The following is a 106,271-nucleotide window of genomic DNA, read 5'->3' as shown; positions in this document are numbered from 1 at the left end:
TGACATGTTCGAGGAAACCCTGCAGGTTCTCGAAGCTCTCCAGCGCCTTGACCAGTTCCTTGAGGTTTTCCAGCCGGCCCGGCGCCTCGGGCGTCTTGTCGTTCTGCCAGTGGGCGGTGTAGCCGGATTCGTCCAGCACGATCTGCGCCAGTTCGACATGCGACACCTCGGGCGGACCATAACGGACGGGTGCGGTGCCGTCGTCGATCACCGAGTCGTCGTCGATCTCGATCCGCGGGCCGCGGGTCATCGCGTTCCAGCGTGCCAGCCCGTCGACCAGTTCGCGCAGCGCCGCGGCGCCCTTGCCTTTGATCAGCCCCTGATCGACCGCGATCCGGGCGCCTTCGACCAGCGACACGCCGTTTTGCCGCGCGGTCATCTGGATGGTCTGCTGCGCCTTGTCGCCCAGGCCGCGCTTGGGGGTGTTCACGATCCGCTCGAAGGCCAGATCGTCCTCGGGGGACACCACCAGCCGGAAATAGGCCATGGCATCGCGGATCTCCATCCGCTCGTAGAATCGCGGGCCGCCGATCACGCGGTAGGGCAGGCCGATGGTCAGGAACCGGTCCTCGAAGGCGCGCATCTGGTGGCTGGCGCGCACGAGGATGGCGATTTCGTCGAGGTTCATCGGCCGCACGCCACGGGTGCCGCCCTGCATGGCGTCGATCTCCTCACCGATCCAGCGGGCCTCTTCCTCGCCATCCCAATGGCCGATCAGGCGGACCTTTTCTCCGTCTTGCGCGGCGGTCCAGAGTTCCTTGCCCAGACGGCTTTCATTGCCGCGGATGACGTTGGAGGCGGCAGCGAGAATGTGCGGGGTCGAGCGGTAGTTCTGCTCCAGCCGCACCACGTGGGCGCCAGGAAAGTCCTTCTCGAACCGCAGGATGTTGCCCACCTCGGCCCCACGCCAGCCATAGATAGACTGGTCGTCGTCGCCCACGCAGCAGATGTTCTTGTGCCCGCCCGCCAACAGGCGCAGCCACATGTACTGGGCGATGTTGGTGTCCTGGTACTCGTCCACAAGGATGTAGCGGAACCAGCGCTGGTATTGCTCCAGCACGTCCGGGTGGGTCTGGAAGATGGTGAGCATGTGCAAGAGCAGGTCGCCGAAATCCACCGCGTTCAACTCGCGCAGGCGGGTTTGATATTGAGCGTAGAGGTCAACGCCCTTGTGGTTGTAGGCCCCGGCATCGGCGGCGGGCACCTTGTCGGGGGTAAGCGCCCGGTTCTTCCAGCCGTCGATGATGTTCAGCAGCAGCCGCGCCGGCCAGCGCTTGTCGTCGATATTGGCGGCCTGCACCAGTTGCTTGAGCAGGCGCAGCTGGTCGTCGGTGTCGAGAATGGTGAAGTTCGACTTCAGGTCCACCAGTTCGGCGTGCCGCCGCAGCAGCTTGACGCAGATCGCATGGAAGGTGCCCAGCCACGGCATCCCCTCGGCGGGCTGGCCCAGCAGGCGGCCGACCCTGTCCTTCATCTCGCGCGCGGCCTTGTTGGTAAAGGTCACGGCGAGAATCTCGTTCGGCCGCGCGTGGCCGGTGTTCAGCAGATGCGCGATGCGGGTGGTCAGCGCCTTGGTCTTGCCGGTGCCTGCGCCCGCCAGCATCAGCACCGGGCCGTCGAGCTGTTCGACCGCCTCGCGCTGCGCCGGGTTGAGATCGTCGAGATAGCCGAGCCGTGTCGCCGGGTTCGCCCGCGCCGACAGCGATGCGCCTTCGAAGGCGTCCATTTCGTCATGACTGCTCATGGCAGGCAAACTACGCACTATTGCGGGCAAGGGAAAGGGTTTGTTCCCGCCTTGTTCCCGTTTGCAGGACGGAAATTCCGCACCGTCGGTGCCGTTCGGAGGGAGCGGACGCCGACCCAAAAGCAACAGACACGGCCCGAGGCGGCGGCAGACCGGGCGCAGGGGCCTGAAACCCTTGCCGAATCGTGTTTCAGGTTGGATCAAACCGCATGGATCTGCACAGCGCCTATCCCGGTATCGACGATCTGAAATGGCGCGCCAAGCGCCGGGTGCCGCATTTCGTCTGGGAGTATCTGGACAGCGGAACGGGAGTCGAGGCCACCCGGGACCGCAATCGCGCGGCGCTGGACCGGATCGGGTTCTGGCCGTCGATCCTGCACGGGCCGCTGGAGTTCGATCCGGGGAAGCGGTTTCTGGGGCGGGACCATCCCCTGCCCTTCGGCGTCGCCCCGATCGGCATGTGCGGCCTGATCTGGCCGGAGGCCGAATTTCTGCTGGCGCAGGCGGCGGCCGGGGCCGGGATTCCCTATGCGCTGTCCACGGTGGCCAGCCAGAGCCCGGAAGACGTGGCGCCGCATCTGGGCGAGCACGCCTGGTTTCAGCTTTACCCGCCCAAAGACCCCGGGATTCGCAAGGACATCCTGGCGCGCGCCCGCACGGCGGGGTTTTCGACTCTGGTCCTGACCGCGGACGTGCCGGTGGCCTCGCGGCGCGAACGCCAGACCCGGTCGGGCCTGACCCAGCCACCCAGGCTCACGCCGCGGCTGCTGGCGCAGGTGGCGCGGCGACCGGCCTGGGCGATGGGCATGGCGCGGAGCGGGATGCCCCGGATGCGGACGCTGGACAGATACGTGACCGGGGCGCAGAGGAACCTGCCGCCGACGGCGCATGTCGGATACCTGCTGCGCACCTCGCCCGACATGGACTATGTGCGGTGGCTGCGCGACAACTGGGACGGGCCGCTGATCGTCAAGGGGGTGATGCGCGAACGGGACGCAGTGCCGCTAGCCGGGGTGGGCGTCGATGCGCTGTGGGTCTCGAACCACGGCGGGCGGCAGTTCGACGGCGCGCCCGCCAGCATCGAGGCGCTTTCCGCGATCCGACGGGCCACGGACCTGCCGCTGATCTTCGACAGCGGCATCGGCGGCGGTCTGGACATCCTGCGCGCATTGGCGACGGGCGCGGATTTCGTGATGGTGGGTCGCGCGTTTCTCTATGGCCTCGCGGCCCTTGGCGCGGCCGGTCCGGCGCATGTCATCGACATTCTGCGCAAGGACTTGGAGGCGAATATGGGCCAGATCGGCGCCGCCCGTCTGGACGCCCTGCCCGAACCCATCAGCCTGTCTTGATGCCGCATCGCAGCATCCGCGGCCGGAAAAATCCGCCTGCGCGGCGCTTGCGAGCGATAACATGCCGGTTCTACCCAGAAATACAGATATACCTGCGCGTAATGTCCGCCTAAAACCACGGCCACACTGCCAACAAGCTGGACCTGCCAATGACCGACTTCAAGAAGATCCTGATCGCCAACCGCGGTGAGATTGCCATTCGCGTGATGCGCGCGGCAAACGAGATGGGCAAGCGCACCGTCGCCGTCTTTGCCGAAGAGGACAAGCTTGGCCTGCATCGTTTCAAGGCGGACGAAGCCTATCGCATCGGCGAGGGTCTGGGACCGGTGGCGGCCTATCTGTCCATCGACGAGATCATTCGGGTGGCCAAGGAAAGCGGCGCCGACGCGATCCATCCGGGCTATGGCCTGCTGTCGGAGAATCCCGATTTCGTGGATGCCTGCGTGCAGAACGGCATCACCTTCATCGGACCCAAGGCCGAGACCATGCGTGCGCTCGGCGACAAGGCGAGCGCCCGGCGGGTGGCGGTCGCGGCGGGCGTGCCGGTGATCCCGGCCACCGAGGTTCTGGGCGACGACATGGACGCGATCCGCGCCGAGGCGGCCGAGATCGGCTATCCGCTGATGCTCAAGGCGTCCTGGGGGGGCGGCGGACGCGGGATGCGCCCGATCAACGGCCCCGAGGAACTGGAAGAGAAGGTTCTGGAAGGCCGCCGCGAGGCCGAGGCCGCGTTCGGCAATGGCGAAGGGTATCTGGAAAAGATGATCACCCGCGCCCGCCATGTCGAGGTGCAGATCCTGGGCGACAAGCACGGGCAGATCTATCACCTGTACGAGCGCGACTGCTCGGTCCAGCGCCGCAACCAGAAGGTCGTGGAGCGCGCCCCGGCCCCCTATCTGAGCGAGGACCAGCGGGCCGAGCTGTGCGAGCTGGGCCGCCGCATCTGCGCCCATGTGAACTATGAATGCGCCGGTACCGTCGAATTCCTGATGGATATGGACACCGGCAAGTTCTACTTCATCGAGGTGAACCCGCGCGTGCAAGTCGAACACACCGTCACCGAGGAAGTGACCGGCATCGACATCGTGCAGGCGCAGATCCTGATCGCCGAGGGCAAGACGCTGGCCGAGGCGACCGGCATGGCCAGCCAGGAGGACATCACGCTCAACGGCCACGCGCTGCAGACCCGGATCACCACCGAGGATCCGCAGAACAACTTCATCCCCGACTATGGCCGGATCACCGCCTATCGCTCGGCCACCGGCATGGGCATCCGTCTGGACGGCGGCACGGCCTATGCGGGGGGCGTGATCACGCGGTACTACGACTCGCTGCTGACCAAGGTCACGGCCTGGGCGCCGACGCCGGAAAAGGCGATCGCCCGGATGGACCGCGCCCTGCGCGAATTCCGCATCCGCGGCGTTTCGACGAATATCGACTTCGTCATCAACCTGCTGAAGCACCCGACCTTCCTGTCGAACGAATACACCACCAAGTTCATCGACACGACGCCCGAGCTGTTCACCTTCAAGAAGCGGCGCGACCGCGGCACCAAGGTGCTGACCTATATCGCGGACATCACGGTGAACGGGCATCCCGAAACCAAGGACCGCCCGCGACCGCGCGCCGATCTGAAGGAACCGAAGCCGCCCGCGCTGAAGGCCGAGCCGCAGATGGGCACCCGCAACCTGCTCGAACAGAAAGGCCCGCAGGCGGTGGCGGACTGGATGAAGGCGCAGCGGCAACTCTTGATCACCGACACCACGATGCGCGACGGGCATCAGTCGCTGCTGGCCACCCGGATGCGGTCGATCGACATGATCCGCGTGGCGCCGGCCTATGCCGCCAACCTGCCGCAGCTGTTCTCGGTCGAGTGCTGGGGCGGCGCGACCTTCGACGTGGCCTATCGGTTCCTGCAGGAATGTCCGTGGCAACGCCTGCGCGACCTGCGCGAGGCGATGCCCAACCTGATGACCCAGATGCTGCTGCGCGGCGCCAACGGTGTGGGCTATACCAACTATCCCGACAACGTGGTGCAGGAATTCGTGCGCCAGGCGTCCAGGAACATCGACGTGTTCCGCGTGTTCGATTCGCTCAACTGGGTCGAGAACATGCGCGTGGCGATGGATGCGGTGATCGAGAACGGCAAGATCTGCGAAGGCACCGTCTGTTACACCGGCGACATCCTCGATCCCGACAGGGCCAAGTACGACCTGAAATACTATGTCGGCATGGCCAAGGAGCTGCGCGACGCGGGCGCACATGTGCTGGGCCTCAAGGACATGGCCGGCCTGCTGAAACCCGCCGCGGCGCGGGTGCTGATCAAGGCGCTGAGGGAAGAGGTCGGGTTGCCGATCCATTTCCACACCCACGACACCGCCGGCGTGGCCTGCGCCACCATCCTCGCCGCTTCCGAGGCGGGCGTGGACGCGGTGGATTGCGCGATGGACGCATTCTCGGGCAACACCAGCCAGGCGACGCTGGGCACCGTGGTCGAAGCGCTGCGCCACACCGACCGCGACACCGGGCTGGACATCAAGGCGATCCGCGAGATCAGCGACTACTTCGAAGCGGTGCGCGCGCAGTACGCGGCCTTTGAATCCGGGCTGCAGGCGCCGGCCTCCGAGGTCTATCTGCACGAGATGCCGGGCGGCCAGTTCACCAACCTCAAGGCGCAGGCGCGCAGCCTCGGGCTGGAGGAACGCTGGCACGAGGTGGCGCAGATGTATGCCGACGTGAACCGGATGTTCGGCGATATCGTCAAGGTGACGCCGTCCTCGAAGGTGGTTGGTGACATGGCGCTGATGATGGTCAGCCAGGGCCTGACCCGCGCGCAGGTCGAAGATCCGGATACCGACGTGGCCTTCCCCGATTCGGTCATCGACATGATGCGCGGCAATCTGGGCCAGCCGCCGGGCGGTTTTCCGGCGACCATCATGAAGAAGGTGCTCAAAAGCGAAAAGCCGAACACCGAGCGGCCCGGCAAGCACCTGCCGCCGGTGGATCTGGAGGCCGCCCGCGCCGAGTTGTCCAGGCAGCTCGACGGCAAGGCGGTCGATGACGAGGATCTGAACGGGTATCTGATGTATCCCAAGGTCTTCCTCGACTACATGGGCCGCCACCGCATCTACGGCCCGGTTCGGACCCTGCCGACCAAGACCTTCTTCTACGGCATGGAACCGGGTGAGGAGATCACCGCCGAGATCGATCCCGGCAAGACGCTGGAGATCCGGTGCCAGGCCATCGGCGAGACGGACGAAAAGGGCGAGGTCAAGGTGTTCTTCGAGCTCAACGGCCAGCCCCGCGTCATCCGGGTGCCGAACCGGCTGGTGAAATCGGCGACCCAGGACCGGCCCAAGGCCGAGGCCGGCAACCCGGGCCATGTCGGCGCGCCGATGCCGGGTGTCGTGGCCACCGTCGCGGTCTCGGCGGGGCAGCAGGTCAAGGAAGGCGACATGTTGCTGACCATCGAGGCGATGAAGATGGAAACCGGCATCCATGCCGAGCGCGACGCCACCGTCAAGGCGGTGCATGTCCAGCCCGGCGGCCAGATCGACGCCAAGGATCTGCTGGTCGAACTGGAGTGACCCCCTGCGAAACGGATGCTCGCCGCCGCGGCCTTCGCGGCGGCAGGTCGTCGTTCAGTCCAGAAGCAGGCTGTTGAGCTCGCGCGTGGCCGCCTTGGACAGATCGTCACCACCGGGCAGTTCGGCCAATGTTTCCTGCGAGATGTCGCGTGCGTCCCTGACGCCCTCTCTGGCCTCGACGACATCCACCTTGGCGTCGCGGACGTCGTCCCTGGCGGCTGCGACCTCCGCCTCGGCCCGTTCGACGGAGTCGCGCGCCTCGGCGACGGCCGCCTCATAGGCGTCCTCGGAGTCAAACATCTCGTCGATCTCGTCCGGGGACAAGGCTTCGAGCGCGTTCAGATCGTCCTCGGCGCTGGTCAGGTCGTCGCGTGCCGTTCCCAGGTCGCCAAGCGCATCGCGGAACGCCTCTTTCTTGTCGGCGAAAGTCTCCTTCGCGTCCTGTAGATCGAACAGCGTTTCCCGATAGGTCGCCAACTGGCCGACCATGCTGTTCGGAGCGGCGTTCTGAAACGCGCGGGCGCTGGCATGCGCCGCATTCAGGCCCTTGAGTTCGGACGCGATCTTGCCGTGCCGGTTCGGGTGGTCGTATTTGTCCTCGCGGTCATATCTGCCGTATCTGTCGCGGTCGTGGTGCCGGCTCAGATAGTCGAACTTGTCGGAATAATCACGCTTGTTCGAGTAGTCGTACTTGTCCAGATGGTCGTAGCTTGCCGGATGACCGTATTTACCGTGACGGTGGACCGTGTTCGGATAGTCGTACTTGTCCAGGTGATCATATCTTTCGTACCGGGCCTGGTAGTCCGGCACGACGGCCGTCGTCCGGGTTGTATTGCGCGACACGGTCGTGTTGCGCGATGCGTGGGTGGCGGAACGGTTTCGCGACTTGGTGCCGGACCGGTCGCGCGCCTGCTTTCCGCCGAACAGGTTGGCCACCGCTTTCTCGAACCCGCTTTTGCCGCTGTTGCCACGGCTCTTTCCGTTGCCCTTGCCTTTGGTTCCGCCAAAGCCCGCAAAGACGCCCTTGGCGCCCTTGGATCCGCCCTTGCCGGCGCCGTGTCCGCCCCGTGAGGCCGATTTGTGACCGCCCTTGCCGTTTCCGCCTTTGGCCTCTGCGCCCTTGCCACCGCCAAAGTCGGCGCCTTTGCCACCGCCGTTCCCGTTGCCGTTGCCGCCGCCATTCCCGTTGCCGTTGCCGCCGCCGTTTCCATTGCCGTTGCCGCCGCCGTTTCCGTTCTTTGCGAACACGGGTTCCGGGAGGGCAAACCCCAAAGCAAAGCCGAACGCCCCGGCCAACATCAGAGACGTTGCGGTGACACGCAGTACCGAGCGAAATTTCATGACCTGTCCCTTTCTTGCGGCGCACCGGCTTGAGTCATTCGATTTGCCGGCCGATCGGGCATCGGCATGGCCGGTGAACCCGAAGAAATATCGTTGAAAACGAATATACGCCAAACCGGGCAGGCCAGCAAATCGGCCTGCAACCGTCTGTTTTTTCTGAAGGGAATCGCTGAAGTCCCGGAGCCAACCGCCGCAGTCAGCGGGCCGGAGGGGACCGGACCCGGCAAATCCCGAGCCAGCTGCGGCTTGGGCAGCGGGGCCGTGCGGAGAGGGGCCGGTTCCGAGCCGAAGACCGGCGCGACCGGATCGCGCCGCAGCCAAAATTTTCGGCGCCGATGCGATTTTCCACTTGCAGCTTTCGGCCAGAGTTTATACTTCACGCCTCACTCGACGGTGCGGGCGTAGCTCAGGGGTAGAGCATTACCTTGCCAAGGTAAGGGTCGTGAGTTCGAATCTCATCGCCCGCTCCAGTTGAGACCCCAGGCCCAAGGGCCACACGGATGCGGGCGTAGCTCAGGGGTAGAGCATTACCTTGCCAAGGTAAGGGTCGTGAGTTCGAATCTCATCGCCCGCTCCAGACACCAGCCTTTCTGAACAAACATTCACTGGTGGCGCGCGGCCGCTTGCGCCTATGCTGGCCCCGATCTGACCGCAACGAAAGGGCTGCCCCCGTGTCCGATTATGTCATCCGTTCGCTTACCGCCGAAGAAGTCCAGCAAGCCGTGGACTGGGCCGGGCGCGAGGGCTGGAATCCCGGCCTGCACGATGCCGAGTGCTTTCGCTCGTCCGATCCCGACGGGTTCATGGGCGGGTTCGTCGGCGACCGGATGATCGCCTCGGTCTCGGCCGTGAACTACGACGACCGCTTTTCCTTTCTCGGGTTCTACATCGTGCACCCGGACTTTCGCGGCTCGGGCCACGGGCTCGAACTCGCGCACCGTGCCTTTGCCCATTGCGGTGGTCGGAACATGGGTCTGGACGGTGTGGTCGAACAGCAGGACAACTACCGCAGGACCGGCTTTTCCTTCGCCTACAACAACTACCGGTTCGGCGGCACGGTGGGCGGGGTTCTGTCGGCGCTGGGGCAGGTCGAGACCGAAGGCGTTCAGCCGCTGACCGGCGTTTCCGACCCGCTCAAGACCTATGACCGGGAGATGTTCCCGGCCCCGCGCGACACCTTCCTGAAAAGCTGGCTGAGCGCGCCGAGCCATGTTTCGCGGGTCCGGATGAAAGACGGCGCCATCGCGGGCTACGCGGTGTTGCGGCCCTGCCTGTCGGGCTACAAGGTCGGTCCGCTCTTTGCCGACGATCCGGGCACGGCGCGGGCGCTGCTGGCCTCGGTCCTGGCGGGCGTGCCCGCGGATCAGAGGCATCAGGACGTCTTCATCGACATGCCGCAACCCAATGCCGAGGCGTTCGGCCTGGCCGATCAGCTTGGGCTGGACAAGGTGTTCGAGACCGCCCGCATGTATTCCGACCACGCGCCCGAGATCGACCTGGGCCGCGTCTATGGGGTGACGACCTTCGAACTGGGCTGAGCCTCAGAACGCCTTGAACGTCATCGTGGTCAGCGACCGTTCGATGTTGGGGATGACCAGCAGGTGCTCGTTGATGTAATGGCCCACATCCTCGCCTTCGGGGATGTAGAGCTTCATCAGCAGGTCGTATTCGCCGCTGGTCGAGTAGAGCTCGGAATGGATCTCGCGCAGCGCGATGTCTTCGGCCACCTTGTAGGTGGTGCCGGGTTTGCAGCGGATCTGGATGTAGACGCAGGTGGTCATGCCGGGGTGGTCCGATAGCCTTGGGCGGTTTGAACTGGGCTCAGGCTGGCACGGGCCGGAAGCGGGCGCAATCCCCTGATTTTCGCGCAACAGATCGTCGCGCGCGCTGCGAACGGGCTGGAAATGCTCACAGCCCCCGGCGTATAAGCGCGCGGCAGTAAAAGGAAATCGCCCATGCGCCGCGCCACGATCCGCCGCAAGACCGCCGAGACGGATATCTCGGTCGAGATCAACCTCGACGGGACCGGAACCTATGATGTCCGCACCGGTGTCGGGTTCTTCGATCACATGCTGGACCAGCTGGCGCGCCATTCGCTGATCGACATGACGATCCGGGCCGAGGGCGACCATCACATCGACGATCACCACACGGTCGAGGATACTGGCATCGCGTTGGGTCAGGCTCTGACCGCGGCCTTGGGCGACAAGACGGGCATCCGGCGGTACGGTGAATGCCATCTGCCGATGGATGACGCGCAGGTGCGCTGCGCGCTGGACCTGTCGGGCCGGCCCTTCCTGGTTTGGAACGTCGATCTGCCCACGCCCAAGATCGGCGCGTTCGACACCGAACTGGTACGCGAGTTCTTCCAGGCGTTCAGCACCCATGGCGGCATCACCCTGCATGTGGACAGGTTGCACGGGTTCAACAGCCACCACATCGCCGAGGCCGCATTCAAGGCAGTCGCCCGCGCCTTGCGCGCGGCGGTCGAGACCGATCCGCGCAAGGCGGACGCGATCCCTTCGACCAAGGGTGCGCTCTGAATGCTGACCGCCATCATCGACTATGAGTCGGGCAACCTGCATTCCGCCGAAAAGGCGTTCCAGCGCATGGCGCGCGAGGTGGATGCGGGCGAGGTCGTCGTGACCTCGGAGGCCGAGGTGGTGGCGCGCGCCGACCGTCTGGTACTGCCCGGCGATGGCGCCTTTCCCGCCTGCGCGGCGGAACTGCGGGGGCACAAGGGCATCTACGACGCGATGGTCGAGGCGGTCGAAACCCGCGGCCGCCCTTTTCTGGGCATCTGCGTCGGCATGCAGCTCATGGCGACGACCGGGCACGAATATGCGGACACGCCGGGGCTGGACTGGATCGCCGGCGACGTGGTCAGGATCCGGCCGGACGACAGGGCGCTGAAGGTGCCGCACATGGGCTGGAACGATCTGGTAATCGAGAACGACCATCCGGTGTTTGCCGGTATCCGGACCGGCGATCACGCCTATTTCGTGCATTCCTATCAGTTCCGCGTGGACAACCCGGCCGAGCGGCTGGCCCGCGTCGACTATGGCGGCCCGGTCACCGCGGTGATCGGGCGCGACACCATGCTGGGGATGCAGTTCCACCCCGAGAAAAGCCAAGACGTGGGCCTGCGCCTGATCGGCAATTTCCTGACCTGGACGCCGTGACGCGCGCAGGTCAGGCGCGGTGCGTCACTGGAGCCGCGTCCAGTCCTGCCCACGGCAGATCAACCCGCCCGCGATGCAGCCCTTGACCGACAGGGTGTTGCCCTTGAGGGTCATTTTGGAAACATAGGTCTTGTCGGATTCCGGATCCCAGATCTTGCCGCCGCTATAGGCGCCGTCGCCATCGGCCACCATGTCCCAAATCATCCTCTTGCCCAGATGCTCGTAGGTCAGGTTCTGGTCGCCCTGCGCGTTGAAGGCGCTGTCGATCGTACCGCAGACGGCGCTGCCGCAGGGTTGGATGGACACGTGCAGATATCCGCCCTCTTCGCCCGGAGCGGTCTTCCAGATGCCGTCCACCGGATCTTCGGCCTGCGCGACCGTAGCGGCGCCGATCAGGGCGGCGGCTGCCAGACAGGTTCTGAATGTCATGATTGTACCTCCTTGTTGGAATGAAATGTGGCGCGGGTCGGGTGTCAGGGCAACCCTGACTTTGGGTCGCGTTGCATCCCCCGCCCTTCCCATGCCATATCCCGCGCGGAAATCAGCGAAAGGCCGCCGCACATGATCCTCTACCCCGCCATCGACCTCAAGGACGGCCAGGCCGTGCGCCTGCTGCGCGGCGACATGGACAAGGCGACCGTGTTCAACGACGATCCCGCCGCCCAGGCCCGCGCCTTTGTCGAGGCGGGCTGCGAATGGCTGCATCTGGTGGACCTGAACGGTGCCTTTGCCGGCGCGCCGGTCAACGCAGCCCCGGTCGAGGCGATTCTGCGGGCCTGCGACGTGCCTGCGCAACTGGGCGGCGGCATCCGCGACATGGCCACCATCGAGATGTGGCTCGACAAGGGGCTGGCGCGGGTCATTCTGGGCACCGTCGCGGTCGAAAACCCCGATCTGGTGCGGGAAGCGGCTGGGGCGTTTCCCGGCCAGGTCGCCGTCGGCATCGATGCGCGCGGCGGCAGGGTCGCCACCAAGGGCTGGGCCGAGGAAACCGACGTGCTGGCCACCGATCTGGCAAAAAGCTTCGAGGATGCGGGCGTCGCCGCCATCATCTATACCGACATCAACCGCGACGGGGCGATGCAGGGCCCGAATGTCGAGGCCACCGCCGCGCTGGCCCGCGCGGTGTCGATCCCGGTGATCGCCAGCGGCGGCGTCAGCTCGCTGGCCGATCTGATCGCGCTCAGGGATTGCGGCGTGGCGCTGGACGGCGCGATCTCGGGGCGGGCGCTGTATGATGGCGCGCTCGATCTGGCCGAGGCGATTCGCGTCCTCGGATGACCTATTGTGCCGCGGCGGCGGTCAGGTTCTGCAAGGCCCCCTGCATCTTGCCGATGACCGGCGATGTCTCGACCGCGTCGAGATCGTCCATGGTTTCCTTGGGGTCTTCATAGGCCAGCCAGACCTGCCCGTCGGCATCCTCGTAGGCCAGCACCTTGAGCGGCAGGAACAGCCCGGCGAGCGGGTCGAGTTCCATCGCGGGTGTGCCGAGTTTCGGGTTGCCGAAGACCAGCAACTGGCTGGCGGGGATGCTCATGCCCACGCTCTCGGCCCCGGCGGCGTGATCGACGCGGGCAAAGACGGTTGCCCCGGCCTTGCCGACCGCGGCTTCCAGCGCATCCATCGCCTCGGGCACCGACTTGGCGGTCTTGACCTTGATGATGTCGTCCGCCATCGCTGTAGACGCGCCTGAAACGGCAAGAATTGCGGCCCAAAACAAGTTCTTCATAATCCATTTCCTTCTATCGTTTCCGGTCCAGTTTTCACGGCTTTGGCCGTTGCCGCAATCACAACTCTGGCATCGGCAGGGCTTTGCCGTTAGGAGTGCCGCAGCAAAGGACGGTACATGCTGAAAACCCGCATCATTCCCTGTCTGGATGTCGCCGATGGCCGCGTGGTCAAGGGCGTGAATTTCGTGGACCTGCGCGACGCGGGCGATCCGGTGGAATCGGCCAAGGCCTATGACGCGGCCGGTGCCGACGAGATCTGTTTTCTGGACATCCACGCCACCCACGAAAACCGCGGCACCATGTTCGACGTGGTGCAGCGCACCGCCGAGCAGTGTTTCGTGCCACTGACCGTGGGCGGCGGCGTGCGCAGCAAGGAAGACGTGCGCAACCTGCTGCTGGCGGGGGCGGACAAGGTCAGCTTCAACTCGGCCGCCGTGGCCAATCCGGACGTGGTGGCCGAGGCCGCCGACCAGTTCGGCAGCCAGTGCATCGTGGTCGCCATAGACGCCAAGACGGTCAGCCCCGGCAAGTGGGAGATCTTTACCCATGGCGGGCGCAAGCCCACCGGCATCGACGCGGTGGAATTCGCCAGGACCGTGGTCGCCAAGGGTGCCGGGGAAATCCTGCTGACCTCGATGGACCGGGACGGCACCAAGGCCGGGTTCAACCTGCCGCTGACCCGTGCGATTTCGGACGCGGTGGACGTTCCGGTGATCGCCTCGGGCGGGGTGGGCAATCTGGATCACCTGGTGGAAGGCGTGACCGAGGGCGGCGCCAGCGCGGTGCTGGCGGCGTCGATCTTTCATTTCGGCGAATACACGATCCGCGAGGCCAAGGAACACATGGCCGCCGCAGGCATCCCCGTGAGGCTGACATGAGCATTCTGCAAGATCTGGCCGCCACCATCGACGCGCGCAAGGGCGCCGATCCCGAGTCCAGCTGGACCGCAAGGTTGCTGGCTGCAGGCCCCGAGAAATGCGCCGAGAAATTCGGCGAGGAGGCCGTCGAGGCGATCATCGAAACGGTCCGGGGGGATCGCGAAAAATTGACCGCCGAGGCGGCCGATGTGCTGTATCACCTTTTGGTCATGCTGGCGTCGCGCGACGTGTCCCTAGAGGAGGTGCTGGGGGAACTGGCGCGCCGGCAGGGCATCAGCGGGCTCGAGGAAAAGGCGGGCCGGTCCCGAGATTGAAACAGGCGGGGTACAGCACTACCATTCCCCATCAACGAACACGGCAATACGAGCGGACGGATTTCAATGCAAATGACGATGGTGAAACGCCTGGTCCCGGTTCTGGCCGTTCTGGGACTTGTGATCGTCGCGGGCTGCGCCAAGGCCCCCAGCGTGGACAAGCGCGACATTGAGGGGCTGGCGCTCGAGATCCGCGGTCTCGGACCCGACGTGGACCCGGCCGAGGCGGAGCGGGCCGCGCGCATCGCCTATGACTATTCCAGCCAGCTCAAGCAGGAATACCGGGTGACGGATCCGCCGCTGGTGCACAACGCCAAGGTCAACAACGGCTTTCGCGAGCGCGGCTTGTGCTGGCATTGGGCGGAGGACATGGAAAAACGCCTGAATCAGGAGAATTTCCGCACCCTGACCATGCACCGGGCGATCTCGGACCCGGAAAACCCGTTCCGCATCGACCACAGCACCGCCATCATCAGCGCGCGCGGCGACAACCTGTATGACGGCGTGGTGCTGGACCCGTGGCGCTGGGGCGGCGCGCTGTTCTGGGCGCCGACGCGCGAGGACACCCGGTACAACTGGCGGCCCCGGATCGAAGTTCTGAAAGACAAGGAACGGAAGCTGCTGAAGCAGCGCGGCACGAGCCTGACCACCGGCTGAGGCCGGCGGGGCGGATCACAGCTTGGACGAGATGATGCCGGTGGCGAAACCGCCCATGCGCAGCTCGCCGAACAGGCGCTGATATTCGATCTTCGGGCAGCGGTTCATGATCACGTCGATCCCGCGGGCTTGCGCCATTTCGGCGGCCGCGTGGTTTTCGACGCCGATCTGCATCCAGACGGTCTTGAGGCCGGGGAATGCCGCAAGCGCTTCTTCGACGATGGGCGGCACTGCCTCGGAGCGCCGGAAGATGTCGACCATGTCGACCGGCGCGTCGATGTCGGTCAGCGATGCCCGGACCTGCTCGCCAAAGAGCATCTTGCCGGCATGGCCCGGATTGACCGGAATCACCCGAAAACCCTTGAGTCCCAGATACCGCGCCACGTAGTAGCTCGGCCGCACCGGGTTCATCGAGACGCCGACCAAGGCAATGACCTTGGTGCGCTGCAGGATGGCCTTGAGGTGATCGTCCGAATAGTCTGGCATGACGCCAATCTATCCGCCCGGCAGCAAAGAAAAAAGCGCCCAAGTGAGCCTTGGGCGCCAGTTATGGAACGAGGGACAGTGAAATGACCCGCGGCAGTTCCAATCCGCGGTCACTGTGTCATTTAGGTCTACATTTTCGGAAAAAAAGAGGTTGCGCCGAAAAATGTGATGACAGCGCGCACAGAGCAGGGAATCGCGGCTCAGTCGCGCAGGATCCGCGGCCAGTTTCCCTCGGCCAGGGCGATGTTGCCCGCCACGTCGCGTTCCCAGACCTGTTCGATCTGATGCGAGTGAACCAGATAGAGCTTTCCGCCGACGATCCGCCACGCGTCCGGGTCGGTGCTGGCGAGCTTTCCGCGCGAAACGGCATAGGCGCAGTAGCCGCCGAATTGCGGCGCGTAGGCGCGTGGATTGGATTCGAATGCTTCGCGGTGCGCCTCGGAGGCAAAGCGCCAGACCGCGCCTTTCCACATCACCGCGATGTCCGACCGGCCCTGCACCGGCGTGCCCATCTCGAAATAGGACACGGTGTCATATCCGCCGATCGCCGCGCCGCCGCGTTCGTAGATATAAGGGGACTCCGCCCAGGCCATGGGCGCGGCGAGGGTTGCCGCCATGCCGAAGGTGAAAGCGCGTCGAGAAACCATGAGACTCCAACCGATAATCAAGGCCCTAAGATGCCTTCAATGGCGCCGTTTCGAAACCCCGGTTGACGCTGTTGTGATCGCATCGTGTCCCGTTGAAACGTCAGTCTATGATGTCCTCGATCACGTCCCAGATTTCATCGAAAATCCTCGCGACCTTGCGCCGGCGCGACTTGGGCTTCTTGAGCTTCTTCCGATGGTCCGCTGTCCGGTGGACAAGCTCCTTGCGGCGCGCCGGTGCAGGGTCGCGCGCCTTGCGCAGCATCTTCAGCTCGTGCAACGGCGCGCCGCAACTGGCGCAGCTCAGCTCATGGCGTTCGCGCCCCTTCAGCACCAGGGCCGCGCGGGTACCGCAGTAGCAGCAGGTCGCTATCTTTGCCGGACCGGGAATCTGAACCTCCTGTCACCTGTGTCGCGATGCATATAAGGCGATTGCGGCGGCGTTCGAGACATTGAGCGATCCAAATCCTCCGCCCGCGTCGATCCGGACCAGCCGATCGACGGTTTCCTTGGTCTTTTGGCGCAACCCCGGCCCCTCGGCGCCCAGAACCAGCGCAACCGGGCGATCCCGCCGCCCGTCCAGAGCCGATTCGATGGTCTGATCGGCCTCGCCGTCCAGGCCCAGCACCAGGAACCCCATGTCCTGCAGGTCGGTGATCGCTTCGGCCAGGTTGCGCACCCGCAGATAGGGCTGGCGTTCCAGCGCGCCGCTGGCCGTCTTGGCCAGCGCGCCGGTTTCGGGTGCGGAATGGTGGCGGGTGCCGATGACGGCGCTGGCCCCCAGCACCTCGGCCGACCGCAGGATGGCGCCGACATTGTGCGGATCAGTCACCCGGTCCAGCAGAATCACCCGCGGATGTTCCGCGCCGACGCAGTTTTCCGCGAGACCGCCCCAGTCCAGCGGCCTGACCTCGAGCGCGGCACCCTGATGGACCGAGCCGGGATCGAGCGGCGCGGTGAACCTGCGCGGATCCGCCAGCTCCGGTTCGATCCCCGCTGCGGCGATGGCCTCGGCCAGCTTGTCCTGCGCGTTTCGCGTCACGATCAGGCGCAATTTCTGCCGCTTGGGGTTCAGCAGGGCATCCCGCACCGCGTGCAGTCCGAACAGCCAGACCGTCTCGGCCGCGGCCGCCTTGCGTGCCTGTTCCTTTTCGATCACCCATTTGGGTTTCTTCATTCTGGCAGCCTCCGGATCGGGCTTCGGGTTTCCCGCGACAGGGCGGAATTTTCCTGTTGACGCTCCCCTGACGCGCTAGTAATCACGCCTCCACGTCGGGCGCAACGCCTGACCGTGGGCGACAGGCCGCAAGGTGTGGCAGGGGACTGTAACTCCCTCGCGGAGACGCACGCCTGGTTCGATTCCAGGGTCGCCCACCATTTTTAAGAAAATCAGAAGATTAGGCTGAGAATCTCTCCTGCTTCAGTGGCGGGCAAAGCCAGCAATGGCCACCCTGTCGGAATGGCCGGTTCTCCATGCGATGCCCGAGCACTTCGAAAGCGTTTTCGGGCGACGGCTCAGGCTGAATGCACGTCGCGACCGCAAAAAACGCGACCGTTTTCTTGACCTTTCGGCGGACGCGACCAGCTTTTCGCGGGCAGGAGTGAGAGGGTGATCATGTTCGACGAGAAGAGATTCAGGCTGGATGGGCAGGTGGCGCTTGTCACTGGGGCCGGCGCAGGCATCGGCCGCGGTGTGGCGAAGCTTTTCGCCGAGGCGGGTGCATCGGTGGTTGTGAGCGACCTGAAGGAAGAAACCGCCAAGACCGTGGCGGACGAAATCGCGAAGGCCGGCGGCAAGGCTGTCGGCCTGGGGTGCAATGTTACCCAGGAAACCGACTTGAATGCTGCAGTCCGGCTTGCCGTGGATGAGTTCGGGGGACTGTCCGTTCTCGTCAACAACGCGGGCGGTGGCGGACCCAAGCCCTTTGACATGCCGATGGATGACTTCCGCTGGGCCTACGAACTCAACGTCTTTTCGCTGTTTCGCCTGACGCAGCTTGCCGCGCCGCACATGAAGGAAGCGGGCGGCGGCGCGGTGCTGAACATTTCGTCGATGGCAGGTGAAAACAAGAACAAGCGCATGGCCTCCTACGGGTCGTCCAAGGCGGCGGTGAACCATCTGACACGAAACGTAGCATTCGACCTCGGCGCGATGGGCGTGCGGGTCAATGCCATCGCCCCCGGAGCGATCAAGACCGATGCGCTGGCCACGGTGCTCAACGAGGATATCGAGAAGGCGATGCTGAAGCACACGCCGCTTGGCCGGCTGGGCGAACCCGAAGATATCGCCTATGCCGCATTGTTTCTGTGTGCGCCCGCGTCGGCGTGGATCAGTGGCCAGGTGCTCACCGTGTCGGGCGGTGGCGTGCAGGAACTCGACTAGGAAACTTTTTTGCACAAAAGCAGATAGGACAGCAGCATGAGCTTCGACGCTTTCGCAGAATTTCGCATGGATGGACATTCCGTTCTCATCACGGGCGGTGCCCAGAATATCGGGGCCGGGATCGCCAGGACGCTGGCAGGCGCGGGTGCCAGCGTGATGATTGCCGATCTCAATGGAGACAAGGCCGCCGAGACCGCCGCGGAGATCGCCGAGGAAACCGGCAACGACTGCAAGGGCATGGCCTGCGATGTGACGGACAAATCGCAGATTGACGCCGTTGTTGCCGCCACGGCGCAGGCGTTCGGCGGGATTTCGACACTGGTAAACAACGTCGGCTGGGGCGGGCGCCAGCCCGATCCGTCAGCAATCCCCGAAGAAGAATTCGTAAACTCGTACAAGCTCAACACGATCAGCGCCTATCAGATGAGCATGGCGTGTCTGCCCTATCTGGAAAAGGCCGAAAACGCGTCGATCACGAACTCCGGTTCGTTTTCCTCGGCCGTGCCGGCCTATGACATCCTGCCCTATGGCACCGCGAAGGCGGCGCTCAATCAGATGATGGTGTCGCTCGCCCACATGCTGAACAAGCGCGTGCGTGTGAACTCGGTCCTGATTGGAACGGTGATGACCGCAGGTTACGGCGATGCGGGAATATCGCCCGAAATGCAGGAGAAGCTGGCCCATCCGGACAATCTGACCGGTCGCCCGGGCCGACCTCAGGATATCGCCAATGCGATGCTGTATCTCTGCTCGCCCGCAGCGGGCTGGGTCAGCGGGCAAACGATCAACGTCCACGGCGGCGGGGGCGTGGTCAGGCTTTTTGGAGCATGATCGTGAGGGGAACGGTGGTGCCGACCATGGGAGCGGTCCGCGCGGCTTACATGGCCCTGGCCGTGTTCTTCGGTTCTTCCGCTTGCGCTCAGGACGGGCCATCGGACACGAACGGCACAGCCGTGACGACCGATCAGATCTTCATGCTGATGTTTGCGGATCAAGGCAGGTCGGTCGGGTATCAAAGCATGCTTTCGAGCATCCATCTTGAGGCCGTTAAGGCTCAGTTGGAACGCGACCGTGCCATACTGGAGCGCAATCTCGAACTGTTCGAACGCAACGCCATTTCCGAACTGGAGCTTGAAATCTCGCAACTCAAGCACGCCTGGAACAAGCTGCAGCTTGTCGTGGCCGAGAAGAACCTTGCTACGGTTGCAGCGCAGGTATCCGCCATTTCGCTGATCGGAGAGCATTTTGAAGGCGAAAGGATCGACCTTGAAGAGCTATATGCCGTCTTTCGGCGCGGCTGGGACGCGGGATGCGACAAGGGGCCTGTCGAGGCCAGAGCGAACCAGGCGTGGATGGCCTATGCCGAGAAGGCGCTGGAACGCGCACGAGAATTGAACGCCCGCGGCAGCGCGCCGCTCAGTTCAGTGCTGGAACGCGAAGCCGAACTGCGCATCGCGCGGACCAACTACGAAAGCCGCGCAGAACGTCTGGACCGGTGTCGCACCGTGTTCTTTCCGAGTTTGGAGGATGTCGCCGCGGTCGGACAGTGAACGCCTGCCGGTCTCGACAGCGCCACGGTTCCGATGGCCGGGACCGAAGGGGGCGACGAGATGGCGTGCACCGCGGAGGCGTTGGGCATCATTCTTGGCTTGTCCGATTGGCAGACGCTTCCGGGTCGTACGCAGGATCTGCGAAAGCCGGACAGAGGCTACCGGTTTCTTGGTTGCGACGCGCCCGATACGTCCTGTGGCGCGCCGTGCTCATTCGGTCAAGTTGCGTGATTTGGCGCGCATCCAGTTGACCGCTCAGGCCGCGCTGCGGGTCGCGATGACTGCGGCCAGCCACGCCTCGATCGCATCCAGATCAGCGGTCAGTTTTTGGGCCGCGTCCCCGGTGAATTCAAGGAAGGCGTCTTCGTTCAGCCCGTTGACTCCGACCAGCACCGGAACGTCCCGCGCCAGCGCCTCGGCGATCACGGGGCGGAATCCGCGCCCGTCGCCTTCGTGCTTGCCGAACTTGTTGACGATGAGCAGTTGCGGGGCGGCGTCCAGAGAGGCCGTCACATCGACGACCGCCTGTTCCAGGGCGGCCGGATCCAGCCTGCACCCGCGCGCCATCGTTCCCAGCGATTGCGAGATGCGGATGGTTGCGCCATCGGGCAGCACCCGCAGGTCCATGTCGCATTTGCTGCTGTCGGCGCATTCGGTATTGGTCTGCACGACGCCCGCGAGGTCGTAGCCCTTGGCTTGCAGGCGATCCGCGGCGGCGCTCAGCAGGCGGTCGGTGGCGCCGCGTTCGGTGGTGGTGACATAGGCCAGGTTCATGTCGTGGCTCCTGAAGTCCTCTTGTTTCATTTGCAAATAGCATGCCGGTCGATCCCGGGCCACTCCCTTGGGTCAGGGGATCGGAGACAACCCTATGACCGGGGCATGAAGATGGAATAGCCCGACATAGATCAACGCCGCGGCGAGCCAGACCCATACTCCGGGCCAGGGACGCGGCGCGCGCAGCGACAGGCGCGCGGTGTTGCGGGCGAGACCGTCCCAATCGGGCATCTCGCGCGCCTTGCGCCGGTCGATCAGCGCCATGCCGATCCATGCGAACCCGGCAAACAGCCCGAACAGGATCACATGGGCCAGGCTGCCATTGGCGATCAGATGCGCCAGCGCCCACAACAGCAGCGCCAGCAGGATCGGGTGGCGCGTTGTGCGCAGGATGCCGGGGCGCTCGGGGTCGAAGGGCGCGCGGCCCAGCCCGCCGAACGAGAACGGGTTCTGGATCGTCACGCCCGCAATGGCCAGCCAGCAGACCAACGGCATCACCAGCAGCGGCACCCAGCGCAGCGCCGGCAGCGGCGGGATCACCTCGACATACGGCGCACGCCCGGCGGCGACGATCAGCCAGACCAGAACCGCCAGCGAGACCAGAGAATAGGCGGTGAAATACCCCGCCTGCCCCAGCCGGGCGATCAGCCAGGGACGCACGGGCGGACGCACCGGCACGACGTGGCTTGCCAGAAATACTCCCAATGCCAGCAGAAATTCGCCCCAGCCGCTCATGCCCTGCCTCCGGTTTCTTGGCCCCGGATTACGGGCACCGGGCGCCCCGTTCCTTGCCCGAAGTCAAGCGCGGGGCGGCTGGCGCCGCCCCGGCCGTCACAGGCCCAGCGCCTTGCGTTTCTCCTCGGCAAAGCCCTGCACCATCCGGTCGGCGATCAACGCCAGAATGGCCATCGCCGCACCGGCCGAGATGCCCAGCCCCACATCCGCCTGCCCCAGCGCCAGATAGATCGACTGGCCCAGGCCGGTGGTGCCGATCAGCGCCGCGATCACCAACATGGCAAAGGCATAGAGGATGGTCTGGTTCAGCCCCAGCAGGATCGTGGGCGCCGCATAGGGCGCGCGCACGTCGCGCAGGATCTGCCATTCGGTCGCGCCGCTGGAAATGGCGGCCTCCATCATCTCGTCCGGGGTGTTGACCAGCCCGTGGCGCGTGTAGCGGATCATAGGCACCACGGCATAGGCGCAGATCGCCAGAAAGGCCGAGAACTCGCCGATCTGGAACACCATCAGGACCGGGATGAGGAACACGAACAGCGGGATGGTCTGCAGCATGTCGCAGATCGGGCGCACGATTTTCCACACCGGCTCCCACACCGCGCTGGCAAGGCCGATGGCGCCGCCGACCACGGCGCAGGCAAAGACCGCCGCGCCGCTGAGATAGAGCGACAGCAAGGCGCGTTCCCACAGGCCCGAAACGAGGATCGTGCAGAGCAGGCCAACCGACAGAGCCGCCAGCCGCCAGCCACCCGCGACCCAGCCCAGCGCCGCCGCCCCGGTCAGCACGAAGGGCCAGGGCAGATTGGCGATCCCGGTCTCCAGCATGCCGATGCCGATCAAAAGGGTCAGGCCGCCGGTCACATGCCCGCGCCACGCCATCAACAGCGCGAGGACCGCACCGGCGGCAAAGAGGCCATAGCTCATCGCCGGGGTCCAAGCGAATCCCCAGGTGAACGGCAGCACCGCCTGATCCAGACCGATCCGCAGCGGCAGCAGAACGTAGAACATCGAGTTGTTCTTGAGCGCATCCAGCCACGCGCCATTGGCCTGGGTGAACGCGGTAAGCCCGCTGTCCACCGCCTGGGCCACCGGGTCCAGCAGGGTCAGTTCGGACGGGTTCGGCAGCCGCGCCCAGAAGGCCAGCGTGAAGACCACGGCAAAGGCGAGCATCGCCCAGACGACGCGGGTGTCGTAGCGCCTGCGCTCGGTCGCCAGCACCCCGCTCATCCGGTCGATCACGACGGCGAAGACCACGATCACCAGACCGGCCAGCAGCGACTCGCCGAACTGAGCCTTGCGCATGGTCAGCAGCACTTCCCAGCCGATATCGTTGAACCCGCCGATGACCGCGGCGATGATCACCATCGACAGCGCCGCCATCAGGCACTGGTTCACGCCCACCATGATCTGGGTGGTGGCCGAGGGGATCTCGACCTGAAACAGCTGCTGGAACCGGGTGCCGCCGGACATGATGGCGGCCTCCTTCACCTCGGGTTCGACCCGTTCGAGCCCCAGCATCACGTTGCGCGCCATCGGCGGCGCGGCATAGATGGCCGAGGCGATCAGCCCCACGACCGGGCCGAAGCCGAACAGCAGCAGCAGAGGCGTCAGATAGGCGAAGGTCGGCACCGTCTGCATGATGTCGAGCACCGCCTGCACGAACGCCTTCACCCGTGGCACTTCGTTGGCAAGGATGCCGATTGCCGCCCCGACCACCAGCGCCAGCGGCACCGAGACAGCGACCAGCGCCAGCGTGTTCATGCTCTCGGCCCAATAGCCCGAGGCCAGAACGAAACTGAGACCGAGAAATCCGAGCGCCGCCATCGACAGCCCGCCCAGATACCATCCCAGGGCGGTGACGATCCCGATCACGATGGGCCAGGGCGTATGGCCCAGAACGAAGTTGGCCCAGTTCATCGGATGGGCCATCACGTCGGAAAACAGCCGCGCCGCCGGTTTGATCCCGTTCAGGAACCAGGCCAGGAACGACCCGACCCATTCGGTTGCCGGCAGCTCCCACGCGGCCGGCCATTTCACCAGCCAGGGCGCCACCGGTTCCAGCGCCAGACAGACCGCGCCGACCAGCAGCGTGATCAGCGCCGCCTGCGCCCCTGCGGTCAGCCGCACCTGGCGCATCGGGGTCACGTCAGCGATCGCGCTCATGCCTCATCCACCTGCAGGGCGGCGGCCAGGTCCGAGGGATGCACCGTCCCGACAACCGCGCCCGCGGCGTCGCGCACCGGAACCGGCTGATACAGCTGCATGCAGCGCGCCAGCGCGGTGTCCAGGGTCATTGCGGTGGTCAAACCGGGATCGTCGGGGCCATAGTCGCTCTCGCCGTGATGCAGGACCGAGGCGACTTTGGCGTGCTGGCCCTTGGCCACGTCCTTGGAGAACTCGCGCACATAGTCATCGACCGGGCGCAGCACGATATCCGAGGGCGTGCCGATCTGCACGATCTTGCCGTCGCGCATGATCGCGATCCGGTCGGCCAGCTTCAGCGCCTCGGCGATGTCGTGGGTGATGAACACGATGGATTTCTTCAGCGTCGCCTGAATGCGCAGGAATTCATCCTGCAACTGCCGCCGGATCAGCGGGTCGAGCGCCGAGAACGGTTCGTCCAGGAACCAGATGTCGGGGTTCACCGCCAGCGACCGGGCGATGCCGACGCGCTGCCGCTGCCCGCCGGAAAGCTGCCGCGGGAAACTGTCTTCGCGGCCTTCGAGGCCCACCAGCGAGATCACCTCCTGCGCGCGCGCGTTCCGTTCCTTGCGGCCGACGCCCTGCACCCGCAGCGGATAGGCCACGTTCTCGGCCACGGTCATGTGCGGGAACAGTCCGAAATGCTGGAATACCATGCCCAGCTTCTTCCGCCGCAGTTCGGTCAGCTTCTTCTTGGATGCGCCGATGACATTTTCGCCATCGATCCGAATCTCGCCGCCGGTGCCGGGCAGGAGTTGCGAGATGCAGCGGACCAGCGTGGACTTGCCCGATCCGGACAGCCCCATGATGACGAACAGCTCGCCCTCGTGAACGTCGAAACTGGCGTCCTGGACCGCGGGGATGTACCCCTTGTCGCGCAGTTCGGCCGCGGCGGCGTCGGGATCTCCCCCTGACCGAGACAGCGCGTCGGTCAGGGCTTTTTCTGCACCGGGGCCAAAGACCTGCCAGAGGTTCCGGCAGGCAATGGCTGGCGTCTTTGCGTCAGTCACGTATGGGACTCACTTGGTTGCCGCGTCCACGACCGGACGCCATTTGTCCTCGTTCTCGGCCATCCATGCGGCCACGACATCCTCGACCGCGCCGCCGTCAACGTCGATCGCGCCCATCATCGGCTGCTGATCCTCGACGGCCAGTTGATAGTTTTCGAGGATCTCGTAGGCGGCGGGCCACTTCTCTTCCAGGCCGCTCCAGCCTGCCTTGAAGATGCGCGACGGCGAGAAGTCGCAATCGTTGACCGCGTTCGGGTTCGGACCCCAGGCCGGGTCGCTGAAGCACGCCTCTTCTCCCGGCGGCAGATCGACGAACTGCACGTCATAGGCCGACATCGCCCAATGCGGCTGCCAGAAGGTGATCAGCAACGGCGACTTGCGCTCGGTCGAGGCGCGCAGTTCCGCGATCAAGGCCCCTTCGGACCCTGCCGGAACCGCCTTGAACGGCAGTTCGAGCCCGGTCATCCGGTCTGCGCCCGGCGTGCCCCAATCGGCCGGATAGTCCACCAGACGGCCCGAGGGCAGCGTTTCGGCGGTTGCGAAGATCTGGGCGCACTCCTTGAGGGCTTCCCAGGCGGGCAGGCCCGGGCACAGGTCGGCGACATGCGCCGGATAGGCGATGCCCTCCTTGGCGTCCAGGCCCAGATCGCCGATTTCGACCACGGTGCCTTCGTCGATCTTCTTGGCGTATTCGTCCGACACGTTCGACGACCAGATTTCCAGCGTCGCGTGAATGTCGCCATCCGCCAGCGCCTGGAACTGGTTCATCATGCCCGCGGTCACGTATTCCACGTTGTACCCGGCCGCCTTGAGCATTTCGCCGGCCACATGCGTGGTGACATGCTGCCCGGTCCATTCGTTGATGGCCAGTTTGATCGGCTCGTCCACGGCGCCCATATCGGCGGCATAGGCCGACCCGGCAACCGTTGCGGCCACAAGGCCGAGGCTGAATTTTTTCATGATTTCACTCCCTGTTTTGTCATCCGCCACGCGACGGGCGGACCTTTTGCTACCAGAACATTTGCCGACAAGTTGCGTCGCGCCGCAATACGCATTTCCGAGAAATCCGCGGATTTCCACGATGCACTGGCCGACCCTCCTCCCCAAGCGGTCTTGTTTCCTCCCGGTCCTGGCCCTCGCCGTTCGGACCTTGCCGACCCGGCCGGACCGCGCCCTGACCGCTGTCATGCCGGTTATTGATTGATCAGTCAATTACAAACCAATTCGCGCCGTTTGTCGAGACCCAATTCGCGTCCGGCATGTCGCCGGGACAGGTTCCGCTTGGCAGGCCCGAATCGCGCCACTAGGCTCGGCCCAACGACGGAGGACCCATGACACCGCAACAGGCGCAGGAACTGCTGGACGAAAACTTCGCCGCGTGGGTTCGGGCGCTCGACATGAGCTTTGTCGAAACCGGGCGCGACAGGGTCGTGGTGCGGATGCCCCTGTCGGATCATCTGGCGCGCGTCGGGGGAATCGTCTCGGGTCAGGCACTGGCGGCGCTGGCGGACACGTCGATGGTGATCGCCGCCATCGCGCATACCGGTGAATTCAAACCCTATGCCACCACCGATCTGCACACGCAATTCCTGCGCCCCGGTGTCGGCTCGGCCATTCTCTGCCGGGCCGAGGTCGTCCGCGCCGGGCGCGCCCTGGTCTTCGCCCGCGCGGAAATGACCGAAGAGGACAGCGCCAAGACGGTCGCCACGGCCAGTGCAACCTTCTTTGCGCCCTGAGGCTGCAGACGGGGAGAGACGGCAAGGACGGCTCGACGGGAAAGGACGGAACCATGCGCCATTTCGACGAGATCTTTGAACTGGCGGCGGACAGGCACGGCGGCGCCGACGCGCTGGAAGCCAGGCTGAGCAAACCGAAACCGCCCGGCGAGCTTGCGGCCATGCCGGAGGACCGTTGGCTGTCGGTCATCACCAGATGCGTGTTTCAGGCCGGCTTCAACTGGAAGGTCATCGAGAACAAGTGGGACGGATTCGAAGACGCCTTCGACGGCTTCGACGTGGGCCGTTGCGCCTTCATGGATGACGACAAATTCGACGCGCTGCTGCAGGACACCCGAATCGTGCGCAACGGCACCAAGATCGCCGCGGTTCGCGACAACGCCGCCTTTCTGCTGGAACTGCGCGACGAAGGCGGCGCGGGCAAGGTTCTGGGCGGCTGGCCGTCCACGGATTATGTCGGGCTGCTGGAGATGCTGGGCAAGCGCGGGTCGCGCCTGGGCGGCACCACCGCGCAATATGCCATGCGCTTTGCCGGGCGTGACAGTTTCATCCTGTCCCGCGATGTCACCGCGCGCCTGATCGCCGAAGGGGTCGTGGACAAACCGCCCACCTCCAAAAAGGCCCTGGCCGCGGTGCAGACCGCCTTCAACAGCTGGATGGACCAATCCGGCCGATCGCTGACGGAAATCAGCCGCGTTCTGGCGATGAGCCTGTGAAAACGGCTTGCAGCACGCGCCGTGCGGACTAGGCTCCGAACCATGATCCGATGCGTCCTGGTTCTGATCCTGCTGCTCGCCGCCTGCGGTCGTCCGCTGACCGAGACCGAGCGCGCCTTCGCCGCGCAAGTCCACGGCGAGGCCCTGAACCTCGACCGCGTGCGGCTGGTCGAGGGGGCGCCGGTTTCGGCCGTCACCTTCCGGCGCAACAAACGCCCGCGCGTGACCTGCCGCGAACGCATCCTGCCGCCCGTGAAGGAAGAGATCGTGACCAGCAAACCGGCGGCGGTGGCGCTGTTCAACCGGGTCTATTTCACCCGCGACTGGTATCTCGAAGATTACATGGCCGAGTATCCGGACACCCTCAACCTCGTCGCCGCGATGCTTCTGGCGCATGAACTGACCCATGTCTGGCAATGGCAGAACCGCGACCGGACGGGTTATCACCCCTTGCGCGCCGCGGCCGAGCATGGCGGGGCCGACGATCCCTACCTGTTCGATCTCGACGGGCCGGCCGATTTCCTGAGCTATGGTTTCGAGCAGCAGGGCGCCATCGTCGAGGAATATGTCTGCTGCCGCGCCCTGGCGCCCGACGCCAGCCGCACCAAGCGCCTGCATGCGATGCTGGGCGAGGTCATGCAGGTCGCGGACCTTCCCGGCGCGCGGCGCGAAAGCGACGTCATCATTCCGTGGAGCGGCGCAAAAATCCAGGGCATCTGCGACTGACCGTTCAGCCGGAAACCTGAATGCTCTCCAGATAGGCCAGCAGGGCCGCCAGCGGGCGCGGCGTGGGCGTCAGCACGCCGTCCACCTCGACCGGCACGAGGTCGCCTTCCAGCAGACCGCCGAACTCCGGCATGATGTCGGTCGAGACCTTGCCGCGCCCGTACCCGTCGATCTGCGACAGCACCTCGGCGCGCGGAAAGGTGCCGCCGTTGCGCGCGGCGATCCGGGTCAGATCGGGGGCGACCTGGCCGCCGATCAGTTCCCCGCCGGTGCCGCCGAAATCGTGGCAGGCCGCGCAATTGGCCGCGAACAATGCCTCTCCCTCCGACGGCGTCGGCATTTTCGGCTCCATGGTGCAGGCCGCCAAGGCGAGGGCGGTGAATGGAATCGCACGAGCGATCGCGCTGAGCCCGGCCATGTCAGTTGCCCTGCAGCGTCTGGAGATAGGCCACCAGATCGGCAATCGGCTGGCTGGTCAGGATGGGCTGGCCCGCCGGGGTCTTGATCGCGGTGTCATTGCCTTCGAAATAGGGGCCGTAGACCGGCATCGGGCTGCCATGGCTGACCAGCGGATCGCGCCCGTCGATTCGGCGCACGACCCGTTCGGTCGGAAACCGCTCGCCCGCGCCCTGCAACGCGGTCAGATCGACCGGCTTGACCAACAGGACGCCAGCCATCGGCCCCTGCCCCGTCGCATCCAGCCCGTGGCAGGTGGCGCAATGATCCAGATAGATCTCGGCGCCCCGATCGGCATCCTGCGCCAGGCCCGGCGACATGCCTGACACCGCCAGAGCCAATGCCGCAATCGGCAGTATTCTCAGATCCATACCCATGTTCGCGCCTCCCGTTCTTCTGCTCTGCGTTTGCGCAGGCTTGCCGACAGCCTATCCACCCGCAATGATCCAGATCAACCGCATTGAGGCAGGAGATGGCCCGACCATGGCACAATACGCAGCAATCATGCTTGCGGCGGGAATCGGCATCCCGGTTCTCGCCGCCCTGAACGCCGCCCTGGGCAAGCTGATCGGTTCTCCGACCGCCGCGGCCGTGGTGCTGTTCGCGGTGGCGCTGGCCTCGACCGTCCTGGTCATGCTGGTCTTTCCCGGCCCGCAGGCGCTTGGCAAAGTGGCCTCCAGCCCCAAACATCTGCTTTTGGGCGGCATACTGGTGGCGTTCTACGTGCTTTCGATCACGCATGTCGCCCCGCATTTCGGCGTCGGCAACGCAGTGTTTTTCGTCCTGCTCGGCCAGCTTCTCAGCACCGCGGTCATCGACCATTTCGGATTGTTCGGGGCGCAGGTGACACCGCTGACCCTGATGCGCGCGGGCGGCATCGCCGTGATGGCGCTCGGCGTGGCGATCACCCAGCTGGCCTGAGCACTCCGCCGTCCAGCCGCACCACCCGGTCCATGCGCGCTGCCAGATCCGGATTGTGGGTGGCGATCAGGGCCGAAAGCCCCGCGCCCCGGACCAGAGCCATGAGAGCGTCGAACACCTGTTCCGAGGTGTCGGGGTCCAGATTGCCGGTCGGCTCGTCCGCCAGCAGGACGCGGGGGTTGTTCGCCAGCGCCCGGCAGAAGGCGACACGCTGTTGCTCGCCGCCCGACAGAGCCGCCGGGCGGTGCGCTGCACGCGCGGCGACTCCGACGCGGTCCAGCAGATCCATCGCCCGTTGCTGCGCCTCGCGTTCGGGCACGCCATTGGCCAGTTGCGGCAGGGTGACGTTTTCCACCGCCGAGAATTCGGGCAGCAGGTGGTGGAACTGATAGACGAAACCCACGTCGCGCCGCCGGATCGCCGTGCGCGTCCGGTCGCCCTTGCCGGTGGCGTCCTGCCCGGCGATCTCGACGGTGCCCGCATCCGGCGTGTCGAGCAGGCCGGCGATATGCAGCAGCGTCGATTTGCCGGCGCCCGAGGGCGCGACCAGCGCCACCGCCTCGCCCGCGCGCAGCTCCAGGTCGGCGCCGCGCAGCACCTGCACCTCGCCAGGAGTGCCCTGCAGATAGGTCTTGGTCAGGCCGGTCAGCCGCAGCGTCACGTCATTCATAGCGCAGCGCCTCGACCGGGTTCAGCCGCGCCGCACGGCGGGCCGGGAAGTAGGTGACGAAGAAGGACAGGCCCAGCGACAACCCCACCGCCTTGAGCACATCCGACAGGTGCAGTTCGGCCGGCAGCGCATAGATCCCCCGGATCGCCGGATCCCAGACGCCGCCGCCCATCGCGAAGTTCACGAAGGAAAAGATCGGGTCGATGTAGATCGCGAACAGGCAGCCCAGGATCACGCCCATCGCCGTGCCGATCATCCCGGTGAAGGCGCCGCAGATGAAGAACACCCGCAGCACCGACCCCTCGCTCAGCCCGATGGTGCGCAGGATGCCGATGTCGCGGCCCTTGTTCTTGACCAGCATGATCAGGCCCGAGACGATGTTCATCGCCGCGATCAGAACGAGGATGGACAGGATGATGAACATCACGTTGTCCTCGACCTCCAGCGCCCGCAGGAAGCCGCCCGAGGCATCCTGCCAGGTCCAGACCTGAACCGGCTCGCCAGCCGCTTCGAGGATCGGGTAGATCACGTATTCGAGCTGTTCCGGGTCTTCGACCATGATCTCGATATCGTCCGCCAACCCCTCGCGATTGAAGAATTTCTGCGCCTCTTCGAACGGCAGGTAGGCACGTGTCCGGTCGATGTCGTACCGCCCCGCCGAAAACACGTAGACGACCTCGTAGGCATTGACGCGCGGCGACACGCCAAAGGCCGTCTTGACCCCGTTGGGCGAGGTCAGCTTGACCCGGTCGCCCACCGTCGCGCCGATGGCGCGGGCCACGCCGGAACCGATCGCGATGCCGTCCTCGAACCGTGACAGGTCGCCCAGGGCCTTGTCGCTTTCCGCGATGCCCGGCACCTTCATCAGATCGTCCGGGCGGATGCCGAAGATCTGCACGCCGGAACTGTGATCGCGGTTGGTGATCAGCACCTCGCCCTTGACCAGCGGCGCCGCGCTGACGACCCCCGGCACCTGCGCGACCCGCGTGGCCATGGCGTCGAAATCCTTGATGGTGCGGTCCACCCGCCCCTGCTCGTCCACCTGCCCGACATTGTAGAGCGTCACATGCGCGTTCGCGCCCAGGATGGTGCCGACGAATTCCGACCGGAATCCCGACCGCACGGCCAGTGTCGCGATCAGCGCGAATACCGCCAGGGTGATGCCGATCAGCGAGATCCAGGTCATTACGCTGACCCCGCCCTCGGCCCGGCGGGCGCGCAGGTATCGCCATGCGATTTTCCACTCGAACGGCGCGAAGGGCGGCGGGGTCTTCGACATGCAAGCTCCGGATTTCTGCTGCGCGGACCCTCGTTTGATCGACACCGATGGTCAAGGGCAGAGTTTGTCCGGTCCGGCGAATCGTCAGCCGGAGACCGCCGACACCCGGTCCAGAACCGCCTCGGCCGTTGCGCGGCCGCAGATTCCCCGCGCCTCGAGTGCGGCGAACACCCGGTCCCGCTGCGCCGCCGGCAAGGACGCCACCGACCGGTTGTGCAGGCCGAAGCAGAGGGTCTCGGGCCGCTCCAGCAGCGCGAGTTCCGCCGCGACCTGCTCGGCCGTATAGGTCGGCCACAGCCCGGCATGCCGCTGCGGCACCTCCGCAAAGCAGGCCGCTATGTCGCCGTGAGCCTTGAGGCAGAAGGCGTTCAGCAACATGAACTCCGACGGCCGCCGGCGCGACGCAAAAAGCGCCTGGACCGAGTGGTACCGCGCCGCGATTTCGGCGCACAGCCCCTGCGCCAGCGCCCGGTTGACCGGAAAGGGCGTGGAGAACGTGGTCGTGCGCACCGCGTCGGGATCTGGAATGTGCATCCCAAGCGCATCCAGACTCTGATGCCACCACGCGCGGTGAAATTCGACCTGGGGCGCCATGAAGGCCAGCTTGCCGCGCACGTCATCGGTGAAGAAATCCTCCGGCCCCACGGGGCGCAGGAACAGGTTCTTGGTGTCGAGGATCACCACCTGCGGGCTTGGCGCGCCTGCCGCCGCGGCCAGTTTCAGCGCCTGCTGCATCCGGTAGCCGTTGTTGCCGCGCCAGCCGTTGCGCCGCACCAGCGGGACGCGGAACCGATGATCCACATAGACCCGCTCCGTCAGCCGCGGCGACGACGCCCGCCCGTCCGGGCGCAGGAGCGCATCGCCCCGAAGCACCTGCACCTTGTCCGCCAAGGGGCCGTAGGACGGCAATATCGGCCGCAGGGCCTGCGCAAGCCGGTCTTCGTCAACGTCATTCATCACGATCAGAATCGCCGCCACCTTGCCGGGATCGGCGAAGCGGGCCATCGACCGGGCCTGAAGCTCCAGCAAGGGATAGTCCCGTGCATAGACGACGGTTGCAAAACTCAGCATCACGCACCCCGGCCCTTCGGTTCGATCAGCCGCACAGGTTCCGGCCAGCCCTGCCCCAGTCCCTTCCCTTTCGACGTGCGTCGGTCAAGGCAAAAACCCGCTTTTTTCGAAGACAATTCAATACCAGCCGTTTCCGTTTCCAAAACAGTTCGTTGCCGCGAGCGCTAACTGACTTACAAATGCAACGCTCCTGCGGTAATATTGTTGCGTGGTTTGACCGTTCGGGGGAATTTTGCCACCCTGTACGGGGGATTAATGAGTACTAAAGAGCGGGGGTCGCTCATGAATTTTTATCAAGGTTTTCGTGACACCGGCTTTGCCGGTTCAGACAATATCGCGACAGAACTCGACTGTGAATCCGCCGCCCTTCTCAGGGCGACGATCCGGCCGGTCTTCGAAACCGCCGCCAGCTGGTCGATGCTGCGGGACGCGCTGCGGGACAAGGGCTATCGCCTGGCCTTCCGTCAGGGGCGGCTCTGCATCACCGACAGCCTGACCGGCAAGAAGATCTGCGGCCTTCGTTTTCTGGGCATCGAACTGCGCGATCTCGTACTGCGCCTCGGCCGCCCGATGGTCGTCGCCCGGCCGGGCCGCAATGCCGACGGTGATCTGCTGTTCGCGCGCCCGGCAAACCGGCCGGCGTGACCTGAATTCGCAGCGGGGCTGGTGGTGCCCCCACACGGACTCGAACCGCGGACCTACTGATTACAAATCAGTTGCTCTACCAGCTGAGCTATAGGGGCGCAGGGCTGCATTACTGAGTCAGGCAGGTGACTGCAAGACTCAAAATGGCCCGCGCCGTCGATGACCGGTCGCCTCGGCGCGACGGCGGGTGGCGATTTGACTGACCGGGAAAAACATGCAACGCGAGGCAGAGAGAATGGCAGCAACCGGACATCGCGATGCAGTTGGTATTCCATGCGGGCGCCCACGCGACGGACGAAGGTCGTCTGTTGAAGTGCCTGCTTGAGAACAAGGAAGGGTTCAGCCAGCGCGGCATCGCGGTTCCAGGGCCGGGCAAGTATCGCAAGCTGCTCAAGGAGACCTTCCAGGCACTGAAGGAAGCGGCCCCGACGGAAGATGCCGGGGATGTTCTGATCGATGCGATTCTGGAAAGCGAAAAGGCCGACCGCGTGGTCTTTTCCGATCCCAACCTGTTCGGCACCCATTGGTCGGCGATCCGGGACGGCCAGTTCTATCCGCTGGCCGGGCCAAGGCTGTTCGAGCTGTGCAATCTGTTTCCCAACGATCGGATCGAATTCTTCTTCGCGCTGCGAAACCCGGCAAGCTTCATTCCCAAGACCCTGTCATCCCTGCCGGAACGGCGGCAGACGGAACTGCGCGAGACCCTGGACTTCAGCCGGCTGCGCTGGGCCGAGGTCATCGAACAGGTGCGCATCCAGGCACCGGAGGTGGCGGTGACCGTGTGGTGCAACGAGGATTCGCCCCTGATCTGGGGGCGTCTGTTGCGTCTCATGGCCGGGCTTGCCGAAGGCGACACGGTCAGGGGCGAATTCGCGCTCTTGCCCGAGATTCTGTCCACCGACGGATTGGCGCGGTTTCATGTGCAGCGGTCCCTGAACCCCGAGATGAGCCGGGAACAGACCGACGCGCTGATCCTGAGACATCTTGAGACCTATGCGCTCGACGAGCAGATCGAAGAGGTTCTGGACCTTCCCGGCTGGACCGAGGAGGTCGTCGACGCCTTCACGGACCTGTATGATGCGGATGTGCGCAGAATACAGGACATGCCCGGAGTGCGCTTCGTCGCGCCCTGAGCCGGAGCCCGCGCGCGGTTCGGGTCACATGCCCAGGGCTTCCTTGTACATCTCCAGAACGGCCTCTTCCTCGGCGATGTCGTCCTTGTCGCGCTTGCGCAGCGCGATCACCTTGCGCATGACCTTGGTGTCATAGCCCCGGGCCTTGGCTTCGGCCATGACTTCCTTCTGCTGATCCGCAATGTCCTTTTTTTCCGCTTCCAACCGCTCGAAACGTTCGATGAACTGGCGCAGCTCGGCGGCGGTCACGCGATAGTTGGCTGCCGCCTGCGGTTCGGTCACTTCGTCCATGCGCGTCACTCTCCTGGGCTGAATATCGGGCAAAATGCGGGATACATCGGCACCGCAGCGACCGCAAGCGGCCAATCGGCAGGGCGGCCTGCGCTTGCGTCACCGGCGTCGATCCGGTAACGGCGGGACGGTCCGACATGCAGCGCGGAGAGCAGGATGTTCGATATCATCATCTGGGCGGGGGCCGCCCTGTCACTGGTCGGCCTTGCCGGTCTGGTCTGGTGCATTCTTCGGGTGATGAAGGCGCGCCGGGCGGGGTTGCCGGATGAAGAGTTGCGCGCCGCGGTTCAGGACGTGCTGCCCTGGAACCTGGCCTCGATGTTCGTGTCCGTGCTGGGACTGATGATGGTGATCCTCGGAATATCCCTCGGGTAGAGCCGCACTCAGACCGGCATGTTGTCGAAGCGCGCCTCGATGGCGTCTTCGCACAGTGCCGCATCCAGTCGGCGCAGGCGCGAGGGAACCCGGATACCTTGAACGCGCATCTGATGAACCATGCGGCTGACGGTCGGTTGCATCTCCAGACGCTTGTCGATGCAGGCGCCTTGCAGGCTCCGCTCCAGCCGTTCGACTTCCTGATAGAGTTCTTGTGCAGTCATCTGGCTCCTCCCCTATGTATCGAGCCTGACAGAGATAGGTAACAACCTTAAGAAATTCGTGAGGCGATTGTGTGGATTCGCGAATTTCCGCTGGCGCCTGCCTGTATTTTGGGCAGGTCTACGCTACTCTGAGGCGGTATTACACTGAGACCGGATGCCTGTCCTTGACCAACATCAACTGGTTTGCCGACCGATGGGCGATTCAAGGCGGTTGCATCACATTCAAAAATACCTATATGATGACCGGGAAGATCATGGAGAAACCGATGACGCCATTTGTGAAAGCCTTCTTCGACGAAGCCACCTTTACGGTGTCCTATCTCGTGCGCGAGCCCGAGGGCAGCGCCTGTGCCATCATAGACAGCGTGCTGGATTTCGATCATGCCTCGGGCCGGACCGACACGACTTCGGCCGACGCGATCATCGACTACGTGAAGGCACAAGACCTCAAGGTGGAATGGATCCTCGAAAGCCACGTTCATGCCGATCACCTGTCTGCGGCCCCCTATCTGCAGGAACAGCTGGGCGGCAAGATCGGGATCGGGTCGAACATCACGATCGTGCAGGACACCTTCGGCAAGGTCTTCAACGAAGGCACCGAGTTCCAGCGGGACGGCAGCCAGTTCGACGCGCTGTTCAAGGAAGGCGACAGTTTTCACATCGGCCAGATGCGCGGCGACGTGCTGCACACGCCGGGCCATACGCCGGCCTGCCTGACCTATGTCATCGGCGATGCCGCCTTTGTCGGCGATACGCTGTTCATGCCCGATTTCGGCACCGCGCGCTGCGATTTTCCGGGCGGGTCGTCCGCGACGCTCTACGACTCGATCCAGAAGATCCTGTCGCTGCCGGATGAAACCCGGATCTTCGTCGGCCACGACTACAAGGCGCCGGGCCGCGATGAATATGCCTGGGAAACGACGGTGGGCGAGCAAAAGGCGCTCAACGTGCATATCGGTCAGGGCAAGAGCATCGAGGAATTCGTCAAGATGCGCGACGCCCGCGACGCCACCCTGCCGATGCCGCGCCTGATCCTGCCATCGTTGCAGGTGAACATGCGCGCCGGCCAGATGCCGCCGCCGGACGAACAGGGCGACGTCTTTCTGAAACTGCCGGTCAACAAGCTCTGACGCGGCCTCTTCACGCACAAGGGAAGGAACACGGAAACATGGAAACGGACTGGATCTGGGGCCTTGTCGGCGGGGGCCTGATCGGCCTGGGCGGCGCGGTCTATCTGCTGGGCAACGGGCGCATCATGGGCGCCAGCGGAATCCTGGGCGGACTGGTCGACGGCAGCGGGCGGGACACCACGGCCGAGCGGCTGGTCTTCATCCTCGGCGTGGTTCTGGCCCCGCTGGCTCTCTGGCCGCTCTACAACGTGGACATCAGCACGCATCTGACCACGGATATGGGCGTCGTCATCGCGGCGGGACTGCTGGTCGGGATCGGCAGCCGGATCGCCAACGGATGCACCTCGGGGCACGGCGTCTGCGGCATCTCGCGGTTTTCGCTGCGCGGGATCGTCGCCACCGTGTTCTATATCCTCGCCGGCGGGCTGACGATCGCCATCTTCCGCCATGTTCTGGGAGTGATCTGATGCGGCTTGTCATCTCTCTGATTGCGGGCGCCCTGTTCGGGGCCGGTCTTTTCGTATCGGGAATGACCGACACGACAAAGGTTCAGGGCTGGCTCGACGTGTTCGGCAACTGGGATCCCACGCTCGCTTTCGTGATGGCGGGAGCGATCCTGCCCATGTTCTTCGCGTGGCGCCTGACCGCCCATCGCAGTCCGTTGGCCGGCGGTTCCTTTCCGACCCTGCCCCGGCCCGAACTCGATCACCGGCTGATCACCGGTTCGGTTCTGTTCGGCATCGGCTGGGGGCTGGCGGGGCTTTGCCCGGGTCCGGCGCTGGCGTCGATCACCTATGGCGGTCTTGGAGGCATCGTCTTTCTGGTGTCGATGATCGTCGGAATGTTGCTGGCCCCGAAAGTCGGCGCACAACTGGACAGGCTTGCAGCCGCAGCTTAAGGAAACCCCATGCAGATTCGCCAGATCACGCCGAACTACGCCGTTTCGCCCCAAATTTCGGTCGAGGACGTGCCTGAAATCGCGGCCGCGGGATTCACCAAGGTCATCTGCAACCGGCCGGATTCCGAGGTTCCGCCCGCGCTCCGGTCCGACGCGATCGGGGAAGCGGTCCGCAATGCCGGGCTGGACTTCGAAGTGCTCGAACTGACTCACCAGACCATGACGCCGGAAAACGTGGCGCGGCAGATGGCGCTTGCAGAAAACAGCACGGGGCCGGTCCTGGCCTATTGCGCATCGGGCACGCGGTGCTCGGTGGTCTGGGCGCTGGGCCAGTGCGGCACGCTGAGTCCCGACGAAATTCTGGGCAAGACCGGTCAGGCCGGCTATCAGCTCGATGGGCTGCGCCCGACGCTCGAGCAGCTTTGCGCCGCGTCGCGGCACGGCACCTGATCGGGTGTTTCCTCAGTCTTCCGCCGTGGACAGCCCCGCCAGTTGCGTGATTGCCGCGGTGTCAAGCTCGGCCGGTTCCAGCTTTGCCGGTTCATGCGTTTCCGCGGCATCGGCCCGGGGCGGCCTTGCGCCCGGCTCGTCGTTGCCGAGGTGCGCAGCCGACGAATCCCCCCCGACTTCCTCGCCTCGTTGTTCGGCCGGGATGGCGGGCGGCGCACCTGGGGACTTGCCGACGGAATTGCCGGTCTCGAAATGCCCGCCGGCGACCAGAGCCTTCGCGGTGTCCGCCGCGGTCTCGTTCAGGCGCACTGCCCGCATCCCGCGGCACTGGCCGAGCCGGCAGATGGCGACCCTTTCGCCGTCGGTCGTTCGAAGCTCGGTTCGGTCCAGACGCAAGGCGCCCAGCGGAAGAACGTCACCGGCGTTGAGCGCGGACACGACCGACAGGGGCAGTTGAATCTGACGGACAACGGCGTCCAGTTCGGCGCAGATGACTTCGGACAGTTGCGCAAGACCCGAAGCGGCCGCGCCGGTTTCGGCGTCGTCAACCGCATCGTCCCCGACCGGAACCGGCAGGATCAGGACGATCCTGCCTTGCCGCCGACCGCCGGCGATGTCCACGGTTAGATCGACGACGCGGTATTCCTCTTGTTCGAAGCCCAAGAGAAAGCTGCGCCGGTCGGCGATGTAGGTGGCGAAGGCGTGGCCGGTCAGGCAGTCGCGATCGCCCGGGTCACTTACCAGAGCGGCGGCACGCTTGAGCATGTCTTCGATCAGCGGCGCCATCATTGCGGCATCGGTGGCGGTGAAGGACCGCGCGGCCACATCGCCGCGCGACAGCTGCCCCAGAGTCTGCTGCTGGATGACCGAGCCTACGCATTGCAGATCGACGCAGGCCCCTGCGACCCGCCCGTCCTCTGCCGAAAAGACAAGGTTCAAACGCCCCTCCTCCACGTGCTCCGCCAGGGCATCGGCCGCGCAGGTGGCCTGGGTCGCGCCGATCACCGAAAGCGCGAGCTTCAGCGTATCGTCCGCACTACGCGCGAGGCCCAGCCGCAGCGCGCGCAACAGGGAACGCGGCCTTGCGTCGGCCGCGGCCAGGCCGGTGCCCAGCTTGCGCTTCAGAACTGATCCGTTTTCCGTATCTGCCGCCATGTTTCAGGTACCGACGCTTTCCCCTCACACATCTCAGGGGTAGCAGGCAGACCGTTACGATTGTCTTTAACGCGGCGCTATTGGGCGGCTTGTTCGTAGGTCAGCGGCAGGCTGACCCGGAATGCGCCGCCACCCTGGCCGGTGAGATAAGTGACCTCGCCGTTGAGCCGCTGCATGATCTCGCGGCAGATGGCCAGACCCAGCCCCGCACCACCGGCCTTGTCGGACCCCACGCGGGCGAACTTTTCGAATATCATGGCCTGCGCCTTGGATGGGATGCCGCTGCCGTTGTCGACAAAGTCCACGACGACCTGACCGCCGACATCGTGGACCGAGATGGTCAACTCGGGATCGGCGGCGTCGCAGTATTTCTGGGCATTGGCGATGAGGTTGATGAACACCTGACCCAGGCGATCCAGATCGGTGTGAAGCGGAATCCGTTCGGACGCGCGGTTCCGGCGTATCCGGAGCTTGCGCTCCGATCCGGTCAACACGGTCGCGACCGCGCGGTCCAAAACGTCCTGAAGGCGGCCATCCCCCATGTTCAGATTGACTTGCCCGTTTTCGAGCACGCTGAGATCCAGCAGATCATCGAGCAACCGCGTCAGCCGCAGCGCCTCGTCATGGATGATCGTCGCATAGCGCGCGCGCTCTTCGGCCGTTAGACCCTCGGTGTCGCGCATGATCTCGGAAAACGCGCGAATCGAAGTCATGGGCGTGCGCAGCTCGTGGCTGACCTGTCCGAGAAACGCGTCCTTCTGCAGCGAGATCTGCGTCAGTTTCTCGTTGGCCTCGCGCAATTGCCGTGCGGTGCGGCTGAGTTCGGCCGATTTCGCTTCGAGCTGCCCGGAATATTCCAGCAGCTGGGCGGATTCGTCCGCAACCGCCAGCAGGTCTTCGACGGACACCGACGAGCCGCCGACGATCTGACCGATCATCGCATGTGCCGTGGCCGCGCCGACCGAACCGCTGAGTTCCCGTTCCAGCCGCTCCAGAAACGAAGGCGTCGGTTCGGGCAGATGCCCGCGGCTGCCCTGCCGCTGCGCCTCGGCCTGGAAGAACTCCTGCGCTTCGCGCGCGCCGAGAATACGCTGGGACATGATCATCAGGTCTTCGCTCTGCGCGACCGAGCCGGTCCAGCCGCGCGGTCCGCTGGAATGGTCGAAGACATTGACGAATTGCGCGCCCTGGAGGCGTTCCAGCGGGCTTGGGAAACTGGCCAGGGACGCGATGCAGAACGCGACCGCGTTCAGGGACAGAGACCAGAGCACCGAATGCACCATCGGGTCGATGCCTTCGATCCCGAACAGCGCCTGCGGTCGCAGCCACCCGAGGCCGAACGGCCCTTGGGCCAAGACCTGCTCGGACATCAGCGCACCGCCCATGCCGGGCAGCAGCAGCGTGTAGATCCACAGAACGAACCCGACCGTCAGCCCGACCAAGGCGCCGGTTCGGGTCGCGCCCCGCCAGAACAGACCGCCGACGAGCGCCGGAAGGATCTGGGCGATCCCGGCAAATGCGATCAGTCCGATCGCCGCCAGGGCGGACCCGCCCCCCGACAGCCGATAGTAGAAAAAGCCGAGCGCCATGATCACCGCGATGGACACACGGCGCGAGAACAGCACGATGTCGCGGACATCGCCCGATACCGACGCCCGCCGCCCCTGTACGCTGAGCCAGATCGGCATGACGATGTGGTTCGAGACCATGGTTGAAAGCGCCATGGCGGCGACGATCACCATCGAGGTTGCCGACGAGAAGCCTCCGATGAAGGACAACATCGCCAGCCCGTCCTTGCCCTGTGCCAGCGGAATGGTCAAAACGAACAGGTCCGGATTGGACCCCTCGGGCATCAGGTTCAGCCCGACCACCGCAATGGGCACGACGAACAGACTCATCAGCAGCAGATACAGCGGAAAGGCCCAGGCGGCCGCGCGCAGGTGGCGTTCGTCGTCGTTTTCCACCACCATCACCTGGAACATGCGCGGCAGGCAGACAAAGGCCGCCGCCGCCAGAAAGGTGATCGCCGCCCACCGTCCGTGATTCACCTGCCACTGGCCGATCTCCGAGGCGTCGATCTGCTCCATCATCGGTCCGATGCCGCCGGCGATGCCCCAGACGACGAAGACGCCGACCGCCAGCAGCGCGATCAGCTTGACCACGGCTTCGATGGCGATGGCAGTCACCACCCCGTGGTGGCGCTCGTTCGCATCCAGGTTGCGCGTGCCGAAGAGAATGGCGAACACGGCCAGACCGGCGGCCACCCAAAAGGCGCTGGACCCGTCGCGATAGATGCTGTCGGGTTCGATATCGGCGAAGATGTTGAAAGACAGGGTGATCGACTGAAGCTGCAGCGCGATGTAGGGCGTGACCCCGAGAACCGCGAGGATGGTGACGCAGATCGCCAGCACGTTCGATTTGCCGTAGCGCGAGGAGATCAGGTCGGCGATGGAGGTGACGCGCTGGCTGCGTCCGATCCGGACCAGTTTCCGCAGCCCCCACCACCAACTGACCATCACCAGAGTCGGCCCCAGATAGATGGTCACGAATTCCAGGCCCGAGCGGGCGGCATAGCCGACCGCGCCGTAGAAGGTCCAGGCGGTGCAATAGATCGACAGCGAGAGCGTGTAGACGAGCGGCGACCGCAGCCAGGTGCTGCGCCCGGTGGCCGCCAGCCTGTCCGCGGCGAAAGCCACGCCGAAGAGCAGAACGACATAGCCCAGGCAAACGAGGATGAGCTGGTTCAGCGTGGCCATCAATCCGCGTCCGTGTCCTGAGTGTCGCGCGTCGACAGACGTTTGGCCGCGATGCCGAAACCGGCGCTGACGACGATCAGCCCGGCCCAGCACAGGAAGATGTAGGAAATCGCCGAAGACATCGGCACGGTGGAGGGCCAAAGCAGCGGAACCGCGAACAGACAGGCGCCGAAGATGGGAAGCAATCGGGCCGCATCGGCAAGGCGGCGGCGGCGGTAGCTGTGCCGTTCCAGAAACACCGGCGGCGGCGAGACCGCCTTGCCGGTGTCGGGATCCGGCCGGGAGGTCATGACCGCGTCGCCTGGGCGTGCAGGTCACGTACCGCGGTCACCACTTCGGAGTTGGAAAACGGCTTGGTCATGAACCGGCTGACGCCGGCCTTTTCGGCCATTTCCCGGTCCCGCACCTGCCCGCGCGCCGTCAGCATCAGAACCGGCAAGTCCTGCATGTCCGCGCGTTCGCGCAGATCGCGCAGAATGTCCATGCCGCTTTTCCCGGGCAGCATCACGTCCAGAATGACCAGGTCCGGATTTGCATTCCTGATGACTTCGACCGCGTCCGACCCTTCGGCGTGGGTTTCGACCAACCACCCTTCGCGGGTCAGCAGAAACCGGATCGCCTCGGTTATGTTGGGCTCATCCTCGATGAGCAGAACCTTGCGGCTCATCCTCGCCCTTCCCTCCCCCGTCTTGCCAGCCGGTGGCACCGCCACCTGTCGCGCAAACCCAGATTATCCCTCCGGTCACGGAACTGTCAAAAACCTTCGCTCAAAATCGACGGTTCGCGCCGCGCCGTGCAATCCTGCCGCGGGCAGATCCTGCAACTGGTACCGACCGGCTGGGCATCGCCCCGGCCTTGCTCGGCGCTGTCCACCGGAAGAATGAGCATTGCCGAACGATAGGCCGGATCCTGGTCGAACGCCGAAACGTCATGCGGCCAGGCCACCGCGAAGCACTCGAATTCCGCCGCCGTCCGACCCTGTTGCGCGACCTTGCGGCGGATCGGAACAAGCGGGCGGTTCAGCGCGGTGAAAAGCGGCCAGAGCGGACACGACTCTCCGTGGCGGGGCAAGGCAAAGCCCGGCACCGGCTTGCGGAACAGGATGCTGCCCGAAGCGTCGCAGATGACCAGCCCGGCCGCCCGCGGCAGCAGCCCGTCCGGCAGGCAGGCGAGGCGCCGCAAAACGGTGGGCAGATCGGTTCCGAAGCTGCTTGCCAGTTCCAGCGGGTTCACCCGATTCCCGCCCAGCGCGCGTTTGAGATCCTGCAGCGGCATGGCGCGCGCGTCCGCCGCATAGACCGCGAGTATTTCGCGCGCGACGGAGCGTGCCGCCGCCGAACCGAGCGCGCCGAGATCGACCTCATCGACAGCTTTTCCGGCCTCGATTTCCGGAAAGTGGTGCCCCCGTTCGCCAAAATGCGCCTCGACCTCTTCCAATGGCACGCCCCGGTGGTCCTCGGCGGCTTCGCTTTCGTCCAGATAGCGGACCAACGCCTTGGAGCTTTCGGCAAGGCGCTCGGCGTCCTGGTGGATATTCTTGTGAAACCTGTCGCGCCAGGCCGGCTCGATCTCTCCGGGCTCGGCCAGGATCGCGGCGGTCGAGCGGATCGCCGCGGCGGTTGACAGCACCTCGTGCAGCGATGCCGCCAGATGCGGGTCGTGAGTCAGGCGGTCCGACAGGGTTTCGACGGTGCGTTCCAGCGACTTGATGCGCCGGTGCATCTGGGCCAGCACACCGGCCCAGCCAGGGAACCGGCCGGCGAACTCGTCGGCTCGGTCGGTTTCGGCCTTGTGGTTCCGGGCATCCGCCGCCGCCTCGCGCAGCGCCGCGATCAGGGCGGCCTCGGCGCCTTCGCTCAGCATCGAAGGCTCGACCCCCAGAACCGTGGCGATGTCCACCAGAAGCTTGCCGCCGATTCTGCGCCGGTTGTGTTCGATCAGGTTGAGATACGAGGCCGAAACTCCCACTTCACGGGCAAGTTCCGCCTGACGCAGCCCCGAGATGAGCCGCCTCTCGCGGATTCGGCTGCCTGTCAGAGTGTCCCTGGCCATCTTTTTTCAGATTCCTTTTCCCCGCATTTTCAACGGCTTTCTGCGTCGCGACATAAGGGAATTTACACGTTTCGCACAAGCGTTGTTGATATATTTTCAGAATAATCATGCGTTTCAAAGGGTTTATTGCGCAATTTTCTGAAACCCCCTCATACTGGCTTTGCACATATTGTGCCCGCGCCCGGCGGAAGAGGAGCCAATGGGCGTATCCAGGGAAATGGGAGGAATGAATGTCCAATAGAATCTTTACGCGTCGTGGCGTGCTCAAGTCGGGTGCCGTGGCCGGCGCCGGTGTGGCCCTGCCGACGATCTTCACCGCCCAGTCGGCGCATGCTTTCACCAACGAGCCGACCGGCGGCACCGTGACGCTGGGCTTCAACGTGCCGCAGACCGGCCCCTATGCCGACGAGGGCGCCGACGAGCTGCGCGCCTACGAACTCGCGGTCGAACACCTCAACGGCGGTGGCGACGGCGGCATGTTGAACACTTTTTCTTCAAAGGCGCTGCAGGGCAACGGCATCCTGGGCAAGAAGGTGGAATACGTCACCGGCGACACCCAGACCAAGTCTGACGCCGCACGTGCATCGGCCAAGTCGATGATCGAAAAGGACGGCGCCATCATGATCACCGGCGGCTCGTCCTCGGGCGTGGCCGTGGCTGTTCAGGCGCTCTGCCAGGAGGCGGGCGTGATCTTCATGGCGGGCCTCACCCACTCCAACGACACCACCGGCAAGGACCGCAAGAAGAACGGCTTCCGCCACTTCTTCAACTCGTACATGTCGGGCGCGGCGCTCGCGCCGGTGCTGGCCAACGCGTATGGGACCGACCGCAAGGCCTATCACCTGACCGCCGACTACAACTGGGGCTACACCACCGAGGAAGCGATCCGCGCCTCGACCGAAGCGATGGGCTGGGAAACCGTCGCGGCCGTGAAAACGCCGCTGACGCAGACCGACTTCAGCTCGTACATCGCGCCGGTGCTTCAATCGGGCGCCGACACGCTGGTGCTGAACCATTACGGCGGCAACATGGTCAACTCGCTGACCAACGCCGTGCAGTTCGGCCTGCGGGACAAGCAGGTGAACGGCAAGGACTTCCAGATCATCGTTCCGCTCTACAGCCGCCTGATGGCCAAGGGTGCGGGCGCCAACGTGAAGGGCATCTTCGGCTCCACGAACTGGCACTGGTCGCTGCAGGATGAAGGCTCCAAGGCGTTCGTGAAGTCCTTCGGCACCAAGTACGGCTTCCCGCCGAGCCAGGCGGCGCATACCTGCTACGTACAGGCGCTGCTCTACGCGGATGCCGTGGAACGTGCCGGATCCTTCGCCCCCTGCGCCGTGGTCGAGGCGCTCGAAGGCTTCGAGTTCGACGGCATGGGCAACGGCCCGACGCTCTACCGCGCCGAGGACCACCAGTGCTTCAAGGACGTGCTCGTGGTGAAGGGGAAAGAGAACCCGACCTCGGAGTTCGACCTTCTCGAGATCGTCGAAGTGACGCCGGTGGATCAGGTCACCTATGCACCGGATCACCCGCAGTTCGGCGGCGCAGAGGCCACGCTGGGCAGCTGCAACGAAGGCGCCTGATCGCGCGACACGGTACGCGGGTGGGTAGGTTGCTGCCCACCCCACCGCGCACCGCTCCGGCTGCGCGTGAAACCAGAGGGGCAGACCGATGGAAGCAATCATCCTGCAAGTTCTCAACGGCCTGGACAAGGGCTCGGCCTATGCGCTGATCGCGCTGGGCCTGACGCTGATCTTCGGCACGCTCGGCGTCGTCAACTTCGCCCATGGCGCGCTGTTCATGATCGGCGCCTTCTGCGCCGTCACGCTCAACCGCATCCTGACGCTGTCGCACACGGTGATCGACGAAAACCAGACCGACTTCCTGGGCAACCCGCTCAAGGTCGAGGTGCCCTATGTGTACGACTGGTTCGGCGAGGCGACGGGCAATGCGATCATCGACTGGTCGGTTCCGCTCGCCATCCTGTTCGCGATCCCGGTGATGATGCTGATCGGCGTGGCAATGGAACGCGGCCTGATCAAGCATTTCTACAAGCGTCCCCATGCCGACCAGATCCTCGTGACCTTCGGCCTGGCCATCGTGCTGCAGGAAATCATCAAGTATTTCTACGGCGCCAACCCGATCCCGACCCCTGCCCCCGCGGCATTCACGGGATCGTTCGATTTTGGCGCCATGCTGGGCTTCGATCCCAACCTGATCATCTATCCCTACTGGCGCATCATCTACTTCGTCTTCGCCACCGTGATCATCGGCGGGGTCTTCGCCTTCCTGCAATTCACCACCTTCGGCATGGTCGTGCGGGCCGGCATGGCCGACAGCGAGACCGTGGGCCTGCTGGGCATCAACATCAACCGGCGCTTCACCATCATGTTCGGGCTGGCGGCAGCGGTCGCCGGGCTGGCGGGGGTGATGTACACGCCGATCAACTCTCCGAACTACCACATGGGCATGGATTTCCTCGTGCTCAGCTTCGTCGTGGTCGTCGTCGGCGGCATGGGCAGCCTGCCCGGCGCGGTGCTGGCCGGGTTCCTGCTGGGGATCCTGGAAAGCTTCGCGTCGATGGGCGCGGTGCTCGAGGTGCTGCCGGGTCTGAACCAGATCATCATCTATCTGGTGGCCATCATCATTCTGCTGACCCGTCCGCGGGGCCTCATGGGCCGCAAGGGCGTGATGGAGGACTAAACCATGCTCGGTCTCGACAAGAAAGACTTCCGGCTTCTTCTGATCGTTGCGGCGCTGACGCTCCTGGCGCCCTTCATCCTCAACCCGTTTCCCGAAGGCTCGAGCATGGCGCAGTTCAACGCGGGCTATCCCGACCTGATGCAGCGCTTCGTGATCTTCGGCATCTTCGCCATCGGCTTCAACATCCTGTTCGGGCTGACCGGCTACCTGTCGTTCGGACACGCGGCGTTCCTAGGCGTGGGCTCCTACGGCGCCATTTGGATGATGAAGCTGGTCTCGCTGAATGTGATACCCGCGATCATCATGGCGGTGGCCGTCGCGGGCCTGTTCGCGATCGCGGTGGGCTACATCTCGCTGCGCCGCTCGGGCATCTACTTCTCGATCCTGACGCTCGCCTTCGCGCAGATGTCCTACGCGCTGGCCTATTCGGTGCTCACCCCGATCACCGGCGGCGAAACCGGGCTTCAGATCAAGCCGACCGACCGTCCGATCCTGTCGAACCTCCAGGAGGGCGAGATCGGTCGCGCCAACCTGTTCGGACTCGACATGCGCGACAGTTTCGAGCTGTCGCTGGGCAACTGGCTCTTTACCTTCAACGTCGGCTACTACATCGCCGGGGTGGTTATGCTGATCAGCTTCTACGTGGCGATCCGCATCTTCCGCTCGCCCTTCGGCACCATGCTGCGCGCGGTGAAGTCCAACCAGACGCGGATGTACTACACGGGTCTGAACGCCCGTCCCTACACGCTGGCGGCCTTCGTCATCTCGGGCATGTATGCCGGTCTGGCCGGCGGCCTGCTGGTGGCGATGGACACGCAGGTGGGCCCCGAACGCATGTTCTGGACGGCCTCGGGCGAGGTCGTACTGATGACCATCCTGGGCGGTGTGGGCACGTTGATCGGCCCGGTTCTGGGTGCCGGCGTGATCAAGTACATGGAAAACATCCTGTCGAAGATCAACAAGGACATCCTGCACCAGTGGTTCGCGTTTCTGCCGGACGGGATGGAGGACTTCGTGATCGCCATCGTCTACCCGTTCATCGGCAAGGGCTGGCACCTGACGCTCGGCATCATCTTCATGGCCGTGGTGATCTTCCTGCCCGGCGGTCTCGTCGAGGGCGGCCAGCGCATCGCCCGCATGTTCCGTGGCAAGAAGTCGAAGGACGATACCGACAAAGCCACCCAGTCCAACCCGGCTGAATGAGGAGACGGACAGATGGGAATCCTAGAAGTCAAGGACGTGGGCAAGCGGTTCGGTGGCCTGCAGGCGCTGAGCGACGTGAACCTCAGCGTCAAGGAAAACTCGGTCCATGCGATCATCGGCCCGAACGGCGCGGGAAAGTCCACCCTGCTCAACTGTCTGATCGGCAAGCTGATCCCCGACACCGGCTCGGTCATGTTCGACGGTCAGTCGGTGCTGGGGCGCAAGCCTTACGAGATCAACCAGATGGGCATCAGCCGGGTGTTCCAGACGCCTGAAATCTTTGGCGAACTCACGGTCATGGAAAACATGCTGATCCCGATCTTCGCCAAGCGCGACGGTGCGTTCCGGATGCATGCCTATGAAACCGTTGCCAATGAGCGCGAAGTGGTCGCTCAGGCCGAGCAGATGCTGGAAGAGATGAACATGGCCGACAAGCGGCACATGCATGCCGCGGCCCTGTCGCGCGGGGACAAGCGGCGGCTTGAAATCGGCATGTGCCTGAGCCAGGAACCGCGCCTGCTGCTGCTGGACGAGCCGACCGCCGGCATGGCCCGCGCGGACACCAACAACACGATCGACCTGCTGAAACAGATCTCGGAAGAGCGCGACATCACGATCGCGATCATCGAGCACGACATGCACGTGGTGTTCAGCCTGGCCAACCGGATCACGGTACTGGCGCAGGGCACGCCGCTGGTCGAGGACGATCCGCAGAACATCCGAGGCAACCCCAAGGTGCGCGAAGCCTATCTGGGCGAGTCGGCGTAAGGAGGATCAAGAGATGAACGTCAAACCCGATTTCTCCAGGAACGCCAATGTGGCGCAGACCGCTCCGGCCTTTCTGTCGGTCTGGGACATGCACTCGTACTACGGCGAGAGCTACATCGTGCAGGGCATCAGCTTCAACGTGCACGAGGGCGAAATCCTTGCCCTTCTGGGGCGGAACGGCGCCGGCAAGACCTCGACGCTGCGTTCGATCGCACGGGTGGACGAACCCGAGGTGCGCCACGGCGAAATCTGGCTGGATCACCAGCCCCTGCACAGGATGACCAGCCACGAGGCCGCGGCGGTCGGCCTTGGCCTGGTGCCCGAGGATCGCCGCATCATTCCCGGCCTGACGGTCGAGGAAAACCTGCAACTGGCCCAGATCGCTCCGCCGATCGGTTGGTCGCTGGATCGGATCTACGAGCTGTTTCCGCGCCTGGGCGAGCGGCGCAAGCAGGAAGGCGTGACACTGTCGGGCGGCGAACAGCAGATGCTGGCGATCGCGCGCGCGCTGGCGCGCGACATCAAGGTTCTGCTGCTCGACGAGCCTTACGAAGGGCTTGCTCCGGTGATCGTGGACGAAATCGAAAAGACCCTCATCCACATCAAGGAGCAGGGCATGACGACCATAATTGTCGAGCAGAATGCGGTGCGCGCGCTGGAACTGGCAGACCGCGCCGTGATCCTGGATACCGGCGGCATCGTATTCGATGGAACCGCCGCGGAAGTCCTCGAGAACGAGGAACTGCGGGCCGAGTATCTGGCGATCTGACGAAACACTCCCCGTCGCACGGCCGTCTTGCCGTGTTGACAACTGAAGGGCCGGCTCTCATCGCCGGCCCTATTTTTTTGGCCCGAAAGCCTCCGCTCGGTGCCCGACGGCTATTGTGCCGTCCAGCCCCCGTCGACAGGGATCGCGGCGCCGGTCAGGTTGTGCGCCGCGGGCGAGCACAGCCAGAGCGCCAGCGCACCGATCTCGGACGGGTCCGAACCACGCAGAGAGGGTTGCTTTTCCTTCAGAAGGTCGGCCATCGCGGCTTCCCGATCACCGTCGAAAGCCGCCACGCGGGCCTGGATCTGGGGTTCGATGATCGCGGTGTTGGTCCAGCCGGGGCAGATGCAATTGACCGTGACGCCGCCAAGCGCCGGTTTGCCTTGCGGCGCAAATTCCAGCGCGGCCACCTTGCTGAGACCGATCAGCCCGTGTTTCGCGGCCACGTAAGGCGCCTTTTGCTTCGACGCGACCAACCCATGCACCGACGCGATGTTGATCACCCGGCCATAGCCGCGCTCGGCCATGACCGGCAGCGCCGCGCGCATCGTATGGAACGCGGCGCTGAGATTGACCGCGAGGATGGCGTCCCAGGTTTCCGCCGGCATATCCGAAAGCCAGGCCGTGTGCTGGATGCCGGCGTTGTTGACGAGAATATCCGCGCCACCCCAGTCGGACACCGCCTGCATGAGCGCGTCGATCTCATCCGGCTGGCGCAGATCGCCGGCAAAATACTCGGCATCCGCCGCGCCCCTGTCCTGGAGCCTTCGGCACACCTCTTCGATCTGTGTCACATCCGCAAGCCCATGCACGGCGATCCGCGCGCCGGCCGCGGCCATGGCCTCGGCGATGGCCAGCCCGATGCCCTGAACCGAACCGGTGATCAGGGCGGTCTTTCCCGACAGGTCTGTCATTGCATCTCCTCCAGTTTGGCCCGCAACGCGGTCTTCAGGATCTTGCCATAGTTGTTCTTGGGCAGTTCCGCGATCGGGAAATACGCTTTCGGGCGCTTGAACCGGGCAATGTTCTCGCGGCACAGCCGGTCCAGTTCGGCGGGATCGGCCTGCCCCACGATGAAGGCCACGACCTCTTCGCCCCATTCCGGGTGGGGCCGGCCCACCACCGACGCTTCCGACACGTTGGGATGGGTCAGAAGAACCTCTTCGACCTCGCGCGGGTAGACATTCGATCCGCCGGAAATGATCAGATCCTTGGAACGGTCCTGCAGCGTGACGTACCCGTCCTCGTCCATGAAGCCCATGTCGCCGGTCAGCAACCAGCCATCCACGATCGTCCTGGCGGTGGCGTCGGGGTTCTTCCAATAGCCCGGCATGACCACGTCGCCGCGCACCATGATCTCGCCGTGGCTTCCCGGCGGCAGTTCTTTGCCGTCGGGACCGCCGATCCGAACCTCGACCGTCGATTGCGCCCGGCCGACACTGGCCAGGCGTTCCCTCCACCGTGGGTGGCGGCGATCCGTCACGTCGTGGCGCGACAAGGCGGTAATGCCCATCGGGCATTCGCCCTGACCATAGATCTGAACGAAGATCGGGCCGAAGTGATCCACCGCGTCCACGATATCGGCCAGATACATGGGCCCTCCGGCATAGACCACCGTGCGCAACCCCTCGCCGGTTTCGCCGGTTTCCCGGGCGACATCGGTCATGCGTTTGACCATCGTCGGGGCGGCGAACATCTGCACCCGCTGAAAATGCCGCCCAAGATCAAAGATTTCCGCCTCGTCGAAACCGCCCGACTCGGGACAGACGTGGCGCGCGCCCTTCAGCACGTGCAGCATGTTGTAAAGACCCGCGCCATGGCTCATCGGCGCGGCATAGAGGATCGCGTCTTCGGGCGACACCTCGTCCACATCGGCGCAATAGGCGAGCGAAACTCCGATCAGCATCCGGTGCGTGATCATGACGCCCTTGGGTTTTCCGGTGGTCCCCGAGGTATAGAAAAGCCAGGCCAGATCGCCCGGATCGCGCGGGACGGGGCGCCCTACAGGCGCGTGATCGAGCGCCTGCGCATAGTCCGCATCGGTGATGTCGATCACCCGGCCCGACGCGCCGGCCTCGACAAGGGCCTTGCTGAGACCGGGCGAGGAAAAGGTGATCCCGGCTCCGGAATCGCCGAGGATATAGGCGGCCTCACGCCCATGAAGCTTGGCGTTGAAGGGCACCGCACCGGCCCCCGCATACCAGATCGCGTATTGCGCAATCAGATAGTCGGGGCAGTTCTTCATGAAGATCGCCACCCTGTCGCCTGGCCGGACACCTTCATCCACCAACCATCCGGCCAGACGCGCGGCGCGGTCGTGAAAGTTCTGATAGTCGGCCACCATGGTCCGGCCCAGGAACAGGGCCGGCCGCGACCCGTTGACCTGCGCCTGACGCGCCAGCCACAGCCCGATATTCATTCCGTTCCTCCCTTTCGGCTTGCCGCGAAAACGATCCACGGCAGGCAAGGCGAATGCTCCGTCAGCCGCGCCGGCAAGACAAGCCGCTTGCCTGATCTTCGCGCGAAATCCTAGGCTTCGGCACCTTGCCTCTTCAATTCCGTAGAAATACCCGTCACGATACCTGCATGAGCGACCCGGCATTCGAATATGCGCCAATCGGCCTGGTGGAGCTGGAAAACCGTGTGATCCGGCGCTGCAATCTTCAGTTCGCGCGGATGTTCGGGGGCGATGAAGAAGACTATCGCAACATGCCGTTGCTCCACCTCTACCCCTCGGTCGCGGATTGGGAGCGGATCGGGGCCCGGGGCCTCGAAATCATGCGCGAGACGGGGTACTACACCGACGAACGGGTCATGCGGCGGCGCAACGGAGATCTGTTCTGGTGCCGCGCGCGCGGGCGGTCCCTGACCCCGGACGATCCGTTCCGCCATGGAATCTGGAGCTTTTCCGACATCTCCGAGGAACGCCCCATCGTCGAACTCACCCCGCGCGAACGCGATGTGGCGATCCTGTCGTGCCGCGGGCTGTCGGCCAAGGAAATCGGTGCCGAGCTGGGGCTCAGCTATCGCACCATCGAAGCGCACCGGGCGCGGCTGCTGGAAAAGTTCGGGGCGCGCAAGCTGCCGGAACTGGTGGCAAAACTGTCGGGTATGCCGCTCTGACCCGCCAGACCCTTTCACGCTTTGTGGCCTGATCCCCTGCATTCGCCCGACAGGGCGCTTTTCATGGCCGATTGCATGGCCTATAACGCCGGGTAATTTTTCAGAGCCCGCAGGCAGAGACGGGCCATAGGGGAACCTTCGAGGACACTCATGACAGATAGCAAACACGAAGCGGATGTGGCATTCATCAAGGCGCTGGCCGAGTTGCTGCGGGAAAACGACCTGACCGAACTGCAGGTCAAGCGGGAGTACGGCGAAGAGGACAGCCTGAATGTCCGTGTCAGCCGCATGTCCCAGACCGCTGTCGCCCCGGCCCAGGTCGCGGTCCCCGCTCCGGCTGCCGCCGCTGCGCCGGCCCCGGTTGCCGAACCGGCCCCCGCTCCGGCCGCGGCCCCTGCGCCTTCGGACGATCCCGCAAGCCATCCCGGCGCCGTGACCTCGCCCATGGTCGGCACCGTCTATCTGCAACCGGAACCGGGTGCCGCGCCGTTCGTCTCGGTCGGCGCCAACGTGTCCGAAGGCGACACGCTGCTGATCGTCGAAGCGATGAAGACCATGAACCACATCCACGCCCCCAGATCCGGCTCGGTCAAGCGCATCCTGGTCGGTGACGGCGACGCCGTGGAATTCGGCACCCCTCTGGTCATCATCGAGTAAGGGTGCGGGATGTTTGACAAGATCCTGATTGCCAACCGCGGCGAGATCGCCCTGCGCGTGGTCCGTGCCGCGCGCGAGATGGGGATTGCGACGGTCGCCGTGCACTCCACCGCCGACAGCGACGCGATGCACGTGCGGATGGCCGACGAATCCGTCTGCATCGGCCCGGCACCCAGCCCGAAAAGCTACCTCTCGATGCCCGCCATCATTTCCGCCTGCGAGATCACCGGCGCGCAGGCCATTCATCCCGGATACGGGTTCTTGTCCGAAAACGCGGATTTCGTTCAGATCGTCGAGGATCACGGGATCACGTTCATCGGCCCCACCGCCGAGCACATCCGCGTCATGGGCGACAAGATCACCGCCAAGGACACGATGAAGGCCCTGGGCGTGCCCTGCGTACCTGGCTCGGACGGCGGCGTTCCCGATCTGGCAACGGCCAGAACACTCGGCAAGGAGATCGGTTATCCCGTCATCATCAAGGCCACGGCCGGCGGCGGTGGCCGCGGCATGAAAGTGGCGCAGAACGAAAAGGAAATCGAAAGCGCCTTCATGACCGCGCGGGCCGAGGCCAAGGCGGCCTTCGGCAATGACGAGGTCTATATCGAGAAATACCTGACCACGCCGCGCCACATCGAGATTCAGGTGTTCGGCGACGGCAAGGGAAATGCGGTGCATCTGGGCGAGCGGGATTGTTCGCTGCAGCGCCGCCACCAGAAGGTGTTCGAAGAGGCCCCCGGCCCGTGCATCAGCCCCGAGGAACGTGCGAGGATCGGCAAGATCTGCGCCGATGCGGTGGCCGAGATCAACTATATCGGCGCCGGCACGATCGAGTTCCTGTATGAGAACGGAGAGTTCTACTTCATCGAAATGAACACCCGCCTCCAGGTGGAGCACCCCGTCACCGAGGGCATTTTCGGGGTCGATCTGGTGCGCGAGCAGATTCTGGTGGCGGCCGGAGAACCGATGTCGTTTTCCCAGGACGATCTTGCGATCAACGGGCATGCCATCGAAGTGCGCATCAACGCGGAACGTCTGCCGAATTTCTCTCCCTGCCCGGGCAAGATCACGGCCTATCACGCGCCGGGCGGTCTGGGCGTTCGGATGGATTCGGCGCTCTACAACGGCTATTCGATCCCGCCTTATTACGACTCGCTGATCGGCAAACTGATCGTGCATGGCCGCGACCGGAATGAGGCGCTGGCGCGCCTGCAGCGCGCCCTGGGCGAGTTGATCGTGGATGGCGTGGACACGACGGTTCCGCTGTTTCACGCGCTGCTGCAAGAGCCCGACATCCACAGCGGGGCGTACAACATCCACTGGCTGGAGCGCTGGCTTGCGGAGAACATGTCTCAGTAGGGCGACGGGCCGGACCAGGAGACCGGCGCGCCGACGGGCGGGATGAGCCTGTCACCGGACCTTTTGCTGCACGGCTATTCCATCGGGATCTTCCCGATGGCCGAACATCGCGACGACCCGGACCTGTTCTGGGTCGATCCCAAGCTGCGGGGCGTCATCCCGCTGGACGGGTTTCACATCTCGCGGACGCTGGCGCGGCGCATTCGCAAGGGCGACTACCAAATCACCATCGACCGCGATTTCATGGGGGTGGTGGACGGCTGCGCGGACCGGGCCGAGACATGGATCAATGCCGAACTGCGCCATCTGTACGAGGCGCTGTTTCATCGCGGACATGCGCATTCGCTGGAAGTCTGGGACGGCGATACGCTGATCGGCGGTGTCTACGGCGTGGTTCTGGGCGGTGCGTTCTTTGGCGAAAGCATGTTCTCGCGGCGCAAGGATGCGTCGAAGATCGCGCTCGCCTATCTGGTGGATCGGCTGCGGCAGACCGGTTTCAGCCTGTTCGACACGCAGTTTCTGACGGCGCACCTGGCCTCTCTGGGCGCCATCGAGATCCCGCGGGCGCAATATCGCGGCGAACTTGCGCAGGCGATCGAGCAAAGCGCGGATTTCACCGCACCGGTCGAGCAGACCCCTCAGGGGGTCATACAGCGGATCACCCAAACGTCGTAGCGCGCATGATCCAGCGCGTTGAGCGCCGGCGAGGTCGCAATCATCCAACCGTCGAACAGCTCGTCGGTCTTTCCCCGTTCCCAGATGGTGAGAAAGGCGAAGGCATCGCCGGTCGGGTTGTCCGCCGGGTAGCGGCAATCGCCCAGCGCCACGTCCAGGCCGAATACCTCGGCGGTGTCGCCCGTGGCGATCCTCACATCCACGGTCTGACCGTTGACCTTGTCCAGCCCGCGCAAAATGGCACCCGTTCCGGATTGCGCCCTGTCCTGCGCCAGCGCGGCGCTGCCGGCGACGGTCAGAGCAATAAGCGTTGCGCGGATCACTCTGTTCCGCTCCCGTCGCCCGCCACGAACTTGACCAGAAGCGAGATCAGGCTGACCGCGCCCTGGGTATCCTCGATCTCGTCGCCCGGTTCGAAATAGAACGGCGACCCGCCCGGCATCACCTCGACGAAATTGCCGCCCAGCAAGCCTTCGGACGAGATCACCACCGCGCTGTCATCCGGTATCAGAATGCCGTCCGCCACCGAGAACCGGGTATCGGCGCGGTAGCTTTCCGGGTTCAGCGTTACATCCGTGACGGTGCCGATCTTGACCCCGGCCAGGCGCACATCGGTACCGACGCTCACCCCTTCCAGGGATCGGAACGACGCGGCGAGTTCATATCCCGAACGGCTCTGCGACAATCCCGTCGATTGGCTGGCATAGACGCCGAACGCCACCGCAAAGGCGAGCACGGCACCGCCGACCACGACTTCGGTCATGTTATGGCTGCTGGACATCGATCGGCCTCGTCACTCGGGGCTCCACGCCTCGTAATCCTTGCGCTCGACCGGATCCGGCCGGCGGATGGACCCGGCGGGGACATAGGCCAGGGCGGTGCCGGTCAGATTTTCCTGATGCGGTTTTTCCCACGCCTTGTGCGGAAGCGGTTTGTCGGTCGGCGGCTCGTCCCAGGTGCGGTGCAGCCAGCCATGCCAGTCCGGATCGATGCGGCTCGCTTCGGCTTCTCCGTTGAAGATCACCCAGCGTTTGCTGTCGTCGGCCGTGCGGTAGAACACGTTGCCCTGATCGTCCTCACCCACCTTGATGCCCTTGCGCGCGGTATAGATCTGCGTATTCAGGGTCGCGCCGTTCCACCAGGTCACGGCCCGCAAAAGAGTGTTCAGGATTCCCATCGGCTGCCTCCGGCATTTCGTCCTTCGCAGGTATGACCCAAAGGCGCGCCAAGGTCCAGAGCCGCTATAGGCGCAGGGTCAATCGGGCAAGACCGCGGTGACTTCGATCTCGATGCGGTATTTCGGGTCGATCAGGCCGCATTCGATCATGGTGGCGGCCGGCGGGTTGGCGCCGAACGTGTCCGCCAGGATCGGCCAACAGGGCTCGAATTCTCTGCGGTCCGGCAGCATGTAGGTGACGCGGACCACATCCGCAAAGGACGCCCCGGCCTCGGCCAATGCCTTTTCGATGATCGACAGCGCAGAGCGGCACTGTTCGACGGCGCCCTCGCCCTGCCCGACGGTTCCGGCCACATGGACAAAGCCACCGGCCACGACCGCGCGGCAATAGCCGACCTTGGCCTCGAACTCGCCCTTGGAGGATATGCGGCGGATACCCATGGTGCCTCTCACGAAAACGGCGCGGATCCGACCGCGCCGCGCCATCCGGATCAGGTCGGCCTCAGCCTGCCGATGCCGATTCCTTTGCCGCGTCGGCATAGATGATCAACGGCTGCGCGTCCGAGGTCACCGCCTCTTCGTTCACCACCACCTTGGTCACGTTCTTCATGCCGGGAAGCTCGAACATGGTGTCCAACAGGATGTCTTCGAGGATCGAACGCAGCCCGCGCGCGCCTGTCTTTCGGTCGATCGCTCGTTTTGCGATGGCCTTGAGCGCGTCTTCGGTAAAGTCCAGTTCGACGTTTTCCAGTTCGAACAGCCGCTGGTACTGCTTGACCAGCGCGTTCTTCGGCTGCGTCAGGATGGTGACAAGCGCATCTTCGTCCAGGTCTTCCAGCGTCGCCAGAACCGGCAGACGCCCGACGAATTCCGGGATCAGCCCGAATTTCAGCAAATCCTCTGGCTCCAGATCCTGAAAGATCTCGCCCACGCCGCGCTCGTCGTTGTCCCGCACATCGGCGCCGAAGCCCATGGCCGAGCCCTTGCCGCGCTGCGCGATGATCTTGTCGAGCCCCGCAAAGGCACCGCCGCAGATGAACAGGATGTTGGTGGTGTCCACCTGCAGGAACTCCTGCTGCGGGTGCTTGCGACCGCCCTGCGGCGGAACGCTGGCCACGGTGCCTTCCATCAGCTTCAGCAGCGCCTGCTGCACCCCCTCGCCCGACACGTCGCGGGTGATCGAGGGGTTTTCGGACTTGCGGGTGATCTTGTCGACCTCGTCGATATAGACGATGCCGCGCTGCGCGCGTTCGACATTGTACTCGCTGGCCTGAAGCAGCTTGAGGATGATGTTTTCCACGTCCTCGCCCACGTAACCGGCTTCGGTCAGGGTGGTCGCGTCGGCCATGGTGAACGGCACGTCCAGAATCCGCGCCAACGTCTGCGCCAGCAGGGTCTTGCCGCAGCCGGTCGGACCGATCAGCAGGATGTTGGACTTGGCCAGTTCGATATCGCCGCCGGCTTTCTGGGCATGGTTGAGGCGCTTGTAGTGGTTGTGCACCGCCACCGAAAGAACCCGCTTGGCGGTGGCCTGTCCGATCACGTAGTCGTCCAGCACCTCGCAGATGTCCTTGGGCGTCGGCACGCCGTCCGAGGATTTCAGGCCGCTGGCCTTTGTCTCTTCCCGGATGATGTCCATGCACAGTTCGACGCATTCATCGCAGATGAACACCGTCGGGCCGGCAATCAGCTTGCGCACCTCATGCTGGCTCTTGCCGCAGAAGCTGCAGTACAGCGTGTTCTTGCCATCACCGCCTGAATTCGTCGCCATGATCTACCTTTCGGGCTCCGTCTGAGCGGCCCCTCGCCGGGGCCGCGCTCTGCCGCTTGTTCGAACAGCTTAGGCCAGCGTATCGGCAGCTACAATCGCAAATTGCCACTCACCACTCATGTTCACGGGAACTTGGCACGTCGCCGCCTCAGGTCTCGTCATCGCCCGTCTTGGCGCGGCTTTCCACGATTTCGTCGATATGGCCCCATTCCCTGGCCTCTTCCGGGCTCATGAAGTTGTCCCGGTCCAGAGCCTTTTCGATCGCTTTTTTCGTTTGCCCCGTGTGTTTTGCATAGATGTCGTACAGCCGGTCCTTGAGTTTCTGGGTCTCGGCCGCGTGGATCATGATGTCGCTGGCCTGGCCCTGATAACCGCCGGAGGGCTGGTGCACCATGATGCGGCTGTTGGGCAGGGCAAACCGCATCCCCTTTTCGCCCCCGGCCAGCAGGACCGACCCCATCGAGGCCGCCTGACCGATCACCAATGTCGAACATTTCGGCTTGATGTACTGCATTGTGTCGTAGATCGACAAACCGCTCGTCACCACGCCGCCGGGGGAGTTGATGTAGATCGAGATCTCTTTCTTGGGATTTTCCGCTTCCAGATGAAGCAGTTGAGCGACGACAAGATGGCTCATCCCGTCATGGATCGGGCCGTTGACGAATATGATACGTTCCTTCAGCAGACGCGAGAAGATGTCATAGGCGCGCTCGCCCCGGCTGGTCTGCTCGACGACCATGGGAACGAGGGTATTCATGTAAGTGTCAACTGGATCGAACATTGTGACCTGCCTGCTCATTGCGATGGATCGGGACCGTACCCGACAAGGTGTTACACGAGTCTTAGTGTCGCCTCTGAGGGGCTGCAAGGGCCGCCATGCGAATTCCTGGCTCCGGGGTTTGTCGCAATCCTGTCATGCGGTGCCGCAGATTTGACCGGGCTGCGCGATCAAGGCACACTATAGAACGCGCAAAGCGCGCCACGACCGACTGCAATCGGCTGGAACCGACCCTGTTGGAAACCGACCCGGTGACACCTGCCATGCCCCGAGACCCCTTCATTCCGAAAGGTGCGTCTGCCAACCTCAACCTGGCCTTTGACGGCCCGCCGCAGAAATTCTGCTTTCTGCTGCTGCCCAAGGCGACGATGCTGGCCCTCGCCGCCGCCATCGAACCGCTGCGCATCGCCAATCAACTCACCAAAAAGCAGCTCTACACCTGGCACACGATGACCGAAACGGGAGACGCCGTGACCTGCTCCAACGGCCTGCGGATCACCCCGGACCGGGCGCTGGAACCGCTGCCTTCGGAAGCGGTGGGATTTGTCTGTGCGGGGGTGGAGCCGGAGCGCAGCTATTCCCCGGCGGTGCTCAACTGGCTGCGCAAGGAATACCGTTTCGGGCGATCGCTGGGCGGCATCTGCACCGGCGCCTTCGCCCTTGCCAAATCGGGGCTGCTGGACGGACGGCGGTTCACCTTGCACTGGGAAAACCAGCCCGGATTCGCCGAAGCGTTTCCGGATCTGACGCCCAGCCCGAACATCTTCGAGATCGATGGACGCATCACCACCTGCGGCGGCGGCAATTCGGCCATCGACATGATGCTGGCGCTGATCGAGCAGCGGCACGGGCCGGAGCTTGCCATCATGGTGGCCGACATGTGCATCCACATGCGCTCGGGCAACCGGTCGCCTCAACGCTCCGCGCAGTCGGTGGTGATCGGGAGCCGCAATCCGGCCCTGCTCAAGGCGATCCAGTTGATGGAACAGGAACTGGAAGAGCCGCTGTCGAGCACCGAGCTGAGCGATCAGCTGGGGATTTCACGCCGGCAGCTCGAACGGCTGTTCAAACGCTATCTGCGTCAGGGTCCGATGGCCTATTACCTGGATCTGCGCCTGTCGCGCGCGTTCACCTATCTGAACGAAACCAACATGACGGTGGCCGAGATCGCCGCGGCCACCGGGTTTGCGAACACGAGCCACCTGTCCCGCCAGTTCCGGGCCAGATACGGCGCGCCGCCGCATTCCTTCCGAAAGGCATGGACCTGAGCGCCTCCGCTCTCAGCCGAACATGTCCGAGGTGATGCCGGCATACCAGCCGATGCTTTCCTCATAGGTGGCCGCGCGCAGTTCGGCATCTTCGCCGGTCTGACTGATGAAACCGTCCACCTTGGCGATCTTTTCCTCGGTCGCTTCATAGGTGGCCCCGACCTTGACACCGTCCTCGGTGCCGATCAGCGACCAGCAGGTATTCGAGAACTTGGCCGGGAACATCTTGGAGTCGGTCAGCGCCGCACGTATGGCCATGGCCGCGACCTTGGCCTGGGAATTGGCCGAGAATCCGGATTTGGGCATGTCACCCTGCGCGCAGGCATCGCCCAGCACATGGATGTTCTCGTCCATGCGGCTTTGCATGGTGCGCCCGTCCACCGGCGCCCAATTGCCGTCGTTGAGTCCGGCGAGTTCGCAGATGCGGCCGGCCTTCATCGCCGGAATGACGTTGCACACATCCACCTTGGTTTCCTCGCCGTCGATCGTGACGGTCATCGCATCCGGATCGACCGCGACGTTCCCGCCGCCGAACTCCTCGCCGATCCAGTCGATCATCCCGTCATAGTGCTTTGCCCATCCCTCCTGAAACAGCGCCATCTTCGAGAATTTCGGCTTGGGATCGGCCACGATGATCTTGGCCGTCGGATTGCGCTCCTTCAACACATGGGCGACCATCGAGATCCGTTCATATGGCCCGGGCGGGCAGCGGAACGGGTTCGGCGGCGCGACCATGGCGAACACGCCGCCTTCGGGCATGGCTTCGATCTGCGCCTTCAAAAGTTCGGATTGAGAGCCCGCCTTGTAGGCATGCGGCATCCTGTTCTGGGCCGTCAGATCCCAGCCTTCGACCGCACCATCGACAAAGTCGATGCCCGGCGACAGAACCAGCCGGTCATAGCCCAACACGTCACCACCGGCCAGCGTGACCGTCCTGGCATCGCGGTCGATCCCCACCGCCCAATCATGCACGACGTTGATCCCATGGTCGCTGGCCAGCTTGCCATAGCTGTGCGCGATCGAGGACAGTTCACGGAATCCGCCCAGATACAGGTTCGAGAAGAAGCAGGTGTAATAGGCGCGCGTGGGTTCGATCAGCGTGACATCGATCGCCCCTTGCGAATCCTTGGCGATGTAGCGTGCAACGGTCGCGCCGCCCGCCCCTCCGCCAATCACCACGACGTGCGGTTTGCCCTGCGCCAGCAATGCGGGCGCGTTCAAGGCCGCCGCGGCAGCGACGCCGGTGCCCAGGAATCTGCGTCTGTTGAGTGTCATGTGTTCCTCCTCCCAGAACTGGCGCGATGCCGGATCACTCCAGCGCGCCGAAATATGCGGCCAGCGCCGCGATCTCTTCGTCGGACAAGCGGCTGGCCATCATCTGCATGACCGGGTGCGGTCGCAGCTTGCGTTTGTAGGCATGCATGGCCAGCACGAAATCCTCCTCGTACCAGCCGACGATTGCCGGGATGCCGTCATATTCGCCGTCGACCTGATGACATGTGGTGCATTCGGCCGAGAGGTACTCGCCATAGGCCGGGTCGCCCACGATCGCCAGCACCTCGGGGCTCAGCTCCACATCCTGCGGCAGCGCCGTCGGTGCGGCTTCGGGGATGTTCTGCGGGCTGGACGAGAACTGCCGCAGATAGGCCAGAACGTCGCCGCGTTCCCCGGCTTCGGTCATGCCCCGGAAATCCATGTTGGTACCGGAAACCAACAGCTTGGGGTTGGTCAGATAGGCGTCGAGATGTTCCAGATCCCAGACCATGCCGTCGCGGCGCGCGCGGTAAATGCCCTCGGAATAGGTGAAGTCCTCGAACTGCGCCACGGTGCGGTCGAAGATGTTGTTCAGATGCGGCCCCGTGCCGGGATCGGTGCCGTGCCGCGCGCCCTCGCCGACCTGATGGCAATTGCCGCATTTCTGCTGGAACAGGCGCTCCCCACGCTCGACATCGCCGATCGCGGTGGCCGATTGTTCGGCCTGGGCGGACACGCTCAGCGCCGCCCAGACGATCAGTGTCGCGAAGCCGCGCCGCACCGGTCAGTCCCCGAAGCTCTGCAGATAGGCGATCACCGCGGCGATCTCCTCGTCCTTCTTGAGACCCGCAAAGGACATCTTGGTGCCCTTCATGTAGGCCTTGGGCCTGGCGAGAAAGGCCGCGAGTTCGGCCTCGGACCAGACCAGCCCCTCGGCCCCGGCCGCCGCCATCACCTTGGAGTATCGGAACCCGTCCACGTGCCCGGCGGGTGCGCCCACGATGCCGTTGAGCACCGGGCCCGTCTTGTTCTTGGCGCCGTCGCCCACCTGGTGGCACGCCTTGCATTTCTTGAAAGCCTTTTCGCCCTGTTCGACCAGCTCGGGGTCGAGCGCCGCCTGCCGTACCGGTTCCGGTGCGGTTTCCTCGGCCTTGGCATCCTGCACGGCGGCCGCTTCGGCGGCGCCGCTTTCGTCCTCGGGGGTCACGTCCAGAACCATGGCGCGCATGGTGATTTCGACACTCTCCTTGCATTTCTCCATGCAAGGTTCGGGGTTCCAGAAATGCGCCTCGGTTTCTTCCCGGTCATCGACGATGAACCCGTCCGCATTGGGCATTTCCACGTCGAGGAAATTCTCGTTGGACAGAACGAAGTCGTCTTCGACCAGATCGTTGGAATAAAGGATATAGGCGACGATCGCATAGGTGTCGTCGACGCTGAGCGTCTGCGCGCTGCCGAAGGGCATCGATCGATGCACATAATCCCAAGCGGTCGAAAGATAGGGCCAGTAGGAGCCGACCGTCTTGAGCGGATCCTTGTCGGCCAGCGTCCCCTCGCCCCCGGCCAGCTTGGGCCAGTTGTCCACGCCTTCTGCAAAGTCGCCGTGGCAGCTGGCGCAAGCATCGGCAAACAGCATTTCTCCATCTTCGACAGAGCCCGAGCCGGCCGGCAGACCGGTGCCGTCGGGTGAAACATCCAGATCCCAGGCGGCAATTTCCTCGGGCAGCGCCGGGCGGCCCAGGCCGAATTTCTCGGCCATGGCCGGCGCGGCGGCGCAGGTGGCGGCAACAGCGGTTCCGGTCAGAAGGTTACGAAACTTCGACATTCTCGGCCTCTCCGTTCGGCTTGACCCACCAGGTCTGGATGCAGTTGTTGTGATAAATCGAGTTCTCGCCCCGCACCTCGCGCAACTGCGCCTTGGTGGGTTGGACATATCCGGTGGAATCCTTGGCGCGGCTCTGCAGCAGCATCTCGGACCCGTCCCAGTCGTAGTCGAGGTAGAAACGGGTCAGCGCCTTGTCGGTGCCGGGCGCGGCCAGCCGCGCCGGCATCCAGGTTCTGCCGCCATCGACCGAGACATCGACGCCGGTGATCGCCCCCCGGCCCGACCAGGCCAGTCCGGTGATGACCAGCGGGCCGGGGCCGTGCGCGATCCGCGCCTGCGGGCTGGGCGATGTGACCACCGATTTGGCGTCCATCACCCAGGTCCATTTCCGGCTGACGCCATCCGCCAGCGTGTCGGTGTATTTCGAGGTTTCCTCGCGGCTTTCGACGGGGCCTTCCATCACCTCGACCCGGCGCAGCCACTTGACCCACATGTTGCCTTCCCAGCCGGGCACGACCAGGCGGACCGGATAGCCATGTTCCTTGCGCAGCGCCTCGCCATTGGCCTTGAACGCCACCAGCACGTCATCCATGGCCTTTTCGAGCGGGATCGACCGGCCGTTCGAACTTGCATCGGCACCTTCGACATAGACCCACTTGCCTTCGGGCTTGACGCCGGCTTCTTCCAGCAGCGTGCGCAGGGGAACGCCGGAATACTCCATGTTGTGGATCATGCCATGGGTGAACTGCGCACCGTTGAGCTGCGCCCCGGCCCATTCCATGCCGGTATTGGCGGCGCATTCGCAGAAATAGACGCGGTTTTCGCGCGGGAACCGTTCCAGATCGGCGTAGGTGAAGATCAGCGGCGTATCGACCAGCCCGTTGATCATCAGACGGTAGTCTTCCTTGCTCAGCTCGATCGCGCCGGAATGGTGGCGCTCAAAGGCGCAGCCCTGCGGCGTGATCGTGCCGTCCAGCGCGTGGATCGGCGTGAAGTTGATCGAACTGATCGTGTCGGCGGTCAGCCATTCCACGTTGCGGCGCACCACATCCGATTCGAACCGGATCGGCAGGCCGTAGGGCGTGGCGTCCACACCGTCGCCCAGGCCACTGGCCCAGTCCTGCACTTCGGTGATCAGCGGATCGGGGCCGGCCGCCCGCGCCGCGCCGGCGGCGACCGCGCCCGCTCCGGCCGCAGCGGCGCCGGTCAGGAACTGGCGGCGGGACGGAGTGTTTTTCGGTGCGTTCTCACTCATCTGAACTTGCCTCCTGATGCGTCTCGGCACCCGCCGTCGCGGATGCCTTCGAATCTGCGCGGGCGATCAGGCGCCCACGACATTGACCGAGTTGTTCGGGTCCACTGTGACGGTCCCCAGCTTGCGGATGTGGTTTTCGACCACGTCCCAGATCATCGGGCCTTCGGTGCCCTCGTTGACGCTGGCCCAGCCAGCAACGACATAGGACTTGGCCGGGTCGATGGCCTCACCGGTCCTGAGCAGGGTCATGTCGCTGATCCGCTCTCCCTGCGGCTTGTTGATGTCGATGCGGTAGCCCATGCCGCCGATGCGGACCATGTCGCCGCCCTGCTGGTAATAGGGATCGGGGTTGAAGATGTTGTCGGCCACGTCCTCGAGGATCACCTTGATGAACTCGCCGGTCATTTCGGACCGGTAAGCCTGTCCGTAGGTCATCGAGGTCACGTTCCAGATATCCTCGCGGGTGATGTCGTCACCGGGCACCAGGCTCGGACCCCAGCGCACGCCCGGCGACATGGCGATATCCGCCTCGCGTTCCGCAATCAGCGCGTCGCAGATCAGGTCGTCCCAGGTGCCGTTGAAATTGCCCCGCCGATACAGCAGCGAATCGGTCTGACCGATCACCTCGGCCAGATCGGCGGCATAGGGCGCGCGCTGCGCTTCGATCAACGCAGTCATGGCCGGATCCGGTGCGATCACGTCCGAGAAGACCGGGATCAGCTTGTGGCGCAGGCCCATCATCTGACCGTCGCGCACATCCAGATCGACGCGGCTGACGAACTTGCCGTTGCTGCCGCTGGCGATGAGGTGGGTCTTGCCGATCAGGACAGGCTCGGGCAGCGCGTCGTGGGTATGGCCCGACAGGATCACGTCGATGCCCTGCACCCTGCCCGCCATCTTCTTGTCCACGTCGAACCCGTTGTGGGACAGCACGACGACCACATCGGCGCCGTCCGCCCGCACCTCGTCCACCATGGCCTGCATGTTCTCGTCCCGGATGCCGAAGGAGTATTCCGGGAACATCCATGACGGGTTGGCGATGGGCATGTAGGGGAACGCCTGCCCGATCACCGCGATCTTCGCACCGCCACGCTCGAAGAACTTGTAGGGCTTGAACAGTTCCGCCGGTTCGTCCCATTCGGCGTCGAAAATGTTCTGGCCCAGAGCGGCAAAAGGCAGCCCTTCGACGATCTCGCTCACCCGGTCGCTGCCCAGCGTGAATTCCCAGTGGAAGGTCATCGCGTCGGGTTTCAACGCATTCATCACGTCGACCATGTCCTGACCCGCGCTGTGATAGCAGGTGTAGGAGCCGTGCCAGGTATCGCCTCCATCCAGCAGGAGCGCGTCCGGACGGTCCGCGCGGATCGCATTGATCACGGTGGCGACCCGGTCCATTCCGCCAACGCGCCCATACATCTTGGCCAAAGCGGAAAAGTCGTCATAGGTCAGCGCATAGGCCGTGGCGCTGCCATCGGCGATGCCATATGCCCTGCGGAAGTCGGCGCCGGTGATGTGCGGCACCTGCCCCTTGTTCTCGCCGACGCCGAGATTGATCTCGGGCTCGCGGAAGTAGATGGGCTTCAGTTGCGCGTGAATGTCGGTGACATGGATCAGGCTGATGTTTCCGAAGGTATCGAACTCCAGCAACTGGTCCTGAGTCAGCGCCTGCTGCGCGGCCAGCCGCGCCCAGTTGCCAAAGCCCGACGCACCGACAAGCGCCGACGCCGCCATGGAGACCTGAAGAAAATCACGACGCGAGATCATCTGGATCAGCTTTCCCGTTTAAACATGCTTAACATTCGCATGTTTGAATTTATTGGATGACACAAACCCCGCGCCGGTCGGCACGGGGTCTGCAGGGTTCAGTTGCGGACGGACGGAGCTTCGACCGACAATCCGTTGCCGCGGGATGCGACATAGAGTTCAAGCGCGACAAACTCGTCGCTTCCGGGGCTGAATGTCTCGGCGCGGGTGTCGCGCACGCAACCCTTGAAGCGGGCATGCGAGGTATTCAGCTTGGCGTTCTTGAGGCGGTAGGTCGGAAACCCGTTGATGTGACCCTGGCTCAGGTGGTCGGCCCGGATCATGTTGCCGTAGTTCTGTTCATGGCAGTTGGCGCAGCTCAGTTCCAGCTGGCCGTAGCGGGTATAATAGATCTCCTTGCCTTTCTCCCAGGTCTCTTTCGCGGGGCCGTCGATGGCCACGTTCACCGGCAGGCCTCGCGACTGCACCGAAATCAGTGCTTCCATCGAAGCCATGTCGCCGCCGTCATACTTCCACTTCTCTGCGCCCATCCGGTTTTCGCGGCAATCGTTGATCTGCATGGCCAGGGTGCGCACTTCGCCCGCGGCTTCGTTCCACTTTGGATAGACCGCGCGAATGCCGGCCATGCTGTCCTCCACCGCACCGTGGCAGGATGCGCAGGACTTGCCCTCGCTGCCGTCGGCCGCGTCCCAGACCTCTTGCGCCTGATCCACGAAAACCATCGCCGGATTGTCGAAATCGTCCATCTGCAGCTCCTGCGTCTCGTCCGAGCGGAACCGCCAACCTGAATAGATCTCGTCCATCACGTCCGACAGATGCGCCGGGGCCGCGGTCTTGGTGACCATTTCGATTTCGCCGTTCACGACGAGCTCATCCTCGTCGGGGCCGGCCAGCGCGGCAAAGGGCGTGGCCACCAGAGCGGCAATCGCAGTCATTGCCTTGAAATCCATCCATAATCCTCCCTTGGGTGATCGGCCCGCCGGTTTGCAAGGCGGGGCCGTCAAGTCTCGTGCCGCGTGTCAGGCAATGGCGATCGACTTCTTCTCGTCATAGACCGAACCGTCGTCGTCGTACCAGGTGAAGACGAATTCCCCAGCTTCCGGCACGGTGGCGTCGAACTGGAAATACGGGTTGGTCGAGATCGCCGGCTCCATCGTGACGTCGATCACCAGCTCGCCGTTGAACGCGCAAGTGAAGCGGTTGATGATCGAACGCGGAATGACGTTGCCTTCCTTGTCCTTGCGCTGACCGCTTTCCATCTTGTGGCTGATCAGGGTCTTGATGGTGACCGCCTCGCCGGCGGCCGCGCTTTTGGGAACCTTGACGCGGGGTTTCACACCAGATGCCATTTCGAAATCTCCTGTCTGTGCGATTGGGCGGCGATCAGCCGCCGCAGCCTCCAATGGTCACTTTCACGGTCGCGCTGGCCTTGGCGAAGGAACCGTCGGCCATCTTGGCGATGGCGATGACGTCCTGCGTTTCGGCCAGACGGATGCGCGTCGATGCGGCCTGCGCCGCCGCCAGCGGGCCAAAGTTGAACGTGGCCACGCCCGGAACCGGGTTGCCCGCGGCAAGCACCAGGATCGCAGTCGCGCCCGGCGCGGCGACCTCGATCGGCACGGTGTTGCCGTTTTCCGCGATCTCGGGAGCGGTCAGGGTGATGCCGCCGTCGGCCAGGTCCGCGCCGCCGGTGAATTCCGCAATGGCATCCTCGACCGCCGCATGCGCGCGGAACGGCAGAACCGAAAGGGCCGCTGCGCCCAGGGCCAACCCCAGGGTGTCACGACGTGTGAAGTCCATCGTCTTTCTCCTCTGCAAACTGCAGGACACGCTGGGCGCCCTACTCTTCCTTCAGGGTCGCGAGAAACGCGACCACATCCTCGATTTCCTGCGCCGCCAGGATCGGCGGCAGCGGCCCGCTCGGGGCCTTGCCGGTATAGGCGTCGCCCGGGCGGACGAAGCCTTCGACCTTGTAGAAGGCCGGCATCACGGTGCCGTCGAACGTCAGCTTGGCGTTGGCCACAAGGCCGCGCAGTTCGGCCTCGGTCCAGCGGTCGCCGGCGCCGTCAAGCGGCGGGCCGACCTCGCCGTGGAACGGAACCTCCGCCAGGGCCGAGACCTGATGGCAGGCCACGCAATTGCCTATTGATTTGTCGCCCACGATCATCGCGCCGTTGGCCGCATCGCCGGGCTTGCCGGTCAACGACGCCTCGATCGCGCCGTCCTCGTTGAAAACAACCTCCTTCGGGCCAACCTCGGCGGCCGTCGCGGCGCTGCCGATCAGGACCGAGGCCGCAATCAGTGATGTCGGTTTCATGTCTCCTCCCTTGGCTGCCACGCGAAACGTGGCGAAACTGGCTTGGTATACCGTAGGCCACCGCGCCACCAGAACGCAACATCAAATTCATCATTGTGAATTTTTTGTTTTATTTCGCGGCGCAGCCCGTAGTTTTTCCGATTGTGTCGCCGGCGGCCACCCTGCCCGTGGGCCGCTCACCGCGTGTCGCCGTCGTTCCGTTCGCGAATCATCCGGGCGTGGTACCGCTGGAAATCCTCCTCGGACTGGTCCAGGTACCGCTCTTCGGCAACCCAGGTCAGCAGGTCCAGCGTGGTCCCGGGCGCGAAGGCGCCCGGCATGATCGCCACTGCCTGCTCGGCCGCCGTCCGATCCGGGTCCAGTTCGACCGGCAGAAAGATCATCGTCGGCGTGAACAGAACGCCCCAGCGGCGGGCGGCGTGTTTCTCGGACAGGGCTTCGCCGTCGGTATCGGTGATTTCCGTGTCCCCGTGCAGGTTGATCTGCACCGGGAAATAGGTCTCTTCCAGCAACGTCCTGACCCGCGGGTCGGTGAAGGTGTTTTCGTGCATGTCCTGGCAGTACAGACAGCCGCGCTGCTCGACCAGCAGCATCAGGCGCTTGCCCTCGGATTGCGCTTCGGCGAAATCCTCGGCCAGATCCTTGAAGGTTTCGCGCATCCAGTCCGCCTTGTGCAGACCGTCGTCGCCCAGTTCCGCCGCAAGGACCGGCGCCGCCAGCAGTGCCGCGACCAGCCCGGCAAGAAATCGTTTCATCATGTTTCTCCTCCCTTCTCAGCCGAGATTGGCGAATCCCGGCACCCAACGGATCATGGCATCCGCAATCAGGTTGACCCCGCCGGTGGCGATCAGAACGGCAAAGGCGATCAGCATCGCACCCATGGCCTTTTCCACCCAGGCAAAGGCGGCCCGGTGCCGCTGCACCCAGGCCAGAAACGGTTTCGCGAACAAGGCCGCGACGACGAAAGGGGCCGTCATGCCCAGCCCGTAAACGAACAGCAGAAGCGCACCGCGCCAGATGTCGCCCATGCCCGAGGCGATCATGAGAATCGACGCCAGGGCCGGACCCACGCAGGGCGTCCAACCAAAGCCGAAGGCCAGACCCATCAGATAGGCTCCGATGACGGTCGATGCCTCGGCGGAGCTTTCCAGCCGCGCCTCGCGGTACAGCAGCGGAACCCGGATGACGCCCAGAAAATGCAGGCCGAACACGACAAGGATCGCCGCCGCCACATAGGACAGGGCATCGAGATACCGGCCGAAAAGCTGGCCCAGGGCCGTCGCCCCCATGCCCAGCAGCATGAAGATGGTCGTGACGCCCAGGGCGAACATGACGGCCGAAATCACCAACCGCTTCTGCGCACCGGTCGCGATCCGACCGTCGCCGCGCAATTCCGCCATGCTCAATCCGCCGAGATAGGACAGATAGAATGGAACCATGGGCAGGATGCAGGGTGTGAAAAAGCTCAACAATCCGGCGGTCAGGGATCCGATCAATGAAATTTCCAGCATCCGGCCACCTATGTCGACGCCCTGCCCGATGCAGGTTGCAAAATTCACACATTCAAATTACATTATGAAACAAACGGAGGTCAATCATTGCGTTTGCCTGTTCCGATCCGGCGTTTCGTGATCCTTGCCGTCGTGGCCTGGGCCTCGGCGGCGCCCGCGCTTGCCGCCGAACTGATCATGGTCGAACAACGCGGCTGCGCCTGGTGCGCGCGCTGGGATGCCGAGATCGCGCCGATCTATCCCAAGACCACCGAAGGAAAATTCGCGCCCTTGCGACGGGTCGATCTGCGGGATTTGCCGGGCGATCTGATCGTGCAGCGCCCGGTCCGGTTCACACCGACCTTTCTGGTCGTGGTGGACGGGCGCGAACTGGGGCGGCTCGAAGGCTATCCGGGCGAGGACTTCTTCTGGCCGCTGTTGGAACGGCTGCTGGACACGCATACGCAGTTCACGACCATTGCGCTGCAGGATGGCTGAGGTTTTGCGGTCGCGGATGGCAAAATTCGCGCCGTGATGCTGGAATTACCGATACAAGCGGTGTATCGGAACGGATCACGCCGCATGAGGGTGCTTATGGCGCTTAGCGACGCCGCGTGGAGAGATCAGGGAACGGAAAGATGGCTCTGCCGAAATTTTCGAATGACATGGCCGAAGAAGAACTCGACAAGATGGTCGAAAATGCGACGCGCGCGTCGAACTTCCTCAAGGCGATCAGTCACGAAGGCCGCCTGATGATCCTGTGCCACCTGGTCTCGGGCGAGAAATCGGTGACGGAACTGGAAGAACTGCTGTCGGCCCGCCAGGCGGCGGTGTCGCAGCAACTGTCGCGCCTGCGTCTCGAAGGGCTGGTCGTTCCGCGCCGGGACGGCAAGGCGATCTATTACCGGCTGGCCGACGACCGGCCGCGCCGGATGCTCGAACTCGTCTACGATCTGTTCTGCAACACCGACGATTGACCGTTGCCCGGACCGGCCCTGGTAGCCGCCTGACGAACATCGCCCGCGCCTCCGACTTGCTTACGCATCGCGTTTTCTGCATCCTTTGTCGCAGGAAAGCTGAACTCATTGGGGAGGCGGCTCGATGTTCGAGATGCTGACGGACCACCAGATCGTCGCGGCAATGGGGTTTGGCGGCGGCATCCTGCTGGGTTTGGCTGCGCGGCTGGGGCGCTTTTGCACGCTGGGCGCCATCGAGGATCTGCTTTACGGAGGCTCCGATCTGCGGCTGCGGATGTGGGCGCTGGCAATCGGCAGCGCGGTGATCGGCAGTTTTGCCCTGATGTCGCTGGGTCTGCTGGATCCGGGTGACAGTTTCTACCTGTCGATCCGCTGGGCGCCGCTGGCCTCCGTCATCGGCGGTCTGATGTTCGGATATGGCATGGCCCTGTCCGGCAATTGCGGCTATGGCGCCATCGCGCGGCTGGGCGGCGGCGATCTGCGCGCCTTCGTGATCGTGCTCGTCATGGGGGTCTTTACCTATGTCACCCTCAGCGGCCCCCTCGCCCCGATCCGCAACTTTCTGTTCCCGCAGGTTCCGGTGACGAGCGACACGCCGCCGGGGCTGGCGCATCACGCGGCCGCCCTGACCGGATTGCCCCTCGGCGCCATCGGGTTGTCCGTCGGTGCGCTGATCTGCATTGCGGCCCTGTGGGGATCGTCGCTCAGGTCCGAGCCGAAGTCCATCCTGTGGTCGTTGGTCGTGGGCCTTGCGATCGTTTCCGGCTGGGCCGGAACCGCCTGGGTGGCCGAACACGGGTTCGAAGCGTTGCCCGTCGTCTCCCACAGCTTTTCCGCACCCGTCGGCGAAACCATCCTTTTCGCCATGACCGGCAGCCTGCGGCCGCTGTCCTTCGCGGTGGGATCGGTCGCCGGCGTCTGGACCGGCGCCTTCGTCGGCTCGATGATCCGCGGCCATTTCCGCTGGGAAGCCTGCGAAGACCCGCGCGAGCTGCGCCGGCAGATCCTCGGCGCGGCCATCATGGGCATCGGCGCGGTGCTGGCAATCGGCTGCACGGTGGGCCAGGGCCTGACCGCCTTCAGCCTGCTGTCGCTCAGCGCCCCTGTCACGTTCCTGGCGATATTCGCCGGAGCCGCGCTTGGCCTGCGCCAGTTGATCGAAGGATTCCGGTCGGTCTGACCGTCCCGGTCGTGATTTTCCGGCAGGGCGTGCGTCCGCTGCGGAACCGGGCGGTCGCTGGCGAACTCCGAGCCGAAGAAACAGCACGCATCTTGCCGTTCACGGCTGAGAATGGGGTGTGCCGCCCTGCGGCAGCACTGCCATGGCTCGGGGCCGCGCCGGCGGGCAACGGCGGCGGTGTTGTCTGTCGGCACGGCGGATGATCCTCGAAGAGCCACATCTTGCGGCCGTGTTGCTTACGAACCTCAGTTTGCGGTGAATTCCCCTAAATATGCGAGGTTTTCTTCTAGATGCCCAACATTTGGTTGAATTCCGCAGAAATGGGCAGTAGCAACCGACATACAGGTGCATGGACGCGGTAATGCATCAGCAGACGCTGACGACGGGGATCGACTGCCTGGCAGTTGATCCCCGTTTTCCTCCCGTGCTTTCGAGTGGTGGCCTGTATGCCCCTGTCCGGAATAGGAAAAGGCGCCAGGTGCTCAGACGCGGTCTTCGCATGCATCCAGACGGACACTCCTGACGCCTTAGCTGACCGGCTCTCCCAAGGGGGTGTGCCGGGCCAGTTGCCCCGGCTCCGAAGAACCGGCGCTGCCGATTGCCACCCGAGGGTGTCGCTCGACCCGCCCAAGCCTTCTGCAAAACCGACCTTTCGCCACGGGTCCGGAGACCCCTCGCGACCGGCCTGTTCCCGGTAAGCCCTTGCAGATCAACGCAAATCCTGCGGACTTGCCCTCCTCTGCGCCGGCCCCCTGGCCTGTGCGTCCCGCTCCGCTTCCTAAGAAGCCTTGCGATAGTCAGACTGTTGCATCGGCCCCGGTTTCTGACAAGAAAATAGCACCGCAGCATGAAAATTAGACGGGGATAACATGTTGATATCCCGCAGGAAACCGCTGTGGATAAGTCGAGAAACCGCGATCTTGCGCGCGCTTGGGGGTGGAAAAATCCGCAGGCCGTCCGGAGGCCGGAAAACCGCGGATTGCTGCAGGTGCAAAAGCCGCGTACGCCCGAATCCGGCCGGATTAACCGTTTTGTACCACGCTCGGACCCCGGTTCTTCCGAATCGTACAAAGGAGAGTCGCCGATGCGCTACACGATTTCCGAGGCCCGCGCGCAGCTGGGCCGGCTTGTCACCCGCGCCCAGGATCCGCGCGAGGTGATCGTGCTGACCCGCCACGGGCGGGCGCTGGCGGCGCTGGTCTCGATCCCCGAGGCGGAGCGGATCTGGGATCTGGCGGACACCGCCGAGATGGGCTGGCGCCACCCGCTGAGCGGGATCCGCGGCTGGTGGTCGCGGGGCAAGGGCATACCGGGGATGGAGCCGGGGCCGGACGGCACCTATGTCACCGCGCGCGAGGCGGCGCTGCGGGTGCGCGAGGTGCAGATGGCGCGGGCCGAGGAACGCCGCATCCTGACCCGCGCCGGGATGGAGCCGGTGGAGGGCGGCGAGGTGATGCGGCGCGAGGAGATCGCGTGGTGGCGGAAGTTCTTTCCGGCCCGCGAAAAGAAATGAGCGGTGCGCCGGGGCACACCGCTCGCCGATCGGTCCGGGCACCGGGGCGTCAGTTGACCTGACGCTCCAGAACCGTGCTGTAGGTGGTGCCGTTGCGCAGGCTGCGGAAGTCGGCATAGATCTTGCCGTTTTCATAGCGGGCGTCGATCAGGGCGTTGGCGCCGATGAGCGTGGGCGCGGTTTCGACGATGCCGATGCTGTTCGAGCCGTCGAGGCTGATGGTGCCGGTGGCCTCGTACTCGGTCCAGTCCTCATGGCCGTCGCGGCGCCACTTGCTGGGGCCCCAGAACACGTTGTCCTGCTGTTTCTGGATGTCGAGCATCCATTCGGCCTGGTTGAAGCGCGGCGTGTCGCCCTTGTAGAAATGGCTGGGCTGGACGGTGGTGTAGCTGCCGGTCCAGACCCCGCGCAGGTCGGGCGTGGTGTCGGCGATGGCGGCGGTTCCAAGGGCCAGGCTGGCGGCCAGGGCGGCGGCGCCGGTTTTCATGAACTTGGTCATGGGGTTTCCTCCGTTTTCGGGACCGTTGCGGTCTGTTCAACAGATCGTGAGCGGCAGGCGGGATTGCAATTGACCTAAGGGAAACTTCATGTGGCGTTCAGGGAAACGTCAGGGTTGGGGCGCGAACGGGCGGTGCAACGGTTGTGCCGTGGAGATGAGGGCAGCGCCGGCCCGAGGGGGTGAGCGGCGTCTTGGAATTCGTCCAGTGGACGAATTCAGCCGCGAACGGGCGGAGCCCCGGGGCGCAAACGCGCCGCCCGTTTTGCCAGAGGCAAACCTTCGGTTTGACGGGGGCGGGTCGGCGCGGCCCGGCGGTGCCGCCGGGCGGGTGGGGTGAGTTGGGTGATGGGTGTGAACACCCATCCTAAGCTTGCTGCCATCTAATTTTGTGCCAATTTCGACGCGCCATGTAGATGTGGTCTTGTGTCATTTCTTGACTACGTTTGCATAGAACTCATGAAACGTGAATGGCTTCACTTTTCCTGCGGCGACCAATTCAGAGTACTCCTCAGTGCAGTCCAAAAGTCTTCTATTCCTCAGGAATCCAGCAGAAGTCCCTGAATCCTCATACCTTAGTTTTGATCGGTATGACAAAAATGACGTGGATAGTTTTGCCTCGATCGGCTTTTGGTGAAGCCCAATTACCGCTTCTTTTCCGTGCCCTTCATCCACGCCATCGCGGAAACGTCTATACCGCGACCGAGCCTCGTTTTCATTTTCTCGAACAAACTCTGTCAACTCAACCCTTTGGCCTGGCGCTTCAAAAAAGTACTTCATAGAAGAATCAATGAGGGCTTCGGTTTGGTTTCTGAAATAGACCGCACTTATGCAGTTTATGTATTGCAATCTATTTATCTTTCGAACGTCACTTTGATTTGCAAACACAGTCAAATCTTTGTCGTGTTTTGTTTTGTAGACACCGCCGTCAAAAAACAGCAGGCAATACTCCGGGCTTATCGGGTAGATTACGAGCAATCCCGAGTTTCCCAAACCGACAGCATGCGGGACTCGCTTTTGTTCGCCAGCCTTGTTGGCTAAAATCACTGGGTTGTCCGACGTTACGAATTCCGATCCCTTCGGCGCGCGAATCCGAACCAACTTCATGTCAACCAAAGCCGGATAAATCTTGACGGCAATGCGGCACATACTTACATGGTCCAGAGGCTTCGTCCGCAGATGATCGGGAATACCACTACCAGTAGGTGACCCTCGCCTCAAAATTCTGTCGAATTCGTGATAAATCGCTTCTCCGACTTCGCCAGCGCGCGGCGTGCGAAATAGCTGAGTCGTCATAAAGCACAAAAGATGTTCAATATCTTCTCGGTCGGGAAGACGTTTCGGTATTTCTCCAGCAAATAACCCCAGAAAATTAGATACGCTGCCCTCCAAAAACCTCAAAAAATCATCTAAATGAGGCTCCTTTCCATAAAATTTTCGCTTGGAACACTGTCCGCGTATGGGTGCCTTGGACTGCTTCCTTCCACTGCTCTTTAGCGCAAGGTTCAGAGACGACCCGTCCTCCGAAAACCTTCTAAGGTAAAATTGAGGGACAAAATGCTGATTGCTATTTGCACTCATTCTATTGTTGCTAATTATCCATCTTCAACGCTGAAATAAACGCCTCCTGCGGGATATCGACCTTCCCGAACTGGCGCATCTTCTTTTTCCCCGCCTTCTGCTTCTCCAGCAGCTTGCGTTTCCGCGTGGCGTCGCCGCCGTAACATTTCGCGGTCACGTCCTTGCGCAGGGCGCTCAGGGTCTCGCGCGCGATGACCTTGCCGCCGATGGCCGCCTGGATCGGGATCTTGAACATGTGGCGGGGGATCAGTTCCTTGAGCTTTTCGCACATGGCGCGGCCGCGCATCTCGGCCCGGTCGCGGTGGACCATGACCGACAGCGCGTCGACCGGCTCGTCATTCACCAGGATCGACATCTTGACCAGGTGATCCTCGCGATAGCCGGTGAGCTGGTAGTCGAAGCTGGCATAGCCCTTGGTCACGGATTTCAGCCGGTCGTAGAAGTCGAACACCACCTCGTTCAGCGGCAAGTCATAGACCACCATGGCGCGGGAGCCGGCATAGGTGAGGTCGAGCTGGATGCCGCGGCGGTCCTGGCAGAGTTTCAGCACGTCGCCCAGATAGTCGTCGGGCACCAGGATGGTGGCCTTGATCCGCGGCTCCTCCAGGTGGTCCACTTTGGACAGGTCGGGCATGTCGGCGGGGTTGTGCAGCTCGTGCATCGTCCCGTCCTTCATGTAGACGTGGTAGATGACCGAAGGGGCGGTGGTGATCAGCTCGATATCGTATTCGCGTTCGATGCGGTCGCGGATGACTTCGAGGTGGAGAAGGCCCAGGAAGCCGCAGCGGAAGCCGAAGCCGAGGGCGGCCGAGGTCTCCATCTCGTAGGAGAAGGAGGCGTCGTTCAGGGCCAGCTTGTCGATGGCGTCGCGCAGGTCTTCGAATTCGGCGGAATCGACGGGGAAGAGGCCGCAGAACACCACCGGCTGGGCGGGCTTGAAGCCCGGCAGCGGGGTTTCGCAGCCGCCCCGGTCATTCGTGATGGTGTCGCCGACGCGGGTGTCGCGGACCTGCTTGATCGAGGCGGTGAGAAAGCCGATCTCGCCCGGGCCGAGCTGGTCGATCATCTGCATCTGCGGGCGGAACACGCCGACGCGATCGACATGGTGCAGGGTGCCGTTCGACATGAACTTGACCCGCATCCCCTTTTTCAGCACCCCGTCCATGATGCGGACCAGGACGATGACGCCGAGATAGGAGTCGTACCAGCTGTCCACCAGCATGGCCTTGAGGGGCGCGTCGGGGTTGCCCTTGGGGGCGGGGAGATGGTGGACGATGGCTTCGAGCGTGTCGTGGATCCCCTGCCCGGTCTTGGCGCTGACCCGGATGGCGCCCGAGGCGTCGATGCCGATCACGTCCTCGATCTGTTCGGCCACCCGGTCGCAGTCGCTGGCCGGCAGGTCGATCTTGTTCAGCACCGGCACGATCTCGTGATCGGCGTCGATGGCCTGGTAGACGTTGGCGAGCGTCTGCGCCTCGACCCCCTGCGTCGAGTCGACCACCAGCAGCGAGCCTTCGACCGCGCGCATGGAGCGGGAGACCTCATAGGCGAAATCCACGTGGCCCGGCGTGTCGATCAGGTTCAGCACGTAAGTCTCGCCATTGTCGGCGGTATAGTCGATGCGGACGGTGTTGGCCTTGATGGTGATGCCGCGTTCGCGCTCGATGTCCATGGCGTCGAGCAGCTGTTCCTTCATGTCGCGATCCTGCACCGTCCCGGTTTCCTGAATCAGCCGGTCGGCAAGGGTGGATTTGCCATGGTCGATATGGGCGACGATGGAGAAATTGCGGATATGGGCGAGGTCTGTCATGGTTCGCGTATTAGCGGGTTTCTTAAGGCGGTCAAGGTGGAGAACGACGGCACCCTGGACCTGGGCGATGAAACGATTGGGACTTGGCTGCGCAACGCCGACGAAACCAGGGTGCGCGATGTCCTGCGGCGCAACGGCCTGAGATCCGTGCCCGCAGCCGCTGCGGTCGCGTCCAGCCTGGCGGACGACAACACGGTGCAACGCCTGCACGACTTTCTTTGCCGCTACCTGTGCCTGGTCGTCGGCGTGGCCGGGTGCGCGCGCGCCGGGTCCGCCGGGATGCTGGTGCGCCGTCTGGCCGCGTTCGAGCATGTCGGCAGGCAAGAGGTCGGCGCGTTCGACTTTCGGTTCGGCGCCCTTGGCGAAGCCGTTTCGGGACTGGCCGGAGAAGCGGCGCCGGAGCTTTGCTGCCGTGCCTCCATCAGCAGATTGAACAACTACTTTCGCGGTGCGGCCAATGCCGATGGCGCGGCGCGCCCGGTCGCGACGGAGCATCTGCGTCAGTCCCTTGACGCCGATTTCGACGCGAACGATCCGTTCCTCCTGACCCTGTGGCGCGAGGAAAACCCGCACGCATCCGGACGCGCGGCGCGGTTCTTTGAGATCGTCACCGGTGAATTCGGCACGGATTGGTTCCAGACCTGGTATCAGGGTTTTCTGGACGGAACCCCGCTGGATGCGGACCATCAGCGCCGGGTGGCGTCGATCGACGATGCCATCTGGCACGCCGGGCCGCACTCGGTCGCCGCCGCAATCGAGCGCCTGCGGGTGGAAGAGGCCCTGGGCGGCATCACCATGCGAATCCGGGGCGAGATTGCGGACCGGCACGGCATTGGCGGGAACGACCCGCCGGAAAGCCTCGGCCGGGAACAGCTTGTGCATTCCGTCACGCTGATCTGGAGTGCCGTAGAGGAACTTGAGGTCGAAGTTGCCAGGGAGAGTCCCGGCAGGGATCGGGTGGCCGCGATCCTGCAGGCCCTGAAATCCGGCCTGGCGGAGTTGCTGAAATGGTGCGCGTCCAAGGGGGATCTGGCCGTCGATACGGTCATCAAATGGGGCATTCCTGCCGGAGGCACCGCCTATCTGGTCAGCCACCCCGAGAAAGTCCAGGCCCTGATCGACGCCGTGGAGCGGTGGCTGCCCTTCCTGTCCTGATGTCGCGGACCGATCCGGATGCGACTGTGCGCCCTTTGCACCGGTCCCGGGCGGGCCGCATTCGAGAATTGATTGCACGCCTGAGTTGCGCCATAGTGCGCGCGGAGCCGAGAGGGGCGCAGACCCCTCCGGGCAGGCAAAACAAGGCAGACCGATGAAACAGTATCTGATCCCCGCACTGACCGCCGCGCTTGTCGCCGCGTCCGTGCCCACGACCGCGATCGCCGCCAGCGGCGACATCAAGCGCGCCTGCATGGCGACCGGGAACGCGGCGGCGACCCGCCAGCGGTGCAGCTGCATCCAGAGCGTCGCCAATGACGTTCTGTCGCGCAAGGAACAGCGCACCGTGGCGAAGTGGTTCCACGACCCGCATCAGGCGCAGGTGGTCAAGATGTCGAGAACGGCCCGCGACGATGCGCTGTGGGACCGGTATCAGGCGTTTGGCCAGTTGGCGCAGGCCGCCTGCCGCTGACCGTTCTTCCCGTGCAGGTTTCCGCCGCCCGGTGATCCAGACGGAGACACCGGCCCGGAACGCTTGACCTGAGGTGCCCCGGCTTTCAGAAAGGGCGCAAGGGAAAGGGGCGGCGCGATGGCAATCAAAGGGGTGACGCTGCGCGGGCTGGAAGTGTTCGCGGCGCTGGCGCGCACCGGTTCGGTGGCGCAGGCGGCCGAGGTCACGGGGCTCAGCCAGCCTTCGGTCAGCCAGCAGTTGCGCAATCTCGAGACCGCGCTGGGCGCCGAGCTGGTGGATCACGGGCGGCGGCCGATGCGGCTGACGCAGGCGGGACGCAGCTTTCAGGCGCGCGCCGAGTCGATCCTGGCGGAGCTGCAGCTGGCGCAGAGCGAGCTGACGGTGATGGATCTGGGCCACCTCAGCACGCTGTCCATCGGATTGATCGACGATTTCGACAACGATCTGACGCCGCGGCTGGCGACGTTGCTGGCCGACAGCCTGACCCGGTCCCGGTTCAAGCTGATCACCCTGCCGAGTTTCGAAATCTTCGAGGCGCTGGATTCGCAGCGGCTGCATCTGGCGGTGTCGGCCAATACCGGCGAGGTGCTGGACGGGGTGATCGAGTACCCGCTGGTCAACGATCCCTTCATCCTTGTGGCGCCCAGGGGCGCGGTGTCCGACGGGGCCGACATCATGGAGGCGCTGCGCGACCTGCCGTTTCTGCGCTATGCCCGCGAGCAGCTGATCAGCCGCCAGATCGAGGCGCATCTGGCGCGGCAGAACCTGGAGTTCGAGGAACGGTTCGAGATCGGCTCGCACCTGGCGCTGATGGCGATGGTGGCGCGGCGGCTGGGCTGGGCGCTGACCACGCCGCTGGGATACATGCGGGCGGTGCGGTTCCACGACGAGATCGACGCCTATCCGGTGCCGTTCGGGGATTTCTCGCGCACGATCTCGCTGTTCACCCGGTCGGACTGGTCGGACAAGGTTCCGCGCGACGTGGCCGAGATGATGCGGCGGCTGATGCGCAGCCAGATCATCGACCCGGCGGTGGCGCAACTGCCCTGGCTGACCGGGCGACTGACGGTGATCGCCGCCTGAGAGCGGTCAGGCGAGGTGGTGCCGCAACCCGGCGATGGCGGTTTCGATCAGGTCGAGCGCGCCGTCGAAATCGCGGGTGTAGTAGGGATCGGGCACGTGATCGGCGCCGGTCTGCGGGGCGAAATCGGTCAGCAGGCGCACCGGGGTGGCGTTGCCGGCGGGGCGCAGCGCCTCGATGGCGTCGATGTTGCGGGCATCCATGCCGAGGATCAGGTCGAAGCCGGTGAAATCGGCGGCGGTGAACTGCCGCGCGCGCAGATCGCTCAGGTCGTAGCCGCGGGCGCGGGCCGCCCGCTGCATCGGCCCGTAGGGCGGCGCGCCGACATGCCAATCGCTGGTGCCGGCGCTGTCGGCGTGCAGATGCGGGACATGGGTGCGGAACACGCCCTCGGCGGCGGGCGAGCGGCAGATGTTGCCGAGGCAGACAAAGAGGATACGCTGGGTCATGATGGGGCGGTTCTACAGGGCGGAGGGACCATGGAAAAGATCGTCATTCTGACCGGGGCCGGGATTTCGGCGGAAAGCGGGCTGGGCACGTTCCGCGACGAGGGCGGGCTGTGGGCGCGGCACCGGATCGAGGACGTGGCGACGCCCGAGGGATTCGCCCGCGATCCGGCGCTGGTGCACGGGTTCTACAACGCGCGCCGGGTGCAGGCGGCGCAAGCCCGGCCCAACGCGGCGCATCTCGCGCTGGCGCGGCTGCAGCGCGAGTGGCCGGGCGAGGTGGTGATCGTGACCCAGAATGTCGATGCGCTGCACGAGGCGGGCGGCGCCGAGGACGTGATCCACATGCACGGCACCCTGGCCGGGGCGCTGTGCGGTGCCTGCGGGCATCGCTGGCCGGCGCCGGACGAGATGGCGGTGGGCGAAACCTGCCCGGCCTGCGACAGCCCGGCGGCGCGGCCGGATGTCGTGTGGTTCGGCGAGATGCCGTATCACATGGACGCGATCTATGACCATCTGGCCGGGGCGTCGGTTTTTGCGGCCATCGGCACCTCGGGGCAGGTCTATCCGGCGGCGGCCTTCGTGCACGAGGCGATCTCGGCGGGGGCGCGGACGGTGGAGCTGAACCTGGAGCCCTCGGCCTCGGTCTCGAGCTTCGACGAGGCGCGGTTCGGTCCCGCCACCCGGACCGTGCCCGAATGGGTCGCCGCGCTGCTGGGCCGGAGGTGACTCGGGGCCGCCGCGCGGGCTATGCTGGAGCCGAACCGGACAGGGAGTGACCGATGACCGAACCAGACAGGCCGCAAGGCGAAATCGTGGATGACGACGCTCTCGACGAGCGCGCGGCGCTGGGCGACACCTTGGCCGATCTGTGGTGGACTTTTCTGCTGCGGGGGTTGCTGGCGGGGGCCGTGGGCATCGCGGCGCTGTTCTGGCCCACCGGCAGCATCGCGCTGCTGCTGCGGCTGGTGGGGGTTCTGCTGATCCTGGATGGCGTGCTGACCCTGCTGGGCTTCGGGCGGCGCGGGCTGATCGGGGGCGCCGGCATCGGGGCGGTGCTGATCGGGCTGGTCCTGCTGATCTGGCCCGAGGGCACGGCGCGGCTGGCGTTCTTCCTGCTGGGGGCCTGGGCGCTGATCATCGGGATCGGATCGCTGATGTCGCTGGGGCGGATGCACCCGCGCGACCCCGAGCGGACGACCGTGCGCAATTCGGGGCTGGTGGCGCTGGTCATCGGGCTGGGGCTGATCTTCTGGCCCGGCAGCGGCGTGGTCGCCCTGGGCTGGGCCATCGCCTTTTCCGCGCTGGCCTTCGCGGCGGTCATGCTGTTCATGGCGGCCCGGTTCAAGCGCGCGGGCGACCGGGTGTCGATGCGCGTGGTCAACAAGTAGTCGCCGCGCGACGCGCACAGGCCGGGCAACGCCCGGCCTGACGCCTGGATGACGGCCGCAGCGCGGCCCGAAGACGGGCGTTGCGGCCTGACCGGCCTCAGCGGTTCAGATCGACGGGGATCTCGAGCGCGATTTCGCCGGCCTTTTCAAACACCAGCGTCACCGGAACCGTCGCGCCCTGTTCGAAAGGCTGCGCCAGCCCCATGAACATCACGTGGTCGCCGCCGCGTTCGAGCCTGTGGCTCTGGCCCGCGGGCAGGGCAAAGCCCTCTTCGACATGCACCATCTGGGCCACGCCCTGTTCGTTGATCTCATGGGTGTGCAGTTCGACCCGCGCGGCCGCGTCGGATTTGGCGGAGATCAGGCGGTCGTCGGTCTCGCCTTCGTTGACGATCACCATGAAGGCGGCGCCGGCCTTGGCGTTCTTGCCGGACGACCGGGCATAGGCGTCCTGGATGGCGATTGCGCCTTCGGCCAGAGCGGTGCCGGCGAGGCAGAGGGTTGCGGCGGCGGCGAGCAGGGTGGATTTGAGCGGCATCGTGCCTCTCCTTTTCGAGTAACTGTCTGTTTTGGTTTGGGTTTCGGAGTCAGACAGTCGCAGGAGGAGCGCGGGCGGGATGTTGCGGGCGCGGCGGCGCGATCAGGCTGTCGGCGTTGCGCAGCGGTGCGGGCAAGGCGGCCAGCGGCGCGGCGGGCACGGGTGCGGCCACCGGCAGCACCGCGCCCAGCAGGGTCAGGGCATGGTCGGGGCAGTAATGCGGCGGCTGCGCGGGCTGGCCGTTTTCGTCCATGTAGAGGACGACCGGGCCGGTGCCGGTGCAGATCTCCATCTGGCCGACGGCGGCGTTCATTCCGCGCGACTGGGCGAACCCCTGCCCGGTCAGCGCCAGGACGGCCACCAGCGCAAGCGCCAGATATCTGCGGAAGATCTCGGTCATGCTGTGCCTTGCATAGCCCCGGCCCGGCCTGCGCTTCAAGCGCAAAGACGGGCCTGCGACAGCAAGGCCGCAGCGCCGGCGAAGATCGTCGCCGGGTCAGCGATCCGACTTGAAGCGCGGGTCCGGTTCGGCGGTGAAATTGGTGTGCAGGCGGTTGACCCGCCGTTGGATCCGGGCGCATCTGCGGAACATGTCGTAGACGGCAGCGAGGAATATGTTGCCACGGTAACGGCGTCTGTAGGGCATGGGAAAACTCACGAACTCAATAAACTCGCCTGCACCCTAGGCCAGGGGCGTGATCCCGTATGTGACCCGTTTCACGCCCGCCGCGAGGCGACCCGCCCATCGGCGGAAATCCGCCATGGCGCGCAACGCCGGGTCACGCGGCGTCCCATGCCACCGGCATGGCCAGCGGGCCGCGAAAAGCCCAGCCGCCGAATTCCACCTCTTGCGTCAGGCGCAGCCCCGGCAGGCGGTCGAAGATCATCGGCAGCGCCACGTCGGCGATCAGGCAGCGCGCGGCCCAGGCCCCGGCGCAGAAATGCGGACCGGCGCCGAAGGCGATCGAGGCGGCGGTGTCCTGGGTGATGTCGAACTCGTCGGGCCGGGCGAACACGCTCTCGTCCCGGTTGCCGGAGCCGAACATGAAGAACACGCGATCCTCGGGTTCGAGCGTGACCCCATGCAGGTCGTAGCGCCGCGCCACCCTGCGCGGCGACATGCCGATGGGCGAGATCCAGCGGGCGTATTCGTCGAAGGCGTCGAGCCAGGTCGCCGTGCCGCCGGTGATCAGCCGCAACTGTTCGGGATGGGTCAGCAGCGCCCAGACCAGGCCCGCGATCACGTCGCGCGGTTCGTTCTGGCCGCCTGAGATCGCCAGTTTGACATTGGCCCGGTACTGCGCCGGGCTGAGGCCTGCCTGCAGCTGGACCGAGAGCATGGAATGGTCCGGATCGGCGGTGAGCACCGGCACCATGTCGTCGATGTAGCGGTCGATGGCGGCGGTGCAGTCGTGGCAGCGGGCCTCGACCTCGGGATCGCCCGCGTAGTTGGCGCAGCCGTCGATCATGCCCTGGCTGACGCGATCCATCTCCTGCCAGGTGATGTTGGTCAGCCCGGTGATGATCTTGAGCGCCTCGCCCGAGATCCGCATGGCGATGTCGCGCACCATGTCGGCCCTGCCCTGCGGGCGCAGCTCGTCGAGAATCCCGGTGGTGAACGCCTCGAACGCGGCCTTCCATACGGTCTTGACGGTGCGCGGGGACAGCGCCGGGAACACCGCCTTGCGCTCGGACATGTGCGCGTCGCCGTCCTTGCGCATCATGTTCTGCCCCATGAGGATGGTCATCAGGCCCTGCGGCTGGTCGGAGGAGAACACCTCGATCTTCTTTTCGTTCTCGAAGATGTCGTCGCGCCGGGTGATCAGGGTGGCGCCCAGTTGCGGGACGTAGGCCACGGGACATTCGGCGCGCATGCGCTTGAGGTCGGGATAGGGATCCCGCCAGAACCGGCCGGGATCGATGGTGTAGACGGGGGCGTTGGACATGGGGCTTCACCGTGTGGCTGCGCCGACACGACACCACGGCACGCCCCGGCGCGTCAACGCGCACCCGCCTTTTTTTTGGTGCGCGCCCTGGTCCGGCGGGCGGACACGAAAAAACCCCGCACCGGAGTGCGGGGTCACGGGATTTTCCGAGGAACGCGCGATCAGGCCGAGGCCTGGGCCTTGGCGATCTCTTTCTTGACCTTGAGGGCATTCGCGGACAGGTCTTCGTCTTTGGCCTTGGCCAGGAACGCGTCCAGACCGCCGCGATGATCGACCGAGCGCAGGGCGGCCGAGGAGATGCGCAGCTTGATGCCGCGGCCCAGGGTTTCCGACTGCAGCGTGACGTCGTTCAGGTTGGGCAGAAAGCGGCGCTTGGTCTTGTTGTTGGCGTGGCTGACATTGTTGCCAGTCATCGGGCCTTTTCCGGTCAGTTCGCATCGGCGCGACATGGTTTCTTCCTTTGTTTCTGGAGGCCGGGCCAGGGCCCGCGGCCAAATCACAAGGGGCGCAACCCGAAGTCGCGCCCGAAAACTGGTTGGATGCGTTTAGTGGGAATCGCGTGGAGGGTCAAGACGGGTGGCGCGGAATCTTTGGCCCCGCGCGGGGCGCCGGACTGGCCCGTGGCGGGCCGTGCCTTCCCCCACCGGCGGCAGGCCGCCTGACGGGCCGCGGGACGGGAGTATTTGGGGCAAGATGAAGCGGGGATCAGGGCTGTGACAGGGCGGCCAGCATGCGGTCGGCGGCGGCGGCGGGGCTGAGCCGGCCCTGCGACACCTCGGCGTCGAGACGGGCCATTTCGGCGCGGGCCTCGGCGGTGTCGAGGCGGGCGAGAAGCGCGTGGCGCACCTCCTGGTCAAACCAGTAACGGGCCTGGGCGGCGCGGTTGGTATCCCAGTGGCCGTTCTCCTTGCGCCACTGCACCAGCGCCTGCATTTCCTCCCACGCCTCGCGCAGGCCCTGCCGTTCGACCGCCGAGACCGGCAGGGCCTTGGGGAAGCCCTGCGGATCCTGCGGGCGTTTGCGCAGGAGGCGCAGCGCCCCGGCATAGTCGGCACAGGTGCGGGTGGCGGCGGGTTTGAGATCGCCGTCGGCCTTGTTGACCAGGATCAGGTCGGCCATTTCCATGATGCCGCGCTTGACGCCCTGCAGCTCGTCGCCGCCGGCGGGGGCGATCAGCAGCAGGAAGAGGTCGGACATCTCGGAGACCACGGTTTCGGACTGCCCGACGCCCACCGTCTCGATCAGGATGACGTCGAAGCCGGCGGCCTCGCACAGCGCCACGGCCTCGCGGGTGCGGCGGGCGACCCCGCCCAGATGGGTCTGGCTGGGCGACGGGCGGATGAAGGCGTTGCCGTCGCGGCTCAGGCGTTCCATCCGGGTCTTGTCGCCCAGGATCGAGCCGCCGGAGCGGGCCGAGCTGGGATCGACCGCCAGGACCGCGACGCGCAGCCCCTGCCCGGTCAGCATCAGGCCGAAATTCTCGATGAAGGTGGACTTGCCGACGCCGGGGGTGCCGGACAGGCCGATGCGCAGCGCCTGCCGGCCGGCGCGCGCCAGGCAGTCGAGCAGGTCGGCGGCCTGCGCCCGGTGATCGGCGCGGCGGCTTTCGACCAGGGTGATCGCGCGCGCCAGGGCGCGGCGGTCGCCGTTCAGGATCTTGTCGGCAAGCTCTGCGATGGTCATCGGCGGATCCTTCGTCGAAATTTGCCCTAGATGAAGGAGATGGGCGGGGTTTGTCCAGTGCCGCCGCGCGCGGGATTTGACGCAGGCGTTCTGGACCTCGGACAAGGCTTTGGCGATAAGGCGGCATGACCCGGTTGCCGATAGATGAGGCCCTGCCCGACCTGATCGCCGCGCTGCGCGCGCGCGGCCGCGCCGTGTTGCAGGCCCCGCCCGGCGCCGGCAAGACCACGCGCGTGCCGCTGGCGATGCTCGACGCCGAGCTGTGCGACGGGCGGATCGTGATGCTGGAACCGCGGCGTCTGGCCGCGCGCGCCGCCGCCGAGCGCATGGCCGAGACGCTGGGCGAACGCGCGGGCCAGACCGTCGGCTATCGCGTGCGGGGCGAGGCGAAAGTGTCGAAATCCACCCGGATCGAGGTGGTGACCGAGGGCATCCTGACCCGGATGCTGCAATCCGACCCCGACCTGCCCGGCGTGGGCGCGGTGATCTTCGACGAATTCCACGAACGCTCTCTGAACGCCGATCTGGGGCTGGCCCTGTGCCTCGAGGTCGCCGGTGCGCTGCGCGACGACCTGATCCTGCTGGCGATGTCGGCCACGCTGGATGCCGATCCGGTGGCCCGGTTGATGGACGCGCCGCTGGTGACGTCCGAGGGGCGCAGTTTTCCGGTTGAGACCCGCTGGCTGGACCGCCCGCTTGGCCCGCAGGTGCGGCGGCTGGAGGCGTTGGTCGATCTGGTGGTTCAGGCCGAGCGCGAGACCCGCGCCATCGGCGGCGGCATTCTGGTGTTCCTGCCCGGCGAGGGCGAAATCCGTCGGACCGAGGCCGCGCTGGCCGGGCGGCTGCCCGAGGATTTCGCGATCCGGCCGCTGTTCGGCGCCCTGCCCTTTGCCGCCCAGCGCGCCGCCCTTGCGCCAGCCGAGACCGGGCGCAAGGTGGTGCTGGCCACCTCGATCGCCGAGACCTCGCTGACCATTCCGGACATCCGGGTGGTGGTGGATATGGGCCAGGCCCGCCGCGCGCGGTTCGATCCGGGGTCGGGCATGTCGCGGCTGGTGACCGAGCGCGTCACCCGTGCCGAGGCGACCCAGCGCGCGGGCCGCGCGGGCCGCGTGGCCGAAGGGCTGTGCTATCGCCTGTGGTCAAAGGGTGAGGACGGCGCCCTGCCCGCCTTTCCGCCCGCCGAGATCGAAGCCGCCGACCTGACCGGCCTTGCGCTGGAACTGGCCCTGTGGGGGGCCGAGCCGCAGGATCTGGCCTTTCTGACCCCCCCGCCCGAGGGGGCGCTGGCCGAGGCGCGCGCGCTGCTGCGGATGCTGGGCGGGCTGGACGGCAAGGGGCGGATCACCGACCATGGCCGCGCGCTGGCTGGCCTTCCGCTGCACCCGCGGCTGGGGCACATGCTGGTCACGGCCGGCGCGCAGGCCGCCCCGCTGGCCGCGCTGATGGCCGAGCGCGACCCGCTGAAGGGTGCGCCGGTGGACCTGTCGCTGCGGCTGGAGGCGCTGCGCGATCTGCGCGCCTATCAGCGCAATCGGGTCTGGCCCGCCAATCCCGGCGTTCTGGACCGGATCCGGTCCGAGGCGAAACGGCTGCGTGGCCAGATCAAGACCGATGGCGATCCGCTGAGCCCGGCGGCGATGGCCGCGCTGGCCTATCCCGACCGGATCGGGCAGCGGCGCAGGGGCGACGCGCCACGCCATGTGCTGTCGGGCGGCAAGGGCGTGGTGATGGACCCCGGCGACCCGCTGGCCGCGGCGCCGTATCTGGTGGCCATCGACACAGACGGCAACCCGCGCGAGGCCCGGCTGCGCATGGCCGCGCAGATCGCCGAGGGCGAAATCCGCGCGCTGTTCGCCGACCAGATCGCATGGGTCGAGACCTGCGCCTGGTCGAAACGCGAACGCCGGGTGGTGGCCCGGCGGCAGGAACGGTTCGGCGCGCTGGTGCTCGATGACCGCATCTGGAAGGACGTGCCCGACGCGGCCGTGGCCCGCGCGATGCTGGACGGCGTACGCGATCTGGGCCTGCGTCTTGAGGGCAAGGCCGCCCGACTGGCCGCTCGGGTCGAGCTGGTGCGGGCGGCGGGCGTCGATCTGCCCGATTTCTCGGAAAGCGGGCTGATGGCGGCGCTTGACGACTGGCTGCTGCCGATGCTGTCGGGGGTGAAATCGGCGGAGGACTGGAAACGGTTCGACCTGCTGCCCGCCCTGCAGGCGCGGCTGGGCTGGGAGCAGATGCAGGAGCTGGACCGTCGCGCCCCCCCGGCCTTCGTCACGCCGCTGGGGCGCAAGGTGGCGATCGATTACGGCAAGGCGGTGCCCGAGATCTCCGTGCGGCTGCAGGAGATGTTCGGGGTCACGCGGCACCCGGTGGTGGGCGGCGAGCCGCTGAAGATCACCCTGCTGTCGCCGGCGCAGCGGCCGATCCAGATCACCCGCGATCTGCCGGGATTCTGGGCCGGATCCTATGCGGAGGTGCGCAAGGACATGCGCGCGCAATATCCCAAGCACCCCTGGCCGGAAGATCCGACCCAGGCCGATCCGACCTTGCGGACCAAGCGGCGGGGATGATGCGGGGGCGCTGCCCCCGTCGCGCTGCGCGCGACTCCCCCGGGATATTTTCAGCCAGATGAAGAGCGGATCATGTCGGCGGCCTTTTCCGCGATCATGATGACCGGGGAAGCGGTGTTGCCGGAGGTGATTTTCGGCATGATCGAGGCGTCGATCACGCGCAGGCCGTCGAAGCCGCGCAGTTTGAGTTGCGGCGTCACCACCGCCATCGGGTCGGTGCCCATCTTGCAGGTGCCGACGGGGTGGAAGATGGTGGTGGCGATGTTGCCCGCCTCTGCCAGAAGCTCGGCATCGGAGCGGATCGCGGGGCCGGGCAGGAACTCCTGTGGACCGTAGGGTGTCAGTGCCCTGGCGGTCATGATCCGGCGGGCCTGCTTGATGGCGGCGACGGCGACCTGCTGGTCGCGCGGGGCGCTGAGGTAGTTCAGGCGGATCTCGGGCTGCGGGTCGGCGGCGTTCCGGGTGATGTGGCAATCGCCCACGCTTTCGGGGCGCAGGTTGCAGACCGAAACGGTGATGGCCGGGAACGGGTGCAGGGGGTCGCCGAGCCGGTCGGTCGAGAGGGGCTGGACGTGGTATTCCAGATCCGGCGTGGCGAGCGACGGATCGGATTTGGTGAACAGGCCAAACTGGCTGGGCGCCATCGACAGCGGGCCGGACCGGGTGAGCGCGTATCTGAGCGCGATGCCGATGCGGCCGGTCAGGGAGTTGGCCTTTTCGTTGAGCGTCTCGGTGCCGGAGACCTTGAAGACGGTGCGGATCTGCAGGTGGTCCTGGAGGTTCTCGCCGACGCCGGGCAGGTCGTGGACCGGGGTGATGCCGAGGGCGCTGAGGCGGTCGGGCTGGCCGATGCCGGAAAGCTCCAGCAGCTTGGGGGAGTTGATCGAGCCGGCGGCCAGCAGCACTTCGGCGCGGGCGGTGGCGGTCAGGGGCCGGCCCTTGTGGCGGAAGGCGACGCCGGTCGCGCGCCTGCCGTCGAGGATCAGCCGGTCGGTCATGGCGTGGGTCAGCACCCGCAGGTTGGGGCGTTTCAGCGCCGGGCGCAGGAAGGCCTTGGTGGTGTTCCAGCGGACGCCGTTTCTCTGGTTCACCTCGAAGAAGCCGGAGCCTTCGTTGGTGCCGGTGTTGAAGTCGTCGGTGGGCAGGTAGCCGAACTCGCGGGCGGCCTCCTGAAAGGCGCGCAGGATGTCCCAGCTGAGGCGCTGGGTCGTCACCTTCCACTCGCCCCCTGCCCCGTGCAGTTCGGTTTCGCCGCCGTGATGATCCTCGGAGCGGCGGAAATAGGGCAGCACGTCGTCCCAGCCCCAGCCGGTATTGCCCATCTGCCGCCAGCCGTCGTAGTCGGCGGCCTGGCCGCGCATGTAGATCATGCCGTTGATCGAGGTGCAGCCGCCCAGCACCTTGCCGCGCGGATAGACGAGGCTGCGGCCGTTGAGGCCGGGTTCGGCGGCGGTCCGCATCATCCAGTCCACGCGGGGGTTGCCGATGCAGTAGAGATAGCCGACCGGAATCTGGACCCAGTGGTAGCGGTCGCTGCCGCCGGCCTCGAGCAGCAGGACGCGGGTGGCCGGGTCGGCGCTCAGCCGGTTGGCCAGCACGCATCCGGCGGTGCCGCCGCCGACGATGATGTAGTCGTAATCGCCTTCGAGTGCCTGGGTCATCCCGCTCCCCTCCTTGGCCCCTCAGCTTGCCGATCGGGGCGGCGGTTGCAATGGGGCGCATGGGATCGGGCGCATCGGCGGTCAGGCCGAGGCGAGGAAGCGTTCGCTGACGCTCCAGAGCCGTTCGGCGCTTTCGTCGCTGCAGGCATGGGCGTTGACGCCGAGATAGCGCGCGGTGGGGCTGTCGGGGTCGGTCGGGGCGGCGATGTCGCAATCCTCGCAATAGACGCCGGGCTTGCCGGCCAGCCTGGGCGAGGTCGCGGCCCAGAGCGTGGTGGAACAGCCCTGTTCGGGTGTCTTGAAGCCCTGTCTGGCCAGTTCCGAGGGTTGGCCATCCGCGTCCAGCCAGCCCAGCGCGATCATCTCTTCCTGCGGCAGGTACCGCTGCAGCGGCGTGAAGATGCCGCCGGGGTGGACCGAAAAGGCCAGGCCGCCGCTGTCCTTCAGCCGCCGGGACAGGGCGTTGGCGAACAGCGCGTTGGCGGTCTTGGCCTGCCCGTAAGCCTGCCATTTGTCGTAGGGCGTCGTTTCATAGTTGATGTCGTCCCAGAGAATGTCGGAAATCTTGTGGCCGGTCGAGGACAGCGCGACGACGCGCGCGCCTTCGGTGGCTTGCAGCAGCGGCATCAGTTGCGTGGTCAGGGCGAAATGGCCCATGTGGTTGACGCCGAACTGGGATTCCCAGCCCGGGCCGACGCGGGCCTCGGGGCAGGCCATGATCCCGGCATTGTTGATCAGAAGGTCGAGCCGGGTCAGGGTTGCGCGCATCTCGTCCGCGAAGCTCCGGACCGAGCCGGGATCGGCCAGGTCCATCGGCACGGTGGAGATGTCGCCCGGAACGTCTGCCAGCGTCTGTTTCGCCTTTTCGGGCGAGCGCACCGGGACGATCACCGACGCCCCCTTGGCGGCCAAGGCGCGCACGGTTTCGAGCCCCAGGCCGCTGTAGCCGCCGGTGACGATGGCCGTGTTGCCGGAAAGGTCGATATCGGCGAGCACCTCGGCGCCGGTGCTTTTGGCGCCGAAACCGGATTGCGTCGGGATCTGATCGGCGGCGGACATGGGCGGGCTCCTGTGGCGGTGGGGGTGCCATGCAAGGCTACGACCCGGGGCTTGGCATGGAAAGCCGGTCGCGCGGATCGGGGCGGAGAGTTGCCGAGCGCCGCCCGGTCACTGGTTCCAGTCGGCATGGGTCTTGCCCGGTCGGTCGGTGCGTTCGAACCCGTGATGGCCGAACAGGTCGCGCTGGGCCTGGATCAGGTTGGCGGTGCCGGTGGCCTGGCGGAGGCTGTCATACCAGGCAAGCGCGGCGGACAGGGCCGGGACCGGCAGGCCGGCGGTGATCGCCCGCGCCACGGTTTCGCGCAGGCCGGGCAGCGCGGGGCCGAGCAGGCCGGGAATGGCGGGGGCCAGAAAGACCGGGCGTTCGGGCGTGGCCCGCAGGGCGGGGGCGAGATCGTCGAGCAGCGACGAGCGGATGATGCAGCCCGCCCGCCAGATCTCGGCGATGCGGGCGAGGTCGAGCGACCAGCCGTATTCGGCCGAGGCGGCGCGCAGGATCTCGAACCCCTGCAGATGGGCCAGCAGGCGGCCGGCGAACAGCGCCCGGGCCAGAATGTCGGGATCGGGAACCGGGGCGGGACCGGCCGCAGGCGGCAGTTGCGTGGCGGCGGCCAGACGGGCGGGTTTGGCGGCGGACCAGGCGCGGGCGCCGACCGCGGCCTCGATGGCCGAGGCGGACTGGCCCAGCCTCAGCGCCTCGATCACCGTCCAGCGCCCGGTGCCCTTCTGGCCTGCCTGATCGCGGATCATGTCCACCATCGGCCGGCCCGAGTCCGGGTCGGTGGTCTGCAGGACGCGGGCGGTGGTCTCGACGAGGAACGAGGCGAGCGGGCCGGTTTCCCACCCGCCGAACAGCGCGCCGATGCGGGGGGCGTCCCACCCGGCCCCGTCCCGCAGCAGCCCGTAGATTTCGGCAATCATCTGCATGTCGGCATATTCGATGCCGTTGTGCACGGTCTTGACGAAATGCCCGGCACCGTTCGGGCCGAGATGCGCCACGCAGGGATCGCCGCGGAACCGGGCCGCGATGGGTTCGAGCACGGGGCGGAGGTGCCGCCAGCTGTGGTCCGAGCCGCCCACCATCATCGACGGGCCGTGGCGCGCGCCGTCCTCGCCCCCCGACACGCCCATGCCGACGAAATGCAGCCCGGTGCCGGCGAAGGCGGCGCAGCGGCGGCGGGTGTCGTGGAAATCCGCGTTGCCGGCGTCGATCAGCGTGTCGCCGGGCGTCAGGAGGGGCCGAAACCGGTCGATCATGGCGTCCACGGGATCGCCCGACGGGATCATCAGCAGGATCACGCGCGGCGGTTCCAGCGCCTGCACGAATTCCGCAAGGGTCTCGAAGCCGGCGATTTCGCTGCGCAGCGGTCCGGCCCTGTCGAGGAACGGCGCGATCCAGTCGGTTTCCCGGTTCGTGACCGCCACGCCGACACCGTGTTCGGCGAAATTCAGCGCAAGCGCGCTGCCCATGGTGCCCAGGCCGTAGATGCCGATTTGCGCCGTGCCCATATCTTCCCTGCCCATTGCCGTGCGGGCAGGATGCGTCAGGTTGACGGGCGCTGCAAGTCGGGCATTTCCGATCACTTTCTCGAAGAATCGGTTGAAATTGCTGCGCCCGAGACTATAAATCGGTCAATTTGGCACATGCCACGCAGAGAGACGGACATTCCGATGGCGGCGACGCTGCGCAAGTTCTGGGAAGAGGTCGCAAGGCCGCTTTTCCTGCGCCCCAAGCAGGTGCAGTGCGCGGCCCTGTGCCTGCGACCGGAAGGCGGCCGCGAGCATGTCCTGCTGATCACCAGCCGCGACACCGGGCGGTGGATCATCCCCAAGGGCTGGCCGATCGACGGGTTGGACGGGCCCGAAACCGCGCTCCGGGAAGCCTGGGAAGAGGCCGGGGTGCGCGGCGCGGCGCTCGACCGCGGGCCGTTCGGGGCGTTCACCTATGACAAGGTGCTCAAGGACGGGTCGGTTCTCCCGGTCCTGACCAATGTCTATCTCGTCCACGTCCACGAACTGGCCGACGACTATCCGGAGGCGGACGAGCGCGAAAGGGTCTGGGTCTCGCCGGACGAGGCCGCGCGGCGGGTGCGTGAGCCGGAATTGCAGGATCTGCTGCGAAAGCTCTGACCGGCGTCACGAGATCGTTGCGGCGTTCTGCTTGTCTCGGACGGTGCAACGCAGTAGCACGGCGGCTTGAACGCGAACACGGCCCCTGAACCGATGACTGGCACCCCGCCCGAGGCGCGCTGGAAGGCGCTGGATACCGATCTGCACCGCATCACGCGGGTCGAGCGGGCCGGCGTCTTTGTCGCGCGCCCCCTGGTCGGGCTGGGGATCGCGCTGGCCTTCGTGGTGCTGGCGGGGCTGGCTGCGGCGGTGTTCTTCGGTCAGCTGAGCGGCAGCCTGGTCGTGATCGCCGCGGCGGTGTTCGGCGCCTACATGGCCATCAATATCGGCGCCAACGACGTGGCCAACAACATGGGGCCGGCGGTGGGGGCCAACGCGCTGAGGATGGGCGTGGCGATCACCGTGGCCGCCGTGGCCGAAAGCGCCGGGGCGCTGCTGGCCGGGGGCGACGTGGTCGAGACCATTTCGCGGGACATCATCGATCCGGCCTCGGTCCGGGACGGGCAGGTGTTCATCTGGGCGATGCTGGCGGCGCTGATCGCGGCGGCGTTGTGGGTCAATGTCGCGACCTGGATCGGAGCGCCGGTCTCGACCACGCATTCGGTCGTGGGCGGGGTCATGGGGGCGGGCATCGCCGCCGCCGGGCTGGGCGCAGTGAACTGGGCCACGATGGGCGCGATCGCGGCGGGCTGGGTGATCGCACCGGTGTCCGGCGGCGTCATCGCCGCGGCGGTTCTGGCGCTGATCAAGGCCCGGATCCAGTACCGGGACGACAAGATCGCCGCCGCGCGGCGGTGGGTTCCGCTGCTGGTGGCGCTGATGGGGGGCGTCTTTGCCGCCTATCTGGCGGTCAAGGGTCTGAGTCAAGTCGTCACGGTCGCGCCGGGGACGGCGCTGCTGATCGGGCTGGTCTGCGGCGTGGTGCTGTGGGGTCTGACCGTGCCCTGGGTGCGGCGCAGGTCCGAGGGCATGGAGAACCGGACCCGGTCGCTGAAATCGCTGTTCGGGCTGCCGCTGGTCGTGGCCGCCACGCTGCTGAGCTTTGCGCATGGGGCCAACGACGTCGCAAACGCGGTGGGGCCGCTGGCCGGCATCGTGCATGCCGCCGAGTTCGGGAATTTCGCGGCGACAGTGCCGGTGCCGGTCTGGGTCATGGTGATCGGCGCCTTCGGGATCTCCTTTGGCCTGTTCCTGTTCGGCCCCAAGCTGATCCGCATGGTCGGCAGCCAGATCACCAAGCTGAACCCGATGCGGGCCTTCTGCGTGGCGCTGTCGGCGGCGGTCACGGTGCTGATCGCCAGCTGGCTGGGATTGCCGGTGAGTTCGACCCATGTCGCGGTGGGGGGCGTCTTTGGCGTCGGGTTCTACCGGGAATGGCACGGCGAGCGGCGGCGCAGGTCCGGTCAGATGCCTGAAACGCGCCTGGCACGCGAGGAGCGGCAGCGCCGCAAACTGGTGCGCCGCTCGCATTTCATGACCATCGTCGCGGCCTGGCTCATCACGGTTCCGGCGGCGGCGGCCATGTCGGCGGTGTTCTTCCGCCTGCTCTCCGCGCTGGGCTGAGTGCGGCCCCGGTCAGGCGGTGCGGATCCGGTCCGGAGAGAGCCCCGGCGCGCCCGCGCCCGCCTCGGTCGCCCTGCGGATCAGGTGCGCCGTCCGGGCGCAGATCGGCGCCGCGCGCCCGGTGCGTTCGGCCAGGCGCAGGATCTCGCCCTGCAGGCTGTCGATCTCGGTCGGCCGGCCGGCTTCGAGGTCGTAGGCCATCGACGTGCGGGCGCTGGGGTCGATCGTCAGCATCTGCGCCGCGATACGGGTGAACAGCGGCGTCGGCAGGCGCAGGATATGCGGCACCATCCACGCCGGCACCGGAGTCGTCGAGGCGACGGCGATCCCGGCGGCCTTGAGCACGTCCAGCGCCTCGGCCATCTGGTCGGCCATCAGCCGCCGCCACGCGCGGTCCAGCAGCTGTTCGCGCAGCGTCAGGCCGGACAGCGCGTTGAGCGCGTTGTTGAGGTTGATCAGCACCTTGCCCCATTGCACCGCCTCGATCCGGTCGCTTTCCGCGACCGGCAGGTGCGGGACCGAGAGCCGCCGCGCCAGATCGCCCGGACCCGCCGCGATCAGGATGTCGCCCGAGGTGGCGCGGTGCCAGGTCGCCGGGCCGGTCGGGACCACGTTGAAGGGCACCATCCCGGCGCGCACGTCCCGGTCGGCCAGCTCCGACCGCAGGGTTCGCGCATTCTCCATCCCGTTCTGCCACGACAGGACCGGCGCCGTGGCCGGGGCATGTGCCGCGATCAGCCGGGCCATTTCGGCGGTGGCGCCGGATTTCACGGTGACGAGGACGATCTCGGCGGCGGAGAGGCAGGACGGCTCTTCGGACAGGGCGAACCGGTCGGCCGGTATCGTCCGGCGCAGGCCCGAGAAATCCGTGACCGTCAGCCCGTGCCCTGCGATCTGCCCGAGGATGCGGGCGCGGCCCAGCAGGGTCACGTCATGTCCGCCGGCGGCCAGCAGCCCGCCGCAGAAACAGCCGATGCTGCCCGCGCCCGCGATGGTGATCTTCATGATGCGCCTCCCGCTTGGTCCGGCAAGGATGCCGCGGGGCACGCGGGTGGCGCAAGGCGCTTTGTCCCGGCCGGATCGGCGTCAGACCCCGAGGCACCAGCGCATGATCGCCTTCTGCGCGTGCAGGCGGTTTTCGGCCTCGTCGAAGATCACCGAATTGGGGCCGTCCATGACCTCGGAGGTCGCCTCTTCCTCGCGATGCGCCGGCAGGCAGTGCATGAACAGCGCGTCGGGCTTGGCATGGGCCATCAGCTCGGCATTGACCTGGTAGGGGCGCAGCAGGTTGTGGCGGCGCTCCTTGGCCGATTGCGCGTCGTGCATCGACACCCAGGTGTCGGCCACCACCAGATCCGCGCCCTCGACCGCCTTGAACGGGTCGCGCTCGATCACGATCTTCGCGCCCTTGCGGCGGGCATAGCCCATGAACTCGTCCTCCGGGTCGAACTGCTCGGGGCCGGTGAAGGTCAGGTCGAATCCGAACTGGCCCGCGGCGTGCAGGAACGAGGCGCAGACATTGTTGCCGTCGCCGGTCCAGACCACCTTCTTGCCCGCGATCGGGCCGCGGTGTTCCTCGTAGGTCAGCACGTCGGCCATGATCTGGCAGGGGTGGGTGCGGTCGGTCAGACCGTTGATCACCGGCACGTCGGCATATTCGGCCATCTCGGTCAGCACGGTCTCGTCGAAGGTGCGGATCATGATCATGTCCACGTAGCGCGACATCACGCGGGCGGTGTCGGCGATGGTTTCGCCGTGGCCCAGCTGCATGTCGCTGCCGGACAGCACCATGGTCTGCCCGCCCATCTGGCGCACGCCCACGTCGAAGGACACGCGCGTGCGGGTCGAGGGCTTTTCGAAGATCAGCGCCACCATGCGGCCCGCCAGCGGCTGGTCGTCGTCGGGTGCGGCCTTGGGACGGCCGAGCCGGGCCTGTTTCATCGCCCCGGCCTGGTCGATCATGGAGCGCAGCGCGGCGGCGTCGGTTTTGTGGATGTCGAGAAAGTGGTTCATGTCGGATCGCTTTTGGCTGTCGGTGGCCGGGGGCGCCGCCCCCGGACCCCCGGAGTATTTGGGGCAAGATGAAGATCAGGCGGAGGCGAGGCTGGCCTCGACCTGGGCGGCGGCCTTGTCGAGGCGGATCATGGCCTGGGCGATGTCGTCCTCGGTCAGCGTCAGGGGGGGCAGCAGGCGGATGACGTTGTCGGCGGCGGGGACGGTGATCACCAGGTTGTCATAGCCCGCCTGGACCACGTCGGCATTGGCGACCTTGCATTTGACGCCCAGCATCAGGCCGGTGCCGCGCACCTCGTCGAACACCTCGGGGTGGTCGGCGACGAGCCCTTCGAGTTTCTGGCGCAGGAGGCCCGCCTTGCGGTTGACGCCTTCGAGGAAGGCCGGGGTCGCGACCTGGTCGAGCACCGCGCAGCCCACCGCGCAGCCCAGCGGGTTGCCGCCATAGGTGGAGCCGTGGGTGCCCGCGGTCATGCCGCTGGCGGCCTCTTCGGTGGCCAGCACCGCGCCCAGCGGGAAGCCGCCGCCGATGCCCTTGGCCACCATCATGATGTCGGGCGTGACCCCGGCCCATTCATGGGCGAAGAGCCTGCCGGTGCGGCCGACGCCGCATTGCACCTCGTCGAGGATCAGCAGCAGGCCGTTGTCGTCGCAGATCCGGCGCAGGGCCTTCATGTCCGCGTCCGTCACCGGGCGGATGCCGCCCTCGCCCTGGATGGGCTCGATCAGGATCGCGGCGGTCCTGTCGGTCACGGCGTCGGTGACGGCCTGCAGATCGACGAAGGGCACATGCACGAAGCCGGGCAGCAGCGGGGCGAAGCCCCTGGTCATCTTTTCCGATCCGGCCGCGGCGATCCCGGCCGAGGAGCGGCCGTGAAAGGCGCCTTCGAAGGCGATGATTTCGATCCGGTCGGGCTGGCCCTTGTCGTGGAAGTGCTTGCGGGCCATCTTGACCGCGAGTTCACAGGATTCCGTGCCGGAATTGGTGAAAAAGACCGTGTCGGCAAAGGTGTGTTCCACCAGGCGGTCGGCCAGGGCCTGCTGCTGCGGGATCTGGTAGAGGTTCGAGACATGCCAGAGCGCATGCGCCTGTTCGGTCAGCGCGTTGACCAGCGCCGGATGGGCGTGGCCGAGCGCATTCACGGCGATGCCCGCGCCCAGATCGAGGAAACGTCGGCCGTCCGCCTCGGTCAGCCAGGCGCCTTCGCCCTTGACGAAGCTGAGCGGCGCGCGGTTGTAGGTCGGCAGAACGGACGGGATCATCGGATCATCCTTTTCGGTTGGTTGAGCCCAGACGAGCGATACACAGGACGGGGTGCTACAGTGGGCCGGGGTCGTCAACGGTTTTTGCGTGAGTGTGCGCGTATTCGAACGAAGCGCAAGGATCAAACGGGCCGGTTACGCGGTGATGCGTCGGCGTCGGAACGGAGCGATATGCGCGGGTTTGATCATCCCGGCATCCATAGCGCCCGGACAGGCGCCTGAAAACCCTCAAAATGCCGCGGCTCGTTTCTGCCGCCGGCGCCATGGAGGTTCCCATGCCATGCCGCGCCCTTTCCCCGCCCCTTCATCTTGCCCGAAATACTCCGGGGGAGTCGCCGTCAGGCGACGGGGGCAGCGCCCCCGTTTCCGCCGGGGGCCGCGCGTTTGCCGCTTGCCATTTCATCCCGACTGCCGCACGGCTTGTCGCATGTTTACGCCCAAGGCCCAGAACCCTGCCCTGGCGGCGGGGCTGATCGTTGCCGCCACCGCCTTCATCGCGGCCACCACCCTGCTGGCCAAGGCGCTGGGCACCGACGCCCTGGGGCCGGCGCTGCATCCGATGCAGATCAGCCACGGGCGGTTCCTGTTCGCCTGGGTGGTGATCGTCACGGCGGTCGCAGCCCTGCGACCGCCGCTGCAGCGGCCGCATTGGGGGCTGCATGTCGGGCGGACCAGCTTCGGCTGGGCGGGGGTGACGCTGATGTTCGCCTCGGTCGCCTTCATCCCGCTGGCCGACGCGACGGCAATTTCCTTTCTCAACCCCGTCTTCGCGATGGTGTTCGCGATCCCGCTGCTGGGCGAGCGAATCGGGCCGTGGCGCTGGCTGGCGGCGGCCATCGCCCTGACCGGGGCGCTGGTTCTGCTGCGGCCGACCCCGGCAAGCTTTCAGCCCGCCGCGCTGCTAGCGCTGGCCGCGGCGGTGGTGATCGGCATGGAACTCATCTTCATCAAGAAGCTGTCGGGGCGGGAGATCCCGATCCAGATCCTGCTGGTGAACAATTCGATGGGGCTGGTGATCGCGACGGTCGCGGTTCTGGCGGTCTGGCAGGCGCCGACGCCGGAGCAATGGGCAGCGCTGGCGGGCATCGGTCTGGCGATGGCCTGCGCGCAGATCTGTTTCGTCAACGGCATGGCGCGGGCCGATGCCTCGTTCGTGGCGCCGATCAGCTATGCGACGCTGATCTTCGCGGCGCTCTATGACCTGGCGATTTTCGACGTGGTCCCGGACGCGGTCAGCGTGACCGGCGCGGCCATCATCCTAGGCGGCGGCCTGCTGCTGGCCTGGCGCGAGGCAGGCGGCGCGCGGCCCCCGTCGAAACATCCGGACGGGATCGCAGAAAAAACGCCCGACTAGGGCCTGCCAGCGACGCCGATGTCGCATTCGCCCATGAACCGGCGGGGCAGACCGGCAATCTGACCGAAATTGGTTTGTTGAGTTTGCCGCATGCACGAGCGCCGCATCCCCGAATGGGTTCGCCACGCCCCTGCCCCCTCGATCCGCCAGTTCGGGATCCTCGCCGGGCTCGAAGCGGTGGTGCGCGGCATTCTGATCTCGGTCTTTCCGCTGATCATGTACCGGGCGCTGGAGGATGCGGCGCGGGTGTCGTTCGTGTATTTCCTGATCGGCCTCGTGTCGCTGTTCGCCGGGCTGATGGTGCCCTTTGCCGTGCGCTTCGTGCCGCGCCGCTGGGCCTACACGGCCGGATGCCTGCTCTACGTGGCCGGCGCGGCGCTGGCGATGCAGGGCAGCGCCGCGGCGGTGGTGGCGTCGCTGGCCTGCAACACGGTGGCGGCGGTGATCACCTTCATCTGCTTCAACGCCTATGTGCTGGACTATATCGACCGGATCGAGCTGGGCCGGTGCGAGACCAGCCGGATGTTCTACAGCGCGCTGGGATGGACCGTGGGACCGGTGGCCGGTGTGCTGCTGATGGAATACTGGCACCCGGCCCCCTTCGCCATCAGCGCCGTCGCGGCGCTGGTCATGCTGGCGGTCTTCTGGGCGATGCGGATGGGCAACGGCAAGCTCATCACCCGGGCGCGCGGCCCGATGAAGAATCCCCTCGCCTTCCTGCCGCGGTTTTTCGCGCAGCCGCGCCTGGTGGCGGGGTACCTGTTCGCGGTGATCCGGTCCTGCGGATGGTGGATCTATGTGGTCTATCTGCCGATCTTCGCGATTCAGAGCGGTCTGGGCGAACAGCTGGGCGGCATCCTGCTGTCCTTCACCAACGCGATGCTCTTCGCGGCGCCGCTGATCCTGCGCTGGATGCAGGGGCGGTCGCTGCGCGCGGCGGTGCGCACGGGGTTTGCCGCCTGCGGCGGCTGCTTCCTGGCCGCCGGCGTGCTGGCGGGCTGGCCGGTCGCGTCGGTGGCGGCGCTGGTGCTCGGGTCGCTCTGGCTGATCGTTCTGGACATCTGCGCGGGGCTGCCGTTTCTGATGGCGGTCAAGCCGTCGGAGCGCACCGAGATGTCGGCGATCTATTCGAGCTTTCGGGATGTGTCGGGCATCCTGACGCCCGGCCTGGCCTCGCTGGTGCTGCTGGCCGCGCCGGTGGCGGGCGTGTTCGCCGCCGGGGGTCTGGCGCTGTTCGGGGCCTGGACGGTCGCGGCGCGGCTGCACCCGCGCCTGGGACGCCCGCGCGGGCCGGTCGGCCCACGGCACCTGCGGGGCGCGGATGCCGCCTAGGACTTGAGCCGGTACCCGGTGCGCAGCATCTGCCAGGTCACCGCGCAAACCGCGAGCGTCGCCGCCGCGCAGATCGCCAGCCCCAGCGCCGGAGAGCTGTCGGACACGCCGATCATGCCATAGCGCAGCCCGTCGATCAGATAGAAGACGGGATTGGCATGGGACAGGCGGTTCAGGGCGGGCGGCAGCGCCTCGACCGAGTAGAAGGTGCCGGACAGGAAGGCCAGCGGGGTCACGATGAAATTGGTGATCGCCGCCATCTGGTCGAACTTGTTGGCGTAGATGCCGGCCAGGAGGCCCATCGCCCCCATGAAGGCCCCGCCCAGCAGCACGAAGAGCAGCGCCGTGACCGGGTGCGCCGGCGTCAGGCCGAGCCCCAGCGCCAGCGCGATCCCGACCGCCAGCGCGATCATCAGGCCGCGCGCCACCCCGCCGGCCAGATAGCCCAGCAGGATCTCGAGCGCCGAGAGCGGCGGCATCAGCGTATCGACGATGTTGCCCTGCACCTTGGAAATCACCATCGAGGACGAGGTGTTGGCAAAGGCATTCTGGATCACCGTCATCATCATGATGCCGGGCGCGAGGAAGGTCAGGAACGGCACCCCCATCACGTCCGGACGCCCCGGACCGATGGCGATGTTGAAGATCAGCAGGAACAGGCCCGCCGTGACCAGCGGCGCCAGCAGGGTCTGGGTCCAGACCGCCAGAAACCGCAGCACCTCGCGCTGGGCCAGCGTGTAGAGACCCATCCAGTTGACGGCGCCGAACCGATCCTGACTCTGATCGCTGATACCACGCATGTTTGCCCCCTCGGCCGATTCGAAGATGCCTTGTAACTCGGACCGCAGTGATTAGAATAGGGCGCTGATACGAATTCCGAAGGCGGCCGCAGAATGGGGGCCGCTTTCCCGCTTTTGAAAGGCTAGCCATGTCCTGGACTGACGAGCGTGTCGAATTGCTCAAGAAAATGTGGGGCGAGGGCCAGTCGGCCAGCCAGATCGCCAAGGAGCTGGGGGGTGTGACCCGCAATGCGGTGATCGGCAAGGTGCATCGCCTTGGCCTGTCCAACCGCAATGCCGGCGCTGCGGCGGCCAAGCCCGAGACCAAGGAAAAGCCGGCCCCGGCGCCCAAGGCCGAGGCCAAGCCCAAGCCCGCGCCCAAGACCGAACCGGCCCGCCCGGCCGCGGCCCCGACGGCCGAGGCCAAGCCGGCCGCACCGGTGCGCCGCCAGATCATCCCGGCCGGCCAGCCGCTGCCGCCGCAGCCTTCGGCCAACGAGATCAGCCCCGAGGCGCTGGCCAAGGTCAACGAGATCGAGAAGAAGGCCAAGAAGCTGTCGCTGATGGAACTGACCGAGCGCACCTGCAAGTGGCCGGTGGGCGACCCGGCGACCGAGGATTTCTGGTTCTGCGGCCTGCCGGTGGAGCCGGGCAAGCCCTATTGCGAGGCGCATGTGGGCGTCGCGTTCCAGCCGATGAGCGCGCGGCGCGACCGGCGGCGCTGAGCCGGAGCGGTGCGCCAGGATCCGACCGCGCTGGAGGACACCTGGCTGGCCCGGGCAAAACGCCTGCTGGCACTGGCCGATACCGGCCGGCACTATGCCGGCGATCCGTATGACCGCGCGCGGTACGACGAAATCTCCCAGATCGCCCGCGAGATGCTGGCCGATCTGGGACGGGTGCCGGTGTCGCGGATCGACGGGCTGGTCTCCGAACATGCCGCAGGCTATGCGACGCCGAGCCTCGACGTGCGCGGGGCGGTGATCCGCGGGGACCGGATTCTGCTGGTGCGCGAACGGACCGATGCGAAATGGGCGCTGCCGGGCGGGTTTGCCGACATCGGCCTGTCGCCTTCGGAAAACGCCGAGAACGAGATCCGGGAAGAAGCCGGCCTGAAGGTGCGGGCGCGGCACCTTTATGCGCTGCGTCACAAGGCCCGGCACCCCTACCCCGCGGATGCGCGGGATTTCTACAAGCTGTTCTTCCTGTGCGACGAGGACGGGCGCGACACGCCCCGACCGGGACCGGAGACCACCGAGGCCGGGTTCTTTTCGCTGGAGACCCTGCCGGACCTGTCCCTGGGGCGGGTGCTGCGCGCCGATATCGAGGCGGCATTCGAGGCCGCGTCAAGTGGCCGGACCGTGTTCGACTGACGGGCCGCGCCGGTCTTTCGACACAGGGCATCCGCGTACAACTCAGGCTGGCAATCCATGGGCCGGACCGTACCGCCGGAAGAGCGACCATGCACCGGCGTGGCACAATCCCGCGCACCTTCGGGCATTGTCCCCAATGATGGCGAAAATGTGGCAGAAAATTTGACAGGGCGCCGCCGATCCAGAAAGACTTAAAGTGTCAACAAGTTAACGAGTGTTTTGTTATGAGTCCGATTGAGAAGGTAAGAGCCCGTGCGGAGGCTCTGGAGCGGCTGGGCGTTCCCCAGCACGCAGGTCCGGGTGAAATCCGGGAAGCCTGGCGGCGGGTCGTTTTCGAATCCCATCCCGATCACGCAGGCGGCACCGATGCGGAGTTCGCCCGCGCCAAGGCCGCCTATGACCTGCTGCGCGAGGACGGGCTGGCCGGGTCGGCCCCGATCAAGCCGGCGCCGTCGCGGCTGGTCCCGCGCCGCCCCAAGGTGGCAACCCGGATCTCGCATCTGACTCGGGAGCAGAAATCGGATTGCCGGGCCGCGCTGGAGCTGGCCGGCACGCTCCGCGACGCGAACGAGCCGATGATCACCATCGGATTGTCGGACACCCAGTCCGCGCCGCTCCTGTCGCCGGAAGTGCTGGTCGATCACATTCCGCAGGCGATCAAATGCCAGGGGCGGAGCCTGACCTTCTACGTGCCTGCGCAGATCGAATCTGGGCTGAACCGGGTCGCGCTGCCGGCGTCGCCGCTGGATTGCGCACGCCAGCCGCAGCCGACGGTCCTGCGGGTTCAGTCCGCGATGTCGGGCACCGCCGAAATCGTGCTGCCCGACGAGATCCGGGCCTGGGCCTGCCCGGGGGCCAGGCGCGCGGTGATCCGGTTCATCGGCCAGCACGGCAGCCGGCTGGCGCTGGAAGATCTGCACTGACCGCCACCCGGATGCGGGCAGGCCGCGAAACGGAAAACCCGGGCAATAGTGCCCGGGCAGATACTCGTTACCAGGATTACTCGTTCAATTCTTGACCGGCGCCGCCGAGGTGAAGTTCGGGATCACGTTGGTCGAGGCGGCATCGGATTCGATCCCCGGCCAGTTGCCCTGGGCGAGGTTGATGTTGCCGGGAATGTCCTCTTCCCAGAAGCCCACCACGTTTTGGGTGATGTTGAGATAGAGCTTGTCATCGACGATGCGCCACAGGTTCGGGTTGCCGGGAACCTTGCCGCCCTTCGAGACGCCAAAGGCGCAATGCCCGTCATATTGCGGCGCATAGAATTCGGGATTCGCCAGGAACTTGTCGCGGTTCTCTTCGGTCGCGAAGGCCCAGGTCGCGCCGTTGTATTCGGCGGTGATGTCGGCCTTGCCCTTGACGCCTTCCGGCTGCGCCTCGCCCACCGCGGCCTGCGGCAGGTCGCGATAGGCGACCACGTCATAGCCCGAAACCGCAAAGCCGGTTCCGTCGATATATTGGGGGCCCGCATAGGCCGGAATGGCAAAGGCCGCGGCAGCGGCGAAGGCCAGAACAAATCGTTTCATCGCGAGGTTCCTTTTTCGGTTCGACTCATCAGGCGGAACCGGCGGGCGCCGGTCTGGAGATACATTAGGCATTTCGCGCGGGCGGCGAAGGGGGCCTCGCGCCTCTGTGACGGGCCACGAATTTTCGTGAACCAGAACCGGACAATGTTACAGATCCATTATCCGCCGGCGGGGTTGGACTCCGGCCCCGGCCATATTAGCTGTTGGCAGGACGGGCCACCGGCCCCTTCGCACGAGAAAGGCGCAGCATGAGCGATCAATCCACCTATACCCCGCCCGAGGTCTGGACCTGGGACAAGGAAAGCGGCGGTCAGTTCGCCAGCATCAACCGGCCCATCGCCGGGCCGACCCACGACAAGGAACTGCCCGTTGGCAAGCATCCGCTGCAGCTCTATTCGCTGGCCACCCCCAATGGCGTGAAGGTGACGGTCATGCTGGAGGAGTTGCTGGCGCTGGGGCACGCGGGGGCGGAATACGATGCCTGGCTGATCAATATCGGCGAGGGCGATCAGTTCGGCTCGGGGTTCGTCGAGATCAACCCGAATTCCAAGATCCCGGCGCTGCTGGACCGGTCGGGGGACGAACCGGTGCGGGTCTTTGAAAGCGCCTCGATCCTGTTCCACCTGGCCGAGAAGTTCGGCGCGTTCCTGCCCGCCTCGGGTCCGGCGCGGACCGAGGTGATGAACTGGGTGTTCTGGCAGATGGGCAGCGCGCCCTATCTGGGCGGCGGGTTCGGGCATTTCTACGCCTATGCGCCGGAGAAATGGGAATATCCGATCAACCGCTTCGCGATGGAGACCAAGCGGCAGCTGGACGTTCTGGACCGGGAACTGGCGGACAAGACCCATATCGCGGGAGAGGAATACTCGATCGCGGACATGGCGATCTGGCCCTGGTATGGGCAACTGGTTCTGGGGCGGCTCTATAGCGCCGGGGAGTTCCTGGACGTGACCAGCTACAAGAACGTGCTGCGCTGGGCCGAGATGATCGACGCCCGCCCGGCGGTGAGCCGTGGCCGCATGGTCAACCGCACGTTCGGCGAGCCGCAGTTCCAGCTGCGCGAACGGCATGACGCGTCGGATTTCGAGACCCGGACGCAGGACAAGCTGGAACCGGCCGCCGAATAGGGCCGGGTTTCGGTTATCTGAGAATCGGCGGTTTGTCGGGGTCGCGGCCCGGCGCCACGGGTGCCGGGCGTCGGGGCTCGGGCTGCGGCAGATCGAACTGCAGGCCGGTGCGCGCGAGTGTTTCGACCACCGGATCCTCGGGATCGAAGAACCCCACATCCATCGCCCCCGCCTCGACCCCCGAAAAGGTCAGCGCCTCGGACGCGGCCTTGGCCAGCGCGCTTTCGGCGCCGGTGATCGCGCCGACGAAGGCCAGCATGTGCCCGCGCCCGCCGCCTTCCTGAACGGTGCCCACCAGAAAGGCGGCCCGGGCCAGCCCGGCGGCGGTGGCCAGTTTGGTGTCGAGCGCGGCGATCAGCCGGTCGGGTAGACCCGCGGGCGCGGTAAGCTCGGTAAGTTTCGCCTGCACCTCGTCCGGTTCGTGGCGGAGCGTGTCGCCCAGCCAGGCCAGCGCCTCGGCCGGGATCAGGATCGACGACGGGGCCACGTCGAGATTCAGCCCCAGCCCGACGCCCTGCCCGCCCAGCATCGCCGCCAGCGCCCGGCCCGACAGGGCGGCATAGGGGGCGGGACGGTCGGCGAAGCGGGCCAGACGCTCCTCGCGGTCGAAGGCCAGCACGAAACGGCCGTCGGCCACGTCGAACAGCTCGGGCGAGAGGGTGTCGCCCCGCGCCTCTTCGGTCAGCAGCAGAAACAGCTCGGCATCGGCCAGACGCTCGTAGAACCGGAGCCGGGCGGCATCGTCCTCGGGCGCGGCCTGCATGGCGGCATGGGCCGTGTCGAGTGGCGTCGTTTCAGTCATTCAGAACCTCCTGCACCCGCGCGCGCAGGACCGGCAGCAAC

Annotated in this window: 116 protein-coding genes and 4 tRNA genes (2 of these 120 cut by a window edge); 54 read left to right on the top strand and 66 right to left on the bottom strand. The window is 65.5% G+C overall.

The features are described from left to right. Positions 1-1,744: the 5' portion of an ATP-dependent helicase gene (locus AC2FNJ_RS03705; RefSeq protein WP_496762528.1), read on the bottom strand. Its footprint begins 653 nt before the window's first position; 1,744 of the gene's 2,397 nt are visible here — the first part of the coding sequence; the start codon lies at positions 1,742-1,744; the stop codon falls past the left edge of the window. Between the two features lie 209 nt (positions 1,745-1,953). Between AC2FNJ_RS03705 and AC2FNJ_RS03700 the strand changes: the two genes are divergently transcribed. Both AC2FNJ_RS03700 and AC2FNJ_RS03695 read left to right on the top strand, forming a co-directional pair. Continuing rightward, positions 1,954-3,093: an alpha-hydroxy acid oxidase gene (locus tag AC2FNJ_RS03700; RefSeq protein ID WP_496762527.1), complete on the top strand. Its 1,140-nt coding sequence runs from the start codon at positions 1,954-1,956 to the stop codon at positions 3,091-3,093. 149 nt (positions 3,094-3,242) lie between these two features. Next, positions 3,243-6,680, top strand: a complete 3,438-nt coding sequence (locus AC2FNJ_RS03695; protein WP_496762525.1) for a pyruvate carboxylase — start codon at positions 3,243-3,245, stop codon at positions 6,678-6,680. A gap of 54 nt (positions 6,681-6,734) precedes the next feature. Here AC2FNJ_RS03695 and AC2FNJ_RS03690 read toward each other — a convergent pair whose 3' ends face one another. Continuing rightward, entirely contained in the window at positions 6,735-8,021 is a 1,287-nt protein-coding gene (locus tag AC2FNJ_RS03690; RefSeq protein ID WP_496762524.1) for a hypothetical protein, read from the bottom strand. Positions 8,022-8,416: 395 nt separating this feature from the next. Between AC2FNJ_RS03690 and AC2FNJ_RS03685 the strand changes: the two genes are divergently transcribed. The 3 genes from AC2FNJ_RS03685 (at position 8,417) to AC2FNJ_RS03675 (ending at position 9,559) form a co-directional block, all read left to right on the top strand. Then, positions 8,417-8,491: transfer RNA gene (locus AC2FNJ_RS03685), tRNA-Gly, on the top strand. Between the two features lie 32 nt (positions 8,492-8,523). Beyond that, positions 8,524-8,598 (top strand) — tRNA-Gly (locus tag AC2FNJ_RS03680). A 94-nt stretch (positions 8,599-8,692) separates the two neighbouring features. Next, positions 8,693-9,559: a GNAT family N-acetyltransferase gene (locus tag AC2FNJ_RS03675; protein ID WP_496762523.1), complete on the top strand. Its 867-nt coding sequence runs from the start codon at positions 8,693-8,695 to the stop codon at positions 9,557-9,559. A 3-nt stretch (positions 9,560-9,562) separates the two neighbouring features. On the opposite strand, the gene AC2FNJ_RS03670 is transcribed toward AC2FNJ_RS03675, so the two are convergent. Next, positions 9,563-9,802, bottom strand: coding sequence for an Lrp/AsnC ligand binding domain-containing protein (locus tag AC2FNJ_RS03670; RefSeq protein ID WP_496762522.1), 240 nt, complete (start codon positions 9,800-9,802; stop codon positions 9,563-9,565). Between the two features lie 174 nt (positions 9,803-9,976). Here AC2FNJ_RS03670 and hisB point away from each other — a divergent pair, with 174 nt between their 5' ends. Together hisB and hisH are read left to right on the top strand one after the other, a co-directional pair. Further along, positions 9,977-10,564, top strand: coding sequence for an imidazoleglycerol-phosphate dehydratase HisB (hisB, locus tag AC2FNJ_RS03665; RefSeq protein ID WP_496762521.1), 588 nt, complete (start codon positions 9,977-9,979; stop codon positions 10,562-10,564). Further along, positions 10,565-11,203, top strand: coding sequence for an imidazole glycerol phosphate synthase subunit HisH (hisH, locus tag AC2FNJ_RS03660; protein WP_496762519.1), 639 nt, complete (start codon positions 10,565-10,567; stop codon positions 11,201-11,203). Positions 11,204-11,227: 24 nt separating this feature from the next. Here the strand turns inward: hisH and AC2FNJ_RS03655 are convergent, their stop codons facing one another. Further along, on the bottom strand, positions 11,228-11,632 hold the full coding sequence (locus AC2FNJ_RS03655) for a DUF2147 domain-containing protein (protein WP_496762517.1): 405 nt from the start codon (positions 11,630-11,632) through the stop codon (positions 11,228-11,230). Positions 11,633-11,764: 132 nt separating this feature from the next. Between AC2FNJ_RS03655 and hisA the strand changes: the two genes are divergently transcribed. Next, positions 11,765-12,484, top strand: coding sequence for a 1-(5-phosphoribosyl)-5-[(5-phosphoribosylamino)methylideneamino]imidazole-4-carboxamide isomerase (hisA, locus tag AC2FNJ_RS03650; RefSeq protein ID WP_496762516.1), 720 nt, complete (start codon positions 11,765-11,767; stop codon positions 12,482-12,484). A gap of 1 nt (position 12,485) precedes the next feature. On the opposite strand, the gene AC2FNJ_RS03645 is transcribed toward hisA, so the two are convergent. Continuing rightward, entirely contained in the window at positions 12,486-12,932 is a 447-nt protein-coding gene (locus AC2FNJ_RS03645) for a DUF302 domain-containing protein (RefSeq protein WP_496762514.1), read from the bottom strand. A gap of 117 nt (positions 12,933-13,049) precedes the next feature. On the opposite strand from AC2FNJ_RS03645, the gene hisF reads away from it, so the two are divergent. From hisF to AC2FNJ_RS03630, 3 genes are all read left to right on the top strand, one after another. Then, positions 13,050-13,811, top strand: a complete 762-nt coding sequence (gene hisF, locus AC2FNJ_RS03640; protein ID WP_496762513.1) for an imidazole glycerol phosphate synthase subunit HisF — start codon at positions 13,050-13,052, stop codon at positions 13,809-13,811. Next, entirely contained in the window at positions 13,808-14,125 is a 318-nt protein-coding gene (locus AC2FNJ_RS03635) for a phosphoribosyl-ATP diphosphatase (RefSeq protein WP_496762511.1), read from the top strand. The genes hisF and AC2FNJ_RS03635 overlap by 4 nt, the downstream gene beginning before the upstream one ends. 72 nt (positions 14,126-14,197) lie before the next feature. Beyond that, on the top strand, positions 14,198-14,782 hold the full coding sequence (locus AC2FNJ_RS03630) for a hypothetical protein (protein ID WP_496762612.1): 585 nt from the start codon (positions 14,198-14,200) through the stop codon (positions 14,780-14,782). A 15-nt stretch (positions 14,783-14,797) separates the two neighbouring features. Here AC2FNJ_RS03630 and AC2FNJ_RS03625 read toward each other — a convergent pair whose 3' ends face one another. The 4 genes from AC2FNJ_RS03625 to rlmB form a co-directional block, all read right to left on the bottom strand. After that, positions 14,798-15,268, bottom strand: a complete 471-nt coding sequence (locus AC2FNJ_RS03625) for a CoA-binding protein (protein ID WP_496762510.1) — start codon at positions 15,266-15,268, stop codon at positions 14,798-14,800. 200 nt (positions 15,269-15,468) lie between these two features. After that, positions 15,469-15,915: a YHS domain-containing (seleno)protein gene (locus tag AC2FNJ_RS03620; RefSeq protein ID WP_496762508.1), complete on the bottom strand. Its 447-nt coding sequence runs from the start codon at positions 15,913-15,915 to the stop codon at positions 15,469-15,471. 100 nt (positions 15,916-16,015) lie between these two features. Continuing rightward, complete coding sequence (locus tag AC2FNJ_RS03615) at positions 16,016-16,303, bottom strand: hypothetical protein (protein WP_496762610.1); 288 nt, start codon at positions 16,301-16,303, stop codon at positions 16,016-16,018. 12 nt (positions 16,304-16,315) lie between these two features. After that, positions 16,316-17,089, bottom strand: a complete 774-nt coding sequence (gene rlmB, locus AC2FNJ_RS03610; protein WP_496762507.1) for a 23S rRNA (guanosine(2251)-2'-O)-methyltransferase RlmB — start codon at positions 17,087-17,089, stop codon at positions 16,316-16,318. Between the two features lie 116 nt (positions 17,090-17,205). Here rlmB and AC2FNJ_RS03605 point away from each other — a divergent pair. The 4 genes from AC2FNJ_RS03605 (at position 17,206) to AC2FNJ_RS03590 (ending at position 19,845) form a co-directional block, all read left to right on the top strand. Then, positions 17,206-17,289 (top strand) — tRNA-Tyr (locus AC2FNJ_RS03605). Between the two features lie 238 nt (positions 17,290-17,527). Continuing rightward, on the top strand, positions 17,528-18,295 hold the full coding sequence (gene hdhA, locus AC2FNJ_RS03600; RefSeq protein WP_496762505.1) for a 7-alpha-hydroxysteroid dehydrogenase: 768 nt from the start codon (positions 17,528-17,530) through the stop codon (positions 18,293-18,295). Positions 18,296-18,331: 36 nt separating this feature from the next. After that, complete coding sequence (locus AC2FNJ_RS03595) at positions 18,332-19,126, top strand: SDR family oxidoreductase (RefSeq protein WP_496762503.1); 795 nt, start codon at positions 18,332-18,334, stop codon at positions 19,124-19,126. A gap of 2 nt (positions 19,127-19,128) precedes the next feature. Beyond that, a complete protein-coding gene (locus AC2FNJ_RS03590; RefSeq protein WP_496762501.1) occupies positions 19,129-19,845 on the top strand; it encodes a hypothetical protein in 717 nt (238 codons plus the stop codon). Between the two features lie 255 nt (positions 19,846-20,100). Here the strand turns inward: AC2FNJ_RS03590 and AC2FNJ_RS03585 are convergent, their stop codons facing one another. From AC2FNJ_RS03585 to AC2FNJ_RS03565, 5 genes are all read right to left on the bottom strand, one after another. Further along, the gene (locus AC2FNJ_RS03585) at positions 20,101-20,619 is read right to left on the bottom strand and encodes a DUF2478 domain-containing protein (protein ID WP_496762500.1); all 519 of its coding nucleotides are present in this window, start codon (positions 20,617-20,619) and stop codon (positions 20,101-20,103) included. A gap of 72 nt (positions 20,620-20,691) precedes the next feature. Further along, on the bottom strand, positions 20,692-21,354 hold the full coding sequence (locus AC2FNJ_RS03580) for an NnrU family protein (protein ID WP_496762498.1): 663 nt from the start codon (positions 21,352-21,354) through the stop codon (positions 20,692-20,694). Positions 21,355-21,450: 96 nt separating this feature from the next. Next, the gene (locus tag AC2FNJ_RS03575; RefSeq protein ID WP_496762496.1) at positions 21,451-23,517 is read right to left on the bottom strand and encodes an ABC transporter permease; all 2,067 of its coding nucleotides are present in this window, start codon (positions 23,515-23,517) and stop codon (positions 21,451-21,453) included. After that, on the bottom strand, positions 23,514-24,566 hold the full coding sequence (locus tag AC2FNJ_RS03570) for a quaternary amine ABC transporter ATP-binding protein (protein ID WP_496762495.1): 1,053 nt from the start codon (positions 24,564-24,566) through the stop codon (positions 23,514-23,516). Before AC2FNJ_RS03570 ends, AC2FNJ_RS03575 begins: the two co-directional genes overlap by 4 nt. A gap of 9 nt (positions 24,567-24,575) precedes the next feature. Further along, on the bottom strand, positions 24,576-25,526 hold the full coding sequence (locus AC2FNJ_RS03565) for an ABC transporter substrate-binding protein (protein ID WP_496762493.1): 951 nt from the start codon (positions 25,524-25,526) through the stop codon (positions 24,576-24,578). A 371-nt stretch (positions 25,527-25,897) separates the two neighbouring features. Here AC2FNJ_RS03565 and AC2FNJ_RS03560 point away from each other — a divergent pair, with 371 nt between their 5' ends. The 3 genes from AC2FNJ_RS03560 to AC2FNJ_RS03550 are packed head-to-tail and all read left to right on the top strand — an operon-like array spanning position 25,898 to position 27,744. Then, the gene (locus AC2FNJ_RS03560; protein ID WP_496762491.1) at positions 25,898-26,302 is read left to right on the top strand and encodes a PaaI family thioesterase; all 405 of its coding nucleotides are present in this window, start codon (positions 25,898-25,900) and stop codon (positions 26,300-26,302) included. Between the two features lie 53 nt (positions 26,303-26,355). After that, on the top strand, positions 26,356-27,018 hold the full coding sequence (locus AC2FNJ_RS03555) for a DNA-3-methyladenine glycosylase I (protein ID WP_496762489.1): 663 nt from the start codon (positions 26,356-26,358) through the stop codon (positions 27,016-27,018). Between the two features lie 42 nt (positions 27,019-27,060). After that, entirely contained in the window at positions 27,061-27,744 is a 684-nt protein-coding gene (locus AC2FNJ_RS03550; RefSeq protein WP_496762488.1) for a hypothetical protein, read from the top strand. 4 nt (positions 27,745-27,748) lie between these two features. On the opposite strand, the gene AC2FNJ_RS03545 is transcribed toward AC2FNJ_RS03550, so the two are convergent. Both AC2FNJ_RS03545 and AC2FNJ_RS03540 read right to left on the bottom strand, forming a co-directional pair. After that, positions 27,749-28,162 (bottom strand): c-type cytochrome, encoded by a 414-nt coding sequence (locus AC2FNJ_RS03545; RefSeq protein ID WP_496762486.1) that lies wholly within the window; start codon positions 28,160-28,162, stop codon positions 27,749-27,751. Position 28,163: 1 nt separating this feature from the next. After that, positions 28,164-28,571, bottom strand: a complete 408-nt coding sequence (locus AC2FNJ_RS03540; RefSeq protein ID WP_496762609.1) for a c-type cytochrome — start codon at positions 28,569-28,571, stop codon at positions 28,164-28,166. Between the two features lie 112 nt (positions 28,572-28,683). Between AC2FNJ_RS03540 and AC2FNJ_RS03535 the strand changes: the two genes are divergently transcribed. After that, positions 28,684-29,121: a DMT family transporter gene (locus tag AC2FNJ_RS03535; protein ID WP_496762484.1), complete on the top strand. Its 438-nt coding sequence runs from the start codon at positions 28,684-28,686 to the stop codon at positions 29,119-29,121. Here the strand turns inward: AC2FNJ_RS03535 and AC2FNJ_RS03530 are convergent. The 3 genes from AC2FNJ_RS03530 to AC2FNJ_RS03520 form a co-directional block, all read right to left on the bottom strand. Continuing rightward, positions 29,105-29,791, bottom strand: coding sequence for an ABC transporter ATP-binding protein (locus AC2FNJ_RS03530; RefSeq protein WP_496762482.1), 687 nt, complete (start codon positions 29,789-29,791; stop codon positions 29,105-29,107). The two genes, AC2FNJ_RS03535 and AC2FNJ_RS03530, sit on opposite strands and share 17 nt — an antisense overlap. After that, complete coding sequence (locus AC2FNJ_RS03525; RefSeq protein ID WP_496762478.1) at positions 29,784-31,070, bottom strand: lipoprotein-releasing ABC transporter permease subunit; 1,287 nt, start codon at positions 31,068-31,070, stop codon at positions 29,784-29,786. The genes AC2FNJ_RS03530 and AC2FNJ_RS03525 overlap by 8 nt, the downstream gene beginning before the upstream one ends. 84 nt (positions 31,071-31,154) lie before the next feature. Beyond that, the gene (locus AC2FNJ_RS03520; RefSeq protein ID WP_496762474.1) at positions 31,155-32,141 is read right to left on the bottom strand and encodes a DUF6492 family protein; all 987 of its coding nucleotides are present in this window, start codon (positions 32,139-32,141) and stop codon (positions 31,155-31,157) included. Positions 32,142-32,423: 282 nt separating this feature from the next. Between AC2FNJ_RS03520 and AC2FNJ_RS03515 the strand changes: the two genes are divergently transcribed. Beyond that, positions 32,424-32,786 carry a hypothetical protein gene (locus tag AC2FNJ_RS03515; protein WP_496762473.1) on the top strand — a complete coding sequence of 121 codons (363 nt, stop codon included), beginning with the start codon at positions 32,424-32,426 and terminating at the stop codon, positions 32,784-32,786. A gap of 22 nt (positions 32,787-32,808) precedes the next feature. Here AC2FNJ_RS03515 and AC2FNJ_RS03510 read toward each other — a convergent pair. Continuing rightward, a tRNA-Thr gene (locus AC2FNJ_RS03510) sits at positions 32,809-32,884 on the bottom strand. Positions 32,885-33,043: 159 nt separating this feature from the next. Here AC2FNJ_RS03510 and AC2FNJ_RS03505 point away from each other — a divergent pair. Next, positions 33,044-33,919, top strand: a complete 876-nt coding sequence (locus AC2FNJ_RS03505) for a hypothetical protein (RefSeq protein WP_496762471.1) — start codon at positions 33,044-33,046, stop codon at positions 33,917-33,919. Between the two features lie 24 nt (positions 33,920-33,943). On the opposite strand, the gene AC2FNJ_RS03500 is transcribed toward AC2FNJ_RS03505, so the two are convergent. Next, positions 33,944-34,210, bottom strand: a complete 267-nt coding sequence (locus AC2FNJ_RS03500; RefSeq protein ID WP_496762469.1) for a DUF2312 domain-containing protein — start codon at positions 34,208-34,210, stop codon at positions 33,944-33,946. Between the two features lie 156 nt (positions 34,211-34,366). On the opposite strand from AC2FNJ_RS03500, the gene AC2FNJ_RS03495 reads away from it, so the two are divergent. Continuing rightward, a complete protein-coding gene (locus AC2FNJ_RS03495) occupies positions 34,367-34,585 on the top strand; it encodes a hypothetical protein (protein WP_496762468.1) in 219 nt (72 codons plus the stop codon). A gap of 8 nt (positions 34,586-34,593) precedes the next feature. Here the strand turns inward: AC2FNJ_RS03495 and AC2FNJ_RS03490 are convergent, their stop codons facing one another. After that, positions 34,594-34,809: a hypothetical protein gene (locus tag AC2FNJ_RS03490; protein ID WP_496762466.1), complete on the bottom strand. Its 216-nt coding sequence runs from the start codon at positions 34,807-34,809 to the stop codon at positions 34,594-34,596. Between the two features lie 266 nt (positions 34,810-35,075). On the opposite strand from AC2FNJ_RS03490, the gene AC2FNJ_RS03485 reads away from it, so the two are divergent. From AC2FNJ_RS03485 to AC2FNJ_RS03470, 4 genes are read left to right on the top strand one after another with little or no spacing between them, the layout of a single operon-like run. After that, positions 35,076-35,939 carry an MBL fold metallo-hydrolase gene (locus AC2FNJ_RS03485; RefSeq protein WP_496762465.1) on the top strand — a complete coding sequence of 288 codons (864 nt, stop codon included), beginning with the start codon at positions 35,076-35,078 and terminating at the stop codon, positions 35,937-35,939. Positions 35,940-35,977: 38 nt separating this feature from the next. Beyond that, the gene (locus AC2FNJ_RS03480; RefSeq protein WP_496762464.1) at positions 35,978-36,406 is read left to right on the top strand and encodes a YeeE/YedE family protein; all 429 of its coding nucleotides are present in this window, start codon (positions 35,978-35,980) and stop codon (positions 36,404-36,406) included. Next, positions 36,406-36,837 (top strand): DUF6691 family protein, encoded by a 432-nt coding sequence (locus AC2FNJ_RS03475; RefSeq protein ID WP_496762462.1) that lies wholly within the window; start codon positions 36,406-36,408, stop codon positions 36,835-36,837. The genes AC2FNJ_RS03480 and AC2FNJ_RS03475 overlap by 1 nt, the downstream gene beginning before the upstream one ends. Positions 36,838-36,846: 9 nt before the next feature. Next, positions 36,847-37,287 carry a protein tyrosine phosphatase family protein gene (locus tag AC2FNJ_RS03470; RefSeq protein WP_496762461.1) on the top strand — a complete coding sequence of 147 codons (441 nt, stop codon included), beginning with the start codon at positions 36,847-36,849 and terminating at the stop codon, positions 37,285-37,287. Positions 37,288-37,299: 12 nt separating this feature from the next. On the opposite strand, the gene AC2FNJ_RS03465 is transcribed toward AC2FNJ_RS03470, so the two are convergent. The 5 genes from AC2FNJ_RS03465 to AC2FNJ_RS03445 form a co-directional block, all read right to left on the bottom strand. Continuing rightward, complete coding sequence (locus tag AC2FNJ_RS03465; protein WP_496762460.1) at positions 37,300-38,442, bottom strand: FliM/FliN family flagellar motor C-terminal domain-containing protein; 1,143 nt, start codon at positions 38,440-38,442, stop codon at positions 37,300-37,302. A gap of 77 nt (positions 38,443-38,519) precedes the next feature. Continuing rightward, on the bottom strand, positions 38,520-41,198 hold the full coding sequence (locus tag AC2FNJ_RS03460; protein ID WP_496762458.1) for an ATP-binding protein: 2,679 nt from the start codon (positions 41,196-41,198) through the stop codon (positions 38,520-38,522). Beyond that, positions 41,198-41,488 carry a hypothetical protein gene (locus tag AC2FNJ_RS03455; protein ID WP_496762456.1) on the bottom strand — a complete coding sequence of 97 codons (291 nt, stop codon included), beginning with the start codon at positions 41,486-41,488 and terminating at the stop codon, positions 41,198-41,200. The genes AC2FNJ_RS03460 and AC2FNJ_RS03455 overlap by 1 nt, the downstream gene beginning before the upstream one ends. Continuing rightward, positions 41,485-41,865 (bottom strand): response regulator transcription factor, encoded by a 381-nt coding sequence (locus tag AC2FNJ_RS03450; protein WP_496762454.1) that lies wholly within the window; start codon positions 41,863-41,865, stop codon positions 41,485-41,487. The genes AC2FNJ_RS03455 and AC2FNJ_RS03450 overlap by 4 nt, the downstream gene beginning before the upstream one ends. Positions 41,866-41,951: 86 nt before the next feature. Continuing rightward, positions 41,952-43,250, bottom strand: coding sequence for a short-chain fatty acyl-CoA regulator family protein (locus AC2FNJ_RS03445; protein ID WP_496762452.1), 1,299 nt, complete (start codon positions 43,248-43,250; stop codon positions 41,952-41,954). 230 nt (positions 43,251-43,480) lie between these two features. On the opposite strand from AC2FNJ_RS03445, the gene AC2FNJ_RS03440 reads away from it, so the two are divergent. The 5 genes from AC2FNJ_RS03440 (at position 43,481) to AC2FNJ_RS03420 (ending at position 48,693) form a co-directional block, all read left to right on the top strand. Continuing rightward, a complete protein-coding gene (locus AC2FNJ_RS03440) occupies positions 43,481-44,833 on the top strand; it encodes a substrate-binding protein (RefSeq protein ID WP_496762451.1) in 1,353 nt (450 codons plus the stop codon). An 88-nt stretch (positions 44,834-44,921) separates the two neighbouring features. Next, the gene (locus AC2FNJ_RS03435; protein ID WP_496762449.1) at positions 44,922-45,953 is read left to right on the top strand and encodes a branched-chain amino acid ABC transporter permease; all 1,032 of its coding nucleotides are present in this window, start codon (positions 44,922-44,924) and stop codon (positions 45,951-45,953) included. A gap of 3 nt (positions 45,954-45,956) precedes the next feature. Continuing rightward, on the top strand, positions 45,957-47,156 hold the full coding sequence (locus AC2FNJ_RS03430; protein ID WP_496762447.1) for a branched-chain amino acid ABC transporter permease: 1,200 nt from the start codon (positions 45,957-45,959) through the stop codon (positions 47,154-47,156). A 12-nt stretch (positions 47,157-47,168) separates the two neighbouring features. After that, positions 47,169-47,924, top strand: coding sequence for an ABC transporter ATP-binding protein (locus AC2FNJ_RS03425; protein WP_496762445.1), 756 nt, complete (start codon positions 47,169-47,171; stop codon positions 47,922-47,924). 13 nt (positions 47,925-47,937) lie between these two features. Beyond that, the gene (locus AC2FNJ_RS03420; RefSeq protein WP_496762443.1) at positions 47,938-48,693 is read left to right on the top strand and encodes an ABC transporter ATP-binding protein; all 756 of its coding nucleotides are present in this window, start codon (positions 47,938-47,940) and stop codon (positions 48,691-48,693) included. Positions 48,694-48,803: 110 nt separating this feature from the next. On the opposite strand, the gene AC2FNJ_RS03415 is transcribed toward AC2FNJ_RS03420, so the two are convergent. Together AC2FNJ_RS03415 and AC2FNJ_RS03410 are read right to left on the bottom strand one after the other, a co-directional pair. Further along, positions 48,804-49,607, bottom strand: coding sequence for a 3-hydroxybutyrate dehydrogenase (locus tag AC2FNJ_RS03415; protein ID WP_496762441.1), 804 nt, complete (start codon positions 49,605-49,607; stop codon positions 48,804-48,806). Beyond that, complete coding sequence (locus AC2FNJ_RS03410) at positions 49,604-51,112, bottom strand: class I adenylate-forming enzyme family protein (protein ID WP_496762439.1); 1,509 nt, start codon at positions 51,110-51,112, stop codon at positions 49,604-49,606. The genes AC2FNJ_RS03415 and AC2FNJ_RS03410 overlap by 4 nt, the downstream gene beginning before the upstream one ends. Positions 51,113-51,279: 167 nt before the next feature. Between AC2FNJ_RS03410 and AC2FNJ_RS03405 the strand changes: the two genes are divergently transcribed. The 4 genes from AC2FNJ_RS03405 (at position 51,280) to aat (ending at position 54,507) form a co-directional block, all read left to right on the top strand. Further along, positions 51,280-51,816, top strand: a complete 537-nt coding sequence (locus tag AC2FNJ_RS03405; RefSeq protein WP_496762437.1) for a helix-turn-helix transcriptional regulator — start codon at positions 51,280-51,282, stop codon at positions 51,814-51,816. Positions 51,817-51,966: 150 nt separating this feature from the next. After that, the gene (gene accB / locus AC2FNJ_RS03400) at positions 51,967-52,473 is read left to right on the top strand and encodes an acetyl-CoA carboxylase biotin carboxyl carrier protein (protein WP_496762435.1); all 507 of its coding nucleotides are present in this window, start codon (positions 51,967-51,969) and stop codon (positions 52,471-52,473) included. Positions 52,474-52,482: 9 nt separating this feature from the next. Beyond that, complete coding sequence (gene accC / locus AC2FNJ_RS03395; RefSeq protein WP_496762433.1) at positions 52,483-53,832, top strand: acetyl-CoA carboxylase biotin carboxylase subunit; 1,350 nt, start codon at positions 52,483-52,485, stop codon at positions 53,830-53,832. A gap of 42 nt (positions 53,833-53,874) precedes the next feature. Continuing rightward, positions 53,875-54,507: a leucyl/phenylalanyl-tRNA--protein transferase gene (aat, locus tag AC2FNJ_RS03390; protein ID WP_496762431.1), complete on the top strand. Its 633-nt coding sequence runs from the start codon at positions 53,875-53,877 to the stop codon at positions 54,505-54,507. On the opposite strand, the gene AC2FNJ_RS03385 is transcribed toward aat, so the two are convergent. From AC2FNJ_RS03385 to AC2FNJ_RS03360, 6 genes are all read right to left on the bottom strand, one after another. Further along, on the bottom strand, positions 54,471-54,830 hold the full coding sequence (locus tag AC2FNJ_RS03385; RefSeq protein WP_496762430.1) for a DUF2155 domain-containing protein: 360 nt from the start codon (positions 54,828-54,830) through the stop codon (positions 54,471-54,473). The genes aat and AC2FNJ_RS03385 overlap by 37 nt on opposite strands. Next, on the bottom strand, positions 54,827-55,288 hold the full coding sequence (gene mlaD / locus AC2FNJ_RS03380) for an outer membrane lipid asymmetry maintenance protein MlaD (RefSeq protein ID WP_496762428.1): 462 nt from the start codon (positions 55,286-55,288) through the stop codon (positions 54,827-54,829). Before mlaD ends, AC2FNJ_RS03385 begins: the two co-directional genes overlap by 4 nt. 12 nt (positions 55,289-55,300) lie before the next feature. After that, positions 55,301-55,684: an NADH:ubiquinone oxidoreductase subunit NDUFA12 gene (locus AC2FNJ_RS03375; protein WP_496762426.1), complete on the bottom strand. Its 384-nt coding sequence runs from the start codon at positions 55,682-55,684 to the stop codon at positions 55,301-55,303. A 78-nt stretch (positions 55,685-55,762) separates the two neighbouring features. Then, positions 55,763-56,125 carry a RidA family protein gene (locus tag AC2FNJ_RS03370; protein ID WP_496762424.1) on the bottom strand — a complete coding sequence of 121 codons (363 nt, stop codon included), beginning with the start codon at positions 56,123-56,125 and terminating at the stop codon, positions 55,763-55,765. 61 nt (positions 56,126-56,186) lie between these two features. Beyond that, entirely contained in the window at positions 56,187-57,455 is a 1,269-nt protein-coding gene (gene clpX / locus AC2FNJ_RS03365) for an ATP-dependent Clp protease ATP-binding subunit ClpX (RefSeq protein WP_496762422.1), read from the bottom strand. A gap of 148 nt (positions 57,456-57,603) precedes the next feature. Continuing rightward, complete coding sequence (locus AC2FNJ_RS03360; protein ID WP_496762420.1) at positions 57,604-58,236, bottom strand: ATP-dependent Clp protease proteolytic subunit; 633 nt, start codon at positions 58,234-58,236, stop codon at positions 57,604-57,606. 260 nt (positions 58,237-58,496) lie between these two features. On the opposite strand from AC2FNJ_RS03360, the gene AC2FNJ_RS03355 reads away from it, so the two are divergent. Then, positions 58,497-59,501 carry a GlxA family transcriptional regulator gene (locus tag AC2FNJ_RS03355; protein ID WP_496762419.1) on the top strand — a complete coding sequence of 335 codons (1,005 nt, stop codon included), beginning with the start codon at positions 58,497-58,499 and terminating at the stop codon, positions 59,499-59,501. A gap of 12 nt (positions 59,502-59,513) precedes the next feature. On the opposite strand, the gene AC2FNJ_RS03350 is transcribed toward AC2FNJ_RS03355, so the two are convergent. The 11 genes from AC2FNJ_RS03350 to AC2FNJ_RS03300 all read right to left on the bottom strand — a co-directional run bounded on the left by AC2FNJ_RS03350 (position 59,514) and on the right by AC2FNJ_RS03300 (position 69,427). Next, positions 59,514-60,776, bottom strand: coding sequence for an FCSD flavin-binding domain-containing protein (locus tag AC2FNJ_RS03350; protein ID WP_496762417.1), 1,263 nt, complete (start codon positions 60,774-60,776; stop codon positions 59,514-59,516). Between the two features lie 34 nt (positions 60,777-60,810). Then, complete coding sequence (locus AC2FNJ_RS03345; protein ID WP_496762415.1) at positions 60,811-61,536, bottom strand: c-type cytochrome; 726 nt, start codon at positions 61,534-61,536, stop codon at positions 60,811-60,813. Between the two features lie 3 nt (positions 61,537-61,539). Further along, complete coding sequence (locus tag AC2FNJ_RS03340) at positions 61,540-62,580, bottom strand: c-type cytochrome (RefSeq protein ID WP_496762413.1); 1,041 nt, start codon at positions 62,578-62,580, stop codon at positions 61,540-61,542. Further along, on the bottom strand, positions 62,564-63,835 hold the full coding sequence (gene soxC, locus AC2FNJ_RS03335; RefSeq protein ID WP_496762412.1) for a sulfite dehydrogenase: 1,272 nt from the start codon (positions 63,833-63,835) through the stop codon (positions 62,564-62,566). Before soxC ends, AC2FNJ_RS03340 begins: the two co-directional genes overlap by 17 nt. Before the next feature lie 66 nt (positions 63,836-63,901). Beyond that, positions 63,902-65,599 (bottom strand): thiosulfohydrolase SoxB, encoded by a 1,698-nt coding sequence (gene soxB / locus AC2FNJ_RS03330; protein WP_496762410.1) that lies wholly within the window; start codon positions 65,597-65,599, stop codon positions 63,902-63,904. 98 nt (positions 65,600-65,697) lie between these two features. After that, positions 65,698-66,549: a sulfur oxidation c-type cytochrome SoxA gene (gene soxA, locus AC2FNJ_RS03325; RefSeq protein WP_496762409.1), complete on the bottom strand. Its 852-nt coding sequence runs from the start codon at positions 66,547-66,549 to the stop codon at positions 65,698-65,700. A 69-nt stretch (positions 66,550-66,618) separates the two neighbouring features. Further along, positions 66,619-66,948: a thiosulfate oxidation carrier complex protein SoxZ gene (gene soxZ / locus AC2FNJ_RS03320; protein ID WP_496762408.1), complete on the bottom strand. Its 330-nt coding sequence runs from the start codon at positions 66,946-66,948 to the stop codon at positions 66,619-66,621. Between the two features lie 34 nt (positions 66,949-66,982). Beyond that, on the bottom strand, positions 66,983-67,399 hold the full coding sequence (gene soxY / locus AC2FNJ_RS03315) for a thiosulfate oxidation carrier protein SoxY (RefSeq protein ID WP_496762407.1): 417 nt from the start codon (positions 67,397-67,399) through the stop codon (positions 66,983-66,985). 40 nt (positions 67,400-67,439) lie between these two features. Further along, the gene (gene soxX, locus AC2FNJ_RS03310; protein WP_496762405.1) at positions 67,440-67,916 is read right to left on the bottom strand and encodes a sulfur oxidation c-type cytochrome SoxX; all 477 of its coding nucleotides are present in this window, start codon (positions 67,914-67,916) and stop codon (positions 67,440-67,442) included. A gap of 176 nt (positions 67,917-68,092) precedes the next feature. After that, positions 68,093-68,671, bottom strand: coding sequence for a thioredoxin family protein (locus AC2FNJ_RS03305; protein ID WP_496762404.1), 579 nt, complete (start codon positions 68,669-68,671; stop codon positions 68,093-68,095). A gap of 18 nt (positions 68,672-68,689) precedes the next feature. After that, positions 68,690-69,427, bottom strand: a complete 738-nt coding sequence (locus AC2FNJ_RS03300) for a cytochrome c biogenesis CcdA family protein (RefSeq protein ID WP_496762403.1) — start codon at positions 69,425-69,427, stop codon at positions 68,690-68,692. A 93-nt stretch (positions 69,428-69,520) separates the two neighbouring features. On the opposite strand from AC2FNJ_RS03300, the gene AC2FNJ_RS03295 reads away from it, so the two are divergent. The 4 genes from AC2FNJ_RS03295 (at position 69,521) to AC2FNJ_RS03280 (ending at position 73,076) form a co-directional block, all read left to right on the top strand. Next, positions 69,521-69,904: a hypothetical protein gene (locus AC2FNJ_RS03295; protein ID WP_496762608.1), complete on the top strand. Its 384-nt coding sequence runs from the start codon at positions 69,521-69,523 to the stop codon at positions 69,902-69,904. A gap of 140 nt (positions 69,905-70,044) precedes the next feature. Next, on the top strand, positions 70,045-70,383 hold the full coding sequence (locus tag AC2FNJ_RS03290) for an ArsR/SmtB family transcription factor (protein ID WP_496762402.1): 339 nt from the start codon (positions 70,045-70,047) through the stop codon (positions 70,381-70,383). A 124-nt stretch (positions 70,384-70,507) separates the two neighbouring features. Next, the gene (locus AC2FNJ_RS03285) at positions 70,508-71,563 is read left to right on the top strand and encodes a YeeE/YedE family protein (RefSeq protein WP_496762401.1); all 1,056 of its coding nucleotides are present in this window, start codon (positions 70,508-70,510) and stop codon (positions 71,561-71,563) included. A gap of 1,084 nt (positions 71,564-72,647) precedes the next feature. After that, positions 72,648-73,076: a type II toxin-antitoxin system Phd/YefM family antitoxin gene (locus tag AC2FNJ_RS03280; RefSeq protein WP_496762399.1), complete on the top strand. Its 429-nt coding sequence runs from the start codon at positions 72,648-72,650 to the stop codon at positions 73,074-73,076. 49 nt (positions 73,077-73,125) lie between these two features. On the opposite strand, the gene AC2FNJ_RS03275 is transcribed toward AC2FNJ_RS03280, so the two are convergent. From AC2FNJ_RS03275 to lepA, 3 genes are all read right to left on the bottom strand, one after another. Next, entirely contained in the window at positions 73,126-73,575 is a 450-nt protein-coding gene (locus AC2FNJ_RS03275) for a hypothetical protein (RefSeq protein ID WP_496762398.1), read from the bottom strand. Between the two features lie 426 nt (positions 73,576-74,001). Next, entirely contained in the window at positions 74,002-75,153 is a 1,152-nt protein-coding gene (locus tag AC2FNJ_RS03270; RefSeq protein ID WP_496762396.1) for a DUF4238 domain-containing protein, read from the bottom strand. A gap of 10 nt (positions 75,154-75,163) precedes the next feature. After that, complete coding sequence (lepA, locus tag AC2FNJ_RS03265) at positions 75,164-76,963, bottom strand: translation elongation factor 4 (RefSeq protein WP_496762394.1); 1,800 nt, start codon at positions 76,961-76,963, stop codon at positions 75,164-75,166. On the opposite strand from lepA, the gene AC2FNJ_RS03260 reads away from it, so the two are divergent. The 3 genes from AC2FNJ_RS03260 (at position 76,910) to AC2FNJ_RS03250 (ending at position 79,673) form a co-directional block, all read left to right on the top strand. Continuing rightward, complete coding sequence (locus AC2FNJ_RS03260; protein ID WP_496762393.1) at positions 76,910-78,118, top strand: hypothetical protein; 1,209 nt, start codon at positions 76,910-76,912, stop codon at positions 78,116-78,118. The two genes, lepA and AC2FNJ_RS03260, sit on opposite strands and share 54 nt — an antisense overlap. A gap of 154 nt (positions 78,119-78,272) precedes the next feature. Next, positions 78,273-78,590, top strand: a complete 318-nt coding sequence (locus AC2FNJ_RS03255) for a hypothetical protein (protein ID WP_496762392.1) — start codon at positions 78,273-78,275, stop codon at positions 78,588-78,590. 117 nt (positions 78,591-78,707) lie between these two features. After that, positions 78,708-79,673 (top strand): LysR family transcriptional regulator, encoded by a 966-nt coding sequence (locus AC2FNJ_RS03250; RefSeq protein WP_496762390.1) that lies wholly within the window; start codon positions 78,708-78,710, stop codon positions 79,671-79,673. Between the two features lie 6 nt (positions 79,674-79,679). Here AC2FNJ_RS03250 and AC2FNJ_RS03245 read toward each other — a convergent pair whose 3' ends face one another. Further along, on the bottom strand, positions 79,680-80,120 hold the full coding sequence (locus tag AC2FNJ_RS03245; protein WP_496762389.1) for a low molecular weight protein-tyrosine-phosphatase: 441 nt from the start codon (positions 80,118-80,120) through the stop codon (positions 79,680-79,682). Between the two features lie 30 nt (positions 80,121-80,150). On the opposite strand from AC2FNJ_RS03245, the gene AC2FNJ_RS03240 reads away from it, so the two are divergent. Next, positions 80,151-80,846 (top strand): NAD-dependent deacylase, encoded by a 696-nt coding sequence (locus AC2FNJ_RS03240; protein ID WP_496762387.1) that lies wholly within the window; start codon positions 80,151-80,153, stop codon positions 80,844-80,846. Between the two features lie 53 nt (positions 80,847-80,899). Then, on the top strand, positions 80,900-81,508 hold the full coding sequence (locus tag AC2FNJ_RS03235) for an HdeD family acid-resistance protein (protein WP_496762386.1): 609 nt from the start codon (positions 80,900-80,902) through the stop codon (positions 81,506-81,508). A gap of 97 nt (positions 81,509-81,605) precedes the next feature. Here the strand turns inward: AC2FNJ_RS03235 and AC2FNJ_RS03230 are convergent, their stop codons facing one another. The 6 genes from AC2FNJ_RS03230 to meaB all read right to left on the bottom strand — a co-directional run bounded on the left by AC2FNJ_RS03230 (position 81,606) and on the right by meaB (position 85,675). After that, on the bottom strand, positions 81,606-82,046 hold the full coding sequence (locus AC2FNJ_RS03230) for a copper chaperone PCu(A)C (protein ID WP_496762384.1): 441 nt from the start codon (positions 82,044-82,046) through the stop codon (positions 81,606-81,608). A gap of 49 nt (positions 82,047-82,095) precedes the next feature. Continuing rightward, the gene (locus AC2FNJ_RS03225) at positions 82,096-82,446 is read right to left on the bottom strand and encodes a hypothetical protein (protein WP_496762382.1); all 351 of its coding nucleotides are present in this window, start codon (positions 82,444-82,446) and stop codon (positions 82,096-82,098) included. Positions 82,447-82,542: 96 nt separating this feature from the next. Next, positions 82,543-82,692 carry a hypothetical protein gene (locus AC2FNJ_RS03220; protein WP_496762381.1) on the bottom strand — a complete coding sequence of 50 codons (150 nt, stop codon included), beginning with the start codon at positions 82,690-82,692 and terminating at the stop codon, positions 82,543-82,545. Between the two features lie 133 nt (positions 82,693-82,825). Next, positions 82,826-83,992 (bottom strand): cytochrome P450, encoded by a 1,167-nt coding sequence (locus AC2FNJ_RS03215; RefSeq protein WP_496762379.1) that lies wholly within the window; start codon positions 83,990-83,992, stop codon positions 82,826-82,828. Between the two features lie 161 nt (positions 83,993-84,153). Beyond that, positions 84,154-84,441: a 50S ribosomal protein L28 gene (gene rpmB, locus AC2FNJ_RS03210; RefSeq protein ID WP_496762377.1), complete on the bottom strand. Its 288-nt coding sequence runs from the start codon at positions 84,439-84,441 to the stop codon at positions 84,154-84,156. A gap of 256 nt (positions 84,442-84,697) precedes the next feature. Next, positions 84,698-85,675, bottom strand: coding sequence for a methylmalonyl Co-A mutase-associated GTPase MeaB (gene meaB / locus AC2FNJ_RS03205; RefSeq protein ID WP_496762375.1), 978 nt, complete (start codon positions 85,673-85,675; stop codon positions 84,698-84,700). Between the two features lie 125 nt (positions 85,676-85,800). On the opposite strand from meaB, the gene hrpB reads away from it, so the two are divergent. After that, positions 85,801-88,248, top strand: coding sequence for an ATP-dependent helicase HrpB (hrpB, locus tag AC2FNJ_RS03200; RefSeq protein ID WP_496762373.1), 2,448 nt, complete (start codon positions 85,801-85,803; stop codon positions 88,246-88,248). A gap of 50 nt (positions 88,249-88,298) precedes the next feature. On the opposite strand, the gene AC2FNJ_RS03195 is transcribed toward hrpB, so the two are convergent. The 3 genes from AC2FNJ_RS03195 to gnd all read right to left on the bottom strand — a co-directional run bounded on the left by AC2FNJ_RS03195 (position 88,299) and on the right by gnd (position 92,477). Beyond that, complete coding sequence (locus tag AC2FNJ_RS03195; RefSeq protein ID WP_496762371.1) at positions 88,299-89,909, bottom strand: GMC family oxidoreductase; 1,611 nt, start codon at positions 89,907-89,909, stop codon at positions 88,299-88,301. Between the two features lie 81 nt (positions 89,910-89,990). Next, complete coding sequence (locus tag AC2FNJ_RS03190; protein WP_496762370.1) at positions 89,991-90,968, bottom strand: oxidoreductase; 978 nt, start codon at positions 90,966-90,968, stop codon at positions 89,991-89,993. A gap of 108 nt (positions 90,969-91,076) precedes the next feature. Further along, positions 91,077-92,477: an NADP-dependent phosphogluconate dehydrogenase gene (gene gnd, locus AC2FNJ_RS03185; RefSeq protein ID WP_496762368.1), complete on the bottom strand. Its 1,401-nt coding sequence runs from the start codon at positions 92,475-92,477 to the stop codon at positions 91,077-91,079. A gap of 135 nt (positions 92,478-92,612) precedes the next feature. Here gnd and AC2FNJ_RS03180 point away from each other — a divergent pair, with 135 nt between their 5' ends. Both AC2FNJ_RS03180 and AC2FNJ_RS03175 read left to right on the top strand, forming a co-directional pair. Beyond that, positions 92,613-93,098 (top strand): NUDIX hydrolase, encoded by a 486-nt coding sequence (locus AC2FNJ_RS03180; RefSeq protein ID WP_496762367.1) that lies wholly within the window; start codon positions 92,613-92,615, stop codon positions 93,096-93,098. Positions 93,099-93,191: 93 nt separating this feature from the next. After that, positions 93,192-94,661 (top strand): inorganic phosphate transporter, encoded by a 1,470-nt coding sequence (locus AC2FNJ_RS03175; protein WP_496762365.1) that lies wholly within the window; start codon positions 93,192-93,194, stop codon positions 94,659-94,661. Between the two features lie 12 nt (positions 94,662-94,673). Here AC2FNJ_RS03175 and AC2FNJ_RS03170 read toward each other — a convergent pair whose 3' ends face one another. From AC2FNJ_RS03170 to AC2FNJ_RS03160, 3 genes are all read right to left on the bottom strand, one after another. Beyond that, a complete protein-coding gene (locus AC2FNJ_RS03170) occupies positions 94,674-95,666 on the bottom strand; it encodes a 2-dehydropantoate 2-reductase (RefSeq protein ID WP_496762364.1) in 993 nt (330 codons plus the stop codon). An 81-nt stretch (positions 95,667-95,747) separates the two neighbouring features. After that, entirely contained in the window at positions 95,748-96,674 is a 927-nt protein-coding gene (gene argF, locus AC2FNJ_RS03165; protein ID WP_496762362.1) for an ornithine carbamoyltransferase, read from the bottom strand. Positions 96,675-96,749: 75 nt separating this feature from the next. Then, positions 96,750-97,937 (bottom strand): aspartate aminotransferase family protein, encoded by a 1,188-nt coding sequence (locus tag AC2FNJ_RS03160; protein WP_496762360.1) that lies wholly within the window; start codon positions 97,935-97,937, stop codon positions 96,750-96,752. Between the two features lie 427 nt (positions 97,938-98,364). Here AC2FNJ_RS03160 and AC2FNJ_RS03155 point away from each other — a divergent pair, with 427 nt between their 5' ends. Together AC2FNJ_RS03155 and AC2FNJ_RS03150 are read left to right on the top strand one after the other, a co-directional pair. Continuing rightward, positions 98,365-99,291 (top strand): DMT family transporter, encoded by a 927-nt coding sequence (locus AC2FNJ_RS03155; protein WP_496762358.1) that lies wholly within the window; start codon positions 98,365-98,367, stop codon positions 99,289-99,291. A gap of 90 nt (positions 99,292-99,381) precedes the next feature. Next, on the top strand, positions 99,382-100,623 hold the full coding sequence (locus AC2FNJ_RS03150; protein WP_496762356.1) for an MFS transporter: 1,242 nt from the start codon (positions 99,382-99,384) through the stop codon (positions 100,621-100,623). On the opposite strand, the gene AC2FNJ_RS03145 is transcribed toward AC2FNJ_RS03150, so the two are convergent. Beyond that, positions 100,620-101,423: an ABC transporter permease gene (locus AC2FNJ_RS03145; protein ID WP_496762354.1), complete on the bottom strand. Its 804-nt coding sequence runs from the start codon at positions 101,421-101,423 to the stop codon at positions 100,620-100,622. The two genes, AC2FNJ_RS03150 and AC2FNJ_RS03145, sit on opposite strands and share 4 nt — an antisense overlap. Positions 101,424-101,551: 128 nt before the next feature. On the opposite strand from AC2FNJ_RS03145, the gene AC2FNJ_RS03140 reads away from it, so the two are divergent. The 3 genes from AC2FNJ_RS03140 to AC2FNJ_RS03130 all read left to right on the top strand — a co-directional run bounded on the left by AC2FNJ_RS03140 (position 101,552) and on the right by AC2FNJ_RS03130 (position 103,698). After that, entirely contained in the window at positions 101,552-102,127 is a 576-nt protein-coding gene (locus AC2FNJ_RS03140; protein ID WP_496762353.1) for a GcrA family cell cycle regulator, read from the top strand. Positions 102,128-102,136: 9 nt separating this feature from the next. Continuing rightward, entirely contained in the window at positions 102,137-102,775 is a 639-nt protein-coding gene (locus tag AC2FNJ_RS03135) for an NUDIX hydrolase (protein WP_496762352.1), read from the top strand. A gap of 224 nt (positions 102,776-102,999) precedes the next feature. Further along, on the top strand, positions 103,000-103,698 hold the full coding sequence (locus AC2FNJ_RS03130) for a J domain-containing protein (RefSeq protein ID WP_496762350.1): 699 nt from the start codon (positions 103,000-103,002) through the stop codon (positions 103,696-103,698). A gap of 84 nt (positions 103,699-103,782) precedes the next feature. On the opposite strand, the gene AC2FNJ_RS03125 is transcribed toward AC2FNJ_RS03130, so the two are convergent. Beyond that, positions 103,783-104,301, bottom strand: a complete 519-nt coding sequence (locus AC2FNJ_RS03125) for a YHS domain-containing (seleno)protein (RefSeq protein ID WP_496762349.1) — start codon at positions 104,299-104,301, stop codon at positions 103,783-103,785. Between the two features lie 248 nt (positions 104,302-104,549). Here AC2FNJ_RS03125 and yghU point away from each other — a divergent pair, with 248 nt between their 5' ends. Next, positions 104,550-105,428, top strand: coding sequence for a glutathione-dependent disulfide-bond oxidoreductase (yghU, locus tag AC2FNJ_RS03120; RefSeq protein WP_496762348.1), 879 nt, complete (start codon positions 104,550-104,552; stop codon positions 105,426-105,428). Positions 105,429-105,441: 13 nt separating this feature from the next. Here yghU and AC2FNJ_RS03115 read toward each other — a convergent pair whose 3' ends face one another. Both AC2FNJ_RS03115 and AC2FNJ_RS03110 read right to left on the bottom strand, forming a co-directional pair. Further along, positions 105,442-106,230: an SseB family protein gene (locus AC2FNJ_RS03115; RefSeq protein ID WP_496762346.1), complete on the bottom strand. Its 789-nt coding sequence runs from the start codon at positions 106,228-106,230 to the stop codon at positions 105,442-105,444. Then, positions 106,223-106,271 carry the 3' end of a uracil-DNA glycosylase family protein gene (locus AC2FNJ_RS03110; RefSeq protein WP_496762344.1) on the bottom strand. It continues 542 nt past the right edge of the window, so 49 of the gene's 591 nt are visible here — the last part of the coding sequence; its start codon lies off the right edge, out of view; its stop codon occupies positions 106,223-106,225. The genes AC2FNJ_RS03115 and AC2FNJ_RS03110 overlap by 8 nt, the downstream gene beginning before the upstream one ends.

This window comes from Ruegeria sp. BHSB196, assembly GCF_059613135.1.
The sequence above is the reverse complement of the archived record's forward strand: the minus strand, read 5'-3'. Positions and strand labels throughout refer to the sequence as shown.

Excerpts from the sequence above, each read along its gene's own strand:
- AC2FNJ_RS03700 (WP_496762527.1), top strand. The coding sequence starts at position 1,954 with ATGGATCTGCACAGCGCCTATCCCGGTATCGACGATCTGAAATGGCGC.
- AC2FNJ_RS03695 (WP_496762525.1), top strand. The coding sequence starts at position 3,243 with ATGACCGACTTCAAGAAGATCCTGATCGCCAACCGCGGTGAGATTGCC.
- AC2FNJ_RS03690 (WP_496762524.1), bottom strand. The coding sequence starts at position 8,021 with ATGAAATTTCGCTCGGTACTGCGTGTCACCGCAACGTCTCTGATGTTG.
- AC2FNJ_RS03670 (WP_496762522.1), bottom strand. The coding sequence starts at position 9,802 with ATGACCACCTGCGTCTACATCCAGATCCGCTGCAAACCCGGCACCACC.
- hisB (WP_496762521.1), top strand. The coding sequence starts at position 9,977 with ATGCGCCGCGCCACGATCCGCCGCAAGACCGCCGAGACGGATATCTCG.
- hisH (WP_496762519.1), top strand. The coding sequence starts at position 10,565 with ATGCTGACCGCCATCATCGACTATGAGTCGGGCAACCTGCATTCCGCC.
- AC2FNJ_RS03655 (WP_496762517.1), bottom strand. The coding sequence starts at position 11,632 with ATGACATTCAGAACCTGTCTGGCAGCCGCCGCCCTGATCGGCGCCGCT.
- hisA (WP_496762516.1), top strand. The coding sequence starts at position 11,765 with ATGATCCTCTACCCCGCCATCGACCTCAAGGACGGCCAGGCCGTGCGC.
- AC2FNJ_RS03645 (WP_496762514.1), bottom strand. The coding sequence starts at position 12,932 with ATGAAGAACTTGTTTTGGGCCGCAATTCTTGCCGTTTCAGGCGCGTCT.
- hisF (WP_496762513.1), top strand. The coding sequence starts at position 13,050 with ATGCTGAAAACCCGCATCATTCCCTGTCTGGATGTCGCCGATGGCCGC.
- AC2FNJ_RS03635 (WP_496762511.1), top strand. The coding sequence starts at position 13,808 with ATGAGCATTCTGCAAGATCTGGCCGCCACCATCGACGCGCGCAAGGGC.
- AC2FNJ_RS03630 (WP_496762612.1), top strand. The coding sequence starts at position 14,198 with ATGACGATGGTGAAACGCCTGGTCCCGGTTCTGGCCGTTCTGGGACTT.
- AC2FNJ_RS03625 (WP_496762510.1), bottom strand. The coding sequence starts at position 15,268 with ATGCCAGACTATTCGGACGATCACCTCAAGGCCATCCTGCAGCGCACC.
- AC2FNJ_RS03620 (WP_496762508.1), bottom strand. The coding sequence starts at position 15,915 with ATGGTTTCTCGACGCGCTTTCACCTTCGGCATGGCGGCAACCCTCGCC.
- rlmB (WP_496762507.1), bottom strand. The coding sequence starts at position 17,089 with ATGAAGAAACCCAAATGGGTGATCGAAAAGGAACAGGCACGCAAGGCG.
- hdhA (WP_496762505.1), top strand. The coding sequence starts at position 17,528 with ATGTTCGACGAGAAGAGATTCAGGCTGGATGGGCAGGTGGCGCTTGTC.
- AC2FNJ_RS03595 (WP_496762503.1), top strand. The coding sequence starts at position 18,332 with ATGAGCTTCGACGCTTTCGCAGAATTTCGCATGGATGGACATTCCGTT.
- AC2FNJ_RS03585 (WP_496762500.1), bottom strand. The coding sequence starts at position 20,619 with ATGAACCTGGCCTATGTCACCACCACCGAACGCGGCGCCACCGACCGC.
- AC2FNJ_RS03580 (WP_496762498.1), bottom strand. The coding sequence starts at position 21,354 with ATGAGCGGCTGGGGCGAATTTCTGCTGGCATTGGGAGTATTTCTGGCA.
- AC2FNJ_RS03575 (WP_496762496.1), bottom strand. The coding sequence starts at position 23,517 with ATGAGCGCGATCGCTGACGTGACCCCGATGCGCCAGGTGCGGCTGACC.
- AC2FNJ_RS03565 (WP_496762493.1), bottom strand. The coding sequence starts at position 25,526 with ATGAAAAAATTCAGCCTCGGCCTTGTGGCCGCAACGGTTGCCGGGTCG.
- AC2FNJ_RS03560 (WP_496762491.1), top strand. The coding sequence starts at position 25,898 with ATGACACCGCAACAGGCGCAGGAACTGCTGGACGAAAACTTCGCCGCG.
- AC2FNJ_RS03555 (WP_496762489.1), top strand. The coding sequence starts at position 26,356 with ATGCGCCATTTCGACGAGATCTTTGAACTGGCGGCGGACAGGCACGGC.
- AC2FNJ_RS03550 (WP_496762488.1), top strand. The coding sequence starts at position 27,061 with ATGATCCGATGCGTCCTGGTTCTGATCCTGCTGCTCGCCGCCTGCGGT.
- AC2FNJ_RS03545 (WP_496762486.1), bottom strand. The coding sequence starts at position 28,162 with ATGGCCGGGCTCAGCGCGATCGCTCGTGCGATTCCATTCACCGCCCTC.
- AC2FNJ_RS03540 (WP_496762609.1), bottom strand. The coding sequence starts at position 28,571 with ATGGATCTGAGAATACTGCCGATTGCGGCATTGGCTCTGGCGGTGTCA.
- AC2FNJ_RS03535 (WP_496762484.1), top strand. The coding sequence starts at position 28,684 with ATGGCACAATACGCAGCAATCATGCTTGCGGCGGGAATCGGCATCCCG.
- AC2FNJ_RS03530 (WP_496762482.1), bottom strand. The coding sequence starts at position 29,791 with ATGAATGACGTGACGCTGCGGCTGACCGGCCTGACCAAGACCTATCTG.
- AC2FNJ_RS03525 (WP_496762478.1), bottom strand. The coding sequence starts at position 31,070 with ATGTCGAAGACCCCGCCGCCCTTCGCGCCGTTCGAGTGGAAAATCGCA.
- AC2FNJ_RS03520 (WP_496762474.1), bottom strand. The coding sequence starts at position 32,141 with ATGCTGAGTTTTGCAACCGTCGTCTATGCACGGGACTATCCCTTGCTG.
- AC2FNJ_RS03515 (WP_496762473.1), top strand. The coding sequence starts at position 32,424 with ATGAATTTTTATCAAGGTTTTCGTGACACCGGCTTTGCCGGTTCAGAC.
- AC2FNJ_RS03505 (WP_496762471.1), top strand. The coding sequence starts at position 33,044 with ATGCAGTTGGTATTCCATGCGGGCGCCCACGCGACGGACGAAGGTCGT.
- AC2FNJ_RS03500 (WP_496762469.1), bottom strand. The coding sequence starts at position 34,210 with ATGGACGAAGTGACCGAACCGCAGGCGGCAGCCAACTATCGCGTGACC.
- AC2FNJ_RS03495 (WP_496762468.1), top strand. The coding sequence starts at position 34,367 with ATGTTCGATATCATCATCTGGGCGGGGGCCGCCCTGTCACTGGTCGGC.
- AC2FNJ_RS03490 (WP_496762466.1), bottom strand. The coding sequence starts at position 34,809 with ATGACTGCACAAGAACTCTATCAGGAAGTCGAACGGCTGGAGCGGAGC.
- AC2FNJ_RS03485 (WP_496762465.1), top strand. The coding sequence starts at position 35,076 with ATGACGCCATTTGTGAAAGCCTTCTTCGACGAAGCCACCTTTACGGTG.
- AC2FNJ_RS03480 (WP_496762464.1), top strand. The coding sequence starts at position 35,978 with ATGGAAACGGACTGGATCTGGGGCCTTGTCGGCGGGGGCCTGATCGGC.
- AC2FNJ_RS03475 (WP_496762462.1), top strand. The coding sequence starts at position 36,406 with ATGCGGCTTGTCATCTCTCTGATTGCGGGCGCCCTGTTCGGGGCCGGT.
- AC2FNJ_RS03470 (WP_496762461.1), top strand. The coding sequence starts at position 36,847 with ATGCAGATTCGCCAGATCACGCCGAACTACGCCGTTTCGCCCCAAATT.
- AC2FNJ_RS03465 (WP_496762460.1), bottom strand. The coding sequence starts at position 38,442 with ATGGCGGCAGATACGGAAAACGGATCAGTTCTGAAGCGCAAGCTGGGC.
- AC2FNJ_RS03460 (WP_496762458.1), bottom strand. The coding sequence starts at position 41,198 with ATGGCCACGCTGAACCAGCTCATCCTCGTTTGCCTGGGCTATGTCGTT.
- AC2FNJ_RS03455 (WP_496762456.1), bottom strand. The coding sequence starts at position 41,488 with ATGACCTCCCGGCCGGATCCCGACACCGGCAAGGCGGTCTCGCCGCCG.
- AC2FNJ_RS03450 (WP_496762454.1), bottom strand. The coding sequence starts at position 41,865 with ATGAGCCGCAAGGTTCTGCTCATCGAGGATGAGCCCAACATAACCGAG.
- AC2FNJ_RS03445 (WP_496762452.1), bottom strand. The coding sequence starts at position 43,250 with ATGGCCAGGGACACTCTGACAGGCAGCCGAATCCGCGAGAGGCGGCTC.
- AC2FNJ_RS03440 (WP_496762451.1), top strand. The coding sequence starts at position 43,481 with ATGTCCAATAGAATCTTTACGCGTCGTGGCGTGCTCAAGTCGGGTGCC.
- AC2FNJ_RS03435 (WP_496762449.1), top strand. The coding sequence starts at position 44,922 with ATGGAAGCAATCATCCTGCAAGTTCTCAACGGCCTGGACAAGGGCTCG.
- AC2FNJ_RS03430 (WP_496762447.1), top strand. The coding sequence starts at position 45,957 with ATGCTCGGTCTCGACAAGAAAGACTTCCGGCTTCTTCTGATCGTTGCG.
- AC2FNJ_RS03425 (WP_496762445.1), top strand. The coding sequence starts at position 47,169 with ATGGGAATCCTAGAAGTCAAGGACGTGGGCAAGCGGTTCGGTGGCCTG.
- AC2FNJ_RS03420 (WP_496762443.1), top strand. The coding sequence starts at position 47,938 with ATGAACGTCAAACCCGATTTCTCCAGGAACGCCAATGTGGCGCAGACC.
- AC2FNJ_RS03415 (WP_496762441.1), bottom strand. The coding sequence starts at position 49,607 with ATGACAGACCTGTCGGGAAAGACCGCCCTGATCACCGGTTCGGTTCAG.
- AC2FNJ_RS03410 (WP_496762439.1), bottom strand. The coding sequence starts at position 51,112 with ATGAATATCGGGCTGTGGCTGGCGCGTCAGGCGCAGGTCAACGGGTCG.
- AC2FNJ_RS03405 (WP_496762437.1), top strand. The coding sequence starts at position 51,280 with ATGAGCGACCCGGCATTCGAATATGCGCCAATCGGCCTGGTGGAGCTG.
- accB (WP_496762435.1), top strand. The coding sequence starts at position 51,967 with ATGACAGATAGCAAACACGAAGCGGATGTGGCATTCATCAAGGCGCTG.
- accC (WP_496762433.1), top strand. The coding sequence starts at position 52,483 with ATGTTTGACAAGATCCTGATTGCCAACCGCGGCGAGATCGCCCTGCGC.
- aat (WP_496762431.1), top strand. The coding sequence starts at position 53,875 with ATGAGCCTGTCACCGGACCTTTTGCTGCACGGCTATTCCATCGGGATC.
- mlaD (WP_496762428.1), bottom strand. The coding sequence starts at position 55,288 with ATGTCCAGCAGCCATAACATGACCGAAGTCGTGGTCGGCGGTGCCGTG.
- AC2FNJ_RS03375 (WP_496762426.1), bottom strand. The coding sequence starts at position 55,684 with ATGGGAATCCTGAACACTCTTTTGCGGGCCGTGACCTGGTGGAACGGC.
- AC2FNJ_RS03370 (WP_496762424.1), bottom strand. The coding sequence starts at position 56,125 with ATGGGTATCCGCCGCATATCCTCCAAGGGCGAGTTCGAGGCCAAGGTC.
- clpX (WP_496762422.1), bottom strand. The coding sequence starts at position 57,455 with ATGGCGACGAATTCAGGCGGTGATGGCAAGAACACGCTGTACTGCAGC.
- AC2FNJ_RS03360 (WP_496762420.1), bottom strand. The coding sequence starts at position 58,236 with ATGTTCGATCCAGTTGACACTTACATGAATACCCTCGTTCCCATGGTC.
- AC2FNJ_RS03355 (WP_496762419.1), top strand. The coding sequence starts at position 58,497 with ATGCCCCGAGACCCCTTCATTCCGAAAGGTGCGTCTGCCAACCTCAAC.
- AC2FNJ_RS03350 (WP_496762417.1), bottom strand. The coding sequence starts at position 60,776 with ATGACACTCAACAGACGCAGATTCCTGGGCACCGGCGTCGCTGCCGCG.
- AC2FNJ_RS03340 (WP_496762413.1), bottom strand. The coding sequence starts at position 62,580 with ATGTCGAAGTTTCGTAACCTTCTGACCGGAACCGCTGTTGCCGCCACC.
- soxC (WP_496762412.1), bottom strand. The coding sequence starts at position 63,835 with ATGAGTGAGAACGCACCGAAAAACACTCCGTCCCGCCGCCAGTTCCTG.
- soxB (WP_496762410.1), bottom strand. The coding sequence starts at position 65,599 with ATGATCTCGCGTCGTGATTTTCTTCAGGTCTCCATGGCGGCGTCGGCG.
- soxA (WP_496762409.1), bottom strand. The coding sequence starts at position 66,549 with ATGGATTTCAAGGCAATGACTGCGATTGCCGCTCTGGTGGCCACGCCC.
- soxZ (WP_496762408.1), bottom strand. The coding sequence starts at position 66,948 with ATGGCATCTGGTGTGAAACCCCGCGTCAAGGTTCCCAAAAGCGCGGCC.
- soxY (WP_496762407.1), bottom strand. The coding sequence starts at position 67,399 with ATGGACTTCACACGTCGTGACACCCTGGGGTTGGCCCTGGGCGCAGCG.
- soxX (WP_496762405.1), bottom strand. The coding sequence starts at position 67,916 with ATGAAACCGACATCACTGATTGCGGCCTCGGTCCTGATCGGCAGCGCC.
- AC2FNJ_RS03305 (WP_496762404.1), bottom strand. The coding sequence starts at position 68,671 with ATGAAACGATTTCTTGCCGGGCTGGTCGCGGCACTGCTGGCGGCGCCG.
- AC2FNJ_RS03300 (WP_496762403.1), bottom strand. The coding sequence starts at position 69,427 with ATGCTGGAAATTTCATTGATCGGATCCCTGACCGCCGGATTGTTGAGC.
- AC2FNJ_RS03290 (WP_496762402.1), top strand. The coding sequence starts at position 70,045 with ATGGCTCTGCCGAAATTTTCGAATGACATGGCCGAAGAAGAACTCGAC.
- AC2FNJ_RS03285 (WP_496762401.1), top strand. The coding sequence starts at position 70,508 with ATGTTCGAGATGCTGACGGACCACCAGATCGTCGCGGCAATGGGGTTT.
- AC2FNJ_RS03280 (WP_496762399.1), top strand. The coding sequence starts at position 72,648 with ATGCGCTACACGATTTCCGAGGCCCGCGCGCAGCTGGGCCGGCTTGTC.
- AC2FNJ_RS03275 (WP_496762398.1), bottom strand. The coding sequence starts at position 73,575 with ATGACCAAGTTCATGAAAACCGGCGCCGCCGCCCTGGCCGCCAGCCTG.
- AC2FNJ_RS03270 (WP_496762396.1), bottom strand. The coding sequence starts at position 75,153 with ATGAGTGCAAATAGCAATCAGCATTTTGTCCCTCAATTTTACCTTAGA.
- AC2FNJ_RS03260 (WP_496762393.1), top strand. The coding sequence starts at position 76,910 with ATGGTCGATATGGGCGACGATGGAGAAATTGCGGATATGGGCGAGGTC.
- lepA (WP_496762394.1), bottom strand. The coding sequence starts at position 76,963 with ATGACAGACCTCGCCCATATCCGCAATTTCTCCATCGTCGCCCATATC.
- AC2FNJ_RS03255 (WP_496762392.1), top strand. The coding sequence starts at position 78,273 with ATGAAACAGTATCTGATCCCCGCACTGACCGCCGCGCTTGTCGCCGCG.
- AC2FNJ_RS03250 (WP_496762390.1), top strand. The coding sequence starts at position 78,708 with ATGGCAATCAAAGGGGTGACGCTGCGCGGGCTGGAAGTGTTCGCGGCG.
- AC2FNJ_RS03245 (WP_496762389.1), bottom strand. The coding sequence starts at position 80,120 with ATGACCCAGCGTATCCTCTTTGTCTGCCTCGGCAACATCTGCCGCTCG.
- AC2FNJ_RS03240 (WP_496762387.1), top strand. The coding sequence starts at position 80,151 with ATGGAAAAGATCGTCATTCTGACCGGGGCCGGGATTTCGGCGGAAAGC.
- AC2FNJ_RS03235 (WP_496762386.1), top strand. The coding sequence starts at position 80,900 with ATGACCGAACCAGACAGGCCGCAAGGCGAAATCGTGGATGACGACGCT.
- AC2FNJ_RS03230 (WP_496762384.1), bottom strand. The coding sequence starts at position 82,046 with ATGCCGCTCAAATCCACCCTGCTCGCCGCCGCCGCAACCCTCTGCCTC.
- AC2FNJ_RS03225 (WP_496762382.1), bottom strand. The coding sequence starts at position 82,446 with ATGACCGAGATCTTCCGCAGATATCTGGCGCTTGCGCTGGTGGCCGTC.
- AC2FNJ_RS03220 (WP_496762381.1), bottom strand. The coding sequence starts at position 82,692 with ATGCCCTACAGACGCCGTTACCGTGGCAACATATTCCTCGCTGCCGTC.
- AC2FNJ_RS03215 (WP_496762379.1), bottom strand. The coding sequence starts at position 83,992 with ATGTCCAACGCCCCCGTCTACACCATCGATCCCGGCCGGTTCTGGCGG.
- rpmB (WP_496762377.1), bottom strand. The coding sequence starts at position 84,441 with ATGTCGCGCCGATGCGAACTGACCGGAAAAGGCCCGATGACTGGCAAC.
- meaB (WP_496762375.1), bottom strand. The coding sequence starts at position 85,675 with ATGACCATCGCAGAGCTTGCCGACAAGATCCTGAACGGCGACCGCCGC.
- hrpB (WP_496762373.1), top strand. The coding sequence starts at position 85,801 with ATGACCCGGTTGCCGATAGATGAGGCCCTGCCCGACCTGATCGCCGCG.
- AC2FNJ_RS03195 (WP_496762371.1), bottom strand. The coding sequence starts at position 89,909 with ATGACCCAGGCACTCGAAGGCGATTACGACTACATCATCGTCGGCGGC.
- AC2FNJ_RS03190 (WP_496762370.1), bottom strand. The coding sequence starts at position 90,968 with ATGTCCGCCGCCGATCAGATCCCGACGCAATCCGGTTTCGGCGCCAAA.
- gnd (WP_496762368.1), bottom strand. The coding sequence starts at position 92,477 with ATGGGCACGGCGCAAATCGGCATCTACGGCCTGGGCACCATGGGCAGC.
- AC2FNJ_RS03180 (WP_496762367.1), top strand. The coding sequence starts at position 92,613 with ATGCCACGCAGAGAGACGGACATTCCGATGGCGGCGACGCTGCGCAAG.
- AC2FNJ_RS03175 (WP_496762365.1), top strand. The coding sequence starts at position 93,192 with ATGACTGGCACCCCGCCCGAGGCGCGCTGGAAGGCGCTGGATACCGAT.
- AC2FNJ_RS03170 (WP_496762364.1), bottom strand. The coding sequence starts at position 95,666 with ATGAAGATCACCATCGCGGGCGCGGGCAGCATCGGCTGTTTCTGCGGC.
- argF (WP_496762362.1), bottom strand. The coding sequence starts at position 96,674 with ATGAACCACTTTCTCGACATCCACAAAACCGACGCCGCCGCGCTGCGC.
- AC2FNJ_RS03160 (WP_496762360.1), bottom strand. The coding sequence starts at position 97,937 with ATGATCCCGTCCGTTCTGCCGACCTACAACCGCGCGCCGCTCAGCTTC.
- AC2FNJ_RS03155 (WP_496762358.1), top strand. The coding sequence starts at position 98,365 with ATGTTTACGCCCAAGGCCCAGAACCCTGCCCTGGCGGCGGGGCTGATC.
- AC2FNJ_RS03150 (WP_496762356.1), top strand. The coding sequence starts at position 99,382 with ATGCACGAGCGCCGCATCCCCGAATGGGTTCGCCACGCCCCTGCCCCC.
- AC2FNJ_RS03145 (WP_496762354.1), bottom strand. The coding sequence starts at position 101,423 with ATGCGTGGTATCAGCGATCAGAGTCAGGATCGGTTCGGCGCCGTCAAC.
- AC2FNJ_RS03140 (WP_496762353.1), top strand. The coding sequence starts at position 101,552 with ATGTCCTGGACTGACGAGCGTGTCGAATTGCTCAAGAAAATGTGGGGC.
- AC2FNJ_RS03130 (WP_496762350.1), top strand. The coding sequence starts at position 103,000 with ATGAGTCCGATTGAGAAGGTAAGAGCCCGTGCGGAGGCTCTGGAGCGG.
- AC2FNJ_RS03125 (WP_496762349.1), bottom strand. The coding sequence starts at position 104,301 with ATGAAACGATTTGTTCTGGCCTTCGCCGCTGCCGCGGCCTTTGCCATT.
- yghU (WP_496762348.1), top strand. The coding sequence starts at position 104,550 with ATGAGCGATCAATCCACCTATACCCCGCCCGAGGTCTGGACCTGGGAC.
- AC2FNJ_RS03115 (WP_496762346.1), bottom strand. The coding sequence starts at position 106,230 with ATGACTGAAACGACGCCACTCGACACGGCCCATGCCGCCATGCAGGCC.